General features: G+C 69.4%; 101 protein-coding genes, 2 tRNA genes, 2 pseudogenes and 1 riboswitch (2 of these 106 only partly in view). Of the genes and pseudogenes, 62 read left to right on the top strand and 43 right to left on the bottom strand.

Annotated elements, in window-relative coordinates; genetic code table 11:
• Positions 1-686, top strand: the end of a protein-coding gene (der, locus tag G4H71_RS22240; protein ID WP_072740331.1) for a ribosome biogenesis GTPase Der. 745 nt of this gene lie to the left of the window's left edge; only the last 686 of its 1,431 coding nucleotides appear in the window; its start codon lies off the left edge, out of view; its stop codon occupies positions 684-686.
• 106 nt (positions 687-792) lie between these two features.
• Positions 793-866: transfer RNA gene (locus G4H71_RS22235), tRNA-Pro, on the top strand.
• 204 nt (positions 867-1,070) lie between these two features.
• On the opposite strand, the gene G4H71_RS22230 is transcribed toward G4H71_RS22235, so the two are convergent.
• Genes G4H71_RS22230 through G4H71_RS22220 form a run of 3 tightly spaced genes read right to left on the bottom strand, consistent with a single transcriptional unit; the run spans position 1,071 to position 2,360 of the window.
• Positions 1,071-1,559: a hypothetical protein gene (locus G4H71_RS22230; protein ID WP_139183371.1), complete on the bottom strand. Its 489-nt coding sequence runs from the start codon at positions 1,557-1,559 to the stop codon at positions 1,071-1,073.
• A 60-nt stretch (positions 1,560-1,619) separates the two neighbouring features.
• Positions 1,620-2,168, bottom strand: coding sequence for a recombinase family protein (locus tag G4H71_RS22225; protein WP_072740330.1), 549 nt, complete (start codon positions 2,166-2,168; stop codon positions 1,620-1,622).
• A gap of 18 nt (positions 2,169-2,186) precedes the next feature.
• Positions 2,187-2,360, bottom strand: coding sequence for a recombinase family protein (locus tag G4H71_RS22220; protein WP_139183370.1), 174 nt, complete (start codon positions 2,358-2,360; stop codon positions 2,187-2,189).
• Positions 2,361-2,751: 391 nt separating this feature from the next.
• Here G4H71_RS22220 and G4H71_RS22215 point away from each other — a divergent pair, with 391 nt between their 5' ends.
• From G4H71_RS22215 to G4H71_RS22200, 5 genes and pseudogenes are all read left to right on the top strand, one after another.
• Complete coding sequence (locus G4H71_RS22215) at positions 2,752-3,033, top strand: transposase (protein ID WP_072739663.1); 282 nt, start codon at positions 2,752-2,754, stop codon at positions 3,031-3,033.
• A gap of 29 nt (positions 3,034-3,062) precedes the next feature.
• Complete coding sequence (locus G4H71_RS22210) at positions 3,063-3,494, top strand: IS3 family transposase (protein ID WP_185280470.1); 432 nt, start codon at positions 3,063-3,065, stop codon at positions 3,492-3,494.
• A gap of 574 nt (positions 3,495-4,068) precedes the next feature.
• A pseudogene (locus tag G4H71_RS22955) lies at positions 4,069-4,191 on the top strand (hypothetical protein); the annotation flags it as partial.
• Between the two features lie 157 nt (positions 4,192-4,348).
• Positions 4,349-4,489 carry a pyrroline-5-carboxylate reductase dimerization domain-containing protein gene (locus G4H71_RS22445; RefSeq protein ID WP_217631344.1) on the top strand — a complete coding sequence of 47 codons (141 nt, stop codon included), beginning with the start codon at positions 4,349-4,351 and terminating at the stop codon, positions 4,487-4,489.
• 109 nt (positions 4,490-4,598) lie between these two features.
• Entirely contained in the window at positions 4,599-4,910 is a 312-nt protein-coding gene (locus tag G4H71_RS22200; protein WP_072740233.1) for a DUF7716 domain-containing protein, read from the top strand.
• On the opposite strand, the gene G4H71_RS22195 is transcribed toward G4H71_RS22200, so the two are convergent.
• Positions 4,897-5,037, bottom strand: coding sequence for a hypothetical protein (locus tag G4H71_RS22195; RefSeq protein WP_169847200.1), 141 nt, complete (start codon positions 5,035-5,037; stop codon positions 4,897-4,899). The genes G4H71_RS22200 and G4H71_RS22195 overlap by 14 nt on opposite strands.
• A gap of 38 nt (positions 5,038-5,075) precedes the next feature.
• Here G4H71_RS22195 and G4H71_RS22190 point away from each other — a divergent pair, with 38 nt between their 5' ends.
• Together G4H71_RS22190 and G4H71_RS22185 are read left to right on the top strand one after the other, a co-directional pair.
• Complete coding sequence (locus G4H71_RS22190; RefSeq protein WP_246442672.1) at positions 5,076-5,264, top strand: type 2 periplasmic-binding domain-containing protein; 189 nt, start codon at positions 5,076-5,078, stop codon at positions 5,262-5,264.
• A gap of 29 nt (positions 5,265-5,293) precedes the next feature.
• Positions 5,294-5,908, top strand: a complete 615-nt coding sequence (locus tag G4H71_RS22185) for a hypothetical protein (RefSeq protein ID WP_072740239.1) — start codon at positions 5,294-5,296, stop codon at positions 5,906-5,908.
• A 32-nt stretch (positions 5,909-5,940) separates the two neighbouring features.
• Here G4H71_RS22185 and G4H71_RS22180 read toward each other — a convergent pair whose 3' ends face one another.
• From G4H71_RS22180 to G4H71_RS22165, 4 genes are all read right to left on the bottom strand, one after another.
• Complete coding sequence (locus tag G4H71_RS22180) at positions 5,941-6,957, bottom strand: alpha/beta fold hydrolase (protein ID WP_072740232.1); 1,017 nt, start codon at positions 6,955-6,957, stop codon at positions 5,941-5,943.
• A gap of 90 nt (positions 6,958-7,047) precedes the next feature.
• Positions 7,048-8,847, bottom strand: a complete 1,800-nt coding sequence (locus tag G4H71_RS22175) for a pyruvate kinase (protein ID WP_072740238.1) — start codon at positions 8,845-8,847, stop codon at positions 7,048-7,050.
• Between the two features lie 84 nt (positions 8,848-8,931).
• Positions 8,932-9,792, bottom strand: a complete 861-nt coding sequence (locus G4H71_RS22170) for an AraC family transcriptional regulator (protein ID WP_072740231.1) — start codon at positions 9,790-9,792, stop codon at positions 8,932-8,934.
• Positions 9,793-9,882: 90 nt separating this feature from the next.
• Positions 9,883-10,638 (bottom strand): esterase/lipase family protein, encoded by a 756-nt coding sequence (locus G4H71_RS22165; RefSeq protein ID WP_072740230.1) that lies wholly within the window; start codon positions 10,636-10,638, stop codon positions 9,883-9,885.
• Between the two features lie 212 nt (positions 10,639-10,850).
• Here G4H71_RS22165 and G4H71_RS22160 point away from each other — a divergent pair, with 212 nt between their 5' ends.
• Together G4H71_RS22160 and G4H71_RS22155 are read left to right on the top strand one after the other, a co-directional pair.
• Positions 10,851-11,258 carry an SRPBCC family protein gene (locus G4H71_RS22160; protein ID WP_072740229.1) on the top strand — a complete coding sequence of 136 codons (408 nt, stop codon included), beginning with the start codon at positions 10,851-10,853 and terminating at the stop codon, positions 11,256-11,258.
• A 67-nt stretch (positions 11,259-11,325) separates the two neighbouring features.
• Entirely contained in the window at positions 11,326-12,348 is a 1,023-nt protein-coding gene (locus G4H71_RS22155) for a zinc-binding alcohol dehydrogenase family protein (RefSeq protein ID WP_072740228.1), read from the top strand.
• A 79-nt stretch (positions 12,349-12,427) separates the two neighbouring features.
• Here the strand turns inward: G4H71_RS22155 and G4H71_RS22150 are convergent, their stop codons facing one another.
• Entirely contained in the window at positions 12,428-13,288 is an 861-nt protein-coding gene (locus G4H71_RS22150; RefSeq protein ID WP_217631343.1) for a helix-turn-helix domain-containing protein, read from the bottom strand.
• Positions 13,289-13,379: 91 nt separating this feature from the next.
• On the opposite strand from G4H71_RS22150, the gene G4H71_RS22145 reads away from it, so the two are divergent.
• The gene (locus tag G4H71_RS22145; RefSeq protein WP_072740227.1) at positions 13,380-14,372 is read left to right on the top strand and encodes an ABC transporter substrate-binding protein; all 993 of its coding nucleotides are present in this window, start codon (positions 13,380-13,382) and stop codon (positions 14,370-14,372) included.
• The gene (locus G4H71_RS22140; RefSeq protein WP_072740226.1) at positions 14,369-15,184 is read left to right on the top strand and encodes a siderophore-interacting protein; all 816 of its coding nucleotides are present in this window, start codon (positions 14,369-14,371) and stop codon (positions 15,182-15,184) included. Before G4H71_RS22145 ends, G4H71_RS22140 begins: the two co-directional genes overlap by 4 nt.
• Positions 15,185-15,241: 57 nt before the next feature.
• Here G4H71_RS22140 and G4H71_RS22135 read toward each other — a convergent pair whose 3' ends face one another.
• On the bottom strand, positions 15,242-17,116 hold the full coding sequence (locus tag G4H71_RS22135) for an NAD(P)/FAD-dependent oxidoreductase (RefSeq protein WP_072740225.1): 1,875 nt from the start codon (positions 17,114-17,116) through the stop codon (positions 15,242-15,244).
• A 136-nt stretch (positions 17,117-17,252) separates the two neighbouring features.
• Between G4H71_RS22135 and G4H71_RS22130 the strand changes: the two genes are divergently transcribed.
• Positions 17,253-18,485: a helix-turn-helix domain-containing protein gene (locus G4H71_RS22130; RefSeq protein ID WP_072740224.1), complete on the top strand. Its 1,233-nt coding sequence runs from the start codon at positions 17,253-17,255 to the stop codon at positions 18,483-18,485.
• On the opposite strand, the gene G4H71_RS22125 is transcribed toward G4H71_RS22130, so the two are convergent.
• Positions 18,470-19,333: an aldo/keto reductase gene (locus G4H71_RS22125; RefSeq protein ID WP_072740223.1), complete on the bottom strand. Its 864-nt coding sequence runs from the start codon at positions 19,331-19,333 to the stop codon at positions 18,470-18,472. The two genes, G4H71_RS22130 and G4H71_RS22125, sit on opposite strands and share 16 nt — an antisense overlap.
• 34 nt (positions 19,334-19,367) lie before the next feature.
• On the opposite strand from G4H71_RS22125, the gene pepN reads away from it, so the two are divergent.
• The 12 genes from pepN to gcvP all read left to right on the top strand — a co-directional run bounded on the left by pepN (position 19,368) and on the right by gcvP (position 31,993).
• The gene (pepN, locus tag G4H71_RS22120) at positions 19,368-21,917 is read left to right on the top strand and encodes an aminopeptidase N (RefSeq protein WP_072740236.1); all 2,550 of its coding nucleotides are present in this window, start codon (positions 19,368-19,370) and stop codon (positions 21,915-21,917) included.
• The gene (locus tag G4H71_RS22115; protein WP_072740222.1) at positions 21,917-22,546 is read left to right on the top strand and encodes an NUDIX hydrolase; all 630 of its coding nucleotides are present in this window, start codon (positions 21,917-21,919) and stop codon (positions 22,544-22,546) included. The genes pepN and G4H71_RS22115 overlap by 1 nt, the downstream gene beginning before the upstream one ends.
• Positions 22,547-22,645: 99 nt before the next feature.
• Positions 22,646-23,254, top strand: a complete 609-nt coding sequence (locus tag G4H71_RS22110; RefSeq protein ID WP_072740221.1) for a CDP-alcohol phosphatidyltransferase family protein — start codon at positions 22,646-22,648, stop codon at positions 23,252-23,254.
• Entirely contained in the window at positions 23,254-24,117 is an 864-nt protein-coding gene (locus G4H71_RS22105) for a DUF881 domain-containing protein (protein WP_072740220.1), read from the top strand. Before G4H71_RS22110 ends, G4H71_RS22105 begins: the two co-directional genes overlap by 1 nt.
• Positions 24,118-24,127: 10 nt before the next feature.
• Positions 24,128-24,478 carry a small basic family protein gene (locus tag G4H71_RS22100; protein ID WP_072740235.1) on the top strand — a complete coding sequence of 117 codons (351 nt, stop codon included), beginning with the start codon at positions 24,128-24,130 and terminating at the stop codon, positions 24,476-24,478.
• Position 24,479: 1 nt separating this feature from the next.
• Positions 24,480-25,220, top strand: a complete 741-nt coding sequence (locus G4H71_RS22095; RefSeq protein WP_072740219.1) for a DUF881 domain-containing protein — start codon at positions 24,480-24,482, stop codon at positions 25,218-25,220.
• Between the two features lie 45 nt (positions 25,221-25,265).
• Positions 25,266-25,670, top strand: a complete 405-nt coding sequence (gene gcvH, locus G4H71_RS22090) for a glycine cleavage system protein GcvH (RefSeq protein WP_072740218.1) — start codon at positions 25,266-25,268, stop codon at positions 25,668-25,670.
• 400 nt (positions 25,671-26,070) lie between these two features.
• Positions 26,071-26,568: an oxoglutarate dehydrogenase inhibitor Odhl gene (gene odhI / locus G4H71_RS22085; RefSeq protein ID WP_072740217.1), complete on the top strand. Its 498-nt coding sequence runs from the start codon at positions 26,071-26,073 to the stop codon at positions 26,566-26,568.
• The gene (gene ftsR / locus G4H71_RS22080) at positions 26,565-27,302 is read left to right on the top strand and encodes a transcriptional regulator FtsR (protein ID WP_072740216.1); all 738 of its coding nucleotides are present in this window, start codon (positions 26,565-26,567) and stop codon (positions 27,300-27,302) included. Before odhI ends, ftsR begins: the two co-directional genes overlap by 4 nt.
• Positions 27,303-27,435: 133 nt before the next feature.
• A complete protein-coding gene (locus G4H71_RS22075; RefSeq protein WP_072740234.1) occupies positions 27,436-27,909 on the top strand; it encodes a bifunctional nuclease family protein in 474 nt (157 codons plus the stop codon).
• 272 nt (positions 27,910-28,181) lie between these two features.
• Positions 28,182-28,814, top strand: coding sequence for a MerR family transcriptional regulator (locus tag G4H71_RS22070; protein ID WP_072740215.1), 633 nt, complete (start codon positions 28,182-28,184; stop codon positions 28,812-28,814).
• Between the two features lie 61 nt (positions 28,815-28,875).
• A riboswitch (glycine riboswitch) is annotated at positions 28,876-28,987 on the top strand.
• Between the two features lie 162 nt (positions 28,988-29,149).
• Positions 29,150-31,993, top strand: coding sequence for an aminomethyl-transferring glycine dehydrogenase (gcvP, locus tag G4H71_RS22065; RefSeq protein WP_072740214.1), 2,844 nt, complete (start codon positions 29,150-29,152; stop codon positions 31,991-31,993).
• A gap of 87 nt (positions 31,994-32,080) precedes the next feature.
• Here the strand turns inward: gcvP and G4H71_RS22060 are convergent, their stop codons facing one another.
• The 8 genes from G4H71_RS22060 to G4H71_RS22025 form a co-directional block, all read right to left on the bottom strand.
• A complete protein-coding gene (locus G4H71_RS22060; RefSeq protein WP_072739047.1) occupies positions 32,081-33,214 on the bottom strand; it encodes a metallophosphoesterase in 1,134 nt (377 codons plus the stop codon).
• 1 nt (position 33,215) lies between these two features.
• Positions 33,216-34,976 carry a substrate-binding domain-containing protein gene (locus G4H71_RS22055; RefSeq protein ID WP_246442682.1) on the bottom strand — a complete coding sequence of 587 codons (1,761 nt, stop codon included), beginning with the start codon at positions 34,974-34,976 and terminating at the stop codon, positions 33,216-33,218.
• A gap of 141 nt (positions 34,977-35,117) precedes the next feature.
• Positions 35,118-37,301, bottom strand: a complete 2,184-nt coding sequence (locus G4H71_RS22050) for a malate synthase G (protein WP_072739049.1) — start codon at positions 37,299-37,301, stop codon at positions 35,118-35,120.
• A 135-nt stretch (positions 37,302-37,436) separates the two neighbouring features.
• Positions 37,437-38,687, bottom strand: coding sequence for a saccharopine dehydrogenase family protein (locus G4H71_RS22045; protein WP_072739050.1), 1,251 nt, complete (start codon positions 38,685-38,687; stop codon positions 37,437-37,439).
• 9 nt (positions 38,688-38,696) lie between these two features.
• On the bottom strand, positions 38,697-39,110 hold the full coding sequence (locus G4H71_RS22040) for a DUF2784 domain-containing protein (RefSeq protein ID WP_072739138.1): 414 nt from the start codon (positions 39,108-39,110) through the stop codon (positions 38,697-38,699).
• 177 nt (positions 39,111-39,287) lie between these two features.
• Positions 39,288-39,710, bottom strand: coding sequence for a universal stress protein (locus G4H71_RS22035; protein ID WP_072739051.1), 423 nt, complete (start codon positions 39,708-39,710; stop codon positions 39,288-39,290).
• 162 nt (positions 39,711-39,872) lie between these two features.
• Positions 39,873-41,372 carry an SDR family NAD(P)-dependent oxidoreductase gene (locus tag G4H71_RS22030; protein ID WP_083343238.1) on the bottom strand — a complete coding sequence of 500 codons (1,500 nt, stop codon included), beginning with the start codon at positions 41,370-41,372 and terminating at the stop codon, positions 39,873-39,875.
• Positions 41,373-41,515: 143 nt separating this feature from the next.
• Positions 41,516-41,601, bottom strand: a tRNA-Leu gene (locus G4H71_RS22025).
• Between the two features lie 140 nt (positions 41,602-41,741).
• On the opposite strand from G4H71_RS22025, the gene G4H71_RS22020 reads away from it, so the two are divergent.
• Both G4H71_RS22020 and G4H71_RS22015 read left to right on the top strand, forming a co-directional pair.
• Complete coding sequence (locus G4H71_RS22020; protein WP_072739052.1) at positions 41,742-43,094, top strand: M20/M25/M40 family metallo-hydrolase; 1,353 nt, start codon at positions 41,742-41,744, stop codon at positions 43,092-43,094.
• A 51-nt stretch (positions 43,095-43,145) separates the two neighbouring features.
• Entirely contained in the window at positions 43,146-43,676 is a 531-nt protein-coding gene (locus tag G4H71_RS22015) for a YbhB/YbcL family Raf kinase inhibitor-like protein (RefSeq protein WP_072739053.1), read from the top strand.
• A gap of 59 nt (positions 43,677-43,735) precedes the next feature.
• On the opposite strand, the gene G4H71_RS22010 is transcribed toward G4H71_RS22015, so the two are convergent.
• From G4H71_RS22010 to G4H71_RS22000, 3 genes are read right to left on the bottom strand one after another with little or no spacing between them, the layout of a single operon-like run.
• Complete coding sequence (locus tag G4H71_RS22010; RefSeq protein WP_072739054.1) at positions 43,736-44,812, bottom strand: quinone-dependent dihydroorotate dehydrogenase; 1,077 nt, start codon at positions 44,810-44,812, stop codon at positions 43,736-43,738.
• Positions 44,813-44,822: 10 nt separating this feature from the next.
• Complete coding sequence (locus G4H71_RS22005; RefSeq protein WP_072739055.1) at positions 44,823-45,056, bottom strand: DUF5703 family protein; 234 nt, start codon at positions 45,054-45,056, stop codon at positions 44,823-44,825.
• Positions 45,056-46,084, bottom strand: coding sequence for a YncE family protein (locus G4H71_RS22000; protein ID WP_072739139.1), 1,029 nt, complete (start codon positions 46,082-46,084; stop codon positions 45,056-45,058). The genes G4H71_RS22005 and G4H71_RS22000 overlap by 1 nt, the downstream gene beginning before the upstream one ends.
• A gap of 131 nt (positions 46,085-46,215) precedes the next feature.
• Between G4H71_RS22000 and G4H71_RS21995 the strand changes: the two genes are divergently transcribed.
• A complete protein-coding gene (locus tag G4H71_RS21995; protein ID WP_072739056.1) occupies positions 46,216-46,554 on the top strand; it encodes a hypothetical protein in 339 nt (112 codons plus the stop codon).
• A 13-nt stretch (positions 46,555-46,567) separates the two neighbouring features.
• Here G4H71_RS21995 and G4H71_RS21990 read toward each other — a convergent pair whose 3' ends face one another.
• Positions 46,568-47,500: an aldo/keto reductase gene (locus G4H71_RS21990; RefSeq protein ID WP_072739057.1), complete on the bottom strand. Its 933-nt coding sequence runs from the start codon at positions 47,498-47,500 to the stop codon at positions 46,568-46,570.
• A gap of 217 nt (positions 47,501-47,717) precedes the next feature.
• Here G4H71_RS21990 and G4H71_RS21985 point away from each other — a divergent pair, with 217 nt between their 5' ends.
• The 5 genes from G4H71_RS21985 (at position 47,718) to mshC (ending at position 52,212) form a co-directional block, all read left to right on the top strand.
• Positions 47,718-48,563, top strand: a complete 846-nt coding sequence (locus tag G4H71_RS21985) for an undecaprenyl-diphosphate phosphatase (protein ID WP_072739058.1) — start codon at positions 47,718-47,720, stop codon at positions 48,561-48,563.
• Between the two features lie 118 nt (positions 48,564-48,681).
• On the top strand, positions 48,682-49,395 hold the full coding sequence (locus tag G4H71_RS21980) for a histidine phosphatase family protein (RefSeq protein ID WP_072739059.1): 714 nt from the start codon (positions 48,682-48,684) through the stop codon (positions 49,393-49,395).
• Positions 49,396-49,524: 129 nt separating this feature from the next.
• Entirely contained in the window at positions 49,525-50,121 is a 597-nt protein-coding gene (locus G4H71_RS21975) for an Rv2134c family protein (protein WP_072739060.1), read from the top strand.
• Between the two features lie 6 nt (positions 50,122-50,127).
• On the top strand, positions 50,128-50,919 hold the full coding sequence (locus G4H71_RS21970) for an Rv2133c family protein (protein WP_072739140.1): 792 nt from the start codon (positions 50,128-50,130) through the stop codon (positions 50,917-50,919).
• Between the two features lie 51 nt (positions 50,920-50,970).
• Positions 50,971-52,212, top strand: coding sequence for a cysteine--1-D-myo-inosityl 2-amino-2-deoxy-alpha-D-glucopyranoside ligase (gene mshC / locus G4H71_RS21965; protein WP_072739061.1), 1,242 nt, complete (start codon positions 50,971-50,973; stop codon positions 52,210-52,212).
• Between the two features lie 22 nt (positions 52,213-52,234).
• On the opposite strand, the gene G4H71_RS21960 is transcribed toward mshC, so the two are convergent.
• The 6 genes from G4H71_RS21960 to G4H71_RS21935 all read right to left on the bottom strand — a co-directional run bounded on the left by G4H71_RS21960 (position 52,235) and on the right by G4H71_RS21935 (position 63,166).
• Positions 52,235-56,422, bottom strand: a complete 4,188-nt coding sequence (locus G4H71_RS21960) for a TIGR02680 family protein (protein WP_072739062.1) — start codon at positions 56,420-56,422, stop codon at positions 52,235-52,237.
• Positions 56,419-57,897, bottom strand: coding sequence for a TIGR02678 family protein (locus G4H71_RS21955; RefSeq protein ID WP_072739063.1), 1,479 nt, complete (start codon positions 57,895-57,897; stop codon positions 56,419-56,421). The genes G4H71_RS21960 and G4H71_RS21955 overlap by 4 nt, the downstream gene beginning before the upstream one ends.
• Entirely contained in the window at positions 57,894-59,378 is a 1,485-nt protein-coding gene (locus G4H71_RS21950) for a TIGR02677 family protein (RefSeq protein ID WP_072739141.1), read from the bottom strand. The genes G4H71_RS21955 and G4H71_RS21950 overlap by 4 nt, the downstream gene beginning before the upstream one ends.
• Before the next feature lie 214 nt (positions 59,379-59,592).
• The gene (locus G4H71_RS21945) at positions 59,593-60,738 is read right to left on the bottom strand and encodes a hypothetical protein (RefSeq protein WP_072739064.1); all 1,146 of its coding nucleotides are present in this window, start codon (positions 60,736-60,738) and stop codon (positions 59,593-59,595) included.
• A 148-nt stretch (positions 60,739-60,886) separates the two neighbouring features.
• Positions 60,887-61,993, bottom strand: a complete 1,107-nt coding sequence (locus G4H71_RS21940) for a helix-turn-helix domain-containing protein (protein WP_072739065.1) — start codon at positions 61,991-61,993, stop codon at positions 60,887-60,889.
• 222 nt (positions 61,994-62,215) lie between these two features.
• Positions 62,216-63,166 (bottom strand): PAC2 family protein, encoded by a 951-nt coding sequence (locus G4H71_RS21935; RefSeq protein ID WP_072739066.1) that lies wholly within the window; start codon positions 63,164-63,166, stop codon positions 62,216-62,218.
• Between the two features lie 51 nt (positions 63,167-63,217).
• Here G4H71_RS21935 and metH point away from each other — a divergent pair, with 51 nt between their 5' ends.
• The 4 genes from metH to G4H71_RS21915 all read left to right on the top strand — a co-directional run bounded on the left by metH (position 63,218) and on the right by G4H71_RS21915 (position 69,310).
• Positions 63,218-66,787, top strand: a complete 3,570-nt coding sequence (gene metH, locus G4H71_RS21930; protein WP_072739067.1) for a methionine synthase — start codon at positions 63,218-63,220, stop codon at positions 66,785-66,787.
• Positions 66,788-66,854: 67 nt separating this feature from the next.
• Positions 66,855-67,532 carry an HAD family hydrolase gene (locus tag G4H71_RS21925; RefSeq protein WP_072739143.1) on the top strand — a complete coding sequence of 226 codons (678 nt, stop codon included), beginning with the start codon at positions 66,855-66,857 and terminating at the stop codon, positions 67,530-67,532.
• A 28-nt stretch (positions 67,533-67,560) separates the two neighbouring features.
• Positions 67,561-68,403 (top strand): oxygen-dependent tRNA uridine(34) hydroxylase TrhO, encoded by an 843-nt coding sequence (gene trhO / locus G4H71_RS21920; protein WP_072739068.1) that lies wholly within the window; start codon positions 67,561-67,563, stop codon positions 68,401-68,403.
• A 1-nt stretch (position 68,404) separates the two neighbouring features.
• Positions 68,405-69,310 carry a pseudouridine synthase gene (locus G4H71_RS21915; RefSeq protein ID WP_139183318.1) on the top strand — a complete coding sequence of 302 codons (906 nt, stop codon included), beginning with the start codon at positions 68,405-68,407 and terminating at the stop codon, positions 69,308-69,310.
• Here the strand turns inward: G4H71_RS21915 and G4H71_RS21910 are convergent.
• A complete protein-coding gene (locus G4H71_RS21910; RefSeq protein ID WP_072739070.1) occupies positions 69,290-69,850 on the bottom strand; it encodes a DUF6790 family protein in 561 nt (186 codons plus the stop codon). The genes G4H71_RS21915 and G4H71_RS21910 overlap by 21 nt on opposite strands.
• Before the next feature lie 156 nt (positions 69,851-70,006).
• On the opposite strand from G4H71_RS21910, the gene G4H71_RS21905 reads away from it, so the two are divergent.
• Together G4H71_RS21905 and hisG are read left to right on the top strand one after the other, a co-directional pair.
• On the top strand, positions 70,007-70,288 hold the full coding sequence (locus G4H71_RS21905; RefSeq protein WP_174561877.1) for a phosphoribosyl-ATP diphosphatase: 282 nt from the start codon (positions 70,007-70,009) through the stop codon (positions 70,286-70,288).
• 54 nt (positions 70,289-70,342) lie between these two features.
• Entirely contained in the window at positions 70,343-71,191 is an 849-nt protein-coding gene (gene hisG / locus G4H71_RS21900; protein WP_072739072.1) for an ATP phosphoribosyltransferase, read from the top strand.
• A gap of 155 nt (positions 71,192-71,346) precedes the next feature.
• Here hisG and G4H71_RS21895 read toward each other — a convergent pair whose 3' ends face one another.
• Positions 71,347-72,168, bottom strand: a complete 822-nt coding sequence (locus tag G4H71_RS21895) for a thioesterase family protein (RefSeq protein ID WP_072739073.1) — start codon at positions 72,166-72,168, stop codon at positions 71,347-71,349.
• Positions 72,169-73,074, bottom strand: coding sequence for a RecB family exonuclease (locus G4H71_RS21890; protein ID WP_072739144.1), 906 nt, complete (start codon positions 73,072-73,074; stop codon positions 72,169-72,171).
• 74 nt (positions 73,075-73,148) lie between these two features.
• On the opposite strand from G4H71_RS21890, the gene G4H71_RS21885 reads away from it, so the two are divergent.
• Complete coding sequence (locus G4H71_RS21885) at positions 73,149-74,003, top strand: tRNA (adenine-N1)-methyltransferase (RefSeq protein ID WP_072739074.1); 855 nt, start codon at positions 73,149-73,151, stop codon at positions 74,001-74,003.
• Positions 74,004-74,089: 86 nt separating this feature from the next.
• Complete coding sequence (gene arc, locus G4H71_RS21880) at positions 74,090-75,862, top strand: proteasome ATPase (RefSeq protein ID WP_072739075.1); 1,773 nt, start codon at positions 74,090-74,092, stop codon at positions 75,860-75,862.
• A gap of 97 nt (positions 75,863-75,959) precedes the next feature.
• On the opposite strand, the gene G4H71_RS21875 is transcribed toward arc, so the two are convergent.
• Positions 75,960-76,487 (bottom strand): NUDIX hydrolase, encoded by a 528-nt coding sequence (locus G4H71_RS21875; protein ID WP_072739076.1) that lies wholly within the window; start codon positions 76,485-76,487, stop codon positions 75,960-75,962.
• A gap of 130 nt (positions 76,488-76,617) precedes the next feature.
• Here G4H71_RS21875 and dop point away from each other — a divergent pair, with 130 nt between their 5' ends.
• From dop to prcA, 4 genes are all read left to right on the top strand, one after another.
• Positions 76,618-78,117, top strand: coding sequence for a depupylase/deamidase Dop (gene dop, locus G4H71_RS21870; RefSeq protein ID WP_072739078.1), 1,500 nt, complete (start codon positions 76,618-76,620; stop codon positions 78,115-78,117).
• 193 nt (positions 78,118-78,310) lie between these two features.
• Positions 78,311-78,505 carry a ubiquitin-like protein Pup gene (locus G4H71_RS21865; RefSeq protein WP_072739080.1) on the top strand — a complete coding sequence of 65 codons (195 nt, stop codon included), beginning with the start codon at positions 78,311-78,313 and terminating at the stop codon, positions 78,503-78,505.
• Complete coding sequence (prcB, locus tag G4H71_RS21860; RefSeq protein WP_371842719.1) at positions 78,502-79,383, top strand: proteasome subunit beta; 882 nt, start codon at positions 78,502-78,504, stop codon at positions 79,381-79,383. The genes G4H71_RS21865 and prcB overlap by 4 nt, the downstream gene beginning before the upstream one ends.
• The gene (gene prcA / locus G4H71_RS21855) at positions 79,380-80,180 is read left to right on the top strand and encodes a proteasome subunit alpha (RefSeq protein WP_072739081.1); all 801 of its coding nucleotides are present in this window, start codon (positions 79,380-79,382) and stop codon (positions 80,178-80,180) included. Before prcB ends, prcA begins: the two co-directional genes overlap by 4 nt.
• Positions 80,181-80,272: 92 nt before the next feature.
• Here prcA and G4H71_RS21850 read toward each other — a convergent pair whose 3' ends face one another.
• On the bottom strand, positions 80,273-81,802 hold the full coding sequence (locus G4H71_RS21850) for a bifunctional phosphatase PAP2/diacylglycerol kinase family protein (protein ID WP_072739082.1): 1,530 nt from the start codon (positions 81,800-81,802) through the stop codon (positions 80,273-80,275).
• Positions 81,803-81,819: 17 nt separating this feature from the next.
• Here G4H71_RS21850 and pafA point away from each other — a divergent pair, with 17 nt between their 5' ends.
• The 7 genes from pafA (at position 81,820) to G4H71_RS21815 (ending at position 90,576) form a co-directional block, all read left to right on the top strand.
• Entirely contained in the window at positions 81,820-83,178 is a 1,359-nt protein-coding gene (gene pafA / locus G4H71_RS21845; protein WP_185280471.1) for a Pup--protein ligase, read from the top strand.
• A 59-nt stretch (positions 83,179-83,237) separates the two neighbouring features.
• Complete coding sequence (locus G4H71_RS21840) at positions 83,238-84,233, top strand: helix-turn-helix transcriptional regulator (protein WP_072739085.1); 996 nt, start codon at positions 83,238-83,240, stop codon at positions 84,231-84,233.
• Positions 84,230-85,210, top strand: a complete 981-nt coding sequence (locus tag G4H71_RS21835) for a helix-turn-helix transcriptional regulator (protein WP_072739086.1) — start codon at positions 84,230-84,232, stop codon at positions 85,208-85,210. Before G4H71_RS21840 ends, G4H71_RS21835 begins: the two co-directional genes overlap by 4 nt.
• A 124-nt stretch (positions 85,211-85,334) precedes the next feature.
• On the top strand, positions 85,335-85,592 hold the full coding sequence (gene tatA, locus G4H71_RS21830; protein WP_072739087.1) for a Sec-independent protein translocase subunit TatA: 258 nt from the start codon (positions 85,335-85,337) through the stop codon (positions 85,590-85,592).
• Between the two features lie 123 nt (positions 85,593-85,715).
• Entirely contained in the window at positions 85,716-86,777 is a 1,062-nt protein-coding gene (tatC, locus tag G4H71_RS21825) for a twin-arginine translocase subunit TatC (protein WP_072739089.1), read from the top strand.
• 91 nt (positions 86,778-86,868) lie between these two features.
• On the top strand, positions 86,869-89,640 hold the full coding sequence (locus G4H71_RS21820) for a DEAD/DEAH box helicase (RefSeq protein ID WP_083343237.1): 2,772 nt from the start codon (positions 86,869-86,871) through the stop codon (positions 89,638-89,640).
• A 78-nt stretch (positions 89,641-89,718) separates the two neighbouring features.
• Complete coding sequence (locus G4H71_RS21815; protein WP_072739148.1) at positions 89,719-90,576, top strand: DUF4333 domain-containing protein; 858 nt, start codon at positions 89,719-89,721, stop codon at positions 90,574-90,576.
• Here G4H71_RS21815 and G4H71_RS21810 read toward each other — a convergent pair.
• Positions 90,573-91,532 (bottom strand): 5'-3' exonuclease, encoded by a 960-nt coding sequence (locus G4H71_RS21810; RefSeq protein WP_072739090.1) that lies wholly within the window; start codon positions 91,530-91,532, stop codon positions 90,573-90,575. The two genes, G4H71_RS21815 and G4H71_RS21810, sit on opposite strands and share 4 nt — an antisense overlap.
• Positions 91,533-91,583: 51 nt before the next feature.
• On the opposite strand from G4H71_RS21810, the gene G4H71_RS21805 reads away from it, so the two are divergent.
• Positions 91,584-92,729, top strand: a complete 1,146-nt coding sequence (locus tag G4H71_RS21805; protein ID WP_072739091.1) for a M24 family metallopeptidase — start codon at positions 91,584-91,586, stop codon at positions 92,727-92,729.
• An 18-nt stretch (positions 92,730-92,747) separates the two neighbouring features.
• On the opposite strand, the gene G4H71_RS22735 is transcribed toward G4H71_RS21805, so the two are convergent.
• On the bottom strand, positions 92,748-92,879 hold the full coding sequence (locus G4H71_RS22735) for a hypothetical protein (protein WP_255314916.1): 132 nt from the start codon (positions 92,877-92,879) through the stop codon (positions 92,748-92,750).
• A 148-nt stretch (positions 92,880-93,027) separates the two neighbouring features.
• Here G4H71_RS22735 and G4H71_RS21800 point away from each other — a divergent pair, with 148 nt between their 5' ends.
• A complete protein-coding gene (locus G4H71_RS21800; protein WP_072739092.1) occupies positions 93,028-93,369 on the top strand; it encodes a PLDc N-terminal domain-containing protein in 342 nt (113 codons plus the stop codon).
• A gap of 77 nt (positions 93,370-93,446) precedes the next feature.
• Here G4H71_RS21800 and G4H71_RS21795 read toward each other — a convergent pair whose 3' ends face one another.
• Together G4H71_RS21795 and treS are read right to left on the bottom strand one after the other, a co-directional pair.
• Positions 93,447-94,886, bottom strand: coding sequence for a maltokinase N-terminal cap-like domain-containing protein (locus tag G4H71_RS21795; protein ID WP_072739094.1), 1,440 nt, complete (start codon positions 94,884-94,886; stop codon positions 93,447-93,449).
• Complete coding sequence (gene treS, locus G4H71_RS21790; RefSeq protein WP_072739149.1) at positions 94,883-96,742, bottom strand: maltose alpha-D-glucosyltransferase; 1,860 nt, start codon at positions 96,740-96,742, stop codon at positions 94,883-94,885. Before treS ends, G4H71_RS21795 begins: the two co-directional genes overlap by 4 nt.
• 183 nt (positions 96,743-96,925) lie before the next feature.
• Here treS and G4H71_RS21785 point away from each other — a divergent pair, with 183 nt between their 5' ends.
• Positions 96,926-97,846: a pentapeptide repeat-containing protein gene (locus G4H71_RS21785; RefSeq protein WP_072739095.1), complete on the top strand. Its 921-nt coding sequence runs from the start codon at positions 96,926-96,928 to the stop codon at positions 97,844-97,846.
• On the opposite strand, the gene G4H71_RS21780 is transcribed toward G4H71_RS21785, so the two are convergent.
• On the bottom strand, positions 97,776-98,219 hold the full coding sequence (locus G4H71_RS21780; RefSeq protein WP_072739096.1) for a pyridoxamine 5'-phosphate oxidase family protein: 444 nt from the start codon (positions 98,217-98,219) through the stop codon (positions 97,776-97,778). The two genes, G4H71_RS21785 and G4H71_RS21780, sit on opposite strands and share 71 nt — an antisense overlap.
• Before the next feature lie 31 nt (positions 98,220-98,250).
• Between G4H71_RS21780 and dprE2 the strand changes: the two genes are divergently transcribed.
• The 4 genes from dprE2 to G4H71_RS21760 are packed head-to-tail and all read left to right on the top strand — an operon-like array spanning position 98,251 to position 101,744.
• A complete protein-coding gene (gene dprE2 / locus G4H71_RS21775; RefSeq protein ID WP_072739097.1) occupies positions 98,251-99,030 on the top strand; it encodes a decaprenylphospho-beta-D-erythro-pentofuranosid-2-ulose 2-reductase in 780 nt (259 codons plus the stop codon).
• Positions 99,027-100,244, top strand: coding sequence for a precorrin-6y C5,15-methyltransferase (decarboxylating) subunit CbiE (cbiE, locus tag G4H71_RS21770; RefSeq protein WP_072739150.1), 1,218 nt, complete (start codon positions 99,027-99,029; stop codon positions 100,242-100,244). The genes dprE2 and cbiE overlap by 4 nt, the downstream gene beginning before the upstream one ends.
• Positions 100,241-100,990, top strand: a complete 750-nt coding sequence (gene cobM / locus G4H71_RS21765; protein ID WP_072739098.1) for a precorrin-4 C(11)-methyltransferase — start codon at positions 100,241-100,243, stop codon at positions 100,988-100,990. Before cbiE ends, cobM begins: the two co-directional genes overlap by 4 nt.
• Before the next feature lie 13 nt (positions 100,991-101,003).
• Positions 101,004-101,744: a cobalt-precorrin-6A reductase gene (locus G4H71_RS21760; RefSeq protein WP_072739152.1), complete on the top strand. Its 741-nt coding sequence runs from the start codon at positions 101,004-101,006 to the stop codon at positions 101,742-101,744.
• A 140-nt stretch (positions 101,745-101,884) separates the two neighbouring features.
• Here the strand turns inward: G4H71_RS21760 and G4H71_RS21755 are convergent, their stop codons facing one another.
• From G4H71_RS21755 to cobG, 4 genes are all read right to left on the bottom strand, one after another.
• Entirely contained in the window at positions 101,885-102,328 is a 444-nt protein-coding gene (locus G4H71_RS21755; RefSeq protein ID WP_072739099.1) for a cupin domain-containing protein, read from the bottom strand.
• A gap of 337 nt (positions 102,329-102,665) precedes the next feature.
• On the bottom strand, positions 102,666-104,150 hold the full coding sequence (locus G4H71_RS21750) for a precorrin-2 C(20)-methyltransferase (RefSeq protein ID WP_072739100.1): 1,485 nt from the start codon (positions 104,148-104,150) through the stop codon (positions 102,666-102,668).
• A complete protein-coding gene (locus G4H71_RS21745; protein WP_072739101.1) occupies positions 104,147-104,773 on the bottom strand; it encodes a precorrin-8X methylmutase in 627 nt (208 codons plus the stop codon). Before G4H71_RS21745 ends, G4H71_RS21750 begins: the two co-directional genes overlap by 4 nt.
• A gap of 66 nt (positions 104,774-104,839) precedes the next feature.
• A complete protein-coding gene (gene cobG / locus G4H71_RS21740; RefSeq protein ID WP_072739102.1) occupies positions 104,840-105,991 on the bottom strand; it encodes a precorrin-3B synthase in 1,152 nt (383 codons plus the stop codon).
• A gap of 600 nt (positions 105,992-106,591) precedes the next feature.
• Here cobG and G4H71_RS21735 point away from each other — a divergent pair.
• Positions 106,592-113,932 (top strand): annotated as a pseudogene (locus G4H71_RS21735) (amino acid adenylation domain-containing protein); the annotation flags it as partial.
• Positions 113,889-115,343, top strand: the beginning of a protein-coding gene (locus G4H71_RS22730) for a non-ribosomal peptide synthetase (protein WP_311774406.1). It continues 4,698 nt past the right edge of the window; only the first 1,455 of its 6,153 coding nucleotides appear in the window; it begins with the start codon at positions 113,889-113,891; the stop codon falls past the right edge of the window. The pseudogene G4H71_RS21735 and the gene G4H71_RS22730, both read left to right, overlap by 44 nt.

The raw sequence follows: 115,343 nt of genomic DNA, 5'->3' as shown, positions 1-115,343 counted from the left end.
ACCCGGTGGACTCGGTCATCGAACTGGGCGGCCGCCCTTGGCGTTTCGTCGACACCGCAGGCCTGCGCCGCAAGGTGAGCCATGCCAGCGGTGCGGAGTTCTATGCGTCGCTGCGGACCAAGGGCGCCATCGAGGCGGCCGAGGTCGCCATCCTGCTGATCGACGCGTCGGAGCCGATCACGGAGCAGGATCTGCGCGTGCTCGGCATGGTCGCGGATTCGGGCCGCGCGCTGGTGATCGCGTTCAACAAGTGGGATCTGGTGGATGAGGACCGCAGGTTGCAGCTCGACCGTGAGATCGATCGCGATCTGGTGCGGGTGCCGTGGGCGCAGCGGGTGAACATCTCCGCGCAGACCGGCCGGGCCGTGCAGAAGCTGGTACCTGCGCTGGACACGGCGCTCGAGAGTTGGGACAAGCGGATCCCGACGGGCCGACTCAACACGTGGCTCAAGGAGGTCGTCGCGGCGACCCCGCCGCCAATGCGTGGTGGTCGGCTTCCACGGATCATGTTCGCCACCCAGGCGGGCACCAGGCCGCCGACGTTCGTGCTGTTCACCACCGGATTCCTCGAGGCCGGCTACCGCCGCTTCCTCGAACGCCGGTTGCGTGAGGAGTTCAACTTCGACGGCAGCCCGGTCCGCATCTCGGTGCGTGTGCGGGAGAAGCGGGACCGCCGCAAGCGCTAGCGTGCAGGGTGCTCGGTGGGATGTATCGGCACTGCGCTGACCAGGCGATTAGCGCAAGATGGTGCCCCTGATGTAATCTCATCGAGCGCCCGAACGCGGGCGTGGACGGGCTGTGGCGCAGCTTGGTAGCGCACTTGACTGGGGGTCAAGTGGTCGCAGGTTCAAATCCTGTCAGCCCGACCGAGAAGTCCCGGAAACTCAAGGGTTTCCGGGACTTTTTCTGTAGGTGAATTTGAAGATTTGAAATCAAAAGTGCAACCGACGCTTGTGAGACCGCCCGAGGGGCGGCCTGATTCGTTGCCGGACTTAGTGATGCTGGCGAAGGGTCGTTGAGTTCGGCGCGGATCTGGGTGGGTTCGGGGCCGACGAAAACCCCGGCAAAGATCACCCGGTTGAGCTGCTTTCGCACCGTTGCGGGTGCGTCAGTGGAGGTTGCGTTGGCTTCTTGCAGTAGACGAGGGCGTCGCGGAGGCTTTGCTGGATGTCGGCGCTGCCGGTCTCTGGCTTCGCCTTCTCGCGGCCGAGGTTCGCCAGTTCAGTGTTGAGGCGTCGTTGGTGGGTGAGGAACAGATCGCGGGGATGGCGTCGGCGTAGCAGCCGTCGAGGAGCTTGGTCTGGTTTGCCCCGATCTTTGGGTCGCCTCGGTGATCTCTCCGAGTCGCCGTCATTGACTGCCTGCTGTCGGTGGAGGGTGGCCAATTCGATGCGGTCGCGCTGGCCCGGGTTCAGCTCGATCGAGCGGTAGAGGTCCTCGATGCGTTGTTCGACCTGGGCGATGGGCAGGGCTCTGCCTTGCGGGCAAGTAGTGTCGCGCCGTCGATGGCAGACGTAGTACTCGTAGATGCGACCGGTCTTGGTGCGGGTGTGCCGCACGATCAGCCGACGCCCACACACACTCGCCGCAAGACACCCTTCCTTTGAGGTAGCGTGAAATTAGTGGTCGTGGGCGCGGGAGCGTTCTTCATTGCGCCGACTGGTGAGGATGTTCTGCACGGTCGCCCAGGTGGTCGGGTCGATGAGTGGCTTGTGCCGTCCTGCATGTTCGATGTCGTTGAGGGTCGCCATGCCTTTGTAGTAAGGGTTGCGGAGCAGACGGCGCAGCCCGTTCATGGTCAACGGCCCCGATGGGGTGTTCGGCCCAGGCCTGGTCGTCAACCCACGGGCTTCCAACTCTGCGGTGAGTCGGGTGACGCTCGACTCGCCGGTGGCGTAGGCCTCGAATGCCCAGATGATCTGCTGGGCCCGCTTGGGGCCGATCGTAATGGTGCGGTCTCGCGCCTGTCGTCGAAGGCACGCTCGTTGAGGTATCTGAGCGGTGCCCGGCCCAATGTGCCTCCCTGGATGGCCTTTTGCAGTATCCCCTTCATCACCTCGGTGGCGGAGTTCTGTGAGTAGAACTCCGCGATGGAGGCCATGATCCCATGCAGCAGCCTCCCACTCGGTGTCGTGGTGATGCCCCGGTCGTGGAGACCAGGTACGCACCCACTCCCTGGAGCGACTTCATGATCGCGGAATCATCGGTCCGACTGCGGGCGAGACGGTCGATCCATGCACGATCACGAAGTCCACCGGGCGGCCCTTGATGTACTCCAGCATCCGCGGCGACTCGGGTCGTTCCAGCGATATGCCGGAGCGGCCGCGCTCGACGAACTCCGTCACGATGAGGGCGCCCATCTCCAATGCTCGTCACCGGTTCGCCTCCCGCTGCGCCGGGATCGACAACCCCTCCGACTCCGACCCCCGCCGAGCTTGGTCGTCGGTGGAGACGCGGACATAGGACACCGCCCGAAGCGGGCACAACGGACTCTCTAAGGTTCTGACAGTCATGCCTCAACGCTTCAGGGTGCGACGAATTAGGTGCAGGGAGAAGCGATGTCTTCGTGGATAAACGGGGATCCGGGTATGTGACCTCCAAGGCCGTGTTGCCAGAGCCGGTCAAATCCCAGCAACGTCGTCGGTGGGCGCTAGTGTCTTGGTGGATACTGGCGTGTCCCCTGTGAGTAGGTCCGGGTTGTTCTAGAGTCCTAATTGCCCTGGTGAGGGCGAAGAAGGGACGATAGAGATCATGGCGGGACGCAAACGTCACTCGGCAGAGGACATCGTGCGCAAGCTGCGCCGAGCCGACGAGTTGGCAGCGGAAGGCAAGAACGGCGAGGAGATCGCCGCCGCGCTCGAGGTGTCGGCGGCAACGCTGTACAACTGGCGTCGCCAGTACTCCGGTAGTGACGCCGATGCCGCGAAAGAACTCAAGGAACTGCGGGAGCAGAACAGCCGGCTCAAGCGGTTGCTCGCCGATGCCGAGTTGGAGAAGGACGCGCTGCGGGAGATCGCCAAGGGAAAATTCTGAGCCCGACCGCCAAACGCGCCGCGATCACCATGCTCACCGGCACCCTGCAGATGTCGGAGCGGTTCGCGTGCAAGGTTGTTGGGCTCTCCCGATCGGTTCACCGACGGCTGCCGTTGGCGCAGACACCGGACGACCCGGATGCCGATCTGCGCGCAGAGTTGCGCAGGTATTCCTGCAAGCATCCACGGCACGGGTTCCGTCGGGCGTGGGCGTGGCTGCGCTACGACCAGGGCGTCGCGGTGAACAAGAAGAAGGTGCACCGCCTGTGGAAGGTGGAGGGACTACAGGTGCGGCGTGCTCCACGCCGCAAGCGTGCCGGCCGGTCCTCCGTTCCGGTCGTCGACGCGGATGCTCCGAATGTTGTGTGGGCATTGGACTTCCAGTTCGATTCGACCGTCGACGGCAAGGCGGTGAAGATCGCGTCGATGGTCGACTATCGGGGACCTGCCAGTCGACCATGACGATAACGGATGATCTCGACTAATGGGCACTTACGGCAGACGCCGTGCGTATCGCGATCCACTATCGACCGAGGGAAGTGACGCTGAGTGAACTGTGGCACCTCGTCGACGAGATCCATTCGCGGGTCTGCAGGGCAGGGTAGGTTCCACGTCGATTGGGCAGGTTCCGGTGAGCGCCTCGGAATAGTTGTTCGAGGTGACATATCGGGTTTGTTCGACCTAGCCTCAAACTTTCGTCCGGCCCGCGCTGGTGTCGTCGGGGTCCACACTCCCGAAGTGGTAGGTCCGTTCATCTCGGTTGGGCAGGTGTGCGCGGTCGGGCCCCACCCTCGTCGATCCGCGCATCCGGATGGCTGCGAACTTGTTCGTCCATGTCGGCTGCTCGTCCACACTGAGGTGTGGCCTGGCGCGCCGGGCATCGATCGCCTCAGGCGAGTAAGGAGCGGCACATGGGCGCTACTGGGACGGCAGCATTTCTGGGTACGGGGCATCATGGGTGAGGTCCTGCTCGCGGGGTGGTTGGACGGTGGTCTGAAGGCGCGCGACGTTTGGGTCACCGCACGCAAACAGAGTCGTGTCGACGAGCTCGTCGTCACCTACGGAGTGCGCAGCACGACAGACAACCACGACAGACAACATCGAAGCGGCCGCCGGCGCACAGATCGTCGTTTTCGCCGTGACACCCGAGCACATCTCCGGCCTCGTGCGCGAGGTTGCCGATCACCTGCATGAGGGCGCCGTCGTCGTCTCCCTCGCCGACGGTGTCTCCCTGGCGGATCTGGAAAGCGATCTGCCCGACGGAGTCGCCGCTGCTCGCGCGATGCCGAGCCTGACTGCTCGGGTCGGCCACCTGGTTGCAGGACAGCGACGAGGACGCCGCCACGCTCCGAGTCAAGGTCTGCGCGCCGGGAGGCACCGGAATCCGACGCATCGCCGAACTCGACGCGCGAGCCGTCCGCGCCGCCCTGGTCGTCGCGCTCACCCGGTCCACGTGAGCTCACGACCCGGGCCACGGCCTGTCGCGCTGGTGGGGACCGCTACCTTGTCGGTAGCGGGAGTAGCCGGCACGAGCGGAGGTGCCGACATGTCAACGGGGAGAGGCAGTTGGACCTGACACTGGGTGACGTGCTCGAACGACCTCTGGATTTCGACTGGCGAGATGCGCTCTACATGCACCCTGGTGAGCCACTTCGGTGGGACGCACCGTGCATCGTGCACGACGTCGACGACGTGGTGAACGACGAGCGGGACCTACCGGAGATCGTGCTCGCACACGGATGCGAGTATGTGCTGGGAATGCAGGACGTGCGGAGCATCGTCGACAACCTGCGCTACAAGGTGCCCGAACCCACTGCAGGTGAGCTTCTCGAAGCATTCGTCTTCTACGTGGAGAACGATGCATTCATCGTCGTTTGACCGTACCGACGGTGAAATGACTTCCCGCGCTGCGACGTTCGACTTCGTCCACCGCATCCACCGCCAGATCATCCACGTTGATTCGCGACACGCCTTCGGCGTCGGTGAGGAGCGTGGTGGTGCCCACGGCGTGCCGGACTCCGCCGCGACTTGGCCTTCGAGTCCATGGCCACCGACCTGATCGGCATCGTCGAGCAGAACCTCGCGGTCGCGCTGCTGCCGTCCGCGTTCGTTCCCGCACGGACGGCGCTGGTGTCGATCCCGGTGTCGGACGGCCCGACGCGGATCGAGTACCTCGCCTGGAGCGATTTCAACCCGAGCCCCGCCGCCTTCCTCCAATCATGCGACTTGTGATCCGCGCCTTCACCTTGTTGACTACCCCGGTGACTGTCAGACGTATCGGGACGTTGGCCGTATCCGGAGCACTCCTCGCGATGTCGGGCCTCATGGCCGCCTCGGCGACGGCAGCCGCGGAGGTGCCGGAAACTGCGGCGCCGCAGAGCTGCGTCATCGACGAGAACGACCGGGCGGCAACGGTGGACACCCTGCTCCACCGCTGCACCAGCGAGGAGATCATCGGCCTGTTCGAGGCCGCACCGGTCGGCGTCGCCCCCGAAGGCACCCTGACCATCACGCTCCTGCCCGTCTATCAGCTCGACGGACGGATCATCGGCTACGACAACGCGCAGAAGCTGTCGACCGCGCAGAACAGGCTCGGTGACTCGCTCACCTTCACCACCGGGCCGAGTGGGGAGCCCTGGGTGTACAAGGACTACGTGTGGGGCCGCGATGCGGGCGGCCCGGTCGTCCCCGGTACCTCACGCATCGACGGCAAACCGGCGTGGACGGCGGACTTCTCGCGTGACTTCGGCGGCATCCCGATCAGCGTCCACGAGTACCGCCAGCTCACGCCGGACGTGTGGATCGGCCGCGACATCGGGGGCGTCTCGTCGGCACGGGCGAACGGACCGACCGGCGGGGCGATCGTCCTGAGCTGACCGCTGCGCTCCGATACGGGAGCCGGTTGCGATCAGTCCGCCAGCAACTCCTTCAGTGCGGCGTCGATGAACGCGGTGTCCGTGGCGTTCTCGCCGCCACCGGCGAAATGGCCCCACACGCCCGGAATCACCCGGAGTTCGGCGTTCGGCATGAACGAGACCTCGTACTCCTCGTCCTCGGGTGGGAAGTACAGATCCTTCTCGGCAGGCAGGACGATTGCCTGCGCCGTGATCGACGCGAGGGCGGCCTCGTGGTCGCCACCGAAACCCGGTGTGTTGCCGACGTTCCCGTTCTGCCACGTCCACAGCATGGCGAGCAGGTTGTTCGCGTCGCGGCCGTCGAGGAAGAACCCCTCCCAGAATCCGACGAGGAAGTCCTCGAGCGAGCTGTAGCCCATCTCGCGATAGAGCTGCTGCCAGTAGAACGCCTGACTGAATCCCCATCCCGCGTACACCCGGGCGGCTGCCCGGAGGCCCTGATCGGGCTGCCGCTCGTAGCGCCCGCCCGAGTATGCGGCGTCCGTGGTAATCGCCGCCTTGACCGCTTCGAGGAAGACGATGTTGTGCTCGCTGGTGCGTGCAGAACCGCAGAACGGCAGGATCTTCGGCACCATCTCCGGATAGCTCACCGCCCATTGGAACGTCTGCGCGGCACCCATCGACCATCCGGTGACCGCCACCAACTTCTCGATCCCGAAATGATCGGCGACCAGGGCGTGTTGGGCGCGCACCTGGTCGTAGAACGTGACGCGGGGAAAGCTCGGACCGTCGTAGGGCGGTGGGGTGTTCGACGGTGACGAAGACAATCCGTTGCCCAGCATGTTGGGAACGATGACGAAGTAGCGCGCGGGATCGAGCGCCATACCCTCGCCGATCAGCCACTCGTTCTCCCAGTGCCTACCGGAATACCAGGTGGGATAGACGACGGCGTTGGAACGGTCGTCGTTCAGGGCGCCGTAAGTCGTGTAGGCGAGGACGGCTCCGCGCAGGGTGGCTCCCTGTTGGAGTTCGAAGTCGCCCAAGGGGAACGTCTGATACTCGCGGGGCATGCGATTCTCCGTCCGGGTGTCGATCGTGACACCTGAAATGATTCCATATGGAAGTAAAATCCGCTCGGCAACGAGAGAATCGCCTGTGACTCACTCACCCACATCCCACGCCCCGAGCTTGCGGAGCAGGGGATTCTTCTTGTAGATGTGCCGGTGCATGCGGCGCAGGATGTCGTCGAGCGCGGTGATGGCCTCGACGATGTACGGCCCCTTGTTGAGCATGACGCACTCGGCGCGCTCACCCTGCGCCGCATCGGTCACCTCGGCGCGGGTCGGCACCCCGGCGTCCGCGAGCGAATCGAGTACCTGCGTCGCCCAGATCACCGGCACCCGCGCGGCCTCGCACAACCACAGCGTCTCCTCCTGAACCTCGGCGAGCCGCTCGAACCCGGCCTCGACGGCGAGGTCGCCGCGCGCGATCATCACGCCCACCCGCTTCCACCGCATCAACTCGAGCAGCACCTCCGGCAGCGCCTCGAACCCGGCGACCGTCTCGAGCTTGACCACCACACCGATGTCGAGGGCGTCCTTCTCCTCGAGCAGTCCGAGAAGCTCGCGCACGTCGTCTGCCGTCCGCACGAAGGAGATCTCGACGATGTCGGCCAGGGCGACCACCGCGTCGAGATCTTCCCGGTCCTCGTCCGTGAGTGCCGGGATCGGCAGTGTCGTGTCCGGGAAATTGATACCCTTCTCCGCCTTGAGCTTCGTTCCCCGGATCGGCGCGGAGGTGATGCTCACGTGGATCTCGTCCTCGGACGCGGAGGTGACGACGCCGCCGATCTTGCCGTCGTCGAACAGGACTCGATGCCCCTCGTGCACGGCGCCGAACGCCTCGGGCAGGGTGCAGCCGATGCGGTGCCGCCCGTCGGACGTCGGGACGGCGGGTTCGAGCGAGGACGTCAGCACCAGCAGGTCGCCGCGGCGGACCCGAAGCGACTGCGGGGTGGCCGGTAGCGCACCCACCGTCGTCGCGTCCTCGCCGACGGCCAGGATCGTGCCGGGGACGAGGTAGCTCGTCCGGTCGCCGACCAGTTCGACGCCCGTGCCGGTGGTTTCGACCACTGCCATGGTCCGGGTGCGGCCCCGTGCCTCGCGGAAGGTGACTCGGTCTCCGACGACCCGGCGTTCCACCCAGTCGGAGTCGGTGATCGGGACCTCGGGATCGCCGCAGTGCAGGGGAGCACGACCGGTCCACACCGTGGTCGGCGACACCACGCGGCCCGCGGCATCACGCGAAGGCTTGATCTTGACCACCCGGGGGCCTGCCTCGATCGGCCCGGTCCGCAGCTTCGGACCGCCGAGATCCATGGCGATCCGTACTCCCTCGCCCGCGGAGCGCACGTGGGTCGCCATCGCCGACCACGCGTCGTGCTGGTCGTGGGCACAGTTGACCCGGGCGAGGTTCATCCCCGCGTGGACGAACGACCGGACCAGCGAGGCATCGGACGCCGCGTCGCTCGGCAGGGTCACCATGATCCGGGTGGTGCGATCGTCCGGCGTTCCGCCGAGCAGGGCGGCGGCGTTCGCGGACAGTTCGAACCAGGGTTCGGAATCGGGCGGGCCGGGCTCGGGCACGCTCGAGCGGCCGTCCCCGATCGCGGCGTCCAGCATGCCGAGCACCGCATCGAGGTTGCGCAGCACGTCCGATTCCATCCGGCCGAGCGACGACAGCCCCTCCTGGCTGAGCCGCACCTGGAGATTCCGCAGGTCGTGACAGCGGAGCGCTCGGTAGCGGACGAGATTGGCTGCGGCCGAGCGGTGCGCGGGATCGACGTGCTCGATCCGCTCCGTCGCCGCACGTTCGGCCGCCGCCGCATCACCGCGCAGCTGCACCAGCGCGCCACGCAGAGCCTCGAGCCGCTCGCGGCGGCCGGTCGCGTCGGGAGTCATCACCGCCTCCTTCACCGATCGCGTACCACCGAGCCTGCCGCATCCCGGCCGGTCGTGCACGGGAGGTGGCGGATGCTGCCGCAGTCAGGCCGTCGATTCCACCGCGAGCCAGACCTCCGCGCCGAGGAGGGCCCCGTCCTCGTCGTAGTCGGCGCGCACGATCTCGGGAGCCGGTATCGCCCGATACGGATTCGCCGGGAACCAGTCACCGAACGCCTGGGGCCACACCTGCTGGATGGCTTCGAGGGTCGGCTCCGCGGCTTCGAACACGACCCAGGTGCTCGCGGGCACGTCGATTACGTCGAGATCGGCAGGCACCGCAGAGGTGGTCGCCGCCGCGACGTAGTAGTCGAACGAGCTTCCGTCCTCCCGAGACTCGTCGAAGTTGTGGCAGACGGCCAGCTCACCCGTCGGCTGCTCGTTCGACGGCGCCGCGATCCGCTCGCGCTCCTGCTGTCCGAGGTTCTGCTCGAACTCGATCATGGCCTGGTTCGGCCCCTCGTAGACGAGTGGGATCCTGGCCTTGCGTCCGACGAGCCGGAACGCGTCCTTGCGCACGATTCGATACCGCATCTCACTGCTCCCTTCGATTCGGAGATGGAAGGTGAGGCGTGGTTGTGTCCGGAGTACCGCACCCGGTTGCCGAGCCTGCTCCGGCCCGACCCCGTGAACGGCGCGGAACGCCCGTGAGAATGCATCCGCCGACGAGTAGCCGTACCGCACAGCGATGTCCTGGACCGCCTCGCGGTCCGCGACGATCGCCGCCGCCGCAACCGTCATACGACGGCGCCGGATGTACTCGGACAGCGGTATCCCGGTCAACACCGAGAACACGCGACGCAGTTCGTACTCGGACGTCAACGCGTGGCGTGCCAGCGCAGCGACCTCGATGTCGGCATCGAGCGCCTCCTCGATGGCCGCCATCGCCCGGTTCCACCGTTCCATCGACCTCTCCTTCCGATGCCTCGACGGTACGAGAGGTGCGGTGGTCGACGTCCGACTCTTCCTGCCCGGAATTGTCGGGTGCGGGAAACGCTAGCGGCGGTACGGGAACAGGGAGCCGTCCGCGGTGAGTTCGCCGTCGGGAACATCCACGAACTCGCCGTCGCACTCCCCGCCGAGCGCGGTGAGAGTCGCCTCCCAGACGCGTGGATCGACACCCTCGAAGGTGTGCTCGAGACCGAGATCGGGGGTCGGCTGGAATCCGCGGATCGGGGTGACCCGGCACTGGCCGCCGTCGAGATTGCCGTCGGCCCACTCGCGTTCGCTGCGGATGTTGTAGTACGCGGTGTCGCCGGGAGTGTCGTCTCCGGCGTTGAGCGTGTTCATGTACTCGGTGCCGGGGCAGACGTCCGCGCCGACCGGGGCTCCGCAACCGCCGGGCGACCCGTACTGGGGCGAGCCGATCGCGATGTAGGTGTCGACGTTCGGATGCCCGCCCAGCTCCTTGAGGTACCAGCGCGAGGTGATGCCGCCGATGCTGTGACCCACGAGCGCGATCTGCGCCTCGGGGTGCTCGGCCCTGGCCCGTTCGACCTCACTCGCGATGGTCTCCGGCTCTTCGGTCAGATCGAATCCGGGGAGATCGAGTACCTTCGCGTGCACCCCGTTCTGTTCCAGATAGCCGGCGAACGGTTGGTAGGGGAGCGCTCCCATGTACTGGCCGGGCAGCAGGATCGCGACGACCTCGTCGGACGCCGGCGGGGCCTCGGCCAGGGCGTTCGGCGCGGTGGCGACGGAGGCGGCAGCGAATCCGGCGATGACCGCGGCGCGGCGGAATCTGGAGAACATGAGGTAAGGCTAACCGATGGCAATCGGGAAAAGGGTGCGGAGCCGGTCACACAACGCGAGCATCGGTCCACACAACGTGAGCATCGCGGGATTCCTGCCGGAGTCGACGGACCGGTTTCGATACCTTCACACGGGAGCGTGGTGGAGGCGAGATTTCGAATCACGTCCGTTTCCTTCAATCTTCCGCCCGGATCGGGACGAGAATGACGGCCATGACTGCGTACTCGGAGCACATAGGTGTCACCATCGAGCGTCCCGTCGAGGTCGTCTACGCTTTCGCGGCGGATCCGTCGAATCTTCCGAGGTGGGCGGCAGGGCTCAGTGCCGCGATCGCCGAGGATTCGGACGGTCGGTGGATCGCCGACTCGCCGATGGGGAAGGTCGTCGTCGAGTTCGCTCCGCGGAACGCCTACGGAGTACTCGACCACATCGTGACGCTCGAATCGGGCGAACGCGTGGACAATCCGGTCCGCGTCGTGGCCAATGACGGGGGTAGCGACGTGGTGTTCACGGTGCGCAAGCACAGCGGGATGAGCCATGACGACTTCGCCCGAGATGTGGCGGCGGTCCGTGCGGACCTGGAGAAACTGAAGCAACTCCTCGAAGACGGCATCGCCTGAGAGAGATGACCTGTTCCGATCACGAAAGTCGTCCGGGCCCCGCGTCGGTGGGCGTAGCTTGGGCCCCATGCGGGCATGGGTCGTCGCCGAGCCCGGGCCGATAGGGCCCGGGGCGAACGAGCTCGGCCCACTCGAACTGGTCGACAAACCGACACCCGATCCGGGTGCCGGTGAACTACTCGTGCAGATCCGGGCCTGCGGAGTGTGTCGCACCGACCTGCACGTCGCCGAGGGAGATCTTCCCGTACACAAGGACCGCGTGGTGCCCGGACACGAAGGCGTCGGAACGGTCGAGGCGCTCGGCCCGGAAGCGACCGGATTCGCGGTGGGCGAGCGCGTGGGGATCGCCTGGTTGCGGCACACCGACGGCACCTGCGCGTACTGCCGGCGCGGCGACGAGAACCTGTGCCCGAACTCGCGATACACCGGGTGGGATGCAGACGGATGCTACGCCGAATATGCCGTTGTCCCCGCTGATTTCGCCTATCGACTCGACGTGGCCATCGAGGACGTCGCGCTCGCGCCGCTCCTGTGCGCCGGGATCATCGGCTACCGGGCGCTCGCCCGCGCGTCCCTTCCGGAGGGCGGCAGGCTGGGGCTCTACGGATTCGGTGGTAGCGCGCACCTGTGCGCTCAGGTGGCGCTGGCTCAGGGCGCGCGTGTGCACGTCCTCACCCGCGGGGCGCAGGCGCAACGGCTGGCCCTCGATCTGGGGGCGGCCTCGGCGGCCGGTGCGTACGACACACCTCCGGAACCGCTGGACAGTGCCGTGCTCTTCGCCCCGGTGGGTGATCTCGTTCCCGTGGCGATGCGTGCTCTCGACCGTGGCGGCGTCCTGTCGGTCGCGGGAATCCATCTCAGTGACATCCCCGCACTCACTTACGAGACCGAGCTGTTCTACGAGAAGGAGATTCGGAGCGTCACCGCCAATACGCGTGCGGACGGACGGCAGTTTCTCGAGGTCGCCGAGCGTCACGGCGTCCGGGCGACAACCCACGTCTATCCGCTGTCGCAGGCCGACAGGGCGCTCCGTGACCTGAAGGCGGGCCGCTTCGACGGGGCGGCGGTTCTGGTCAACGACCTGTCCTGATCTCTGTATGACCGACAGTTCCGGAACACTGCGACTGCAGGCGTGCGCGGGCACCGCCCGCAACGACCGACCGGCGCGGTCACCGTGGCGCGGGCAGCTGGCGGAATCGGCCCGGAGTTCGGCCGAACCGCTGGGAGAATGCGGCGACGAACGCGGACGGGGTGGCGTAGCCGACGGTGTGTGCCACGGAGGTGACGGACTGATGCTGGAGCAGTACGCGCGCGGCGCGCAGGCGCAGGTCGGTGCGCCAGGTGGTGAACGACATCCCGAACTCGCGCTCGAAGTCCCGCTGCAGAGTCTTGACGCTCGTGTGCAGGCGCGCGGCCCATTCGTCGAGCCGGGTCGGATCGCCAGGCCGTCGGGCGAGCGCCCTCGCAACGGACAGCGCCTGACCGTTGCCGCGCGCCGCGCGGTGGTCGGGTGCCGTTTCGGCCGGTTGTAGCGACTCGACGATGCGGCCACGTGCCTCGGGCGCGGCGTCCGCGGGAAAGTCGGGTGCGCCGAGGCGTCGTACCAGGTCGCGGATGTCGGGGTCGAACGAGACTGCTCCATATCGAAGATCGGACAGGTGGGGCGGGATCTCGCGCAGACAGATTCGGTAGAGGGTGCCTTCGCCGGCCGCGTGGATCTCGTGGCCGACCGTCCTGCGGGCCCAGAAACCGGTGTCACCTCCGGCGAAGACCACGGAGGAGTCGGCGCGAGCCGACAGCAGATCGGGTGACCAGTAGAGCTGGTGCAGGAAGTCCTCGCGGTTGTAGGCGAACTCCAGTGGCGCCTCGGAGCGGTAGGCGAGCACGAGGATGCCGCCGGGCGACCCCAGGCCGTACCCGTACTCGTCGCACCGCGGGGCGTCCGGCCGGGTGCTCCTGGAGGCGAACCCGCCGCGGGCCGATTCGCCGACCGCGGTATGTCCTGTCACCGACATCAGCTGACCTCTCATCGACATTCCTGCAGTGTTGGTAAGGCTAGCCTGAGTCCGTTGTCGGCTCCGGTTCGGGGCCGGCCGTTCGGACGACGAAGGAATCACTCACATGCTTGTACGCCGATCCCTGCGCCTGGTCGGTGCCCTGGCGCTCGCCACCGTGGTCGCGGCCGGATGCGCCTCGACCGATGCCGCCGACACGGGCGAGGTCCCCACGCGCGTGTTCGCCGCCGACAACGGCGACGTCACCATCCCGGTCGACCCGCAGCGCGTGGTCGCCACCGGATATGCCGTTCCCGCACTCATCGAGGCGGACGCGAATCTGGTGGGCATCTCCACCTGGGAACGCGGCCTCGCGGTGATGACGCCGGAGGACCGCGCCACCTACGACGGCCTCGAGAAGGTGGCCGGCGCGATGGCGATCGACACGAACTACGAGGCGGTGGCGACCGTGGATCCCGACCTCATCGTGATCGGGGTTCCGCAGCCGGCGCTCGTCGACATCGACATGGCCCGGTTGGAATCGATCGCCCCGGTCGTGGTGATCGGTCCGACCGTCCCCGCGGCGTGGCGCGAGCTCTCCCGGCGCCAGTCCGATGCGGCGGGACGCCTCGACGATTTCGAGGCGTCCCGGGCGGCCTACGAGGACAAGGCTGCCGGACTGCGCGAGAAGTACGGCGACACCCTCGCGGGAATGAAGTTCGGCCACCTCGGGGCGTACGGGGACACCTCGACAGGCACCTTCCAGCGTGAGTTCGCGGATTCGTGGGGCACCAACATCGCTCAGGACGTCGGGGTCGAATACCCCGGCGAAGTCCAGCGCAAGGAGGGTGGCTCGAAGGACGTCGCCGAGACGCCGTCGCTGGAGATGATCCCGGAGAGTTTTGCCGAGGCAGACGCGATCACCTACACGGTGGAGCCGACGGGTGCGATCCGTCCGGCCGTCCAGCAGGTGCTCGATTCGCCGCTGTGGCAGCAGCTCCCGGCTGTCCAGGCAGGCCGGGTGTATCCGATCCAGTACTCGGAGGCCGCCACCTACGCGTCCGCGCAGCGCACCCTCGACTCCATCGACGCGTCGTTCGAGGGGTTGACGCGTCCGTGAAGATCGACCGTAGCGATCCGGAGACGCGGGTCGCGGAGCATCATCGGTCCGGGACGGGAACGACCCGGGTCGGCTATCCCATCGGGGTGCGTCGCGCCGCCGTCGTCGGCCGGCGGGAAGTGGCGCCGGGCATGGTGCGCCTGACCCTGGGCGGGCCGGAACTCGCCGGATTCCACAGCTACCAGGCAGACGACCACGTGAAGATCGTGTTCTCGGATGCGGACGGTACCCGGCGGGATCCGGTGACCAACGACCGGCAGATGCTGGACTGGCCACGGCCACTGCCCCGGTCCCGCAAGTACACGATCCGGCGATACGACGCCGACGCCCTACAGATCGAACTGGACTTCGTCGTGCACCCCGGCGGGCTCGCCTCCGACTGGGTCACGTCCGTCGCCGTCGGCGAGCACGTGACCGTCGCCGGCCCGCCCGGTGCGTTGGCGTTCGCCCACAACTACGACCACTACGTGTTCGCCGTCGATGCCACCGCGCTGCCGGCCGCAGCACGGTGGCTCGACGAGGCTCCCGTGGACGTCTCGGCGCAGATCGTGGTCGAGACGGACGACGCGGGCATGCACGAGTACCCGTTGGCCGATCGTGCCGGGGTCACGGTGACGTGGCTGGTCCACGACGGCGTGCGGTCACGGCTCGCGGACACGGTTGCCGAGCTCGAGATGCCGACCGGGCGAACGTTCCTCTTCGCGGCCGGCGAAGCCGGGGACATCACCCCGCTGCGGGCCTGGGCGAAGGAGCGGTGCGACGACGTGCTCGTCACCGGGTACTGGAAGCGGGGCGTCGCCGGGATGGACTAGACCTTCGGGACGGAAGTAGGCGGGTGCGGGCGGATAGGGCCCACACCCGCCTACTTCTCAGCTGAGGTGGTGCACCTCCTGCAACCCGAACACCGGCGTCGGGATCCGTTCGTGGCGCGCCTTCAGTTGCAACGCCAGGTACAGGGAATAGTGCCGGGACTGATGCAGGTTGCCGCCGTGGAACCACAGTGCCTCCTGCCGAGTGGGCTTCCACATGTTGCGCTGTTCGCCCTCCCAGGGTCCCGGATCCTTGGTGGTGTCCGAGCCCAGGCCCCAGCACTTGCCGACCTTGTCGGCGACGTCCTGGCCGATCAGATCCGCTGCCCAGCCGTTCATCGATCCGTACCCGGTCGCGTACACCACCAGGTCCGCTTCGAGTTCCGTGCCGTCCGCGAGGACGACCGTGTTCTCGGTGAGTTCGCGTACCTCGCCCGCTGCCAGGTGGATCTTCCCGTCCGCGACGAGTTCGGACGCGCCGACATCGATGTAGTAGCCGGAGCCGCGACGCAGGTACTTCATGAACAGGCCCGACCCGTCGTCGCCCCAGTCGTGGGCGAACCCGGCCTTCTCCAGCCGATCGTAGAAGTCGCGGTCACGCTCGCGGATCTTGTCGTAGATCGGGATCTGGAACTCGTGCATGATCCGGTACGGCAGGGAGGCGAACGTGAGATCCGCCTTCTCCGTGGTCATCCCGGCGGCGAGGGCACGTTCGGAGTAGAGGTCGCCGAGGCCGAGTTCCATCAGGGATTCGGACTTGACGATGTGGGTCGACGAGCGCTGGACCATCGTGACATCCGCGCCCACCTCGTACAGCGCCTTGCAGATGTCGTGTGCCGAGTTGTTCGCGCCGATCACGACCGCCTTCCGGCCCGCATACGCGTCCGGGCCGGGATGCTCGCTCGAGTGGTGCTGGTCGCCCAGGAATCGATCGCTTCCCGGGAAGTCCGGGACGTTCGGCATGCCCGACATGCCGGTCGCGAGCACCAGGTGCCGAGGGGTGAGAGTCACCGCCTCGCCGTCCCGGTCCACCTCCACCGTCCACTGCTTCGACTCCTCGTCGAAGGACGCCGATCGGCACGTCGTCGATCCCCAGTAGGGCACCTCCATCACGGAGGTGTACATCTCGAGCCAGTCGCCGATCTTGTCCTTCGGTGCGAACACCGGCCAGTTGTCCGGGAACGGGAGGTAGGGGAGGTGGTCGTACCAGACGGGGTCGTGCAGGCACAGCGATTTGTATCGGCCCCGCCACTGGTCGCCCGGCCGAGCGTGGCGGTCGAGGACGAGGGCCGGGACGCCGAGTTGCCGCAGTCGCGCACCCAGGGCGATACCACCCTGCCCGCCGCCGACGACGACCACGAAGGGCTGGCGCTCGTAGCCGAGTTCGCGTTCTTCCGCGGCCCGGCGCTCTCCCCACGTCTGCGTCACCGCTCCCGACCCGTGCACCGCGCCCCGGTCTCTTCGCGTTCCGCGGCGCTCCTCGTGGCCGCGGATCTCCTGGAGTGTGGTGAGCAGCGTCCAGCACCGGTCGCCTGCTTCCGATGTGCCCGCATCGTCACCGGGATCGTCGTCGGCGCGCAGCCGCAGGTGGCCCACCCCGCGTCCGGTGGCCGTCTCGAACTCGAGCCAGGCGCTGACGACTCCGTCCGCCTCGACCGGCACCTCCCGGGTCCGGAAATCGCGCGGCGCCGTGTCGGCGAGGCGTGCCCGCAGCATCTCCTCGATCTCGTCGCGTCCCTCGACGGTCTTGATGTTCCAGGTGAAGGACACCAGATCGCGCCAGTAGCTGTCGGTGGCGAACAACGCGCTCGCGGCTGGCACGTCCTGTGCCTTCAGTGCCGCCTCGAACCGTGTCAGCCACGCGTCCACCCGCTCCTGGGGACCGGCGGCCCGATCGGCGGTGTCGTGCCGGGGTGGTTCCATCGTCCGGGTCATCACTGCTCCCTCGTTCTCGTCTGTTGCCTGTGATTCAGAGCACACTGCATCGTGAGATGGGCGGCAAGGGTTGCAGGGGGTAGCGGCGGCGGTGCCGGTTGTTGCATGCGACTGTGATCCGACGCACAATCGGGCGATGACCCCAGTCCGCGGTCCCGAGCCGGCAGTATCGGCCGGGGAGGATCCGCGCCACTACGCGCGATTGCTGGCGGCGGTGTACGACGCGACCATGGCGGGGGAGAAGGCGCCCGCACGCCCCCGCGAGGTGGTCGGTGACTCCTGGCGGAGAGTGCGAGAGCGCGGAGTGGACCCGGACTGTGGTGCCGCGTCCGCGACAGTCGACGGGCCGACTCTCGAGGCGCACCGGAGGAGTTCGGGACTCGACGTGGTGGTGGACCGCCTCACCGCGGGAGTCGAGACGTTGCTCGACGACGGGGAGACGGTCGCGATCATCGCCGACAGGGACGGCACCATCCTGTGGCGCGAGGGCGCGCCCGTGGCGATCGGCCGGGCGGACGGGTTGGGTTTCGTGCCGGGTGCCAACTGGGCCGAGGACGCGGTCGGGACCAACGCCATCGGTACCGCACTCGTGACGCGCCGTGCCGTGCAGATCTTCTCGGCGGAGCACTACGTGCGCAGCCATCATCAGTGGACGTGCGCCGGCGCGCCGATACGGGACCCGGCAACCGGACGCGTCATCGGTGTACTCGACGTCAGCGGCCCGGCACGCACCGCGCATCCGGCCACCGTGGCCCTCGTCGATGCCGTGTCCAGGCTCGCCGAATCGGAACTGAGGGAACAGCATCGTCGTCGGCTGGATCGACTGCGCAGGGTCGCGGCACCACTTCTGGCGGGACGCGCGGGCCCGGTGGCCGCGCTCGACACCGACGGGTGGGTCGCCGCGGTGGATGCGATGTCACCGGCCGACCGGATCCCGCTCCCCGAAGGCGTGCGCGCCGGACGGCACCGGCTCCCGGTATGGGGCCTGTGCGAGGTGGATCCGCTCCCGGGTGGCGGGCTCGTCCGGCCGGTGCCCCACGGAATCGACGACCCCGCATCTGCGACGACGGTCCACCTCGACCTGCGTTCCTCCACGGCAACGGTGCGGATCGGAACCACGCACGGACAATGGGTCCACCATCCGAGTCCGCGACACGCGGACGTGCTGTGCCTGCTCGCCCGACACCGCGACGGCCTGTCCGCCGCAGACCTCGCGGCGCACCTCTTCGCCGACCGCAGCCGCGTCGTGACCGTCCGTGCGGAGATGTCCCGGCTGCGCCGGATGTTCGGCGGAGTGCTCGAGGCGCGTCCGTACCGGTTCGCCGACGATGTCGACGTCACCTTGGCCGTGGATCAGAACTCCTCGTAGACCGCCGGATCCTGATCCTTCAAGCGACCGTCGGCCCGCCCGAGGCGGCTGATCGCCTCCATCTCGTCGGCACCCAGTTCGAAGTCGAACACCTCGAGGTTGGCGCGTTGTCGGTCCACATGTGACGCCTTGGGGAGCGGGAGCGTACCGAGCTGTACGTGCCAGCGCAGGATCGTCTGCGGGATCGACCGGCCGTGTGTGTGCGCGATCCGCGCGAGCTCCGGGTCGCGGAGCAGATCACCGGCGCGGCCGAGCGGACTCCACGACTGGGTGCGAATCCCCAGGCCCGCATCGGCGGCGCGTTGCGTCGCCTGCGGGAAGCGCGGGTGCAACTCGATCTGGTTGACGCTCGGGGCCACCCCGGTCTCGTCGACGAGGCGGTCGAGATGCTCGGGCAGGAAGTTGGAGACGCCGATCGAACGGACCACGCCCTGTCGACGGAGATCCACGAGAGCACGCCAGGCATCGACGTATCGCCCCTGCCGTGGGTTCGGCCAGTGGATCAGATACAGATCCAGGTAGTCGAGACCTGTTCGGTACAACGATTCGTGCACCGTGTCGATAGCCTCGCCGTATTCGTGGTGGCGGCCAGGGAGTTTCGACGAGACACGGATCTGTTCGCGGGGGATACCGGACCGCCGGATCGCTTCCCCGACGGCGCCTTCGTTCTCGTAGGACACGGCGGTGTCGAGGAGCCGGTAGCCCGACTCCAGTGCGCTCACCATGGCCGCGACCCCGCCGGTTCCGCGCAGGAGGTACGTGCCGAAGCCCACCGCGGGGAGCGTCGTGCCGTCCGCGAGGCGGTACTCGGGAACGCCTCCGTCTACGAGCGAGGTCACGGGTTCCATCGTAGGCGCCACACAGATGGCAGGATCGGGTTTCGTGAGCACCGCCAACCTGACCCGCGAGGACACCGCCCGCCGCAAGACCGAGATCGACGTGCTCGGCTATCGGGTGGAACTGGACCTGCGTGACGCCGCACCGGCCACGGCCACCGACGCCGGGGCGACGACGTTCCCGACCCGGACGACCGTCGAGTTCGCGGCCCGCACCGACCGGACCTGGCTCGACTTCCTCGGCGCGCGAGTCGACGCCGTCACCGTCAACGGACTCGACGTCCCGGTCCGCTACGACGGCGCTCGGATCGAACTCACCGGGCTCGGCTCGGTGAACGTGGTCACGGTCGAGGCCCGCGGCACCTACAGCCGCTCGGGGGAGGGGATGCACCGGTTCACGGATCCGGTGGACGGCGCCACCTACCTGTACACCCAGTACGAACCTGCCGACGTCCGCCGGGTCTTCGCCTGCTTCGAACAGCCGGATCTCAAGGCCCCGTTCACCTTCGTCGTCGAGGCTCCCGAGTCCTGGCAGGTGCTGTCCAATCAGCGAGTCGCCCACCGGCGGGGCGACCGCGTGACGTTCGAGCCGACCCTGCCGATCTCCACGTACATCACCGCGGTCGTCGCGGGCCCGTACCACCGCGTCGAATCCGATTGGCGTCGAGGCGATCTCGTGGTGCCGCTCGGGATCTACTGCCGCGCGTCGCTGGCGCCGCACCTCGATGCCGAGGAGATCGTCGAGATCACCCGGCAGGGCATGGACTTCTACGCCGAACACTTCGACTATCCGTACCCGTTCGGCAAGTACGACCAGGTCTTCGTGCCCGAGTACAACCTCGGTGCGATGGAGAACCCCGGGTGCGTCACCTTCACCGAGGCCTACATCTTCCGCGGCGCGTCCACCGAGGAACAACACCAGCGCCGCGCGAACACCGTCCTGCACGAGATGGCGCACATGTGGTTCGGCGACCTGGTCACCATGGCGTGGTGGGACGACCTGTGGCTCAAGGAGTCCTTCGCCGACTACATGGGAGCACTGGTCGGTGCGGAGGCGACCCGATTCGACGACGCATGGGTGGCCTTCGCGAACCGGCGCAAGGCCTGGGCCTACCTGCAGGACCAGCTGCCGACGACCCACCCGATCGTCGCCGACATCGGCGATCTCGAGGCGGCCAAGCTGAACTTCGACGGCATCACCTACGCCAAGGGGGCGAGCGTGCTGAAGCAGCTCGTCGCGTACGTGGGACGCGAGGCATTCTTCACCGGCGCCCGCCGCTACTTCCGTGCACACGAGTTCGGGAACACGACGCTCGCGGATCTGCTCGCGGTGCTCGAGGAGTCGTCGGGACGCGATCTCACCGAGTGGTCCCGGCGCTGGCTGGAGACCAGCGGTGTGTCCACCCTGTCCTGGGACGGAACGGCGATCGTCCAGACCGACCCGCGGCCACACCGGATCGCCGTGGGACGGTACGAGCCGGACGCGGCGGGGCGTCTGGTTCGCGTCGAACGCCTCGAACTCGATCTCGTCGAGGAGCGCACGCCGGTGGACATCGCGCCCGCCGCAGTGGTGTTGCTCAACGACGACGACCTCACCTACGCGAAGGTGAGGCTCGACGAGTCCTCGCTGCGGACCGTCGAGGAGGCACTGGATCGCATCGTCGATCCGCTCGCCCGCGGCCTGGTGTGGTCCGCGCTGTGGAACGCCACCCGGGACGCCGAACTGGACGTCGACCGATACCTGTCGGTGGCGCGCCGGCACGCACCGGCCGAAACCAGCAACGTCCTGCTGACCTCCGTGCTCGGCAACGCGGCCTTCGCCATCGCGCACTACCTTCCCGTGGAGCAGCGTCCCGCCGCCTGGCAGGCCTGGCTCGACACGGTGTGGAACGAGGTACAGCGCGCGGCCCCGAGGAGCGACGCGCAATTGTCCTGGGCGCGGGCACTCGCGGCCGCGTCGGCGTTCGACGGCCGCTACGCGGACGGTATCCGGGCGCTCCTCGAGCCCCCGAAGGGCCACGAGAGAACGGGGAGGCTCGAGGAACTCGCCGTCGAGCTGGTCCACCCGGACCCGGATCTGCGGTGGGCGCTGTGGACCGCCCTCGTCGCGACGGGCAATGCCGACGCGGACGATCTCGACCGCGAACTCGCCGACGACGACACCGGCAGTGGACGCACCGCGTACCTGCGTGCGCTCACCTCCGCGCCGGACCCGGACGTCAAGGCCACGGTGTGGGCGAGAATCCACCGTGCCGGCACGCAGGACGACGAGGCGCAGACGGACGGCACACTGTCCAACGACCAGCTCGACGCCGTCGTCTCCGGGTTCACGGCCGGTGGCCGCGCCGATCTGACAGGTCCGTATGCCGGCGCATACTTCGTATCGTTGCGGCAGGTCTGGGAACGGCGCAGCATCGAACTGGCCCGTCGCTTCGTCGTCGGGCTCTTTCCCGATTCCGAATCCACCGACGATGCCGACGCGTGGCTGACCGACAACGGCGACGCACCGGCGGCGCTGCGTCGGCTGGTACTCGAGCAGCGCGACCACCTGGCCCGTGCGCTCCGCGCCCGAGCACGAAGTGATAGACCTCGGTGATGACGTCGAACGTATCCGGCACCTCTCCACTCGACCGGGACAGGTTGAGCCGGACGCTGGCGGAATTCGCGCCACGGACGGTGGAGCCGGACGGGCGCCGCGCCGCATCGGTGGTGCTCGCGGTGATGCGGGATGCGGCGGGCGGGTATGTCCTGCCCCTCACCATGAGGCCGGGATCGATGCGCGCTCACGCCGGACAGTTCGCCCTGCCCGGCGGCAGCGTCGACCCGGGGGAGACCGCCGCGGACGCCGCCCGCCGTGAGCTGGCCGAGGAACTCGGTGTCGCCGTCACCCCTTCCGAGGTGCTCGGACGGCTCGACGACTACGTCACCCGCTCCGGATTCGTCATCACCCCGTTCGTCGTGTGGACCGATCAGCGGATCGAGGACGCCGAGCCGAATCCGGCCGAGGTGCACACGGTGTTCGCGGTCACCCCGGACGAACTCGACGTCGACCCGCGGTTCGCTCGCATCGAACAATCGCCGCGGCCGGTGATCCAGTGGCCGTTCCGTGGGCACCTGGTCCACGCGCCGACCGGCGCCGTGATCCACCAGTTCCGCGAGGTGGCGCTGCACGGCCGACACACCCGGGTCGACGAATACGAGCAGCCGGTGTTCGCCTGGCGCTGAACGCGCCGGAGCCGCGCGGCACCATGTGGCCGGAGCCGGACGGCACCATGTGGAAGAGTGGCGGCATCGAGCGGCGCGAGACAACCGGGAGGGGCACAGGTGGGTTCGGTGGAGCCGGAGATCGTGCGTTCCGACCGCATCGCGACGGTTCCCAACGCGCTCAGCGCGCTCCGGCTTGTCGGGGTGCCGCTGTTCGCCTACCTGCTCCTCGTCCAGCACGCCGACGGGTGGGCGCTGATCCTCCTGGTCGCGAGCGGTGCCACCGACTGGCTGGACGGCAAGCTCGCCCGGTTGCTGAACCAGTCCTCGAAACTCGGTGCCCTGCTCGATCCGTTCGTCGACCGGCTCTACGTCGTCGTCACGCTGGTGGCGTTCGTCGCCCGGGACTTCATCCCCTGGTGGCTGGCCGTGATCCTCGTCGGACGCGACCTGATCCTGGCCTGCACTCTGCCGATCTACCGGCGCCGGGGACTTCCGCCCCCGGACGTGATCTACCTCGGCAAGGCCGCGACGTTCGCACTCATGTGTGGGCTCCCGATGGTGCTCGGGGCACAACTCGACTTCGCCGGTGCGGGGATCGCCCGGGCGTGGGGATTCGCCTTCCTGATCTGGGGGACGGCGCTGTACGTCTGGACCGGGATCGTCTATCTCCTCGAGGCCCGCGTGGTCGCCAGGACGGTTCCGGTCACCGGGCGGGAAGCGCAGTGATGGATCGTTCCGACCCGACGGTGCGTCGCAACCCGGTGCCGTCGCTCCTGCGGTCGCTCATGAACGAGCACCTCGACCCGGGCTATCTCGCGGCGGCCGAGGACCGCGACCAGGCCCACACCCGCACCACCCGGTGGTCCTCCGGACTGTGGCTGGCGCTCGGGGCGGTGCTCGTCGGGTTCGTGCTCGCCTACGCGGCGGTCGACGCCGCCGAACGCATCCCCGGGACCGAGCGCGAGCGCGGCGAACTGCTCACGGCGGTGCGCGACGCCGAGAACAGGGCCGCGGCAGTGGAGGCACGCCGCGACGAGCTCACGCCCCAGGTCGATGCGGCTCGCACCACCGTCCTCGCCGGGGATGCGGAGGGTGCGCAGGTGCTCGCGGCGCTACGCGAGGTCGAGTCCGCAGCCGCGCTCGAACCCGTGCACGGGCCGGGGATCGTCGTCACTCTCACCGACCCGCCACCCCGGCCGGGACTGTCCGATTCGTCGCAGCGCACCGTCGGCGACCGGGCCGTCGTTCTCGATCGCGACCTGCAGATGGTCGTCAACGCCCTGTGGCACGACGGGGCGGAGGCGGTGGCCGTCGACGGGGTGCGGGTGGGACCGAACGTGACCATCCGCCAGGCCGGCGGCGCGATGCTGGTGGACAATCGGCCGGTGTTCTCGCCCTACGAGGTGTCGGCGATCGGGGCCCAGGGTCCCCTGCAGACCGGGTTCGTGGTCAGTGACGCCTATCTGCGCATGGCGAGTGTGCAACAGCTGTACGGAATCGGATTCTCGGTCGCACAGAGCGACGACATCGACCTGCCGGCCGCGCCGGTCCGGTCGCTGCACGAGGCATACCCAGCGGGGGAGCGTTGACGTGAAACAGATGAAGGTCGGCTCGGCGGTCTACGGACTCGCCGCTCTGGTCGTCGGCATCGTCCTCGGGGTGGTGTTCAGCCCGAACGTTCCCGACGCGGTGCAGCCCTATCTTCCGATCGCGGTCGTCGCGGCCCTCGACGCCGTGTTCGGCGGTCTGCGCGCATACCTCGACGAGATCTTCGACGCCAAGGTGTTCGTGGTCTCGTTCGTCTTCAACGTGTTGGTCGCGGCGCTCATCGTGTGGCTGGGTGACCAGCTGGGCGTCGGAACGCAGTTGTCGACGGCCATCGTGGTGGTGCTCGGGATCCGGATCTTCGGCAACGCCGCGGCCCTGCGTCGACGACTGTTCGGGGCGTGAGATGAGCAGCGAGGGCAAGCACGAACTGCACACGGACTCCTCGGGTTCGCGTCGCTCACACGCGGTCTTCGCGATCATCGCGGCGCTGCTGCTGGGTGGGCTGGGCGTCGCGATCGCGACACAGGTCAAGACCACCGGCTCCGGGGACGCCCTCGACTCGGCGAGCCCGGCGGATCTGCTGGTGGTGCTGGACACCGTGAACCAGCGGGAAGCGGCGCTGCGGCAACAGGTTTCCGGCCTCGAGCAGACGCTGAACGAACTACAGCAGGGCGGCGGCCCGCAAGCGGCGCTCGACCAGGCACGGGCCCGGCTGACGTCGTTGTCGATCCAGATCGGGACCGTACCGGCGGCCGGTCCGGGGATCTCGATGACCGTGACCGATCCGAGCAGCGGAGTCGGGCCCGATGTGATTCTCGACCTACTCCAGGAACTGCGCGCGGCGGGAGCCGAGGCCATCGAGATCCGAGGTGACGACGGAGCCGCACTCCGGGTCGGAGTGGACTCGTGGGTGGCCGGCGCGGCCGGGCGTCTCGAGGTGGACGGCCAGGTGCTGACCTCGCCGTACGGCGTTGTCGCGATCGGTGATCCGCCCACACTGGCAGCCGCGCTCAACATTCCCGGCGGTGTCGTCGATCACGTCTCCCGCAGCGGCGGGCGCATCACCATCGAACAGTCGGGCCAGCTCACCGTCGCCGCCTTGCGGGAGATCGAACCGCGCCAATACGCTCAGCCCGGAAACTGACACGAGGCGACCCGGTCCCGGGTCGCAACCGAAAGGAAGCCACCAGTGAGTGAGCTCGACATCCCCGCCGACCTGCGTTACACGGCGGAACACGAATGGGTGAAGCGCACCGGTCCGACCACGGTGCGGGTCGGAATCACCGACTTCGCGCAGTCCCAGCTCGGCGACGTCGTGTTCGTTCAGCTTCCCGCGGAGAAGGAGTCGGTGACGGCGGGCGACTCGTTCGGCGAGGTCGAGTCCACCAAAAGCGTCTCCGACATCTATGCGCCGCTCACCGGCACCGTCGCGGCGGTGAACGCGGCCCTCGACGCCAGTCCCGAACTGGTCAACTCGGGCCCGTACGGAGACGGGTGGCTCGTGGAACTCGAGGTGGCCGACGAGGCCACGCTGGACGCGGCTCTGGCGGGCACGCTCGACGCCGCTGGTTACGAAGAGATAACGAACGGATAGTTCGGTGGCCCTGGGGTTTCGGGAGTTGTACCGGTGAACTGGGCAACTACCGGACACGGTGGCAAGTCCGTCTACACGGCACGGGTCGTGCAGGGTACGGTCGAGGCACACGCGTGTGCCGAGTCGGGGCGCAGGCCGCTCGATGATTGGTGAGGGGAGCAAACCGCAGGGTTGGTGCAGGAGTCGACGCGAGCGGGAGTCGGCTCGGGGGAGCAGCGCACCGGCCGAGTAGGCGAGAAGGACAGAAGAACACGAGCGGTCGGGAACGGCGGGAGCACCGCGGGAACGACCGCAAGGCACGAGGTAGCGCCGAGTCGCGACGAGCAGCACGGTTCGCGGCGGGCCTGAGCACTGCGTCGCCCGGTGAACGAAGCTGGGCGAAGAATCGAGGAGGACAACGGTGAGCGAGAACGGGAACGACGCGGCATACGGGGAGACGCCGGCGGAGACCACTTCGGTCTTCCGCGCAGATTTTCTCAACGAGCTCGACAACTCCTCGGCCGCTACCGGTGCGGAGGCACCGGTCTCCGGCGTCGAAGGGCTCCCCGCCGGTTCCGCGCTTCTGGTCGTCAAGCGCGGCCCCAACGCGGGTTCGCGGTTCCTGCTCGACCAGCCGACCACCTCGGCCGGTCGTCACCCGGACAGCGACATCTTCCTCGACGACGTGACGGTCAGCCGTCGGCATGCGGAGTTCCGCCAGGACGACGACGAATTCCAGGTCGTCGACGTGGGCAGCCTCAACGGCACCTACGTCAACCGGGAGCCCGTCGACTCCGCGGTACTGGTCAACGGTGACGAGGTGCAGATCGGTAAGTTCCGCCTGGTGTTCCTGACCGGTCCCCGTCCGACGGGCGGATCGCAGATCGGTGAGACACCGGCTGGTGCAGGTAGCCAGTGACCGCCGTGCGGCAGCCGGCGCAGTCGGGGATGTCGATCGGTACCGTCCTGGACCGGTTGCGCCCCGACTTCCCGGACGTCACGATCTCGAAGATCCGCTTTCTCGAGGCGGAGGGGCTCATCAGCCCGGAGCGGACGCCGTCGGGCTACCGGAGGTTCTCGGTCGCCGACTGCGAGCGTCTGCGCTACGTGCTCACCGCCCAACGGGATCAGTACCTGCCGCTGAAGGTCATCAAGGAACAGCTCGAGGCGATCGACCGCGGAGCCGCGACGGTCGGTGCCGTCGATGCGGCACCGCGGCGCCCGCGGGCGCTGGCGATCGCCCCCGGTGAGATCTCGCCGGAGGAGTTCCGTGCGCAGCGCGAGGTCCGCATCTCTCGGGAGGATCTGCTCGAGCGGTCCGGGGTGGACGAGAAGTTCCTCACCGAGCTGATCCGGGGCGGCCTCGTCGTTCCGGGTGCTGCGGGATTCTTCGGCGAGGACGCCGTGACGCTCACGCGGACCGCCAAGGCGATGTCCGAGTTCGGCCTCGAGGTCCGGCATCTGCGCGCGTTCAAGCTCGCCGCAGACCGCGAGGCGGGGCTGGTCGCCCAGATCGCCGGCCCCGTCGCGAAGGGACGCGATGCGGGTGCCCGGGACCGCGCCGAGGAAATGGTTCGGGAGCTCGCGGCGCTGTCGCTGACGCTGCACACCTGTCTCGTGAAGTCCGCGGTGCGGGGTGCGCTCGACCGCTGAGCTGGCGTCGGTGGCGATGCGGTAGCGAGTCGATCACCCGGCAGAGTTCGCATAGAATCCAGTTACGGCACTGCGCCGTTCCGGGTCACCCTCGAGGCCGTGCACAGGCCACCCCAGGTTGGAGGCAGACGCGATGAGCGAAATGCACGTGATCGGAGTCCGCGTCGAGCAACCGCAGAACCAGCCGGTACTGCTTCTGCGGGAGTCGAACGGGGATCGCTACCTGCCCATCTGGATCGGTCAGACGGAGGCCACGGCGATCGCCCTCGAACAGCAGGGCGTCGAACCCGCACGGCCGCTCACCCACGACTTGATCAAGAACATGATCGAACTGTTCGGCCGCAGCCTGCTCGAAGTCCGCATCGTCGATCTCCAGGAAGGCACGTTCTATGCGGACCTGGTCTTCGACGGTGACACGAAGCTGTCGGCGCGGCCCTCGGATTCGGTGGCTATCGCGCTCCGAGCGGGTGTTCCCATCTTCGCGGAGGAATCGGTCCTCGCCGAGGCAGGTCTGGTGATGCCGGACGAGCGCGAGGACGAGGTCGAAAAGTTCAAAGAGTTCCTCGAATCCGTGTCGCCGGACGATTTCAAGGCCACCGACGGATAGATTGCACTCTGCCGCACTAACGGGAAGTCACATCTCTCGAGTAAAGGTTGAGACTTTTCGGGCGCGTCGCGTTGACCCCGCAGTGTCGGAGTCATAGCGTTCGATGTAGTGAACGGCACCGTGTCTGCCCCGCAGAACCGGTGATCACCTGCCCTGCAGTGAGCATCGAGCGTACGCTGAGTAGGTCCGCAGGTACCGGGCCGATGTCGGCGTGAGGCGTCACAGGCGCACTGATCGTCGGGTTCAGTGCAACTTGCGAGAGGGAGTAGTCAGTGGGAGAGCGGCCGCAGGACCAGGAGCTGGATCCGAGGCTCGACGGACGTGTCGAGCCCGCGCCGAGCGGTGTCACGCCGGACAGCGAGGACATCCAACCCGGTCTCTTCCCGGACGATTCGGTTCCTGATGACCTGGTCGGCTACCGGGTGCCCAGCGCCTGCCAGATCGCCGGCATCACCTACCGTCAACTGGACTACTGGGCTCGCACCGGGCTCGTCGTGCCCTCGATTCGTGGGGCGGCCGGCTCGGGAAGCCAGCGCTTGTACTCGTTCAAGGACATCCTCGTCCTCAAGATCGTGAAGAGACTGCTCGACACCGGGATCTCCCTGCAGAACATCCGCGTCGCGGTCGATCATCTGCGCAGCCGGGGTGTGCGGGACCTGGCCAGGATCACCCTCTTCTCCGACGGCACCACCGTCTACGAGTGCACGTCCGCGGAAGAGGTCGTGGATCTGCTGCAGGGTGGTCAGGGCGTGTTCGGGATCGCGGTGAGCGGCGCGATGCGCGAGTTGACCGGGACGATCGCCGCATTCCCCGCCGAGCGCGCCGACGGCGGCGAGACGGAGCAGGCACCGGAGGACGAGTTGTCCTCGCGGCGGCGCAACCGCGCGAACCGCAAGACCGGATAGGTCACACCCGGTCACCACGCGCAGAGCAGGCGGCCGCGTTGGCATAGACTGGGATCTGCGTCGACGCCGTGCGGGAGAGTTCCGGGCCTCGAGGAGTCATCCGAGGGGAACGGGCGCCGAAGGAGCAGCACCTCCCCGTCAATCTCTCAGGCACACAGGACCGTGCGGGCTCCGACGCCTCTGGAAAGCGGTGGGAGCACCCACCCGCCCACGGGGAAAAGCGGACTCTCGGGTTCCGCCGAATCTCTCAGGCGCTCGTTCGAGCAGGCGACAGAGGGGGAGGACACACCGGGCTGACCCGCCACGGTGCCTCCTTCGAACCTCTGGAGTGATTCGTGACCGACGCCGAGAACCTGTCCTTCGCCGACCGTCATGTGGGGCCCGACGAGGGCGAGTTGGCCCGGATCCTCGACGTGGTGGGGGTCGCCGGCCTCGATCAGCTGGCAACGTCCGCCGTACCCGCAGCCATCCTCGACGGTGCGGAAGGCGGCATCCCCGACGGGCTCGCAGCGCTGCCCGCCCCGGTGGGAGAGCACGAAGCGCTGGCGGAACTGCGCTCGCTCGCCGAGAGCAACACCGTCGCCACGTCCATGATCGGCCTCGGCTACCACGACACGCTGACCCCGCCGGTACTGCTGCGGAACATCATCGAGAACCCGGCGTGGTACACCGCCTACACGCCCTATCAGCCGGAGATCAGCCAGGGCCGGCTCGAGGCGCTGCTCAACTTCCAGACCATGGTCGCCGACCTGACCGGCATGGAGATCGCGAACTCGTCGATGCTCGACGAGGCCACCGCGGCGGCGGAGGCCATGACCCTGCTGCGTCGCGCGAACAAGAACACCTCACCCCGTTTCGTCGTCGATGTCGACGTGTTCCCGCAGACCCGGGCGGTGCTGGCCACCCGGGCGGAGCCCCTCGGTATCGAGATCGTCGACGCCGATCTCACGGCCGGTCTTCCCGACGGCGAGTTCTTCGGCGTCCTCGCCCAGGTTCCGGGGTCATCCGGGCGACTCGTCGATCACCGCGACCTGGTCGCCGCCGCACACGAGCGCGGCGCGCTGGTCGCGGTCGGTGCAGATCTGCTGGCGCTGACGTTGATCACCCCGCCCGGCGAGTACGGCGCGGACACGTGTTTCGGCACGACCCAGCGCTTCGGCGTCCCGATGGGATTCGGTGGTCCGCACGCCGGGTACCTCGCGGTGCACGCCACACTGGCGCGCCAGCTGCCCGGGCGATTGGTCGGTGTGTCGGTGGACGCCGACGGCGACACCGCGTACCGGCTGGCGCTGCAGACCCGCGAACAGCACATCCGGCGTGAGAAGGCGACCAGCAACATCTGCACGGCTCAGGTGCTCCTGGCCGTGCTCGCCGCCATGTACGCGAGCTACCACGGGGCGGAGGGATTGAGGGCCATTGCCCAGCGGATCGCGAACCGCGCCGAGACCCTCGCGACCACACTGCGCGCGGCCGGGGTGGACGTGGTGCACGAGGCGTTCTTCGACACCGTCCTCACCCGCGTCCCCGGGCGCGCGGCGGACGTCGTGGCCGCGGCGAAGGACGCGGGAATCAACCTGCGCCACGTGGACGACGACCACGTCGGCATCGCGTGTGACGAAGCCACGACCGCAGCACACGTCACGGCGGTCGCCGCCGCGTTCGGGGCCGCCGGCGTCGCGAACGTGGGCGGCAACGCGGTTCCCGCCGCACTCGCCCGCACCACCGACTACCTCCGGCACGAGGCGTTCACGCGCTACCGCACCGAGACGGCGATGCTGCGCTACCTGCGCGCTCTGTCGGACAAGGACATCGCGCTGGACCGGAGCATGATCCCGCTCGGGTCCTGCACCATGAAGCTCAACGCCACCGCCGAGATGGAATCGATCACCTGGCCGGGTTTCGCGGGCCTGCACCCCTTCGCCCCCGAGTCGGACACGCCGGGAATCCGCCGGATCGTCGCCGACCTGGAGACGTGGCTGGCAGCGGTCACCGGCTACGACGCGGTCAGTATGCAGCCCAACGCGGGAAGCCAGGGGGAGTACGCCGGTCTGCTGGCGATCCGCGCCTACCACCTCAGCCGCGGTGACGATCACCGCGACGTCTGCCTGATCCCGTCCAGTGCGCACGGCACCAACGCCGCGTCCGCGGTGATGGCGGGGATGAAGGTCGTCGTGGTGGCCTGCCGGTCCAACGGCGATGTCGACGTCGACGATCTGAAGGCCAAGATCGCCGCGCACACCGAACAACTGTCCGCGATCATGATCACCTACCCGTCGACGCACGGTGTGTACGAGCATGAGGTCGCAGACATCTGTGCGGCGGTACACGATGCGGGTGGCCAGGTGTACGTGGACGGTGCCAACCTCAATGCGCTGGTGGGGCTCGCCCGGCCCGGCCGCTTCGGCGGGGACGTCAGCCACCTCAATCTGCACAAGACCTTCTGCATTCCGCACGGCGGCGGCGGTCCCGGTGTCGGCCCGATCGGCGTGCGCTCGCACCTCGCACCGTTCCTGCCGGGGCACCCGGCGGTGCCGGGACTCGGAGGCGGCGGCCCGGTGTCGGCGGCCCCGTACGGCAGCGCCTCGATCCTGCCGATCAGTTGGGCGTACATCCGGATGATGGGGGCCCGCGAGCTGCGCCGTGCGTCGTTGACCGCGATCGCGTCGGCGAACTACATCGCACGCCGTCTCGACGAGTACTTCCCCGTCCTCTACACCGGCGAGAACGGGATGGTGGCGCACGAGTGCATCCTCGATCTGCGTCCGCTCACCAAGGCCACGGGCGTGACGGTGGACGATGTCGCGAAGCGGCTCGCCGACTACGGCTTCCACGCGCCCACGATGAGCTTCCCGGTGGCGGGAACCCTGATGGTCGAGCCGACCGAGAGCGAGAACCTGGCCGAGATCGACGAGTTCTGCGAGGCGATGATCTCGATCCGCAAGGAGATCGACAGGGTCGGGTCCGGCGAGTGGCCGGTGGACGACAATCCGCTGCGCGGCGCGCCCCATACCGCGCACTGCCTGGTGACCGAGTGGAATCACCCGTACAGCCGGGAACTCGCGGCCTACCCGCGCGGAACGGGCCGTCCGAAGGTGTGGCCCTCGGTGCGGCGCATCGACGGCGCGCACGGCGATCGCAACCTGGTGTGCTCCTGCCCGCCGCTGGAGGCCTTCGCCTGATCCGCCCCTGGATGAATGGCAATTTCATCGCCTCAGAGGCGATGAAATTGCCATTCATCCGGAAGGGGAGCGGAGGCACGGGAGGGGTCAGGGGCGGACGAGTTCGAGGATCGTGATCTCGGGTGGGGTCGCGACCCGCACGGGCGGTCCCCACGTCCCCACGCCGCGGCTGGTGTACAGCACCGCGTCGCCGAACGTGTCGAGGCCGGTGACGGACGGCTGCTGCAGCGGGACGAGGTAGCCGAGCGGCCACATCTGGCCACCGTGCGTGTGCCCGGACACCTGCAGATCCACACCGAGTTCCCCGGCTTCGGGCGCCTGCTTCGGCTGGTGTGCGAGAAGCAGGACGAAGCGCGACGGATCCCGGTCGACGAGGGCAGCCGGCAGATCCGGTCGGTACGGGTCCTCGGACGAATAGTCGTGCACGCCGGCCACGTCGATGACCGAACCCTCCCGTGAGAGCGCCACGCGCTCGTTGCGCAGGGTCCGGATGCCCAGGGTGTCCCAGACGTCGAGCCAGCGTCCGCCGTCGTCGGCGTAGAACTCGTGGTTGCCGCTCACCCCGAACACGCCGAGCGGGGCGTGCAGGTCCCCGAGCGGTTCGAGATCCGGGGCGATTTTGGCCACGGTCCCGTCGACGAGATCGCCGGAGAGGGCCACGAGATCGGGATTCTGGGCGTTCACCAGGTCGACCACCTCCCGGGTGAAGCTCTCCCCGCGTGCCGGACCCACGTGGAGGTCGGTGACGAGGGCGATCCGGGTGCCCACGAACCCGTCCGGGAGCCGCTCCAGCGGAACCTGGACGTGGACGACCTGCGGCCGCGCCGCCTCACCGACCCCGTAGGCCGCGGCCCCCACCGCCGCGATCACGAGGGCCGCGGACGAGGCGCGCAGGACGTTCCGGCGGGACGGGTCGACCGGCTCCGTCCGGCGGGCGCGATGCCACAGCCAGGAGACGGCGCCGATCGCCGTGATGCCGAGAACCAGATAGAGGACCGCCGCCAGCCACACCCAGCCGACGAAGCCGGCGGGGCGAGACCACGACGTCTCGAACACGTCCCCCGCGCCGATACCCACCACGGCCGAGGCCCACAAGACGATCAGTGCGGTCGTCGCAACCGTCGACCAGGGTCGCGGAATCCCGGTGGCTCGGATCAATCGGCGGTACAACAGGTACGAGATGACAGCTAGGAACGCCGCAACCACGGCAAGACGGATCATGTCAGGAGAGCATTCTGTTCACTGCCGCGGCCACCGCGGCATCGTCGGCGGAATCGACCCGCACCAGCGAGCCGCCCGTACGGTCGGCGACCGTCTGCAATGTGGCGGTGTCCGGGCTCGGCCCGCTCCCGCCGAGGACCAGCACATCCACCGTCACCGGGCGCGAGGAGTCCGCGGAGTCCGAGATCGCGGACAGCAGGGCCGCTCGGTCGATGCCCGGGCTGGTATCGGTCGTGCCGTCGGTGACCAGCAGGATCGAGTTCGGACGACCGGGTACATAGCCGGCCGCGGCACGCTCGTACGCCTCGGACAACGCGGCATACGGTGTGGGTCGCCCGGACGCACTCTGGTCGCCGAGTGACGCCACCAGGGACTCGGAGCGAGTCCCCCCGGGCAGGCCTTCCTCGGAGACGGGGCCCAGGGGCACGGCGATCCGGTAGCCGACCGCTCCGTCTGCACCGGAACCTGCCGTCCAGAGCCCGAGATTCGACGAGCCGGGGGATCGCTCCACGTGGGCGGCCAACGCCGAGGACGCGGCCTCCAGGCGGCTGCGACCGTCGTTGTCGGTGCCCATCGTCTGTGAGACGTCGAGGATTACCACCGTGTTGCGCTCACCGAGCGGATCGCGCGCCGCGGCGGTGAGCTCCGTGGCGGTGGCCGCGTCCGCCGGGACGAGGGGAGTGCCGATCGGAGGCAGTGGACGAGGACCGACGCCCTCGGGGCCTTCCGCGCCGCCGACGCGGAAGCCGTGGTCGGTGAACACCTGTGCGCGCTGCGGGTCGAGAGCGAAGTCCACGAACTGCGCTGCCGCCCGGGACGTGGTGTCGTCGGTGCCGGGCCCGCGGAGGGTGACGGCCGGGTAATCGGCGACGGGGGTGGCCCCGGCGGGGGCCACCGCGGCGATTCCCGCATCGGGCCGGTCGCGGAGCAGGGTGAGGATCGACTGCTCGGTGGTGGGGACCGCGTGGACGGCGGCGTCGGCCGGATCGGGGTCGCCGGCGAGAGATTCGAGGAGGGCAGGAGCGGTGGCCTCGGGCTGTCCGCCCGCGGCCTGGTAGCCGGAACCGAGCGCCACGATCGCGGACCGGACGGGGTCGGACTGCGCGACCTCCTCGGTGACCGGGCCCGCCCCCTCGTCGGCGACGGCGGCCGCGACGGCCTCGAGTGCCATCTCCGTCCCGGGTGACTCGGGTCCCATCGGAAGCGCGAGTCCGAGGCTGCCCCACTCGGGTAGGCCCCACGGTGCCAGCGCGGCCGGGTCGTTCTGCATCCACGGCAGATCCCGCCAGCCCGTCCCGGCCTCGGTCATCGCCTCGGCGAGCACGGTGGGGGCGGCCAGGACGATCGGGCTCGTGGCGAGGGAGCGCGGCTCACCGTTCGCCACGGCAGTCGGTGCGACCCGGCGGGCATCGTGGGTGCTGGACGGTACCCACAGCGCCGGACGCGGCCCGAGGTCGTCGTTCCAGCCGGATTCGGTCGTCAGTGCGTCGCGGGCCGAGTCGGAAGCGACGGGGGTGACCTCGGCGGTGACGCATCGGTCCCGGATCACCGGGGTGGTGGCGGAGAACTCCCGGGCGATCTCGGCGAGTCGGGGTGCGATCGCCGGATCCGCGGCCACGTGCAGGATCGACTCGCCCTCGACACATGCCTCGGCCGCGGCGGTTCCCTGGTCCTGGATCCGGTCGCGCAACTGGAGCCATCCGAACACCGCGGCCGCCACCACCGCGCACGCGAGCACGGCGACGACGAGCCCGGTGCTCACGCCCCTGAAGCGCCTGTCGTCGCGATGCCGGCCCACGTGGCCCCCTGTATCCGTTCGGGATTGTCTCGACTTTCGAGTCGGTGCGGGACGCGATCCCCCCGCCGTCGTGGTCGACGGCGGGGGGGATCGCGTCGGTTCAGATCACCAGCCGAACGCCTTCTTGTACTCGCGGCGACGGCGGTGCAGGATCGGCTCGGTGTAGCCGCTCGGCTGCTTCGCGCCCTCGAGGATCAGCTCCTTCGCCGCCTGGAACGCGATGTTGTCGTCGAAAGCCGGCGACATCGGACGGTACGCGGAATCTCCCGCGTTCTGCCGGTCGACGACCGGTGCCATGCGCTCGAGCGAGGCGACGACATCGGCCTCGGACACGATGCCGTGGCGCAGCCAGTTCGCCAGGAGCTGGCTGGAGATCCGCAGCGTGGCCCGGTCCTCCATGAGCGCGACGTCGTGGATGTCGGGCACCTTCGAGCAGCCGACTCCCTGGCTGATCCAGCGGACCACGTAGCCGAGGATCGACTGGCTGTTGTTGTCGAGTTCCTCCTGCTTCTCGGCGTCGCTCCAGTCGGTGCTCGGTGCCAGCGGGATGGTGAGGATGTCGTCCAGGCTCGCGCGCGGGTGGCCCTTCAACTCGTCCTGGACCGCGAAGACGTCGACCTCGTGGTAGTGCGTGGCGTGCAGGGTGGCGCCGGTGGGCGACGGCACCCAGGCGGTGTTCGCGCCCGCCTTGGGATGGCCGATCTTCTGCTCCAGCATCTCGGCCATGAGGTCCGTCATCGCCCACATACCCTTGCCGATCTGCGCCTTGCCCTGCAGACCGGTGGCCAGCCCGGTGTCGACGTTCCAGTCCTCGTACGCGGCGATCCACTTCTGCTTCTTCATGTCGGCCTTGCGGACCATCGGCCCGGCCTCCATCGAGGTGTGGATCTCGTCGCCGGTGCGGTCCAGGAAGCCGGTGTTGATGAACACCACCCGGTCGCTCGCCTCCTTGATGCAGGCGGCGAGGTTGACGGTGGTGCGCCGCTCCTCGTCCATGATGCCGACCTTGAGGGTGTTCTCGGGCAGTCCGAGGACCTGCTCGACGCGGGCGAACAGTTCCGTGGTGAACGCGACCTCTTCCGGGCCGTGCTGCTTGGGCTTGACGATGTAGATCGAACCCGTCCGGCTGTTGTCGAGCGGTCCGTTCTCGTCGCTGCGCCGCAGGCCGTGGATGGCCGCGAGGCTCGTGATCAGGGCATCGAGGATGCCTTCCGGCAGTTCGTTGCCGTCGGCGTCGAGGATGGCGGGGTTCGTCATGAGGTGCCCGACGTTGCGGACGAACAGCAGCGAACGACCGTGCAGGGCGAGCTCTCCACCGTCCAGGGTCCGGTACACGCGGTCCGCGTTGAGGCTGCGGGTGAAGGACTTGCCGTCCTTGGCGATCTCCTCGGACAGATCACCCCGGTTGAGGCCCAGCCAGTTGCGGTAGCCGACGACCTTGTCGTCGGCGTCGACGGCCGCGACCGAGTCCTCGAAGTCCATGATCGTGGTGATCGCGGACTCGAGCACCACGTCCTTCACGCCCGCGGCGTCGGTCGAGCCGATCGGCGAGGCCGGATCGATCTGGATCTCGAGGTGCAGGCCGTTGTTGCGCAGCAGCACCGCGGCGGGTGCATCCTTCTCGCCGAGGAAGCCGACGAGCTTCTCCGGCTGGGCGAGAGTGGTGACGGTGCCGTCCGCGAGAGTGACCTTCAGCTCGGAGCCGTCGATGGCGTAGGCAGTGGAGTCCTTGTGCGAGCCGGTCGCCAGCGGCACCGCGGTGTCGAGGAAGTCGCGGGCCCACGCGATGACCTTGTCGCCACGAACCTTGTTGTAGCCCTTGCCCTTCTCGGCTCCACCCTCCTCGGAGATCGCATTGGTGCCGTACAGGGCGTCGTACAGCGATCCCCAGCGCGCGTTGGATGCGTTGAGAGCGAACCGGGCATTGAGCACCGGGACGACGAGCTGCGGGCCGGCGGTCGAGGTGATCTCGGTGTCGACGCCGGCGGTACCCACCTCGAAGGCGTCGGGCTGAGGGACCAGGTAGCCGATCTCCTCGAGGAAGGCGCGATAGGTCGCGGGATCCGGGGTGCCCGGGTTCTCCCGGTGCCACGCGTCGATGCGGGCCTGCAGGTCGTCACGCTTGGCGAGCAGGTCACGGTTCTTCGGTGCGAGATCGGCGAAGACCTTGTCGGCGCCGGTCCAGAAGGTGTCGACGTCGACACCGGTCCCGGGAAGGGCCTCCTTCTCGACGAAGTCGTAGAGCACCTTGGCGATCTGCAGACCGCCGACCTGAACACGCTCAGTCATGAAAAAGCCTCACTTTTCCGCTCTCGGAGCACCGCGACGGGTGCCTGGATCCCTGTCCATGTTACCTGGGAGTATTCCCGAACTGCCGGGGGATCCGACCGGCCGCACGGCGCTGGTGGACGACCTTCCGGCCGGTCAGAGGCGCCGCGCCGAGAACTCGACACCGGCGTCGCGGAGACGGTCGACGAGCACGTCGCCGAACGCCGTGGCCGGGGTGAGGACGCCTGCCGTGTCGGGCAGCTCGGCGCCGCCGAGTGCGAGGCCGAGGGCGGACTCGCCCAGCATCACCGCCGTCGCCTGGTAGCCGGGATCGCCCTGCGCCTTGACCCGGGCGGTGTAGCGCGCACCGGTGGAGGTCGTCGTGTACAGGTCCATCGTGAACCGTCCCGTCCGGCGGGTCTTCTCGCTCGGTCCCTCGCCGGGCTTCGGGAGGATCCTGTCGAGCAGTGCGCGGGTGGGTCGGAACGCCAGGCCCGCGACCAGCGCGCCCGTGCCGGCGGCGACTGCGGCCGCTACGGGCAGCGAGAGCACGGAGGACCCGACGTTCATCACCTCGCGGTACCGGAAGTCGCGCCCGTAGAACCAGCCGGTGAGCGCGTTCGAGCGTCGGACCACCCGGGTGTTGTAGGACGCCATGACGAACGGGGCCTTCCACCCGCGGATTCCGGGCGCGATGTCGGCGCCCTTGACGACGGAGACGTCGGACTGGCGGCCGAGGTCCGGCTCGGCCGTCCGGTCCGGGCTGAGGGTGTAGGGGGATGCGGCGAGCCGGCGTAGGCCGGCGTCCTTGACCGACACCTCGACCTGGGTGCGCAGGGAGTCGATGGTGCCACCACTGACGCCGCCGCGGAGGTCGGTGACGACGAGCGTGGTGTCGGTGAGGTCCCCTGCTCCGTCGGCGGTCACGGCGCCGTGCAGTACGTGCACACCCAGATCGGACGGGATCGAGTCGAATCCGCAGGAGTGGACGATCTTCGCGCCGGTCGCGACGGCGCGTTCGTGGTTGGCATCGATGCTCTCGCGGGCGAAGAGGGACTCGCCCGTGAGGTCGACGTAGTGCGTTCCGGAGTCGGCGCAGGCGTCGACGAGAGTGCGCCCGTACTTGGCGTACGGGCCGACAGTGGTGGCGACCACCGCGGCGCGCGCGACGAGGCCCGCGATCGAGTCCGGATCCGTGGAGTCCGCGACGATCAGCGGCCAGTCCTCGGCAGCGGGGCCGAGAGTGGAACGAACCGATTCCAGTTTCGCCAGGGAACGCCCCGCGAGTCCGATCCTGGTGTCCGCCGGAGCCGAGCGGGCCAGGTAGTCGGCGACGAGGCGACCGACGAAGCCGGTGGCGCCGAACAGGACGATATCGAGGTCACGAGCGGGTGTGGGTTCGGTCATGGCCCGAGACTACAGCTCGGGTGTGGTGCCGCTCACGAGCGGACGAGGGGGTGTGGACCGACGGCGCCGGCGGGAGACCAGGAGGGCGACGAACCCGATCCACGACGCGATCACCGCGGCCGCGACCAGCGAGCGGACCAGGCCGAGGGCGTCCTCCGGGTAGAGCACGCCGGTGAGGTAGTGGTCGATGAATCCGCTCTGCGGGAGCCGGCTCTCGCCGGCCTTTTCCCGAGCCCAGGATTCGAGGTGTGTCAGTGGGCATTCGTATCCGAAGATCACCCCGCCGAATCCCCACAGGACCGCGGGCACGTGGATCACGATGGTCCACGGCACCCGCCAGGCCAGGAACCCGCCGACCACCACGTAGGCCACGAACAGCAGGTGCACGATCGCGACGGTGAGCGCCAACGCGTGATAGACCATGACGGCCACCTGACACTTCCCACGTTCACCGGTCGATGTGTCACCCAGTCTAGAACGATGCGGCCCCTCCCCACCTGGGTGAAGGGACCGTTGGCCTCGTCAGACCGGTCGAAGGCCACCTTCACCCAGGGGGTGGCGCGGGGAGGGGAGGGAGGGGATGGAGGGGAGGGGAGTCCGTCAGGCGGGGTCCTTGACCACCAGGACGGGGACGTCCACCTCGAGCAGGACACGCTGGAGCCAGCGTTCGAGGAGGAACTTGCCGACGGCCGACTTGCGGCGGGTGCCGACGACGAGGAAGTCGGGAGACTCGTCGTCGACGAGATCGACGAGGGCCGTCACCGGGTCCTCCGACGGCTCGGCGGCGCGGAGTGTCCACGACGTCTCACCGACGTCGCCCGCGTCGAGGGCGGCCTGGATCGCCGAGCGGACCGCGGTGAGATCCTCGTCCGGCTCGGGTGCGCCGTCGACGACACCGCCCACGATCTCGTCCGGCACGTGGAGCACGGTGAGCTGGTGCCGCCGCTGCAGCGCCTCGTGCGCGGCGATCACGATCGCGGCCCGGCCCTCCGGGCTGTCGCGGTGGACCACGGCAACGGACATGAACGCCTCCTCGTAGCTTCGTCCCCGACGAGCTGTAGCTGTGTCCCGGCGGGTTGTCCCCGAGTATCCCAGGTGCCCGTCGCCTCGGCGGCCGGCACACGGGATGAGAGTGCCCACTACGGGTGCGGGCGCCGCCGATCGGTCACACCCGGCAGACTCCGGTCACCAGGGTGAGGGCCGGTAATCCTTGAGGAAGCAACCGTGCAGATCGACCCCGTTCTCGCCCTGGACGATCGGGTCGTAGACGCGGGCTGCCCCGTCCACCAGATCGAGAGGAGCATGGAAGCCCTCGTCCGCCAGCCTGAGCTTGGTGTAGTGCGGGCGCTCGTCGGTGATCCACCCGGTGTCGACGGCCGTCATGAGGATGCCGTCGTCGAGCATCTCCTTGGCGCTGGTGCGGGTGAGCATGTTGAGCGCGGCCTTCGCCATGTTCGTGTGCGGATGGCCCGGCCCCTTGTAGGCGCGGCCGAACTGCCCTTCCATCGCCGAGACGTTGACGACGTACTTGCGCCGCGCGGCGGACGCGGCCATCGCCGGCCGCAGCTTGGACACCAGGATGAACGGTGCCACCGAGTTGCACAGCTGCACCTCGAGCAATTCGATCGGGTCGACTTCCTCGACCGTCTGCACCCAGCTGTTGGTGTGCGCGAGATCCGGGACGAGGCCGCCGGCGTCGATTGCCAGGCCGGCCTCGATCCGATCGACCGTCGCCGATCCGGCGACCACGGCGAGCGAGGCGACGGCCTCCGGAGTGAGGAGAGAACCCTCGGTGGTCGCCGGTGCGAGCGAGCCCGCCAGCGCGGCCGGGTGTGCGTCGCTCGGCTTGCCGAACGCGAGTACCTCGGGAAGATCCCCGGCGGGCAGCGGGGCCGCCTCCGCCTCGGCCAGAGCGCTGTAGGCGCCGGGGGAGCGGCGTACCGTCTGGGCGGCGTTGTTGACAAGGATGTCCAGAGGCCCCTGTGCGGCAACGGAATCCGCGAGCGCGACCACCTGGGCGGGATCGCGCAGATCGATACCCACGATGCGCAGCCGGTGGATCCATTCGGAGCTGTCCGGCAGGGCACGGAAGCGCCGGACGGCGTCGTTGGGGAAGCGTGTGGTGATCGTCGTATGTGCTCCGTCCCGGAGCAGCCGCAGCGCGATGTACATCCCGATCTTCGCGCGGCCACCGGTGAGGAGTGCGCGGCGTCCGGTCAGATCCGTCCGAGCGTCCCGTTTCGTGTGGCTCGTCGCCGCGCACTCCGGGCACAGCTGATGGTAGAAGGCGTCGACCCGGGTGTAGCGCTCCTTGCAGATGTAGCAGGGGCGGGGCCGGATCAGCGTGCCCGCGCTCGCGCCCTCGGCAGTCGAGCTGAGCGGGATACCCGCGGTCTCGTCGTCGATCCGTTCCGGAGATCCGGTGGCGGTGGCGGCGACCACCTGACGGTCCGCCTCGGACACCGCCTTGCGGGTGGCGGCCCGCCGGGCCCGCTTGAACTTCTTGAACATGTGCCCGACGGCACGCTGGACGGCGACGGCATCGGGATGCTCGGCGTCGAGTTCCGCGGCGGCGTCGAGGACACGGAGGAACGCCTCGAAGTCGTTCGCGGCGAACGCGGTCGTGTCCCCGGCAGTGGTGGCTCGGGGAGTTGCGTCCTCGGTGTCGGTCGCTGCGTCGGTCATCGAAAATGCCCTCTCACGAAGAAGGCCCCGGTTCTCGTGAGAACCGGGGCCTTTTCGTCTGTCTCAACTCAGAAAGTTGAAGCCGGTGCCCGACCGAACCGCATCCGACGATCTGGATACCATTCGATTCGGTACTGCTTCGGTGTCCGAGGGGGGACTTGAACCCCCACGTCCGTTAATAGGACACTAGCACCTCAAGCTAGCGCGTCTGCCATTCCGCCACTCGGACCGGCGCCCTGGTTGCTGGCGCCTCGAAAGATTAACCGATGTCGGCTCAGCGCCCAAATCGCCCCGTCGAGGCAGGTTCCGTGTCGCCGTTCAGGCGCGTTCCGCACTGAGTTCCCGCACCGTCGATGGTAGGAAAGTGGTGTGTCCACTGACAACGAAGTCCCAGGCCGGAGCCGTGCCGAATCGGAGGTCGTCGAGCTGGTCAGCTCGCTGATCCGGTTCGACACGTCGAACACGGGCGATCTCGCCACGACGAAGGGCGAGCGGGAGTGTGCCGAGTGGGTCGCCGGCCAGCTCGAGGAGGTCGGCTACGAGACCGAATACGTCGAGTCCGGCGCACCGGGTCGGGGCAATGTCTTCGCGCGGCTGAAGGGTGCGGACCCGAACAGGGGTGCGCTGATGCTGCACGGTCACCTCGACGTCGTACCCGCGGAGCCCGCGGACTGGCAGGTGCACCCGTTCTCCGGCGCGGTCGAGGACGGCTACGTCTGGGGCCGCGGGGCCGTGGACATGAAGGACATGGTCGGGATGATCCTGGCCGTGGCCCGCTCGTTCAAGGCGGAAGGGGTGGTACCCCCTCGCGATCTCGTGTTCGCCTTCGTCGCCGACGAGGAGGCCGGGGGACGGTACGGGTGCCAGTGGCTGGTCGAGCACCGGCCGGACCTGTTCGAGGGTGTCACCGAGGCCGTCGGTGAGGTCGGAGGATTCTCGCTGACGGTGCCCCGCCCGGACGGCTCCGAGCGGCGGCTCTACCTCGTCGAGACAGCGGAGAAGGGCCTCGGCTGGATGCGTCTGACAGCCCGGGGCCGGGCCGGACACGGATCCTTCCTGCACACCGACAACGCGGTCACCACGCTTGCGCAGGCGGTGGCGAGGTTGGGCACGCACCAGTTCCCCCTGGTGATGACGGACGCGGTAGCCGAGTTCCTCGCTGCCGCGGCGGAGGAAACCGGACTCGATTTCGACCCGGCCTCGCCCGATCTGGACGGCACCCTCGCCAAGCTGGGCAGTATCGCGAACATCATCGGCGCCACGCTGAGGGACACCGCCAACCCCACGATGCTCGCCGCCGGATACAAGGCCAACGTGATCCCGCAGACCGCGGAGGCCGTGGTCGACTGCCGCATCCTTCCCGGCCGGCGGGCGGAGTTCGAGAAGACAGTGGACGAGCTGATCGGCCCGGACGTCGAACGTGAATGGATCACCAGCCTGGACTCGTACGAGACGACCTTCGACGGTGATCTCGTGGATGCGATGAACGGCGCGATCCTCGAGCACGATCCCGGGGCCAGGACGGTGCCGTACATGTTGTCCGGCGGAACCGACGCGAAGGCGTTCGCGAAGCTCGGCATCCGGTGCTTCGGCTTCGCGCCGCTGCGTCTGCCTCCCGACCTGGACTTCAGCGCACTCTTCCACGGAGTGGACGAGCGAGTCCCCGTCGACTCGCTACTGTTCGGGACACGCGTCCTCGAACACTTCCTCAGCCACAGCTGACCGGCCCTCCCGACGAGACCAGCAGTTCCCCCCACGAGAAAGGAACCACGGATGGCGTACGACCCCTATGCAGCGCTTCCCGCACTGCCGACGTTCGAGCTCACCTCCCAGGACATCACCGACGGGGCCCCGCTGAAGACCGAGCAGGTCAGCGGAATCTTCGGTGCGGGCGGATACGACGAGTCGCCGCAACTGTCGTGGTCCGGGTTTCCCGAGGAGACCCGGAGCTTCGCGGTCACCGTGTACGACCCGGATGCTCCGACGGCGTCGGGCTTCTGGCACTGGGCGGTGGCGAACATCCCGGTCGCGACCACCTCGCTCGTGACCGCGGCGGGCGACGATCACGGCACCGGGCTCCCCGCCTCCGCGATCACCCTCCGCAACGATGCCGGCCTGCACCGGTTCCTCGGCGCCGCCCCGCCCGCCGGGCACGGCCCGCATCGCTACATCGTCGCCGTGCACGCGGTCGACGTGGACACCCTGGAAGGTGTCACGGCGGATTCCACGCCGGCGTTCCTCGGATTCAACCTGTTCTCGCACGCCATCGCGCGCGCGACCATCCACGGCACCTTCGAGCAGTAGCCGCGACAGTCGTCCACCGAAGGCCGGGCCGGGAGCACATGCTTCCGGCCCGGTTCGTGTCAGCGGGCTCCGGCTCCCGCGCCCACGGCGTCGCGAATCGAGGTGAAACCCGCCTCGCGCACGCGCCGGGCGAGGTCCTTGTGGATGCGGCGGGCCCAGAAGGGACCGCCGTAGATGAATCCTGTGTAGCCCTGCACCAGCGATGCGCCGGCCAGGATCCGCTCGAAGGCCTGATCTGCCGTCTCGATCCCGCCGACGGAGATCAGGACGAGCCGGTCGCCGACCCTGGCGTGCAGGCGACGCAGGACCTCGATCGAGCGGGCCGCGACCGGAGGTCCGGACAGCCCACCCGGCCCCATCGCCGCGACGTCGGCGGCGGACGTGCGCAGGCCGTCCCGGCTGATCGTGGTGTTCGTCGCCACGATCCCCGCGAGACCCAGTTCGACGGCGAGATCGGCGACCGCGTCGATGTCCTCGTCGGACAGATCCGGCGCGATCTTCACGAGCACCGGGACCGTGACGGTGTCGAGTACCGCACGCAGCAGTGGGCGCAGCGACGACACGGCCTGCAGATCACGCAGGCCCGGGGTGTTGGGAGAGCTGACGTTGACCACGACGAAATCGGCGAGCGGGCCGAGCAGGCGGGCTCCGGCGGTGTAGTCGGCGGCGGCGTCCTCGGCCGCCACGATCTTGGTCTTGCCGATGTTCGCGCCGATCGGGATGTCGCCACGTCGGCGACGGAGATTGTTCGCGGCGCTGCCCGCCCCGTGATTGTTGAAGCCCATCCGGTTGACGAGCGCGCGGTCGGCGGGCAGACGGAAGAGCCGGGGAGCGGGGTTGCCGGGCTGCGCCTGGGCGGTGACGGTGCCGATCTCGGCGAAGCCCCAGCCGAGCGGGCCCCAGGCATCGACGCCGTCCCCGTTCTTGTCGAACCCCGCCGCCAGTCCCAGCGGCGCCCGGAAGTCGACCCCGAACACGGAACTGTGCAGGACCGGGTCGTCGACGACGAGAATGCGGGACGCGAGCCAGCGCGTCGGCCGGATCCGGGTGACCCATCGCATCGCGGTGAACGCCAGATGATGGATCCGTTCCGGGGAGACGAGGAAAAACAGGCGCAGGAGCAGGGTCTGATACACGGAGGTCTTCCTAGAGGGCCGGATCGGGAACGTGATGGGTGGTCTTGCGGCGTTTGAGCAGGACCCTTCGGCTGCCGTCGGTGTAGAGGCGCACGCGGGAGAGCTCCCACCCGCCGAACTCGGCCTGGATCGCCAGGCGCATCGCCGCGCTCACGCGGGTGACGTCGGGAGGCAATCGGAGTGGGATGTACTCGAAGTCCTCCGAGTCGCTCTCCCACCCCGCGGGTAGTGCGCGTCCCGCCATCACGACCTCCCAGTCGGTATCCGCTGCAGTCCGTCGCCCGTGGCCGAGCCGATCAGCAGGTCTCCGTCGGCATCCACCGCGAGGGAGTTCGGTTGCCGCACGGTGGGGAATCGCGCCGTCTCGACTCCCACACCGGTCGAGAGATCGTAACCGACCACCTCGTTCGTGGTCGGCAGAGTGACCCAGACCCGATCGGCCGAGTCGTCGTAGGCGACGGCGTACGGCTGTCCTCCGGTGGGGAAACGCTGGCGCAGCATCAGTTCGTCGGTGGAGTAGACGAGCAGTTCGTCACCGAGGGTGTCGGTGACGAGAACCCGATCGAAGTGATCGCTGGTGAGCGCGGAGGCGCCGTCCCCGGCGCGCAGCGCGAGCCCGAGCGATCCGTCCGCGACCGTCACCGCGGTGACGGACGTCTGACTGCGGTCCAGCGCGGTCAGCGTGTCACCGGCCACCGCGAGCCCGTCGACCCCGGACAACCCGGTGATGCGTTCCGCTTCCCCCTGTGGCGAATCGGACTCCTGGTCGAGGATGTGAATCTCACCATTGTCCAGACCCGCGGCCACCCGGCCGTCGCTGAGCTGCGCCGCCGCGAGCACCTGCCCGTCCACCGGGACGGCATCCACCCGGCCGGTGGCGACGTCCAGCCGCGCGACCTGCCCGTTCATCGCCAGGAGCATCGTGCCGTCGCCCGCGTCGGACGCGCTCGCGACGGCGTCGTCGAGTGTGATCTCGCGGGCCGGAGCATCGAGGTCGTCGGTGGGAAGCAGCAGCACGGTGCGGCGTTCGTCGGTGACCACGACGACGGAGCGCGTCACCGGGTCGAATGTGGTGGAATCGATCATCCGACCGACGATGTACAGGCTTCCGGCCGGTGTCGACGCCGCAGGCGGAGACTGAGGCACGGTGGCCGGTGCGAGGGACGAGACGTCCTCGTCGTGGTCGTTCGACGAGCAGCCGGTGACCAGCGCACCGAGAATCGATGCTCCGGCAACGGCAGCGACGACCACACGAGATCTCGATCCGGTCATGTGCGTAATCTCCTCGGTTCCGTCGTCGATCAACATCTGTAGAGCTGACCACTAGCATTCCTGATCGCTGGGAGACGGACGAAGCCGCGTCGGTAGCGGGGTACCGGAGCGGCCGTGAGGAGGGATTTGTCGTGGACATTCCCGGATCGTCGGAGTTCACGGTCGAGGACGTCACGGCCGGGGCGCACGCGCACGGATTCGGCACCACCGCAGACGGGGAGCCGTACGCCTTTCGCGTGCGCGGACGGGTGCTGTATCTCGAGATCTATCGAGCGGATCTGGACACCGAGGTGCCGAACGCGGGCGACGTCGTCGCGACGGCGGAGTGGCCGATCACCGAGATCGATCTCACCGACGAACGAAGCATCGTCGCCGCCGTTCGGGACGCCGTCGCGGATCGCGACCCGGTGGTGCGGAAACCGCCGGGGGAGGAGACGCTGCGCGCGATTCTCGGTCGATTCGGGATGTGACCGCCCGGTGCGGTCAGGCGCTCACGTCGTCGAGGGCCGCCGAGATCGCGGACGGCAGCTCGAGCTCCTCGGCCACCAGCACCCCGGTCAGCTGGGCGAGGTCACGGGCTCCCACCACGGCGCTGGCGACGGCCGGCCGGTCCCTGATCCACGCCAGCGCGACCGCCAGAGGTGACGTGCCGAGCCCGTCGGCCGCGGTGACCACCGCATCGACGACACGGACCGCGCTGTCGGTGAGGTAGCCGCGGACATCCTGCGCGTGGGACTCGTCGGCCCCGCGCGAATCCACCGGAACACCGTCCCGGTACTTGCCGGTGAGGACCCCGCCCGCGAGGGGGACGGCGGCGAACAGTCCCAGGCCGTGGTGGGTTGCGGCCGGGATCAGTTCCTCCTCGACCCCACGGGCGAGGAGCGAGTATTCGGCCTGGGTGGCGGTGAGCCGGGTGCGGTGGCCGGCGCCCGCTGCGGTCGCCAGCTGCCACCCGAGGTAGCCGCGGGCGCCCACATAGCGAACCTTTCCGCTGGTCACCGCGTACTCCAAGGTCTGAGCAACCTCGTCGACCGGCGTCCTGGCATCCCAGGTCGCCACCTGCCAGACATCCAGGTAGTCGGTGCCCAGCTCACGGAGCGTGCCGTCGAGTTGGCCCAGCAGCGCCCGCCGTGAGCAGTCGACGCGGGAAGCTCCCGCCGTGGAGGCGATTCCCGCGCTCGAGCTGATCACCAGGTTCGCCCGTGGCACGACGTCGTCGACGAGCTCGGCGAGGATTCGCTGCGCCACCCCGTCGCCGTAGGCGGGGGACGTGTCGACGAGCGTGCCACCCGCGTCGGCGAAGGCGGCCAGCTGGGCGGCGGCTTCGTCGCCGTCGGTGTCCCGTCCCCACGCGAGGGTGCCGAGCCCGAGCCTCGACACTCGTAGCCCGCTCGCTCCCACCGTTCTCTGTTCCATAACCGCCTGCGTCTCGCGTTCGAACCGGGGCGGGCCCACCGGCCCCGGGATAGTCACCACCCGGAAGCGTAATGGGCGCCCGCCGCCGCGACGGCCAGCCACGCCGGATTCCACACCGGCACACCGGTGCCGGTACCGTGGCGCCGGTGAATTGTGAACGTGAGACGGCGATGTGGCCTGAACCGGGCATTCCCGGCAGCTACGGGATCCGTGGCTGATGGGCGAGGCGATGACCTGGCTCCAGACGATCGTGCTGGGCGCCGTACAAGGGTTGACGGAATTCCTCCCGATCTCGTCGTCGGGGCACCTGCGGATCGTGTCGGGAATCTTCTTCGGTGACGACGCGGGTGCGTCGTTCACCGCGGTGACCCAGCTCGGTACGGAGGCCGCGGTTCTCGTGTACTTCGCCCGGGACATCGCGCGGATCGTCACGGCATGGTTCCGCGGCCTGTTCCGACCCGAGCACCGGGGCGATCTCGACTACCGTATGGGCTGGTACGTCATCATCGGCACCATTCCGGTGGGCGTACTCGGGTTCCTGTTCAAGGACCAGATCCGCACGGGCGCACGCAATCTCTGGTTGATCTCGAGCATGCTCATCATCTTCGCGCTCGTCATCGCGGCGGCGGAGTACTACGGGCGCAAGCGCCGCCCGATCGAGGAACTCACCCTCAAGGACGGCATCGTGATGGGCTCGGCCCAGGCACTGGCACTCATCCCGGGTGTGTCCCGTTCGGGTGGCACCATCAGCGCGGGCCTGTTCCTCGGCCTCACCCGTGAGGCGGCGGCCCGGTACTCGTTCCTGCTCGCGATCCCCGCGGTCGTGGCGTCGGGACTGTTCAGCCTCCCCGACGCGTTCGAGCCGGCGGGCGCTGGGCTGACCGCGAGTGGCGCGCAGCTGATCGTCGCGACGGTGATCGCCTTCGTCATCGGCTATGCGTCCATCGCCTGGTTGCTGCGGTTCGTGGCGAATCACTCGATGTACTGGTTCGTCGGCTACCGGATCATTCTCGGCGTGATCGTGATGATCCTGCTCGCCACCGGGGTCGTCGCGGCGACCTGATTCGGGCGGTGCCCTCCGCTGCCGTCGTGGTGTCCTGCGTCGTCGCCGTGCCACCCTTCGCGCCCGACCCGCCCGTGACCGCCCGCGCGGGTCGGCGCACGCAACTAGAGTGAGTCGAATGACAGTCGTTCTGCTGCGGCACGGTCGGTCGACCTCGAACACCGCGCACACCCTTGCCGGGAGATCTCCGGGAGTCGAGCTCGACGACCACGGGCACGACCAGGCCCGGGCAGTGGTCGACCGGCTCGTCGGCGTGCCGGTGGAGGAGATCGTGCGCTCACCGTTGCTGCGCTGTGCCCAGACGGTCGATCCGCTCGCCCGGGCGCGTGGCCTGGATCCGGTGGTGGAGGAACGGCTGCTCGAGGTCGACTACGGGGACTGGACGGGCCGCGAGCTGAAGGCACTGCTCGAGGAGCCACTGTGGAAGGTGGTTCAGCAACACGCCTCGGCCGCGGTGTTCCCCGGAGGGGAGGGTCTCGCCCAGGTGCAGGCGCGGGCGGTGGCCGCGGTCCGCGAACACGACGCGCGTCTCACCGAGACCCACGGGCGCGACGTGGTGTGGGTCGCGTGTACGCACGGCGACGTCATCAAGTCGATCCTCGCGGATGCACTGGGCTCCCACCTGGACGGCTTCCAGCGGATCGTCGCCGAGCCTGCCTCGATCAGCGTGGTCCGCTACACCGAGACCCGCCCGTTCGTGCTGCGGGTCAACGACACGGGCGGAGATCTGTCCGGCATAGCCTCGGTGACCAGACCACGGCAGGAGAGCCGTGCACAGGACGACACTCGGGAGCGGGATCTGACCGGCTCCGTTCCGGGAGGGGAGGTTTGAGGCGGCTCCGGATCACGCGACGAGCCGCCGCGGGCCGGATGGCGGATAATGGAGTGAGCATTCCGGGCGAGCGGTCTCGGTCGTGGGCGATGCCCGCGAGACTGCTCGAGCTGAGCTGAGGGAGGTGCAATGTCACGCGCGATACACGTTTTCCGCACCCCTGACCGATTCGTCGCGGGAACCGTCGGAGAGCCGGGTGACCGGGCGTTCTATCTCCAGGCCGTGCACGATGCGCGGGTGGTGAGTGTCCTGCTGGAGAAGCAGCAGGTACAGGTGCTCGCCGACCGGATGGGACTGCTCCTCGACGAGGTGCACCGGAGGTTCGGTACCGAGGTGCCACTGCAGCCGGCCGAACCGGAGGACGTCAAACCGCTGGTCACGCCGATCGACGCCGAGTTCCGGGTGGGCACCATGGGGCTGGGCTGGGACGCCGATGCCGAGGCCGTGGTGGTGGAGTTGCTCGCCGTCAGCGAGACCGACTTCGACGAATCGGTCGTGCTCGACGACTCGGAGGAGGGCCCCGACGCGGTGCGTGTCTTCCTCACTCCGATCCAGGCGCGTGAGTTCTCGCTGCGCTCGGAACGCGTGATCGCGGCCGGGCGCGCCCCGTGCCCCCTGTGCGGGGAACCGCTGGCCCCCGAGGGGCACGTGTGCATTCGTACCAACGGCTACCGGCGCGGGCAGATGTTCGGGCTGACCGCCGCGGACGTCGACGAGGAGGACTGAGTGCCGGTGCCCGCCGATCCACTCGCCACCGGCGAGCTCACCGTGATCGGCCAGGTCGCCCACGCCAGCAACGCGACGCTGGTGTGTGATGCCTCCCTCGGCGAGAACACCGTGCGCTGCGTGTACAAGCCGGTGCGCGGCGAGCGGCCGCTCTGGGATTTCCCCGACGGGACCCTGGCCGGCCGCGAATTCGCGTCCTACCTGGTGTCCGAGGCGCTCGGGTGGGGCGTGATCCCCCGGACACTGCTCCGGGAAGGCCCGTTCGGCCCCGGGATGGTGCAGCGCTGGATCGACACTCCGGACCGGCATGCCGAACCGGGTGGCCTCGATCTCGTCGACCTCTGTGAGCCGGACTCGGTTCCGCCGGGCTGGTTCGAGATCCTGCAGGCGATCGGCGGGGACGGCGAGCCGGTGGCGCTGATCCACGCCGACGATCCGCGCCTGCAGCGGATGGCCGTCCTCGACGTGCTCCTCAACAACGCGGACCGCAAGGGCGGGCATGCGCTCGAGGGCCTCGACGGCGAGGTGTACGGCGTGGATCACGGCATCTGCCTGCACGCCGAGAACAAGTTGCGGACCGTGCTGTGGGGCTGGGCCGGGCGCGAGGTTCCCGGCCCGCTCGTCGTCGACGTGACCGAGCTGGTGCAGCAACTCGACGGAGATCTGGGCAAACAACTGTCCGAGCACGTGACCGTCGACGAGGTCGATGCACTCGCCGAACGGGCCCGCGCACTGGCCTCCGTCGCGAGGATGCCGACGCCGGCCGGTCCCCGCCACATCCCGTGGCCTCCGTTCTGACGGGACGGCTCGCCGGTCGCCCCGTGAGGGGGCTCCACTAGGCTCGAGGGCATGCAGTCTTGGTCCGCCACCGCGATCCCGTCCGTCCCCGGCCAGGGACCACCACTCCGGTTGTACGACACGGCGGACCGCCAGGTTCGGCCGGTGACGCCGGGGCGCACCGCGACGATGTACGTGTGCGGGATCACGCCCTACGACGCCACCCATCTCGGGCATGCCGCCACGTACATCACGTTCGACCTGGTCAACCGGATCTGGCTGGACGCCGGACACGACGTCCACTACGTGCAGAACGTCACCGACGTCGATGATCCACTGTTCGAGCGGGCCGAACGCGACGGCGAGGACTGGCTCGTCCTCGGCATGCGGGAGACGGCGCTGTTCCGGGAGGACATGGAGGCGCTGCGCGTCCTGCCACCGCGCGACTACGTCGGCGCCGTCGAATCCATCGGCGAGGTCATCGAGATGGTGGAGAAGTTCGTCGCCTCCGGCGCGGCATACGTCGTCGACGACGAGCAGTACCCCGATGTCTACTTCCGGGCCGATGCGACCGAACAGTTCGGGTACGAGTCGGGCTACGACCGCGAGACCATGGACACGTTGTTCGCCGAGCGGGGCGGCGATCCCGAGCGGCCCGGCAAGGAGAATCCGCTCGATGCGCTGGTGTGGCGGGCGGCGCGGCCCGGCGAGCCGTCCTGGCCGTCGCCGTTCGGCCCCGGCAGGCCCGGCTGGCACGTGGAGTGCTCGGCCATCGCCCTCAACCGGATCGGCTCCGGCTTCGACATCCAGGGCGGGGGCAGCGACCTGATCTTCCCGCACCACGAGTACTCCGCAGCCCACGCCGAATCCGTCACGGGGGAGCGGCGTTTCGCTCGCCACTACGTACACACCGGGATGATCGGGCTCGACGGTGAGAAGATGTCGAAGAGCCGCGGCAATCTGGTGTTCGTCTCCAAGTTGCGGGGTGAGGGAGTGGACCCGGCCGCGATCCGGCTCGGTCTGCTCGCCGGGCACTATCGCGGCGACCGGGCCTGGACGGACGAGGTGCTGAGCGAGGCGCACCAGCGCCTGGACACCTGGCGCCGCGCCGCGGCCCTGCCCGCGGCCCAGTCGGCGCAGGACACGATCGCGCGGGTCCGCCAGCATCTGGCCGACGATCTCGACACCCCGAAGGCCTTCGCGGCGCTCGACGGGTGGGCGCGGCGCGCACTCGACCACCGCGGCACGGACGCGGACGCCCCCGCACTGGTGGCCGACGCGGTCGACGCTCTCCTGGGAGTGCCGCTGCGCTGACCGGCTCCGGTGGACGCGCGCCTCACACCTCGACGAACTCGAGCGCGTCCCCGGCGGGGAGTACCCGCCGCCGCAGCGGCGAGCCCAGTGCCCGTTCGAGCCCGGAGCCGTCGTGTTCGGCGAGCAACTCGCCCGAAGACCACACCATGAGGACGGCGCTCACCGCGTGGGCGGCCGCCGAGTGCGAGAGGTCGTAGTGCGCGCACGCCGGCACCTCGGCGTGGGTGACCCACAGGTCGTAGCCGGTCATGAACAGGTCCAGATCGAACTGGACCGTGAGCCCCAGCAGCTCCCGGCGCCCGTTCTCGTCGACACCGGCGAAGGCCTCGTCGAGGGCGAGCAGCCGGGGCGCCTGAGGGTCGGCCGAGTCGAGCATCACGTGCGCGGCGGCGAACAGCGGCAGATGCAGCGAGACGGACTGCTCGCCGCCGGAGAGCGCACTGTGCCGGGCCACGGTGAGCCGATCCTCGCTGCCGTCGGCACCGAGCAGGGTGAAGGTGAACGAGCGCCAGCGACGGTAGTCGAGTGCCTCCGAGAGGATCTCGGGGTACGAACGCTCCGGATGCGCCGCCCGCGCGGTGCGGATCCGGGCGGCGAAATGGGCGCGCATCGCGGCCAGTTCCTCCGCGCCCAGGGTGGTCGCGTCGCGATCCAGCAGCTTCGCGACGGCACGGGCGTCGTCGTCGAGCGAGTCGGCGAGACCCCAGTGGATGCCGATCGTGTTGCCGGAGGACATCTTCCGCTCCCGCATCTCGGCACCCATCCGCGAGATCAGGGCCCGGGCCTCCACGGTCCGCTCGTGAATCTGCTGGGCGAGACCCCCGAGCAGAGCATCCTCGAGGATCCGCCGTTCGGAATCGGTGAGGAGGAGTTCCTGGTCCGCACGTGCGGCCGCGATCCGCGCCGCGAAGTCGGTGATCGACGACGCGCCGTGTTCGTCCTGGACCTCGACCACGGTGAGATGATCCGGTGCGTCCCAGCGCAGCCGATAGTCCCGCTGGGCGGCGGTGAGCTGGGACTCGAAGCGTTGCAACGCCGCGGACAGCGCGGTTCGGCTGGACTTGCGCGCGGACTCCCCGCCGGAGACCGCCGCGGTGGCCGTGTCGAGCGCGCGGTACAGGGCGGTGACCTCGTCCGGCAGGATCGCCGCGTCCCCGGGACCGGTGGCGCCCGTGGTGAGACGGTAGGTGACCTGCTCGGGGGTGGACCACGCCCCCTCGCTCGCGGGCCAGGCGACCTCCGTGTCGGCCGCGGGAACCCCGAGCAGTGCCAGGACGTCCGGACGGGCGCACGGAGCGAGCCGGTGTGCATCGGACTGCGCCTCGCCGACGGTGTGCAGCAGCGTCGCGGCGGCCGACGTGTGGGCGGCATCGGCCGCCGAGATCCGTTCCAGGGTGGCCTGCAACACGGCGCGGGCGCGGCGTTCGTCGGTCTTGCCTGACTCCACCCGGGCGCGGGTGGACGCGATCTCGGCGTCGATCTGCTCGGCGTCCGCGCCGAGCGAGTCCCGCAGTGTCGCGAGCCGGCGAGCCTGGGTGTCGTGGCGTTCCCGGTCGGCCGCGGCGGTCTCGGCGTGATCGGCCGCGTCGGTCCGGGCCTCCTCCCATCGTTCCCGTGCCCGGGCCGCGGCGTCGTCGGCCACCGCGCACTCCCGGTGCAGGCGCACGACCGCGGCGCCCCGGTCCTCGAAATGCCGCACCGCTGCGGACAGCGAGTCGAGCGCCCGCGGTGTGGTGGGGACGGTGCGTGAGGCTCCGGTCGACGCGAGCTCGCGATCGCGCCCGGACACCTCGACCACTGCCCGATCGAGGTCGCTGCGGGCCGACTCCGCGAGTTCGGTCTGCGTCCGTAGCGCACCCGCCGACTCGGCCACGCGGCGTCGCGCGGCGACGATCTCACCGGTGCGCGGGAGCGCCTTCGCGGCGGCCGCGAACTCGGCGATACGCGCCGCGGCCGCGGTCTCGGCGCTCTCGGCGACGGCCAGGGCTTCCTCGGCCCCGGCGAGTGCGGCGTCGATCTCGGCGATCCGCGCTGCCCGGCGGCGCGCGCGTGCGGTGGCCCCGATGTACTCGGCGTGGTCCTTCACGTGGGCACCGGCCTGGATCCCCAGGCGGAACCGCCCCCTCGTGTCGACGGCGACCTGTGCCGACATGTCGTCGAGCGCCACGGAGTCGAGAATTGCCCGCAGCGAGTCCGTTTCGGGTCCCGTGGGATCCTCCACCTCGAGCACGGCGGACAGGGTGCGCCCGTTCGGGCGGGCGGACGCGGGCAGGGGAGTCAGCACCCGGCCGAGCTCGGTCGAGCCGTCCCCGCCCGGCCGCGGCTCGTGGTCGGGGAGCACCCGGGCGTCCAGCAGGTTCGCCGCGCGGAGAGCGGCTTCGATCCGGGCCGCGTCACGCTCGGGTACGTCGTCCCGGAAGCGGACCAGCCGCCACAGCGCGGTACCGGCGTCACCGGTGGGTGAGGCCGGGGAGGTGGACGGCGCGTCGTCGTGCTCGGCCGCCACGTGCTCCCGCTCGGCGGCCAGTTCGTCGCGTGTGCGCCTGGCCTCCACCGCGTCGAGGCGCGCCTGCTGTCGCTGCGTCCGGATCTGCTCGAGCGGCCCGGCGGTGTATTCGCCGAGGACTCCCGCCGACGTCGGGGCGTCGGCGTCGCCGATCCGGTCCAGGGTCTCCTCGAGGGCCTGCACCAGGGGAGCAGCCGATCCGGGCGAGTGGTCGAGAGAGGGGGACTCGTAGAGGGAACTGTGGTCGACCCACCAGCGCCGGAGCGCGGCACGTGCCTGTGAGCGGGCATCGTCGACCGCGGCCTCCGCCCCCGCGACCTCGGCGGAGGCGTCCGCGAGCCGCGCCTGGGAACGGTGGGCGGCCTCCTGCGCGCGGTCCCGGACGGCGGTGGCCCGGCCCACGTCGGTGAGAGCGTCGCGAACGGCCCGGATGTCGTCGTCGCGCTCGGCGGCGTGGGCGCGGACGGCGTCGGAAACCGCCCCGGCCTCGGCGCGGGGTATCCACTCGATACCGGCGTCGACGGCAGCAGCGGACAGGTCGGACTCGGCCCGGGTGAGCGCGGCGCGTGCCTGTTCACTGCGCAGCCGCGACTCCTCCGCCTCGGCGGCCCGGGCATCGGTCGCCGCCTGCAGACGTTCTGCGCGCCGCTCGTGATCGACCTGTCGTTCCTGCAAGGACTCGACGTACTGGGCGAGATCGTCGAGTTGCTCCTTGCCCTTGTACGCGCTGGACTGCTGGAGCGCCTCGAGCTGGGCGCGGGCCTGCTCGACCGCGTGCTCGGCGGCCTCGACGTCCCCTGCGGCGACGTCGCGTTCGCGGTGGCCGGCATCGCGTTCGGCGGCCGCGGACGCCAGATCCCGGGTCGCGGCATCGACCGCCTCCAGCCGGGTGGTGAGTTGTTCGACGTCGGCGCGAACCTGTCTCCGGAGATAGTTCGTGTAGACGTCGAGAAATGCCGTCGTCGCACTGTCCGCCGCCGCGAGACCCTCGAGTGCCCGCGCGACGTCCTCCATGTCCGTGAACGACCGCGCGGCCTCCATGACGAGGTTCTCGTCGAGTGGCCGGAGGCCGTCGGTGAGCGCCCGGGACAGCCCCTTCGGGTCCAGGTTCTTCGCCAGCTGCGGACGGCGCAGTGTGAGAACCAGATTGATCAGCTGATCGTAGCGTTGCCGACCGAGACCGAACATGCGTGCATCGATCGACGCGCGGTAGTCGACGGGGCGATCGGTGATGCTGTCGCTGCCGAGGGCTTCCGCGAGTTGCCTCCTCGTGAGGGGCCGGTCGTCGTCGGCCAGCAGCGAGAAGTCCACGCCGACACGTCCGTCCGCCACGAAGTACCAGCGGGTGACCTTGTCGGCGGTGCGCGCCGCCCGCATTCCGATCCCCACCGTCACGGCCTCGGGGTCGTCCTCCGGGCCTCGGCAGAACTCCATCCACACGTACGAGTACGCGCTGTCCTGTCCGCGGTAGAGCAGATTGGACTTCATCGTGCGTTCCTCGCCGGCGAAGGGGTTGAGCCGACGCGGTTCGATCCGGCCGTCGAGGACGAACGGGAACAACACCTCGAGCGCCTTGGTCTTCCCGGATCCGTTGGGGCCGCGCAGCACCAGGCGACCGTCGGCGAAGCAGAACTCCTGGTCCTCGTAGTCCCAGAGGTTGATGATCCCCGCCCGGGTGGGGCGGAAGCGGGCACTGTTCGTCATGACGCCTCGTCGTTCGTCTGGTCTGTGGTCGTGTCCGTGATCGGCGGGATCGGTTCGGGTGGGGGCGGCTCGAAGAGCGCGGGATCGGCCGTCCGCGAACGGATACCGACCACGACACCCCGGTATCGGGCGAGCGCGGGAAGCGCGAGGAGGCCACCGGGAACCGGATGCACGAGACGCAGCCGGTCCAGGACGTCCACGGCCCGGCGCGCCAGCCCGCGGGGGTCGGCCTGCCACTGGGCGGCGAAGGTCCGGCCGTAGCGCACGGAGAGCGCGTCGACCGTGGCGGTGAGCCAGTCGTCTCCGAGGAAGGGGTGTGCCGACGCCCGTTCGTGGTGGTCGGCTCCAGGATGGCGGCCGGTGTCGGTGGTGTCGGTGTCGGTGGCGAGCGCGTCGAACACCCCGTTCCGCGGCATCGCGCCGTCCAGTTGCGCCGTGAGGACCGCGGAGCGGTCGTCGTGCCACGCACGTCGCTCCGGCGTGGCCGTGCCCTCGGTGTCCGGGCCGGTGTCGGTGCCCGTATCGGCACTCGGCTGCTCGGCGAGGACGCGGTCGCAGATCTCACCCGCGAGGAGAAGCGCGACCTGGGCGACCGTGCCGTTGCCGGGAAACCGAATCGACGACAGGCGGCCCGAAGGGTCGATCATCGCGATGCCCTCCCGCCGCCGTTCCGGAACGAGCCCGGTCAGCAGCCGGACTTCCTCGACCGAGCGCGGCGACGCGAGATGCACGAGCTCGGTGTCGGTGAGCTCGTCGGCGTAGACGACCGGACGCTCCACGAGAGCACGTCGCACCCGCCGCCCGGCGGCGCCGGTGTCCGAGCCCGAACCGTCGTGGTGGTCGTCGAGGTGTTCGGGTTCGCCCGTCAGCTCGGCGACCGATCGGAGATGCTGGACCGCCTTCCGCGGCCGGAACAGCGCCGCGACGACGCCGCGGTCGATGTCGTACAGCGCCTCGCCTGCCTCCGGATCCGCCGTCCACCCGCCGGCGTCCCCGTCGGCGAGGGCCAGCGCGCCGCGGTGGGCCAGCCATCCCACCGCGTCGGCGAAGGCGTCCCGGTCGGCCGCCAGATCCGTGTCCAGATCGATGCCGTCGACCCCGGCCGCGTCGGCCGCGACTCGTTCGGCGAGCTCGGACAGCGTGACCTGGCCACCGGAGCGGCCGAGTACCGCGATCGCGAGGGCGAGCAGCGCGTACCGTCGCCGGTCGAACGGCCGGTCGGTGGAGGTCACCGCCGGTGCGGCGGGGTGTAGCGCGTCGCGCACGGTGTGCAGCCGGGCCGTCGTCTCGGTCACCTCCAGCCGGTAGCCGAAGGTCTCCGCCAGATCCTCACGCAACTCCGGGGCCCACGCCCGAATCAGCGGCAGGGCGTTCCGATCGGGATAGCGGGTGGTGACGAGATGGTTGGCGAGCACCGTGCGGGCGGCTCGCTGATAGGAATCGAGATCGAGGGAACCGATCGTGCGCGCTCTCATCGGACGTCGACCTCGATTCCGTCGAGGTACAGCCGACCGCGGGCCGTGTCGACGACGGTGGCCCCCTCCCCGGGGCGAACGGTGAGGACGGCGCCCCCGTCTCGGGCGTCACCCCAGTGCACACTGCCGCTCACCGTCGCGCGGGAGGAGAGCGCCGTGTCGAGGAGCCTGAGCAGCACGTCCGTCTCCGGCTCGGTGAGCGGGCGCGTGTAGGCCCCGGCCTCGGCGAGCGACGCCGCGGCACCCGCGCGGGACCGCTGCGCCGCGAGCTGCGCGTCCCGCAGCCGCCGTACCCCCGGCCCGTCGCGATGGACGCGATGCGGAACACCCGCGGCGGGCGCGCGGCCGGTCTCGGCGAGCGTGCGGGAGATCTCGACCGGTGGTGCCTCCCACCAGGACTGCTCCTCCGTGATCTCGCCGGCGTGGGTCTCTTCGGCGCGCGGATGGACTCCGGAGAGATGACGCGGACGATCGAGATCGAACACCGCCTGGAACAGTGCGTGCGCGGCGTCCTCGGTGGGAGCGGCGGCGAACCAGCCGGCCACGTGCCGGAGCTGGCTGTCCCGGCTGACTCCGCCCTTGCGGTTCTCGGTCACCCGACGGAGCAGGGCCAGCACGGCCGCGATTGCGCTCATCGTGCCGTCTCGGAGCCGGTCGGCCTCGCTCAGCGCTCCGTCGGCGGCGACGAACCATTGCGCGAGACCGGCCCACCGCTGCCGCCAGTCCGCCTCGCGTTCGTTCAGGGGGCGCAGAATCCGGCCGTCGTGCGCTACCGCCCGGGCGACCATCAGGTCGATATCCGACTCCTCGACCTCGCGGATCGCCGTGGCCAGCCGCGGCGCGTACCGGGCCAGATCCGAGCTGAACTCACGCATGTGCGTGAGCAGTGCGTCCTTGTGCGCGAGGAACGTCTCGGGCGTGACGTCGGTGGTGCGGACCATCGTGCCGAGGGAGAGGTAGAAGCGTGCCGCCCGGTCGGCCATGTCCGACAGCGTGGCGTCGAGTCGGCCGAGCTTGCGGGCCACTCTCTCGGCATCACCGTCCCGGTTCGCGTCGGCCAGGTCGGTCAGGTCGGCGAGGAGGTCGGGGAGCGCGGCCCGGGACAGGGACACCTCGTCCGGCCCGGCCGCGAGCACGCCCTCGACCGCTCGGAATGCCTCGAAGCCCAGATCGGTGAACTGATAGACGAAATGCCGGTTGCGGTACTCGGCGAGTGTGGCTGCTCGGCTTCCGTCGTGCGTGCGCTCGAGGACACCCCACTGATGGAGTTGATCGAGGAGTGCGGCGACGTCGGGGGAGGGGAGCGGCTCCCCTGACACCCCCGATTCCCCCGATACACCGTCGCCGATCTCTCCGAGGATGCGGGAGACGTCGGCCGCGTGGAGGAGGACGACGTATCGCGAGCGGGCCTGCTCGAATGCGCGCAATACCCACAGGTACTCGACCCGCTTCTCGGCCGTCGCGAACGAGAACACTCTCAGGCGGCCACCGGTGTCCCGGATACCCGGGTGCCCTCCTGCGCCGACCGGGTCGGCTTCGTGCACGGGCGGCCCGGCCGGGATTTCACTCACCGTGACAGGGTAGGCGCCCGCGCCGGGCGAACCACGTTGCCGGGTGCCGTGTCGGGTTCATTCGTCCGGCTGGGACGGAAGATCAGGAAAGGCCGAACGGCGTCTCGAGGTCGGTGCCGGATGATCAGCCCCAGAGGAGGACGAACGCGGCGATCACCAGCCCGACGAGCACGATCGCCCCGATCATCGCGGGGACGAACCGGAACGCCGCCGAACCGCTGCTCGAGGCCTCGGGTTCCTCGCGTCGGGCCCGGGTGGCCACGGCGGTGGTCGCCGGTGCCCGGGTCTCGTGCACCGGGGCGTCGACCGGCGCCGACTCGGCCGCGTACTGCACGGAAGGACGCGCGGACGGGACGAGGCGTTCGGGCTCCTCGGTGGCGATCGCGTCGATCACCTCGGTGATGTCGTAGGACGGTGGCAGCCCGATCGGTGACACGCGGTGGGTGGTCGGATTGAAGCCCGTGGCACGGATGGCAGCACCCAGTGCGGCAGTCTGCTCGGGGCCCGGCCCGATCACGCAGTGCACCGCGAGTTTGGCGCTGACCGACTCCGCGACGGCCCGGATCGCCGGTGCGTCCCGGGCGATGAGGCCGTCGCCGGTGACCACGACGGCGTCGAGGTTCTCCGGAAGCCATCCGAACGCTCCGAGTGCCGTCGCGAGCTGCGAAGCCGGTGATCCGCCCCTGGCGTAGCGGAAGGCTTTCCCCGCGGCCACGCCCGAACGGATCAGTGCGACCGTGGTGCCGGTGTCGTCGACGTGATAGATCCCGACCAGTTGCCCCGGCTGTTCGGCGATCTCGGACTCGAACCACGCGGAGGTTGCCTCCGCGTCCGACACGAGCGAGATGTGGGAGAGCCCGGCGAACTGGAGCGCGTCGTTCAGCGCGGCGACCGCGGACGCGTCCCAACGCGTGGGATACGACGCCATGATGTCGGGCGCCCCTCCGTGGCGGCCGCCGTGACGGGGGAGCGGCTCGCAGTCGCGCAACAGACACCGGATCGCCCCGGCGACGAGATCCTCCGCACGGTAGAGCATTCCGCCGCCGACCTCGACGCCCTCGGTGTGCCCGACGCGGGAGAGGAATCCCGAGATCGAGTGCACGCCGGGGTCACTCGGCGTGCCTCCGCCGAACACCGCGGTCCCGCCGGGCAGCATGTGCAGCACGGTGTCCCGGACGATGACGACCGGGTCCGGCGACCCCGGGTCGTTCGAGGCCACCACCGCTGTCGATACGACGTCTCCGATCCTGAGCCCGACTCCCATGGTCATGCTGACACCTCGACTACTCGTCTCACGTGTGGAATTGCGGTCCGCCGCCGGATCCCACCCGATCCGTGCGACAGGTGTACATCCTGCTACGCCGCCGGGTACGCGCCTGCGTTCCCGGGCCGTGTGTCGCTGGATTTCGCGGGCACGCTCACGCGGGTCCGCCGACCGGCAGTCGCCACTCGCTCTCGTGGGCGGTCATCCAGTCGAGCAGACGTTCCGCTTCCTCCGGGTGCCGTCCCCGCCCGGCGAGCAGGTCGGCGAAAGCCTGTGTCGGGGCCACCATCCGGACGCCGGACCGGAGCAGCGTGCGGTCGAAGACGGCGGGGGAGCGGGGTGTGGCGATCACGACGGTCGCTCCGTCCTCGACGGCACGCAGGCCGAGGGAGCGGGCCAGCGCGTCCGGGTCGTCGGCGTAGACCTGGAGTAGTTGCAGCGTCCCGTACTCGGTGAACGTCGCGGCGGCGTGTGAGCCGGTCACCGCGTACAGGGCGTCGGGCAGGCCGGCCAACCGCGCGAGCACCGCCGAGACACCCCCGGGCGCAACGTATCCGAGGGACTGGCAATCCTGGAAACTCGAGTCGGAACTCCACGCGCGCAGCATCGGGACCCAGCGCACGCGGGTGATGGGCCCGCGGGGGAGTCTCTCGATCAGTTCCCGTTCGGCCAGCGTCTCGACGACGCGGTAGGTCGCGCCGGTCGATGCCCCGGCGAGGGCGATGAGTTCGGGCACGGTGACCGCGCCGGCGTGGTCGGCGAGGGCGCGTACCACCCGGGCAGCGGGATCCCCGGTGAGCTGGGCGGGAGGCCGCCCGGGCCCGCGCCACGGATCTGCGTCCGCTCCTCGGTCGCGGACCCAGATCGCCGGCCGGTCCGCGTGGACGGAGACGTTGCCGGTGGCATCGGCGTAGGACAGGCCGCGCCCGTCCAGTTGTCGGCGTACCGGATCCGACAGATAGCGCGCGCAGACGAAGCCACGGTCCGAATCCGACAGTGCGTCGGCGAACTTCGCGGCATCACCGGCGAGGACGCCGCGTGCGGTGATGACGTGGAAGGAGGCGACCTCGCCGGTCGGTGCCGTGACCAGCATGCGTTCCGGTGCGGCGGCCAGCGACGCGGACTTGGCGGAGGCGATGCTCCACCCGGCGGGGAGCGCGCTGCGCAGTGTTGCCACCGCCCTGCGGTAGAGGTCCACGTCGCGTTCGGGCTTCGGCGGCAGCGCCGCCGCGGGAATGTCGGTGGGGGAGTTCTCGGCCACGATCGCAGGCTATTCGAGTCGGTCTCCTACGGAATGCCGGAATTTCCCGAGCGCGCGCTCATCGACACCCGGACGGCACGACCACATTGCCGAGAAGGTCGCGCCGACCTGGTGGGACGCGTGTGACGAGCGGGCCGAAAGAGGCTCTCCGCGACCTGTGTGACGCGTGAGTATTCGGGTGTCGGTCCGGGCGTGTCGGCGCGGGGACGCGGGCGCCCCCGGTCAGGCGCCGAAACTGCCCGGGCCGCGGCGGCGCAGGTACTTCTCGAACTCGGCTGCAATGGCGTCGCCGTCGATCTTGGCGATGACATCGGAGATGTCCGCCTCCGCGTCCCCACGTTCCTCGAGGGACCGGACGTAGTCGCCGATGTCCTCGTCCTCGGACGTCATCTCCGTCACTGCCTCCTCCCAGTCCTCCGACTGCGCGGGAAGCTCGCCCAGTGGGACCTCGAGATCGAGCACGTCCTCGACGCGCTGGAGAAGTGCCATGGTCGCTTTGGGGTTGGGCGGTTGCGCGATGTAGTGCGGGACCGCCGCCCAGAAGGAGATCGACGGTATCCCGGCACGGACCAGCTCGTCCTGGAGGACTCCGGTGATTCCGGTGGGGCCCTCGTACCGGCTCTGCTCGAGGTGGAACTGCTCGGCGGCCTCACTGCTGTACGCGGAGCCCGTCACCGGGACCGGTCGTGTGTGTGGGGTGTCGGCGAGGAGTGCGCCCAGGATCACGACCGTCTCGATCTCCAGCTGCTCGATGAGTTCGATCACATCTGCGCAGAATCTGCGCCAGCGCATGTTCGGTTCGATGCCGCGCAGCAGGACGATGTCACGAGTTGCGGCGGGGGGTGAGCAAACCGACAGGCGGGTGGTGGGCCAGACGATCTCCCGGGTGACACCCTTCACCTGGCGGACGGTCGGCCGATTGACCTGGTAGTCGTAGTAGTCCTCGGAGTCCAGTTCGGCCAACGGCTGTGCGTCCCAAGTCAGCTCGAGATGTTCGACCGCGCCGCTCGCGGCGTCGCCCGCGTCGTTCCAGCCCTCGAACGCGGCGACGAGCACCGGGCGGCGCAACGTCGGGAACTCGTCCTCGGTGCCGGACTCGGTGACGCCGGCAGCAGGCACCGAGGTGCTGTCACCACCCGGCGGGGACGACGTCGGAAACTCTGAGGAACTCACCCGCCCAGCCTACGGCCAGGTGTTGTCGGAGCGCCCACTACTCTGGTGTGCATGTCTGCCCCGCTGAACTCGGTCTTGCTCGATGCGCTGAAACGGCGCGTTGTCATCGGCGACGGAGCCATGGGCACCATGTTGCAGGACGCCGACCTCACGCTCGACGACTTCCTGGGGCTCGAGGGTTGCAACGAGATACTGAACGACACCCGGCCCGACGTGCTGCGTTCGATTCACCGCGCCTACTTCGAAGCGGGCGCCGACGCGGTGGAGACCAACACGTTCGGCTGCAATCTCCCCAACCTGGCCGACTACGACATCGCGGACCGGATCCGTGATCTGTCGGAGAAGGGCACGCGGCTGGCTCGTGAGGTCGCGGACGAGATGGGGCCGGGCGCGGACGGCATCCCGCGGCTCGTGCTCGGGTCGATGGGGCCGGGAACGAAGCTCCCCACCCTCGGCCATGCCCCCTTCGCGCAGCTGCGTGACGCCTACGAGGAATCGGCGAAGGGCATGATCGACGGCGGTGCCGACGCCATCCTCGTCGAAACGTGCCAGGACCTGCTCCAGGTGAAGGCCGCGATCCTGGGCAGCAAGGCGGCGATGGAGGCCCTCGGCCTGCGCCTGCCCATCATCACCCACGTCACGGTGGAGACCACCGGCACGATGCTGCTCGGAAGCGAGATCGGAGCGGCACTCACCGCGATCGAGCCACTCGGCGTCGACCTGATCGGGCTCAACTGCGCGACCGGGCCGGACGAGATGAGTGAGCACCTCCGGCACCTCTCCAAGCATTCGGCGCTGCCGGTCTCGGTGATGCCCAACGCCGGTCTGCCACAGCTCGGACCGAACGGGGCCGAGTACCCGCTCACCGCGGAGGAACTGGCCGTCGCTCTCAGCGGGTTCGTCTCCGAATACGGGCTGGCACTCGTCGGCGGCTGCTGCGGCACCACACCCGAACACATCCGTCAGGTGGCCGCCGCCGTGGCCGACACCACTCCGGCCAAGCGCGACCCGAGGGGCGAATCGTCGACGTCGTCGCTGTACACGGCCGTGCCGTTCGACCAGGACGCGAGCATCCTGATGATCGGCGAGCGCACCAACTCGAACGGGTCCAAGGCGTTCCGGGAGGCGATGATCGCCGAGGACTACCAGAAGTGCCTCGACATCGCGAAGGAACAGACCCGCGACGGCGCGCACATGCTCGATCTCAACGTCGACTACGTCGGACGCGACGGTGCCGCCGACATGTCCGCACTCGCGAGCCGCTTCGCGACGGCGTCGACCCTGCCGGTCATGCTGGATTCCACGGAACCCGCGGTCCTGGAGGCCGGCCTCGAACATCTCGGCGGCCGGTCCGCGGTCAACTCCGTCAACTACGAGGACGGCGACGGGCCGGGCTCCCGGTTCCAGCGCATCATGCGCTTGGTGAAGGATCACGGCGCGGCCGTGGTGGCACTGACCATCGACGAGGAGGGCCAGGCCCGCACCGCCGAGGACAAGGTGCGGATCGCGGTCCGGCTGGTCGAGGACATCGTCGGAAACTGGGGGCTGGACGAATCCGACATCATCCTCGACACCCTGACCTTCCCGATCTCGACCGGGCAGGAAGAGGTGCGGCGGGACGGCATCGAGACGATCGAGGCCATCCGGGAGCTCAAGCGGCGCTACCCCCGTATTCATTTCACCCTCGGTGTGTCGAATATTTCGTTCGGGCTCAACCCTGCCGCCCGCCAGGTGCTGAACTCGGTGTTCCTGCACGAGGCCACCGAGGCAGGCCTGGACACGGCCATCGTCCACGCCTCCAAGATCCTGCCGATGGCGAGGATCCCGGACGAGCAGCGGGAGGTCGCGCTCGATCTCGTCTACGACCGTCGCCGCGAGGGCTACGACCCGCTGCAGAAGCTGATGCAGCTGTTCGAGGGCGTCTCCGCGGCCTCGGCCCGCGAGTCGCGTGCGCAGGAACTCGCGGCACTACCGCTGTTCGAGCGGCTCGAGCGCCGCATCGTCGACGGTGAACGCGCCGGTCTGGAGGAGGACCTGACGGAGGCGATGGCGCAGAAGCCACCGCTGCAGATCATCAACGAGACCCTGCTGTCCGGCATGAAGACGGTCGGGGAACTGTTCGGTTCGGGACAGATGCAGCTGCCGTTCGTGTTGCAGTCCGCCGAGGTGATGAAGACCGCCGTCGCCTACCTCGAACCGCACATGGAAGCGACCGACGAGGACGGCAAGGGCAGGATCGTCCTGGCGACGGTCAAGGGCGACGTCCACGACATCGGCAAGAACCTCGTCGACATCATCTTGAGCAACAACGGGTACGACGTCGTCAATCTCGGTATCAAGCAGCCGATCGCCACCATCCTCGACGCCGCGGTCGAACAGCGGGCAGACGTCATCGGCATGTCGGGCCTGCTCGTGAAGTCGACCGTCGTCATGAAGGAGAACCTCCAGGAGCTGAACACGCGCGGTGTCGCCGAGAGCTTCCCGGTCCTGCTCGGCGGCGCGGCACTGACCCGCTCATATGTCGAGAACGACCTCTCCGAGGTGTACGAGGGCGAAGTGAGCTACGCCCGCGACGCTTTCGAGGGCCTGCGCCTGATGGACGAGATCATGGCGACCAAGCGCGGCGAGGGCCCCGATCCGGACAGCCCCGAGGCGATCGCGGCCCGGGAGAAGGCAGCCGAACGCAAGGCCAGGCACGAACGATCCAAGCGCATCGCGGAGAAGCGCAAGGCCGCGCAGGCGCCGGTCGTGGTTCCCGAGCGCTCGGATGTCGCCGCCGACGTCGAGGTCCCCGAACCCCCGTTCTGGGGCACCCGCATCGTCAAGGGCGTCTCGGTGTCCGAATACATGGAGTTCCTCGACGAGCGGGCCCTGTTCCTCGGCCAGTGGGGGCTGCGCGGGCAACGCAAGGGAGACGGCCCGTCCTACGAGGAACTCGTCGAGTCGGAAGGCCGTCCGCGGCTGCGGTACTGGATCGACCGATTGGCCACCGAGGGCGTGCTCGCCCACGCGGCGATCGTGTACGGCTACTTCCCCGTCGTGTCCGAGGGCGACGACCTGATCGTGCTCGACGAACCGTCCGCGGACGGTTCGGAGCGGTTCCGGTTCACCTTCCCGCGCCAGCAGCGGGACCGCTTCCTGTGCATCGCGGACTTCGTACGCTCCCGCGCCGCGGCGCGGGAGTCGGGGCGCGTGGACGTGTTGCCGATGCAGCTCGTCACCATGGGACAACCGATCGCCGATTTCGCGAACGACCTGTTCGCCGCCGATGCCTACCGCGACTACCTCGAGGTCCACGGCATCGGCGTGCAACTCACCGAGGCGCTGGCCGAGTACTGGCATCGCCGGGTACGTGAGGAACTCACCCTGCCCGGCGGAGACAGTCTCGCCGTCCAGGATCCGTCCGACGTCTCCGAGTACTTCGACCTCGGCTACCGGGGCGCGCGGTACTCGTTCGGATACGGCGCGTGCCCGGATCTCGAGGACCGGGTCAAGCTGGTCGCGATGCTCGAACCGGAACGGATCGGCGTCAAACTCTCGGAAGAACTGCAGTTGCACCCCGAACAGTCGACGGATGCGTTCGTCCTGCACCATCCGGAAGCGAAGTACTTCAATGTCTGATTCCGCACTGCCCGATTCCGCATCGCTCGATTCCGCATCGCTCGATTCCGCATCGCTCGATTCCGCACTGCCCGATTCCGGGTTGCGTGCCGTCCTCTGGGACATGGACGGGACCCTGCTCGATTCGGAGAAGCACTGGGACGTGGCCGTCCGGGAGCTCTCGCTCCGTCTCGGCGGCCCGATGAGCGAACAGACCAGGCGGGCGACGATCGGCGCTTCCAGCGACGGCGCGCTGCAGGTGATCTTCGACTCGTTGGGCCTCGCCCACGAGCCGGAGGCACTGGCCGAGGCGAAGGAGTGGATGTACGTCCGCGTCGAGGAACTGTTCGGTGACGGTCTGGAGTGGAGGCCGGGAGCGCGAGAGACGCTCCAGGTGGTGCGCGACGCCGGGCTGGCCGCAGCACTGGTGACCAATACCGAACGTCGGCTCACCGAACCCGCACTCGACGTCCTCGGCCGCGACTTCTTCGACGTCTCGGTGTGCGGCGACGAGGTTCCCAGTGGCAAGCCGGCCCCCGACCCGTACCTGCGGGGAGCGGAGTTGCTGGGTGTCGATCCGCGCCGGTGCCTGGCCGTGGAGGATTCTCCGACCGGGACGAAAGCGGCCGTCGCGGCCGGATGCACCGTCCTCGTGGTGCCGAGCGAGATCGAGGTCCCGGAAGGCGCCGGACGGGTGTTCCGTGCGTCCCTGGAGGGGGTCACCGTGAGCGATCTCGAGGCCGCCTGGGGGTACACCCGGGTCTGACGGCGCGATCTCGGTAGCCTGTTCCGTCGTGGCCGTCTCGAAGATCGTGTTGTTCTACGTGTTCACCCCGCTCGCGGACCCGGAGGCGATCCGTCTCTGGCAGCAGACCCTGGCCGAGGCGAACGGCCTGCGCGGACGCATCCTCGTGTCCGAGCACGGGATCAATGCCACGGTCGGCGGTGAGATCGGGGCGGTCAAACGATACGTGCGCGGTACCCGCAGCTACCCGGCGTTCACGGGGGCCGACGTCAAGTGGTCGGACGGCGGCCGCGACGACTTTCCTCGACTGAGCGTGAAGGTGCGGCCCGAGATCGTCACGTTCGGTGCCTCGGACGAACTGAAGGTGGACGAGTCGGGCGTCGTCGGCGGGGGAGTCCCGCTCGCTCCGGCACAGGTTCACGAGTTGGTCGACGAGCGCGGTGACGACGTGGTGTTCTTCGACGGCCGCAATGCCTTCGAGGCGGAGATCGGCCGCTTCCGTGGCGCCGTGGTGCCGGACGTGCGGACCACGAGGGACTTCGTGGACGAACTGGACAGCGGCCGATACGACCACCTCAAGGACAAGGCGGTGGTCACCTACTGCACGGGGGGTGTGCGCTGCGAGGTGCTCTCGGCACTGATGCGGTCGCGGGGGTTCGGTGAGGTGTACCAGCTCGACGGTGGAATCGTGCGCTACGGGGAGACCTTCGGGGACCGCGGGCTCTGGGAAGGGTCCCTCTACGTGTTCGACCGGAGGATGCACGTCGAGTTCTCGCCCGACGCGGTGACGCTCGGTGCATGCGCGCACTGCGGCGCCCCGACCTCGACCTACCGCAACGACCCCGACGACGACCGGCGCCTGGTCCTGACCTGCGCGTCCTGCGACGGCTGACGTGGGGCGTGCGCCGCTACCGGTTCGCGGTGGGCTCGGACCGGACCGGATCCGGATGCCCGCGGCCGGGCAGGAGGCCGGCGTCCCCGACACCGTCACCGAGTTCCTGCTCGCCACGTTCCCGGACGCCCGGGACGAGTGGCTCGCCCGGATCGACAACGGCGAGATCGTGGACGAGCACGGACGTGCCGTGGACCGCGACACCCGGTACATGCCGACCCGGTTCGTGTACTTCTACCGGCAGCCTCCGCCGGAGGTGCCGGTTCCGTTCCCCGTCGGGGTGATCCACCGCGACGAGACCCTCGTGGTGGCCGACAAGCCGCACTTCCTCGCCACCATCCCGCGCGGTGCGCACGTGCTGGAGACAGCCTTGGTGCGGCTGCGCCGGGATCTCGACCTGCCCGACCTCGTACCCGCGCACCGACTCGACCGGATGACCGCCGGGGTGATCGTCTTCGTGGTCCGCCCCGAACACCGGCGTCCGTATCAGGAACTGTTCGCGTCCCGTCAGGTGCACAAGGAGTACGAGGCGATCGCGCCCCACGACCCGTCGGTCGCGTTCCCCCGCACGGTGCGCAGCCGCATCGTCAAGGAACACGGGGTGCTCACGGGCCGCGAGGAACCCGGAGAGCCCAACAGCGAGACACGGATCGAACTCGTCGAGCATCGCGCCGGCCGCGGACGCTACCGACTGATCCCCGAAACCGGCCGCACACACCAGCTGCGGTTGCACCTGTGCTCGCTGGGGCTCCCGATCGAGGGAGACAACTTCTACCCGCGGTTCCGGCGCGTTCCCGGGAACGAGTTCACGGACCCGCTGCAATTGCTGGCACGCCGGCTGGCCTTCACCGACCCGGTGACCGGGCGGGAGCGGGACTTCCGGTCCTCACGGACCCTGAACTGGTGAGTCCGGCTGTCCGGCCCCGCCGCTGGGCTGCTGAGCGGCTCCGCCGCTCGGTTGTCTTGCGGCTCCGCCGCGGCGCACCGATATCAGATACAACGCCCAGGCGACGATCGGCAGCAGGATGTCCGCGACGAGTGGGGCGCCGATGTTGTCCGGCTTGGTGTTGTCCTGCGCGATCCAGAAGTAGAGGTGACCGCCGGCGTCACCCCAGTACTGGATGGTCAGGGCGATGATCGTCGCGAGCCAGAAATACCCACGGAATCGCACACACAGGACGCCGAGCACTCCGAGGGCCAGATCGCCCATCGCGTTCTCGAACTGGAACCCGCCGTCGCCGCGGGTGTAGCCGATCGACTCGGCGATCGCCGGGCCGTCGAACACGTGGTAGGCGGCGCCGATGATGCCGCCGGCACCCACCGCGACGACGAGCCACCAGGCGAGGAAGATGTCCACCACCGTTGCTGGGGAGCGCGGTCGTGACCGGCTCCGCACGGTGTGGACCAGCGCGCCGATGATCGCGAGGACAGCGACGAAGACACTCATGCCAGGGCTCCCGGGCAGCCGAGGATCCGGCTGTGCGGATCCGTGAGGTCCAGTATCGGACGACGAGGGAACCGACGGAGGGAATCAGGCAGATCCGGTGGCTCGGTAGGGCGCGGCCGGGTACGGAGATACTGATTACCCCGGCGGCGGGACGTCGTGAAACAATGGTGCCCCGTGAAGACCTTCGAATCGCTGTTCGCCGAGCTGACCGAACGTGCTGCCACCCGTCCCGAGGGTTCCGGCACTGTTGCCGCGTTGGACTCCGGCGTCCACGCACAGGGCAAGAAGGTCCTCGAGGAGGCCGGCGAGGTATGGATCGCCGCCGAACACGAGACCGACGACGCGCTCGCCGAGGAGATCTCCCAGCTCCTGTACTGGGTGCAGGTGCTGATGGTGGGTAGGGGACTGACTCTCCAGGACGTCTACCGACATCTGTGATCCCGAGTGACCACAGACATCGACGATCCCCCGCTCCCGAAAGGACCCACCCCCATGCTGCGCGTTGCAGTCCCCAACAAAGGTGCCCTCTCCACCTCGGCCGCCGAGATCCTCAGCGAGGCCGGATACCGCCGCCGCACCGATTCCCGTGACCTCACCGTTCTCGACCCGTCGAACCAGGTGGAGTTCTTCTTCCTGCGTCCCAAGGACATCGCGATCTACGTCGGGTCCGGCGAACTCGACCTCGGCATCACCGGCCGCGACCTCGCCCGTGACTCACAGGCCCCGGTCGACGAGCGGCTCTCGCTCGGTTTCGGCCGCTCCACCTTCCGCTATGCGGCGCCCGCCGGTCGCGACTGGTCCGTCGAGGACCTCGCCGGCCTGCGCATCGCCACGTCCTACCCGAATCTGGTCCGTGACGACCTCGCCGCACGCGGTATCGAGGCCTCGGTGATCCGGCTGGACGGTGCCGTCGAGATCTCGATCCAGCTCGGAGTCGCCGATGCGATCGCCGATGTCGTCGGTTCCGGGCGCACCCTGCGCCAGCACGACCTGGTGCCGTTCGGCGACGTGCTGTGCGATTCGGAGGGTGTGCTCATCGAGCAGGCAGGAGCGCCCGAGGACGCGGCGCGCAACCAGCTGGTCGAGCGGGTGCGGGGCATCGTGTTCGCCCAGCAGAACGTCATGCTCGACTACGACTGCCCGAAGGCGATTCTGGACCAGGCCATCACCGTCACGCCGGGCATCGAGTCGCCGACGCTCTCGCCGCTGGCCGACGAGAACTGGGTCGCGGTGCGCGCGATGGTCCCGCTGAAGGGGCACAACGACGTGATGGACGCCCTCGCGACGCTGGGCGCGAAGGCCATCCTGGCGTCCAACATCAGGTCCTGTCGCGCTCTCTGACACCGGCTCGCTCTGACACCGGCGCGCTCTGACGCCCGCCGCCCCCCGGGTACCGACTGGGCCCGGCCGGATGAATGGCACTGTCATCGCCCTCGAGGCGAGGACAGTGCCATTCATCCGATGGAGTGGGGGGAGCGGAGCGCGCGAGCTGACCCCTAGCGGCGGCGGATCTGGACGGTCTGGGCGATGCGGCCGACGGCGCCCTTCTCGTCGTACAGCACCCCCGCACACATGCCGACCCCGTCCGTGCCCGTGGACGTCTCGGCGCTGACACCGATCCACTCGCCTTCCGGGACCCGGAACACGTGCACGGTCAGGTCGGTGTTGAGGAACGTCCATTCGGACGGGTGAAGCTTCGCTCCGACACCGTTGGCGATGTCGGCGACGGAGAACAACCGTTGGAGCGGCGACATGTCCTCGCCCGCGACCAGTGCCGGCAGCGGCCGGGCCCACACCTTCCCGGGTCCGGTACAGCCGATCTCGGCCAGCCAGCGCCAGTCCAGGCTCTGGAGGTAGCCGACCTGCCAGAACTCGTCCATCGACTCGGCGACGTGCGCGTCGGCGACAGGCTCGAGCGGGGGATCGACGGTGTGCTCGGCCGACGCGGTGTCCACCGTCGTCATTCGCCACCCCGAGGCACGGGCGACCGCGCGCGCGTCGTCGCCGGTCGTCCAGAGTTCGGCGACGACCAGCTCGACGTTGCGTCCGGGTCGTTCGACGCGAGTGCGGACGTCGAGTTCGGCGACGGGGATGGGGCCGAGGATGTCGATGGCGACCCGGGTGAGCCTGGCGTCGGGACGAGCGCCGAGCCGTTCGAGTGCCCGTACCAGCAGGCCCGACGGCGGTGCACCGTGCTGCATGGTGTCGGCCCAGACGCTCACGGTGGCGGACGTGCCGGCGAACCGCTCGACACCGGGTTCGCCACCCGGAACCGGCAGGTAGTACGCGTCCGGCGTGTGCGGGGACCCGTCACTCATTCATCTCTCCTCGTTCGACCCGTTCGGTGCTGCGTTCTCGGTGGGTACGACCGGCCAGCCCGGATACGGCGGGACGGTGCCACCGAACGCCGGACACAGCGCGCGGTGGTCGCACCACGAGCACAGTCTGCCCGGCCGTGCCGGGAAGTCTCCCGTGGCCCCCGCGGTGGTGATCGCGTCCCACATCGCCGCGAGCGTGCGCTGGAAGCGGTGCAGCTCCGCCGCATCCGGCGTGTACGTGAGGACGGCCCCCGAGGCGAGGTAGAGGAGCCGCAGCTGCTCCGGCACCCGCCCGCGCAGATGCAACAGCATGAGTGCGTAGAACTTCATCTGGAAGAGCGCCGTCGCCTCCGACTTCTCGCCGGGGACCCGTCCGGTCTTGTAGTCGACGACGCGTACCTCCCCGGTGGTCGCGACGTCGATGCGGTCGGCGACTCCGCGTAGCCGAAGCCCGCCGTCGAGCTCGAGCTCCAGGCGTTCCTCGCAGACGTCGGCATCGAATCGCGTCGGGTCCTCCAGCGTGTAGTACCGCGCGACCAGTGTGCGGGCCTCCCCGAGAAACGACTCGGTGTCCTCGCCGATCGGGTCCGCCGACTCGGGCCGCTCGGCGACCATGCGCTCCCACACCGGGCGGACGAGGTCCTCCGCTGCCGAGAGGAGACGGTCGGGCGCCGGAAGCGCGAACAGTTCCTCCAGGACGGCGTGCACCAACGTGCCCCGGACCTGGGCGCGGGTGGGCACCTCGGGGATCCGGTCGATGGCCCGCAGCCGATACAGCAGGGGGCAGCGCTTGAAGTCCTCGGCCCGCGAGGGCGAGAGCGCGAGAGGCCGGGACGGCGCAGCGGCACCGGGCGCGTGTGACGGGGACCCCGTTTCCGCGGGGGTATGCGACTCGGCGATGCTCACACCTGGCAGGGTAGGCACCGGGTCCGACAGCACGGTCAGGCCGGTACCGGAGCTTGTCGAGGAGTCGGAGGACGATGGAAGGGCGCGAAACGCGACCGAGCGGACCGTTTCGAGTGGGCGATCGCGTCCAACTCACGGACGCCAAGGGACGCAAATACACCGTCCACCTCGAAGCGGGCAAGGAATTCCACACCCACCGCGGCGGCATCCTCCACGACGATCTGATCGGTACCGACGAGGGCAGCGTCGTCACGTCGACGAACGGAACGCCCTATCTGGCGTTGCGGCCGCTGCTGGTGGACTACGTCCTGTCGATGCCGCGCGGCGCGCAGGTGATCTATCCCAAGGACGCCGCCCAGATCGTCCACGAGGGAGATGTGTTCCCGGGCGCTCGGGTGCTCGAGGCCGGGGCGGGTTCGGGTGCCCTGACGTGTTCGCTGCTGCGAGCCGTGGGGCCACAGGGACAGGTGATCTCCTACGAGATCCGCGAGGATCACGCGGAGCATGCGGTCCGCAATGTCGAGACGTTCTTCGGCGAACGCCCGGCCAACTGGAATCTGACGATCGGGAACGTCGCGGACTTCGACGCGGAATCCGAGGGCGGCCCGGTGGACCGGGTCGTCCTGGACATGCTGGCACCCTGGGATGCGCTGCCCGCCGTGGCGAAAGCCCTGGTACCGGGGGGTGTGCTGATGGTCTACGTGGCCACCGTGACGCAACTCTCCCGGGTGGTGGAGGCGCTGCGCGAGCAGGAATGCTGGACCGAACCACGGTCGTGGGAATCCATCGTGCGGGGGTGGCACGTCGTCGGTCTCGCGGTCCGTCCCGAGCACAGGATGCAGGGGCACACGGCCTTCCTGGTGAGTGCTCGCCGACTCTCGGAGGGCACCGTCACGCCCAAGCCGCAACGCCGGTCCGGTAAGAATTGAGCAGCAGCGAACGGTAATTCGTGTCACCCGAGCACATTTGAGTTCCTCCCGGTAGCGTGGATAGATCTTCACTGGGAGGAGACGCAATGAGCTCGACAGAGAACCCGGATCCGGTTGCGGCAGCACGTGAGCTCGAGGCGTTGCGAGCGGAGGCACTGGCCCTGCGCCGGCAGCTCGCCGAATCACCCGAGCAGGTCCGTGAGCTGGAATCGCGGGTGGACTCGCTGTCCATTCGCAACGCCAAGCTGATGGACACTCTGAAGGAAGCTCGCCAGCAGTTGCTCGCGTTGCGCGAGGAGGTCGACCGGCTCGGTCAGCCTCCGAGCGGTTACGGGGTGCTGCTGGCCGTGCACGAGGACGAGACGGTCGACGTCTTCACCTCGGGCCGCAAGATGCGTCTCGCCTGCTCGCCGAACATCGAGTCCGAATCGCTCGAGCAGGGCCAGACGGTGCGGCTCAACGAGGCGTTGACGGTGGTCGAGGCGGGCGGTTTCGAGCGGGTCGGCGAGATCAGCAGTCTGCGCGAGGTCCTCGACGACGGTCACCGCGCCCTCGTCGTCGGTCATGCGGACGAGGAGCGGATCGTGTGGCTCGCCGAGCCACTCGCGGCCGCTCACCGCGACGGCAGCGAGAAGGTGCTCGATCTCGACGAGGACGCGCCCCGCAAGCTGCGTCCCGGTGACTCCCTGCTGGTCGACACGAAGGCCGGATACGCGTTCGAACGTATCCCCAAGGCCGAGGTCGAGGACCTGGTGCTCGAAGAGGTTCCGGACGTCCACTACTACGACATCGGTGGTCTGGGACGTCAGATCGAACAGATCCGTGATGCCGTCGAGTTGCCGTTCCTGCACAAGGACTTGTTCCGCGAGTACTCGCTGCGGCCGCCGAAGGGCGTGCTGCTCTACGGGCCACCGGGGTGCGGCAAGACGCTGATCGCGAAGGCGGTGGCGAACTCGCTGGCCAAGAAGATCGCCGAGGTTCGCGGGCAGGACAGCAAGGAAGCGAAGTCCTACTTCCTCAACATCAAGGGTCCCGAGCTGCTCAACAAGTTCGTCGGCGAGACGGAGCGGCACATCCGGCTGATCTTCCAGCGGGCCCGGGAGAAGGCGTCCGAGGGCACGCCGGTGATCGTGTTCTTCGACGAGATGGACTCGATCTTCCGCACCCGCGGTTCCGGGGTCTCGTCGGACGTGGAGACCACCGTCGTGCCGCAGCTGCTCAGTGAGATCGACGGTGTCGAGGGTCTCGAGAACGTCATCGTCATCGGCGCGTCGAACCGGGAGGACATGATCGATCCCGCGATCCTGCGCCCCGGCCGCCTGGACGTGAAGATCAAGATCGAGCGGCCCGACGCCGAATCGGCACAGGACATCTTCTCCAAGTACCTCACCGAGTCGTTGCCGGTCCACGCCGACGACCTCGCGGAGTTCGGCGGCGACCGGACGCTGTGCGTGCGGGCGATGATCGAGCGGGTGGTCGACCGGATGTACGCCGAGAGCGAGGACAACCGCTTCCTGGAGGTCACCTACGCGAACGGCGACAAGGAGGTCCTGTACTTCAAGGACTTCAACTCCGGCGCGATGATCCAGAACATCGTGGACCGGGCGAAGAAGTACGCGATCAAGTCGGTGCTCGACACCGGGGCCCCGGGCCTGCGGGTCCAGCACCTGTTCGACTCGATCGTCGACGAGTTCTCCGAGAACGAGGACCTGCCCAACACCACCAACCCGGACGACTGGGCGCGGATCTCGGGGAAGAAGGGCGAACGCATCGTCTACATCCGCACGCTGGTAACCGGCAAGAACGCCAGCGCCAGCCGAGCGATCGACACCGAGTCCAACACCGGTCAGTACCTGTAGTCGGTACCTGCCGTCGCGCCACTCCGGTGGGCGACAGCGGGTCGGAAGGCCACGTTCCCGTGTGGGGAGCGTGGCCTTCCGCCGTCCACGACCGATGTCACAGGCGCAGATAGTGGCCGAGGAGGATGCGACTGTCGGGCACGAACGGCCACTCGGGATCGGCGAGATGATCGCGCAGTTGCTGCTCGGTCCACCACCAGCCGTCGGCGATCTCGGTGGGCTGGTGTACGAGTGGGCCCGCCCACCTGGTCTCGAAGGCATGGAGATGGCAGCGGAGCGGGCGACCGTTCCAGCTGCCGTCCCAGGAGATCCGGGCGATCGCCGCGAGCGAGACCCCGGTGACGCCGAGTTCCTCGGCGACCTCCCGAAGAGCCGTGGCCTCCGGGCTCTCGCCCGGATCGACGACGCCACCGGCGAGACAGTCGTGATGCCCCGCGAAGACGGCCTTGGTGTCGGTGCGGCGATGCACGTAGATCCGCTCGTCGGGCGAGCGGAGCAGAACTCCGGCGCTCGCGTGCCAGAGCCCCTCGGCGTACACCCGGGACCGGGCGGCGACGCCGGTCGGGTTCCCCGCCTGGTCGAAGACCGCAACGATCTCGTCGTCGGGCTGGGCGGCGCTCGTCATCGTTCGATCCTGCCAGAGGCGGGCCCCGGCGATCGTGCCCGCAGATTCGGTCCCGTGGGGGCGGGCGGTGGCGCGTGCGGGGGACCTGCCGGAACCGTGCCCGCGGGGGAGATCGCCTAGGCTCGCAGTCATGCAGCGGATCATCGGTATCGAGGTCGAGTACGGGATCTCCTCGCCCAGCGAGCCCTCGGCGAACCCGATTCTCACGTCCACCCAGGCGGTTCTCGCCTACGCCGCGGCCGCGGGGGTGCCGCGGGCCAAGCGAACCCGCTGGGACTACGAGGTGGAATCGCCGCTGCGCGATGCGCGCGGCTTCGATCTCGGGCGCCTGAGCGGACCGGCGCCGGTCATCGATGCCGACGAGGTCGGTGCGGCGAACATGATCCTCACCAACGGGGCGCGGCTCTACGTCGACCACGCGCACCCGGAGTACTCCGCCCCCGAGGTGACCGACCCGCTCGACGCGGTGATCTGGGACAAGGCCGGCGAGCGGGTCATGGAGTCCGCGGCGCGGCACGCGTCCAGCGTGCCCGGCGCCCCGCGGCTGCAGCTCTACAAGAACAACGTCGACGGCAAGGGCGCGTCCTACGGCACCCACGAGAACTACCTGATGAGCCGGGACACCCCCTTCTCGGACGTCATCGCGGGGTTGACGCCGTTCTTCGCGTCCCGCCAGGTCATCTGCGGGTCCGGTCGGGTGGGGATCGGCCAGTCCGGCGACGAGGCGGGCTTCCAGCTGTCTCAGCGCGCCGACTACATCGAGGTCGAGGTGGGCCTCGAGACGACTCTCAAGCGGGGGATCATCAACACTCGCGACGAGCCGCACGCGGACGCCGACAAGTACCGGCGCCTCCACGTGATCGTCGGTGATGCGAACCTGGCCGAGATGGCGACCTATCTCAAGGTCGGTACCACCGCGCTCGTCCTCGACCTGATCGAGGCGGGCGTCGACCTCACCGATCTGCAGCTGGCACGCCCGGTCACCGCCGTGCACCACATCAGCCACGACCCGACCCTGCGGGCGACCGTGGCGCTGTCGGACGGACGGGAGCTGACCGGACTGGCGCTGCAGCGGATCTATCACGATCGAGTCGCGAAGTTCGTCTCGGCGCAGGGCGACGACGATCCGCGGGTCACCGACGTGCTGGAGAAGTGGGCGATGGTGCTGGACCTGCTCGAACGCGATCCGATGGAGTGCTCCGACCTCCTCGACTGGCCCGCCAAGCTGCGGATTCTCGAGGGATTCCGCAACCGCGAGGGCCTCGGCTGGTCGGCGCCGCGGCTGCATCTGGTGGATCTGCAGTATTCGGACGTGCGACTCGACAAGGGCCTGTACAACCGGCTCGTCGCGCGCGGATCCATGCAGCGTCTGGTCACCGAGCAGCAGGTTCTCGACGCGGTGAGCAACCCTCCGACCGATACCCGGGCCTACTTCCGGGGTGAGTGCCTGCGGAAGTTCGGTGCCGACATCGCCGCAGCCAGCTGGGATTCGGTGATCTTCGACCTCGGCGGGGACTCACTGGTGCGCATCCCGACCCTCGAGCCTCTGCGCGGCAGCAAGGCACACGTCGGTGAGCTCCTCGAGACGGCGCAGAGTGCGACGGAACTGGTCGAGCAGCTCACCAACTGAACGCTCCCTCGCTCTGCCGTGGGCGAACACGCCGACGCGTCGCGACACACGGGGTGGCACCTCTCGGTAGGGTGAAGGTCCGAGCGGCACGGCATTTCGGGCGGGCCGGGGTAGGTCCGGCAGCGCGGAGTGGCGCAGGACGTTCGGTAGGACGGGTAGCCCGTACCGGGCACCTCGGAGAAGGAGGTCGGCGATGGCGCAGGAGCACACCACACGCACGGGTGGCGGCGAGGACGACGACACCCCCGGTGCCGACGGTGCCGCGGGTCAGGAACGTCGCGAGAAGCTGGCCGAGGACACCGATGACCTGCTCGACGAGATCGACGACGTTCTCGAGGAGAACGCGGAGGACTTCGTGCGCGCCTACGTTCAGAAAGGTGGCCAGTGACGGCGGAACCGGGACTGCGGATCACCGACGGGGACATGCTTCGGGGCCTGGGGTCCACGCTGTCGTCGTTCACCGAATTCCTGCGGGGGCACGCGCCGGAACTGCTGCCGGGTCGCCGCGACGGCGCCTCGCATGCGGGGTCGGGAAGGGGTGAGTTCATGGACTCGTCCGACATGGCGCCGCACGGGACCACCATCGTCGCGCTCACCTATCGCGGCGGCGTCCTCATCGCCGGGGACCGGCGGGCCACCCAGGGCAACCTGATCGCCAATCGCGATATGGAGAAGGTGTACGTCACCGACGACTACTCGGCCGCCGGCATCGCCGGTACCGCCGGAGTGGCGATCGAGTTGGTGCGCCTGTTCGCGGTCGAGCTCGAACACTACGAGAAGATCGAGGGCGTCCAGCTCACGTTCGACGGCAAGGCGAACCGGCTGGCCTCGATGGTGCGTGGCAACCTCGCTGCCGCCATGCAGGGCCTCGCGGTCGTGCCGTTGCTCGTCGGCTACGACGTCGACGCGCGGGAGGCCGCACGGGCCGGACGCATCGTGTCCTACGACGTGGTCGGTGGACGGTACGAGGAGCGGGCGGGATACCACGCCGTCGGCTCCGGATCGCTGTTCGCGAAGTCCGCGCTCAAGAAGCTCTACGCGCCGGACGGAGAGCAGGACGACGCGCTGCGCGCGGCGGTCGAATCGCTGTACGACGCCGCGGACGACGACTCCGCGACGGGCGGGCCGGACGTCGGGCGGGGCATCTACCCGACCGCAGTCACCATCACCGCCGAGGGTGCGGCGCACGTGCCGGCCGAGGAGATCTCCCGAATCGCCCGCGCGGTGATCGAGGACCGTTCCGAGGAAGGGGGTACCGACGCATGACCATGCCGTACTACGCGTCCGCCGAGCAGATCATGCGGGATCGCTCGGAGTTGGCGCGCAAGGGCATCGCTCGCGGACGCAGCGTCATCGTGCTCACGTACCGGGACGGGGTGTTGTTCGTCGCGGAGAACCCGTCGACGGCGCTGCACAAGGTCAGCGAACTCTACGACCGGCTCGGCTTCGCCGCGGTCGGCAAGTACAACGAGTTCGAGAACCTGCGCCGGGCCGGGATCGTGCACGCCGACATGCGTGGCTACTCCTACGACCGGCGGGACGTGACGGGGCGGTCGCTCGCGAATGCCTACGCGCAGACGCTCGGCACGATCTTCACCGAGCAGCCCAAGCCGTACGAGGTGGAGATCTGTGTCGCCGAGGTGGGTCGGTTCGGTTCCGCCCCGCACACCCAGCTGTACCGCATCTCCTACGACGGTTCCATCACCGACGAGCCCAGCTTCGTGGTGATGGGTGGGACGACGGAACCCATCGCCACCGCGATGCGGGAGACGTTCCGACCCGGCCGTGATCTCGAGGAGGCGCTCTCCACCGCGGTGGGCGCGTTGCAGAACGCGGGTACGGGTGACGCCGAGCGTCGCCCGATCGGGGCTCTCGAAGTAGCCGTCCTCGACCAGTCCCGTCCGCGGCGGGCGTTCCGCCGGATCTCCGGTGTCGCGCTCTCGGAACTGCTGCCGGAACTGGCCGCCTCGAAGAATCCGGATGCGCAGGGTGACGGTGCCGCCGGCAACGGTGACTCCGACTCGGCCCCCGGAGCCCCCGAGGCCCCTGATTCCACCAGCTGACCGACCCTGATCTCCACCGGATGAATGGCACGTTCATCGCCTCAGCGGCGATGAACGTGCCATTCATCCGTCAATGGGGGTGGGCGCGGGGATCAGCCGGGGGTGGGGCGGCGGTACACGGTGAGTGCTTCGGGGCAGGCGCGAAACACGAAGTGGCGGGCGTCGTCGACGACCTCGCCGTCCGTGGCGAGCGCGACGTGCCGGCCGGTGATCCGGACGGTCACCGTCTCCGCGAGTTGCCGCGAGTAGACCCGTGATTCGCCGAGGGTGCCGGTCGCCGCGGCGAACAGCAGCCGCAGGCGGGACCAGCGCCGGTCGGCACGCAGACAACGTATGTCGAGTTGCCCGCCCGTGATCGCGGGGCGCGACATCGGAACCTGGTCGCCGGGGGAGTAGCGGCCGTTGCCGATGAAGAGCATCCACACTTGCAACGGGCGGCCGTCGATCGCCACCGACAGCGGTTCCGCGGCGGCGAGCACCCGGATCATCGCGGCCGCCGCGGCCACCCATTTCCCCAGGCGCGGCTGCCATCTCTCCCGCAGTCGTACCGCGTCCGGGTAGCCGCCGAGACTTGCCGTGTTGAGGAACGGGTGTGCGGTGCCGTCGTCGGTGACGACCTCCGCGCGATCCACCGCCACCGTGCTGCCCGATTCGATCGCGCTCGCCGTGTCGGACACCTCCGCAGCACCCACGTCCCGCGCGAAGTGATTGAACGTCCCGCCGGGAAAGACCGCCAACGGCAGCCGGTGCCGTTCGGCCGCGGCGGCCACGACGACGACGGTGCCGTCGCCACCGGCAACGCCCAGCGCCGCGGGTGTGTGGCGCCGCACGTCCTCGTCGATCTGCGCCGCGAAATCGCGATCCGGGTCGAACTCGACGATTCGCGCGTCGGGCAGGGCCTCGGTCACCGCGGCGACGATGTCGGCGCCGTCGGTACCGGATTCCCGATTGGTGAAGACCACGACTCCGGATCCGCGGTCGAGGGCCGGTGCCGGACGGTCCCGGCCGACGTCGGCAGGCTCGTCCGACCGGACTGCCCACCACCGCCGGGTTCCGGCCGCGACCGCGGTGCCGATCGCGGCGCCGGCGACGACGTCGCTCGGCCAGTGCACGCCGTTGTGGACCCGCGAGTAGGTGACCGCCGCGGCGAGCGGCGTCACCGCGGCTCCTGCCAGGGGCGACTCGAGGGCGACTCCGGTAGCGAAGGCGAACGCGGACGCACTGTGCCCGGACGGGAACGCGGACGAACGGGGCGTCCGCACCCCTCGCCGGACATTGCTCCACTGGCGGGCGGGTGGCCGGCGACGCGGGAGCAGGGGCTTGAGGACCGCGTTGGTCAGCCCGCTCGCGAAGACGAGGGACAACAGTCCCCGGACCGCGCCGCGCCGCGCCCGACCGCCCGTGGCGGCGAGCAGGAGGGCGACGATCCACCACAGCGCCCCGTGATCGGCGAGACGGCTCGCCCGCCGCATCACGGCGTCCACCGTGGGCCGTTCGACACCCGCGATCCGTTCGGCGAGTGCGTGATCTGCGGTACGGAGGCGGGCGGTGTGTCGGTTCACGGATGTCAGCGTAGGCACCGGCCCGCCGCGCGCGGCTATCAGCGGTCGCGGTGGGCGCATCGTTGTAGTGTCGAGGTGTGCAGCGACGAATCATGGGTATCGAGACCGAGTTCGGTGTGACCTGCACCTTTCACGGTCACCGTCGGCTCAGTCCGGACGAGGTCGCACGGTATCTGTTCCGCCGTGTGGTGTCCTGGGGCCGCAGTTCCAACGTCTTCCTCCGCAACGGGGCCCGGCTGTATCTCGACGTCGGCTCGCACCCGGAGTATGCGACTGCCGAGTGCGACAGCCTCGTGCAGCTGGTCAATCACGACCGCGCGGGCGAGCGGGTCCTGGAGGAACTCCTCGTCGACGCCGAGCAGCGGCTCGCTGAGGAAGGTATCGGCGGCGACATCTATCTGTTCAAGAACAACACCGACTCGGCCGGCAATTCGTACGGCTGCCACGAGAACTACCTGGTGGCACGCGCGGGAGAGTTCTCCCGGATCTCGGACGTGCTGCTGCCGTTCCTGGTCACCCGCCAGCTCATCTGCGGTGCCGGGAAGGTGCTGCAGACGCCGAAGGCGGCGATGTTCTGCCTGTCCCAGCGTGCCGAGCACATCTGGGAGGGTGTCTCGTCCGCGACGACCCGGTCGAGGCCCATCATCAACACCCGCGACGAACCGCACGCGGATGCCGAGAAGTACCGCAGGCTGCACGTCATCGTGGGCGATTCGAACATGGCCGAGCCCACCACGATGCTCAAGGTGGGGACGGCGGCACTGGTCCTCGAGATGATCGAGGCGGGCGTGTCGTTCCGCGACTTCGCGCTCGACAACCCGATCCGGGCGATCCGCGAGGTCAGCCACGACACCACGGGCGCCCGGCCGGTGCGGCTCGCCGGGGGTCGTCAGGCGAGTGCCCTCGACATCCAGCGGGAGTATCACGCCCGCGCCGTGGAGCACCTGCGCAATCGGGAACCGGACGCACAGGTCGAGCAGGTGGTGGACCTGTGGGGACGGATGCTCGACGCCGTGGAGGCCCAGGATTTCGCGAAGGTCGACACCGAGGTCGACTGGGTGATCAAGCGCAAGCTCTTCCAGCGGTACCAGGACCGATACGACCTCGAGCTGTCCGATCCCAAGATCGCGCAACTGGATCTGGCGTATCACGACATCAAGCGGGGCCGCGGCGTCTTCGACGTCCTGCAGCGCAAGGGCCTGGTCAAGCGGATCACCGAGGACGAGACCATCGACGAGGCGGTGGAGAATCCGCCGCAGACCACCCGGGCGAAACTCCGGGGCGAGTTCATCGCGGCAGCGCAGGCCGCCGGGCGCGACTTCACCGTGGACTGGGTGCATCTCAAGCTCAACGATCAGGCGCAGCGCACCGTGCTGTGCAAGGACCCGTTCCGATCCGTGGACGAGCGGGTCGAACGTCTGATCGCCTCCATGTGAGGACGCTCGCGGTGGTGTCCTGTCGTGGTGGGGCGCGGCCGACGCATTAGGCTGCGCTGGTGGCGACATCCAAGATCGAGCGTCTGGTGAACCTGGTCATCTGTCTGTTGTCGACCAGGCAGTTCCTCACGGCCGAGAAGATCCGGGAGAGTGTTGCGGGATACCAGGACTCGCCGAGTGACGAGGCCTTCAGCCGGATGTTCGAACGAGACAAGAACGAGTTGCGCGACCTGGGTGTGCCGTTGGAAACGGGCCCGGCGGCGCGGTTCTCGACGGTCGAGGGGTACCGCATCGACCGGGATGCCTACGAGCTGCCCGACATCGACCTCACCAGTGCCGAATCGGCGGCGGTGGCGATCGCCGCGGCCCTGTGGCAGTCGCCGGAGCTTGCCTCCGCCGCGCAGAACGCGATGCTCAAGCTGCGGGCGGCGGGCATCCAACTCGACCCCGACACCGACGCGCCGGTGACCGCGATGCCTGCACGCACGCGCGGTTCGGAACCCGCACTGAAGAGCCTGCTCGCCGCGATCGATGCCGGTCGGGCCGTCCGGTTCCGGCATCGGGGCGCACCGAACGCGGAGTTCACCTCCCGGACGGTGCAGCCCTGGGGAGTGGTCACCCGGCGGGGACGCTGGTATCTCGTCGGGCACGACGAGGATCGTGACGCCGTCCGTACCTTCCGGCTCTCGCGTATCGGCGACGACGTGACGCCGATCGGGCCGGAGGGTGCGGTACGCAAGCCGGACCACGTGGATCTGCGGACGGTGGTGGAGCAGGTCACGGGGGACGAATCGGACACGCTCGCCGGCCGGGCGACGGTGTGGGTGGCGACCGACCGTGCCCAGGAGGTGCGTCGGCTCGGGACGGTCACGGAAGCACGGGATCTTGCCGGACGTCCGGGTGACGTCCTCGACGTCCCGGTCCGGTCCTGGGAGTGGGTGGCGCGGGTGATCGCCGGCCACGGCGCGGATGCGGTGGTTCTCGGTCCGGAGGAACTGCGGAACCAGGTGATCGCGATCCTTCGGTCGAGTGTCGGGAACGGAGTGGGCTCGTGAGCAGCAACAGATTGACGTCCCGGTTGTCGAGGTTGCTCAACCTCGTGCCCTACTTCATCGCCAATCCCGGGATCAGTGCCGCGGAAGCGGCCGCGGAACTCGGTGTCAGCACGCCTCAGCTGATGACCGACCTCAACCAGCTGTGGGTGTGTGGGCTGCCCGGGTACGGTCCCGGTGACCTGATCGATCTGTCGTTCTCGGAGGAGAGTGTCGAGGTCACCTTCTCGGCCGGCATCGACCGGCCGCTGCGACTGACGTCGACCGAGGCCACGGCGCTGCTGGTGGCACTGCGGTCGCTCGCCGAGCTCCCGGGGACCGTCGATCCCACCGCGGCGCACGGCGCGATAGCGAAGATCGAGGCAGCAGCCGGAGCCGCGGCGTCCGGCCGCGGGGACGAGGCGGCTGCCGCCGCCGGCACGTCGGATGTCTCCGAGGACCCCGTGTCGGCCACGGTGCGCTCGGCCCTGACTCGTCGGCGCGCGTTGCGGATCACGTACTACACGGCATCCCGGGACACGGTGTCCGATCGGACCGTCGATCCGATGCGCACGGTCGTTCTCGACAACCACAGCTATCTGCAAGCCTGGTGCCGCGAAGCGGAAGGGGTCCGGCTGTTCCGCTTCGACCGGATCGACGCCGCGCAGGAACTGGACGAGGCCGCGGCGCCACCGGTGCAGGATTCGGAGCCGGACGAATACCTCGAACTGTTCGGTGAGGACGCCGGGCTCCCGGAGGCGACGCTGCGGATCGCTCCCGACTACGTCTGGGTGCTCGACTACTACCCGATGGACATCGAGCGGGTGGATCCGGATCGATCGGTGGTGGCCCGGATGCGGTACGCGGCACCGGAGTGGATGGCCCGGACTGTCGTCGGGTTCGGTGCGGGAATCACTGTTCTCGGGCCGGAATCGCTGGCCCGGGCGGTGCGCGGCCGAGCCGCCGACGCTCTCGCGGCGTACGGGCAGCTCGACGAGTGAGGCCGACGCAGGAAAAATCCAGGTAAACGATAGAAAAACCACAGCTCGAAGGCGGGCTCTCGGCGCTCCCCGGATCGTTTCGTCCGGTAACATCGGGCGCACCTGATCTTACGGAGGTTTCATCATGGGAGCCATGAGCCCCTGGCACTGGGCGGTCGTCGCCCTCGTCCTGGTCATCCTGTTCGGCTCGAAGAAGCTGCCGGACGCTGCTCGGGGCCTGGGCCGCTCGCTGCGCATCTTCAAGAGCGAAGTCAAGGAGATGGCGAACGACGACACCCCGGCCCCTGCTCCGAAGGCACCGGTGGCGCCCTCGGAGCTGCCGGCGCCGGAGCCCACGACGCCCGCTCCGCCGCAGCAGCAGACCGAGCCCAAGTCGGCCTAGCCCGCGCCGGGCCGGTACCGCCAGTTCGCGCAACCGGGGTGACGATCACCCCGGTTGCGCGCTGGGCGTTTCCGTCGTCCTTTCCCAGAACCAGGGCGTCCTTTCCGAGAACCAGGGCTGACTGTGCGAATTCCGTTCGATCCGCGTACCAGCAAGCGCAGGACCAATCCCGACGGCACGATGTCGTTGGTCGATCACCTGTACGAGCTGCGGACCCGACTCCTCCTGTCGGTCCTCGCCGTCCTCCTCACAACGGCATTCGGTTTCTTCTGGTACACCCACCAGATCCTGGGTATCGAGAGTCTCGGCGAGATCCTGCGCGGCCCGTACTGTGAACTCCCGCCGGAGAGCCGGGCCGAGCTCAGCTCGGACGGTTCCTGCCGCCTGCTCGCCACGGGCCCCTTCGAACAGTTCATGCTCCGCCTGAAGGTCGCGCTGACCGCAGGAATCGTGCTCGCGTGCCCGGTCTGGCTCTACCAGCTGTGGGCCTTCATCACCCCGGGGCTGTACTCGAAGGAGCGGCGCTACGCGATCGCCTTCGTCACGTCCGCAGCCACGCTGTTCGTCGGGGGAGCCGTCCTGGCCTACTTCATCGTGGCGAAGGCCTTGCACTTCCTGCTCACCATCGGCAACGAGGTGCAGGTCACGGCACTGAGCGGTACCGAGTACTTCGGCTTCATCATCAACGTCCTGATCATCTTCGGCGTCAGTTTCGAGCTACCGCTTCTCATCGTGGCGCTCAACCTGGTCGGAATCCTCAGCTACGAGCGGCTCAAGGCCTGGCGCCGCGGACTGATCTTCGCGCTGTTCGTGTTCGCGGCCATCGTCACCCCCGGCCAGGACCCGTTCACCATGACCGCGTTGGCCCTGGCACTGACGATCCTGCTCGAGGTGGCGATCCAGATCGCCCGGATCAACGATCGCCGCAAGGCACGTCGCCGGTCCGAGGCCTGGGGGGAACTCGACGACGACGAGGCGTCCTCCCTGTCCGCGCCGTCCGCACTGGACGAGGAGTACGACCTCGTCGGCGGCCCGCGGGGCGGAGTGCAGCGCGAGAAGGACAAGGTCTCCGCGACCAGACGCGCCCGGCTGAAGAAGCGCAACGGAGCCACACAGTCGAACGACGGTGACGACTCCGGCGGCGGTTCGATGTCGGCCGGCCAGGATTTCTCCGACACCCTCTAGCCCCAGACACCCTCGAGCCCCAGACACGATCGCGCCAGGACCCGGCGCCCGTGCGCCGGTCGGTGACGTTCGTGGCAGGCTGGTACACGTGATGAATGAGCGGCCGGCGGCGAACGCGGAACAGCACACCGACGCCGGTCCGGCGAGTAGTGAGTCTGCGAACACTGGGTCTGCGAACAGGGGCCTCGACGGCTTCGCGAAGCAACTCGGGTTCGAGCTCGACCCCTTCCAGATCGAGGCGTGCCGGGCTCTCGAGAACGGCCACGGCGTCCTCGTCTGCGCGCCCACGGGAGCCGGCAAGACGGTGGTGGGCGAGTTCGCGGTCCACCTCGCTCTCGCGGCCGGTCGCAAATGCTTCTACACCACCCCCATCAAGGCACTGAGCAACCAGAAGTACGCGGAACTGGTCGAGCGATACGGCAAGACACAGGTCGGCCTGCTCACCGGCGACACCTCGGTGAACTCGGATGCTCCGGTCGTGGTCATGACGACAGAGGTGCTCCGCAACATGATCTACGCGGATTCGCCCGCGCTGTGGGGGCTGTCCCATGTCGTCATGGACGAGGTGCACTATCTGGCGGACCGATTCCGGGGAGCCGTGTGGGAGGAGGTGATCCTGCACCTGCCCGAGGACGTGCGGCTGGTGAGCCTGTCCGCAACGGTGAGCAACGCCGAGGAGTTCGGGTCCTGGATGGAAACGGTACGCGGAGACACCACGGTGGTGCTCGACGACGTGCGGCCGATCCCGCTGTCCCAGCACATCATGGTCGGCCGTCGGCTGTTCGACTTGTTCGACTCCCGATCGGGTTCCGCACCGAACGGACGGGATCTGGTCGTCGACGCCGATCTGGCCCGGTACGTCCGCCAGCGGCAGGCACTCGATCGTGACTCCGCGCCGCGGGGTCGGGGTCCGCGGGGGTTCGGCGGCTTCCGACCGTTGCCGCGGCCCGATGTGATCGCCCGGCTCGACGAGGAGGGCCTGCTCCCCGCGATCACGTTCATCTTCAGCCGAGCGGGGTGCGATGCGGCACTGGCCCAGTGCCTGCGGTCACGGCTGGAACTGACTCGGCAGGAGGACCTGCCCCGTATCCGCGAGATCATCGACAAGCACACCGCCGGGCTCCCGCGGGCGGACCTCGAGGTGCTCGGGTACCGGGACTGGCGGCACGCGCTCGAACGTGGTCTGGCCGCCCACCACGCGGGGATGCTGCCCGCGTTCCGGCAGGCGGTCGAGGAGTTGTTCGTCCACGGGCTCGTCCGCGTCGTGTTCGCGACGGAAACGCTCGCTCTGGGAATCAACATGCCGGCCCGCACCGTGGTGCTCGAACGGTTGGTGAAGTACAACGGCGAGACCCATGCCGAACTGACGCCGGGGGAGTACACCCAGCTGACGGGGCGGGCGGGCCGCCGCGGGATCGACGTCGAGGGGCACGCCGTCGTGCTGTGGCAACCCGGAGTGGAGCCCGCGGACGTGGCGGGGTTGGCATCGACTCGCACCTTTCCGCTGCGCAGTTCCTTCCGGCCCGGCTACAACATGTCGATCAATCTCGTCGGCCGGATGGGCGCCGACCGGTCCCGCGCGCTGCTGGAGCGCTCGTTCGCACAGTTCCAGGCGGATCGGTCGGTCGTCGGTCTCACGCGCGGCATCGAGCGCAACGAGGAGGCAATGGCGAAGTTACGCAACCAGCTGGGGGGCGCGGACAGCGAGTTCTTCGAGTATGCGGCCCTGCGGGAGGAGGCGAACCGGCGTGAACGCGCGCTGGAACGGCATGGCAAGCAGACCCGCCGGGAAGCCTCGGTCACCGCGCTGTCGCGGCTGCGGCGCGGTGATGTGGTGGCGATACCGGTTGGTCGGCACCGTGGAATCGCAGTGGTCCTGGAACCGGACCGGGACGAGACGGACCCGAGGCCGCTGGTACTGACCGAGGGCAAGTGGTCGGGGCGGGTGTCGGCAGGTGACTTCCCGGAACCCGCGAGGCCGCTCGGCAGCATGCGTCTGCCGAAACACGTGGACCATCGGACGGGGCGTGGCCGGCGTGATCTGGCCTCCGCCCTGCGTTCGACCGGAATCACGGCTCCGGGACGCAGGAGCAGGAAGGTGTCGGCGGCGAAGGACCCGGAGATCACTCGCCTGCGCAAGGAGATCCGTCGTCACCCCTGCCACGAGCGTCCCGATCGCGAGCAGTTGGGCCGGGTCGCCGAGCGGTACCACCGCCTGGCGCGCGAGACCGAGACCATGCGGCAGAAGGCGGCGGCCACCACGAACTCGCTCGCCCGTACCTTCGATCGGATCGTCGCGTTGCTCACCGAACGCGGATACGTCACGGCGGGCGAGCATCCCGAAGCCACCGACGACGGGGCTCGCCTGGCCCGCATCTACTCCGAGAGCGATCTCCTGGTCGCGGAATGCCTGCGGCGCGGGGTCTGGGAAGGGCTCGGCCCCGCCGAACTCGCCGCCGTGGTCTCCACGGTCGTGTACGAATCGCGCCGGGACGGGGACTCGCCGGCACCGGTGGGCACCGGCGTGCTGCGGCACGCGCTCGACGAGACCGTGCAGGTGTGGCGGGAGTTGCGCGCGGACGAGATCCGGCACAAGCTGCCGCCGACGCGGGAGCCGGATGCCGGATTCGCGGCCGCGGTGTTCACGTGGGCCGGCGAGGGGACGCTGCTCGATACCCTCCTGGCCGCGGACGACGGCGGCGGACGAGCGCTCTCCGCGGGAGATTTCGTGCGCTGGTGCCGCCAGGTCATCGATCTGCTCGAGCAGGTGCGGTCGACGGCGGGGGATGCGGAACTGGCGCAGTCGGCGCGCAGGGCGGTCGCGGCGATCCGGCGCGGTGTCGTGGCGCTCGACGCGGCCTGAAGCCCGGCCGATGTGCGCGTCGGCCGCCTCCGGCGGCTACGGTAGGCACCAATTCGAAGTAGCGAGCGGGAGGCGATGATGAGCGGCCCATACGGTCCGAACGATCCGAATCAGCAGTGGGCTGCCGACCGACAGCCGGAGCAGGGAGGTCAGCCCGCCCAGGGTGACCAGGCACCGTATGGCGGTTACCCCGGCGCGGGTGGGTACGGCCCCGGTCAGCAACCGGAGGGCCAGCCCCAGTGGGGTGCCCCACCGCAACAGGGCCAGCCCCCGCAGGGCCAGCCGCCGTACGGTCAGCCCCCGTACGGTCAGCAGTGGGGGCAACAGCCCCCCGCGCCCCCGTACGGACAGCCGGGATGGGGTGCCGCGCCCGGGCAGCCGCAGCCGGGGCAGCTCGGCCAGCCGACACAGCCGGGGCAGCTCGGCCAGCCGACACAGCCGGGGCAGCTCGGCCAGCCGACACAGCCGGGGCAGCTCGGCCAGCCGACACAGCCGGGGCAGCTCGGCCAGCCGACGGCTCCCGGCTGGGGCGGCCAGCCCGGCTGGGGGCAGCCGGGCGCACAGCAGTGGGGTCAGGGCGGTCCGGGACAGGGAAGTCCCGAGCAGGGCCCCGGATCCGGAAACTCGAAGCTGCCGTGGATCATCGGTGGCGCGGTACTCGCTGTTGTCGTGGTGGCCGGAATCGCGATCGCGGCCTTCTCCGCGCTCGGCGGGACGACGACACTCGACTCGGATGCGGCCGCTGCCGGGGTCGAGAAGATCCTCACCGAGTCCTACGGTGCCACCGACGTGTCCGGCGTGTCCTGCCCGTCGGGACAGGAAGTCAAGTCCGGCAACAGCTTCACGTGCGATGCGCAGATCGACGGCGAGTCCCGCTCGGTGACGGTGACGTTCACCGACGATTCCGGGACGTACGAGGTGAGTCGCCCGAGCTAGGCGACCACGCCGTCGGCCGACGCCGCCGCGAGAGCGGTGACGAGTCGGCCGACGGACGCCCCGATCCCCAGCTCCGCGGCGACCTCGTCGAGTCGCCGGGGATCGACCGGTGCGGAGGGCAACGCATCCGGGCCGGACACCTCCACGGGTGCGTCCCGAGCTACTCGGACCACCGGTAGCGCCACGTCCAGATACTGTTCGGCGGCAGCAAGTTTGGCGCGGATGCCCTTCGCCATGTCGGAGGAGTCGTCGAGGGCCGCGGCCCGCAGGCCCGCCAGCGAGCCGTAGCGGACCAGGAGGCCGGACGCGGTCTTCTCGCCGACGCCCTTGACTCCGGGAAGGCCGTCGGACGGGTCACCGCGCAGGAGCGCGAGCTCGGCGTAGGCGGCGCCGGCGCGATCGAGCGGGACGCCGTACTTCTCCGCGACCTCGACCGGGCCGAGCAGCTCTGCCTTCGCCAGCCCCCGGCCCACGTACAGCACCCGCACGGGCACCGGGTCGTCCCCGACGACCTGGATCAGGTCGCGGTCCCCGCTCACCACGACGACGGTGTCCGTCCGCTCCCGAGCGGCCAGGGTGCCGAGGACGTCGTCCGCCTCGAAGCCGACGGCACCGGCGGTGGCGATTCCCGCGCCGGCCAACACGTCCAGGATCATGTCGACCTGCGGAGTGAGGGTGTCGGGCACCTCCTCGACGGTGCCGTCGCTGTCGTCCGCGACCCGATGTGCCTTGTAGCTGGGGACCGCGTCGACCCGGAACTGCGGTCGCCAGTCGAGGTCGAGGCACACCACCACGCGGCTCGGACGGGTGCGAGTGATCAGCGAGGCGACCATGTCGGTGAACCCGCGAACCGCGTTGACGGGCCGGCCGTCCGGCGCGGTCATCGACTCGGGCAGTGCGTAGTAGGCACGGAACCACAGGCTGGCGCCGTCGAGCAGCAGGAGGGGACCGGTCATGGGCTTCATCCTGCCAAACACCACTACGCCGAACACCACTACGCTGTTCCCATGGGTTCCTCCGCAACATCCGGGCCGTCGTCCCGATTTCCCTCGAGTGTCTACGCGGCCCGGCTGTCCCGGGCTGCGGAGCTGGCCCGCTCGGCAGGTCTCGACGCTCTCCTCATCACCCCGGGACCGGACCTGCAGTACCTGGTCGGCTCGCGGGCGCAGTCGTTCGAACGGCTCACGTGCCTTGTCGTCCCCGCGGACGGGAGCACGCCCGCCGTGGTGGTGCCGACACTCGAACTCGCCGGTCTGGGTGAGTCCGCGATCGGTGAACTCGGCCTCGACGTCCGGGACTGGGTGGACGGTGTCGATCCGTACGAGCTGGTCGCCCGCGGACTTTCCGCTCCCGCCCGGTCGGCCGTGGCCGACGCGATGCCGGCGTTGCACCTCGTGCCCGTGACGGCGCGGCTGGGGACGATGCCTGTCCTGGCCACCGGAGTGCTGAGGGAACTGCGCATGGTCAAGGACGCCGCCGAGATCGAGGCGCTGCGCCGCGCCGGGGCAGCGATCGACCGGGTTCATGCACGGATGGGCGAGTTCCTCCAGGTAGGTCGTACCGAGGCGCAGGTCGGTGCGGCCGTCACAGAAGCGATCGTGGCCGAAGGCCATACCGGCGCCGAGTTCGTCATCGTCGGCTCGGGCCCGCACGGCGCCGACCCGCACCACGAGGTGTCCGAGCGGGTGATCGGCCGGGGTGACGTCGTCGTCGTGGACATCGGCGGACCGGTGGAGCCCGGATACAACTCCGATTCGACCCGCACCTACGTCATGGGGGAGCCGGATCCGGAGATCGCGAGGCAGTACGCGGTCCTGGAGGAAGCCCAGGAGCAGGCGGTGCGGGCGGTACGGCCCGGCGTGAGTGCCGAATCCGTCGACGAGGCAGCCCGTTCGGTGCTCGCCGCTGCCGGTCTGGGCGACGCGTTCGTGCACCGCACCGGTCACGGCATCGGGCTGTCCGTCCACGAGGAGCCGTACATCGTGGCGGGGAACGGGATCGAACTCGTCGAGGGGATGGCCTTCAGTGTCGAACCGGGAATCTACTTTCCGGGGCAGTGGGGTGCCCGCATCGAGGACATCGTCGTGGTCACGGCGGACGGGTGCGAGCCGATGAACACCAGGCCGCACGGGCTGACGGTGCTGGGAGGCTGACCGTCGCTTCCGTGTAGGTCAGCGGTCCGGGTTGCGGTACTTCTCGGGGTCGTCCGGCGGCTGCGTGGGGTCCTGCCCCGTTCGGCGACGGCGCACGAGTATCACGGCGAGCAGAACGAGCGCCACGAGGAGTACGAAGAGTATTTCCATACCCCTCGGCTACCCCGCGGGCGAGGGTTTCAACACGGCATGTGGCTCCGGTGGTGGCATGCATCGAACCGGACGGTCGGTCCTGCTAACCTACGGCGTCGGCCGCGCCGCGCGGCCTCGTCGGGGACGAGCGAGATGGGGGCGGGTCGTGCCGTACGTGCTGTTCGGACTACTGACGATGGCCTTGTGGGTCTTCTGCCTGGTCGACGTCATCACACGCGAGGAAACACAGTTCCGTCACCTGCCCAAGGGCGGGTGGCTCCTGGTGGTGCTCCTGGTTCCGACCGTCGGGTCCCTGGTCTACCTGTTCGTGGGCCGGGAACAGGTGTTGCGCCTGCCGAACGGCCGCACGGGCTTCACGGAGTACGAGCGTCCCGGCCGCCACATCGCGCAGAACGCCGCGGAGGACGAGGAGTTCCTGCGCAGATGTCGCGAGCGCGCCGAGGAACAGCGCCGAGCGGCGCGCCGTCGCGAGACCGACGACATCTGACGGGTGTCCTCCTGCTCGCCGGTGACACGTCAATCGACTCCGTCGAGGACACGTCAATCGACTCCGTCGGTGACACTTCAATCGACTCCGTCGAGGAGACGGCGGATGGCCGCCAGCGGTAGTGCCACCCAGCGGGGCCGATGGTGCGTCTCGTACACGGCCTCGTACACCGCCTTGTCCAGTTCGTAGGCGCGTAGCAGCGGGAGAGCATCGCGCGGATCTCGGCCGTACGCGGCGGCGTAGCCGTCGGTGAACGCGTCGGCGTTGCGCTGCGCCCACTCGCGGGCACGGAACTCGCGCTGCGACGCAGTCCCGTTCATGTCGGTGGACGAGAGCGGATAGTGCGCGGCGTAGTCGAAGGAGCGGATCATTCCCGCGATGTCGCGGAGGGGGCTGTCCGGGGTCCGTCGCTGCTCCAACGTCTTGGCGGGCTCACCCTCGAAATCGATGAGCAGCCATCGCTCCGGGGTCCGGAGCACCTGACCGAGATGCAGGTCACCGTGGATCCGCTGCACCGACGTCGAGCCCTCGGCGGCCGCATCGAACACCGATCGGATCGACGGTGCGAGGTCCGCCAGTTCGGGAACGGTCCCGAGCGCGGAGTCGAGTCGCCGCCGCATCGCCGCGACGGTGTCGGCCAGCGGAGTCCGCCGGGACCCCAGCCGGTCGGCCAGGCTCGCGTGCACGTCGGCGACCGCACTTCCGATCCGGCGTGACTCGGCTGCGAAGTCGGTACCGAGTTCGCCCGCATACAGATCCGCCTCCACCAACAGGTCCCGGACACTGCCGAGCGCCATGCTCCAGCCGTCGGCGGCGTTGGGCTCGAAATCCTGCGCCATCGCCGCGGTGGCGCGTGCGCCGTGGAGTGGGACGTCGAGCCAGGCGCGGAGCCTGGCCACCTGGGCGGAGTGTGCCTCTCCCAGCGCCCGGTGCAGCTCGACATCCGGGTTGATGCCCGGAGCGAGCCGCCGGAACATCTTGAGCAGCAGTGTCTCCCCGAGGACGACGGACGTGTTGGACTGTTCCGCGCCCAGTGCTCGTCCGCGTGTCGGCCACTCCTCGTGGCCACTGCCGTCCGTGACGCCCGGTACCGGCTCGACGGGGTCCTCGACGAGGTGGACGCCGAACGGTCCCGCGGCGATGTCCCCGGTGAGAAGGGCTGCGTACCGTCCGATGACCTCCGGGTCGTGGAGGCCGTCGTATGCGACGTCGGGATCCCGTCCGCTCTCTCGATCCACCGACGCTGCGGGAAGCGTCCACGCGCTGAGTGCGTGCCCGACGGTGGCCCGGAAACCCAGCGGCACCTGATACACCTGGCGGGAGGCGTCGCCGAGTTCCACTTCGACGACGAGGTGCTCGGCCCGGACCTCCTCGGTGACGGCCAGGGTGTGACGCAGCAGGATCCGCACACTCGTGATCGGCTGGGTCTTCGCCGCGAACCAGCGCTGCGAGGGCAGCCACCGTGCCAGCCGGGACTCGATTTCGTCGAGGCCCGGGAACGGGTCCGGTGCGTTCACGGTTGCACCGCCCCCTCGGCCTCACTGCTGATCGGATGTCCGCTGCCCGGGCCGTCCACTGTGGGATCCGGCTGTAGCGAGAACCAGTAGAACCCGTGCCCGGGAAGCGTGACCATGTACTCCTCGGTCCCGAGCGCAGGGAACGGGATCGACCCCGTCAGTTCCACCGGAATCCGTCCGGCGAACTCCGTGAGATCGAGGAGCGCCGCCTGTGGATACCGCGACAGGTTGTTGACGCAGAGGATCACGTCGGTGAACGCCTCGTCCGGGCCCACCGGCATCTGACGCAGATAGGTCAGTACGGCGGGATTGGCGCTACCGATCTCCTTGAACTCGGCCTTGCCGAAGGCCGGATGCTGCTTGCGTACCTGGATCATTCGTCGGGTCCAGTGCAGCAGCGTGTTCGTCGAGTTCATCTGTGCTTCGACGTTGACGGACTGGTACCCGTACGTCGGGTCCATGATCACCGGCAGGTACATCCGGGCCGGGTCGGCCCGCGAGAAGCCGGCGTTGCGGTCCGGGGTCCACTGCATCGGGGTCCGCACGGCGTCTCGGTCGCCGAGCCAGATGTTGTCACCCATCCCGATCTCGTCGCCGTAGTAGAGGACGGGCGAGCCGGGCAGGCTCAGGAGGAGAGCGGTGAACAGTTCCAGTTGGTTGCGGTCGTTCTCCAGGAGCGGCGCCAGCCGGCGCCGGATCCCGATGTTCGCCTTCATCCTCGGGTCCTGGGCGTACTCGGCGTACATGTAGTCGCGCTCCTCGTCGCTGACCATCTCGAGGGTCAGTTCGTCGTGGTTGCGCAGGAAGATGCCCCATTGCGCGGAGGCGGGGATGGGTGGTGTCCCGGCGAGGATCTCGGAGATCGGAAATCGGTTCTGCCTGCGCACCGCCATGAAGATGCGCGGCATGAGGGGGAAGTGGAACGCCATGTGGCACTCGTCGCCGATCGTCGGTTCACCGAAGTACTGGACCACCTCGGACGGCCACTGGTTGGCCTCGGCGAGGAGGACTCGGCCCGGGTACTCGGCGTCGACGACGGCACGGCACCGTCTGAGGAACGCATGCGTCTCGGGCAGGTTCTCGCACGTGGTGCCCTCCCGTTCGAAGAGGTAGGGGACGGCGTCGAGCCGGAATCCGTCGATCCCGAGATCGAGCCAGAACCGCAGGACGTCGATCATCGCATCCCGGACTTCGGGGTTGTCGTAGTTGAGATCCGGCTGATGGGAGAAGAAGCGATGCCAGTAGTACTGGCCACGCACCGGATCCCACGTCCAGTTGGAACTCTCGGTGTCCACGAAGATGATGCGCGCGTCCGCGTATCGGGTGTCGGTGTCCGACCACACGTAGAAGTCGCCGTACGGGCCGGCGGGATCGGCGCGGGACGCCTGGAACCAGGCGTGCGTGTCCGACGTGTGGTTCATGACGAGGTCGGTGATGACCCGGATTCCACGGCTGTGTGCCTCGTCGAAGAGGTGCACGAAGTCGTCCACCGTGCCGTACTCGGGCAGGACGGAACGGAAGTCCCGGATGTCGTATCCGCCGTCGCGGAGCGGGGAGTCGTAGAACGGCGGCAGCCACAGGCAGTCGACTCCGAGCCAGGACAGGTAGTCGAGTTTGGCGGTCAGGCCGCGCAGGTCGCCGGTGCCGTCGCCCGTCGAGTCGAAGAACGCGCGTACCAGCACCTCGTAGAAGACGGCCGTCTTGAACCACTCCGTGTCACCGTCGAGGCGGCGAGCGTGGAAGAAGTCCTCGGCCCTGGCTTCCACCACGTGCCCGGCGGCGTCGAATCCGGGCAGGTCCGCCGGGGCGACGTCGTGCGGTGCCGGGGTGCCGGGGGAGCTTTCGTCTCGGGACATGTCCACCTCGGTGGGATCGTCGTCGGGACCGAGCGTGCCGTGTGCGGTCACTCTCGATGGTAGGGCTGGCGCGGGACGTGCCGCGCGCTTTCCGCCGCGAGCGGCCAGCCCGGAGGGGTGGAAATTCGATTGACGCCGGACGCGGCCGAGAGCGACGGTGGGCGGACGATGACGAGAAGGACGATGACGAGAAGCCTGCCTCCCGCGCCGCTCGGGCTGAGCGGTGACTGCGCACAGTGCGCCGGACTGTGCTGTGTCGCCCTGCCTTTCGCCGCCTCGTCGGACTTCGCCGTCGGCAAGGCTGCCGGGGCCGCGTGCGCCCACCTGCGAGAAGACTTCCGGTGCGGAATCCACGCGCGGCTGCGGGAGAGCGGATTGCGAGGCTGCACGGTCTACGACTGTTTCGGGGCGGGACAGAATCTGTCGAGGAACGGGTTCGCGGATCACGACTGGCGCGGGCGACCCGAGCGCGCGGCGGAGATGTTCGCGGCGTTCGCGCAGCTGCGCCACATCCACGAACTGCTCGTCTACCTCGACGAGGCGATCACCCGCTGCGGGACCGCGCGGTCGGCGCAGGCCCTGCGATCGATCGACGACGAGTTGCGCGTGCTCGCAGTCGCCCGGCCCACGGCGATCGTGCGCGCCGACGTGCCGGCACTTCGCGCGCGGGTGGGCCCGCTCCTCGACCACGTCAGTGCACGCGTGCGCCGGACCGTCACCTCGGCGCCGAAGGAACTCAGTGGTGCGGACCTTTTCGCTGCGCGCCGTCCGGGAGCGGACCTTCGGGGTTCCGATCTGCGCGGCGCCGTTCTGATCGCCGCCGATCTGCGAGGTGCGAACCTGTCGTATGCGGATCTGCGCGGTGCGGACCTGCGTGACATCGATCTGCGCGGAACGGATCTCACCGGGGCACTGTTCCTGACCGGACCGCAGGTGTCGGCGGCGCGCGGTGACGCGGGGACCCGGCTGCCGGACGGTCGCGTTCGTCCGGCGCACTGGGCGGACACCCATGAGTGGAGGCCGCGGACGGCCGCTACTCGCGAACGGCGGCGGAACCCATCATCCGGGCGACGGCGACCTCGAGGACCACGCGCGCCGGGTTGACCCGGGGAGTTCGATACCGGGCCGCGTACCGCGCGACGGCGTCCGCGACCGAATCGGCGTCCCGCAGCACCCTTGCGGGGCCCTCGAGCGTCAACCACCGGGCGCGATCCACCTGACACAGTGACGCGTATCCGGACCGTTCCACGTTGCGGACCTTCTGCGAGGTGCCGTTCGTGATGACCCGGGCGAGTCCCCGCTCGGCATCCCAGGTGAATCCGACCGCCACGACGTGGGGTGTCCCGTCGCGGCGCAGGGTGGTGAGGGTGCCGAGGTGGTACTCGCCGAGGAACTCCGAGGCAGCGGGGGAGAGTCGGAACGGGTCAGGGCGAGCGGTGGGAGGTGGATCGTGCGGGGAGGCGGGGGTGCGAGCCATGCCCCGTAACGTAATCGAGCACACTGGACCCATGCTCATCGGATCGAAGGGTGGAAGATCTCGGCGCGAGGTGGACCCGGGAATCGTGCTCGTGCTCGGCGGCCGCAGCGAGATCGGTCTCGAGGTGGCGACCCGCCTGGCTCCCGGACGGGTCGTCGTGCTCGCCGCGCGGCGCAGTGGTGACCTCGACGAGGAGCGCGCGGCCGTACTGGCCGCGGGTGCGGCAGCCGTCGAGACGGTGGAGTTCGACGCCGACGACCTGGCCGGTCACGGTCGGATGTTGTCCTCCGTGGTGGAGACCCACGGCCCGATCGGGGTGGCGGTTCTCGCGTTCGGCATCCTCGGTGACCAGCAGCGTGCCGAAGAAGAAGCCGCCCACGCGGTGCAGATCGTGCACACCGACTACGTCGCCCAGGTCGGCATCCTCACCCACCTCGCCGCGTTGCTGCGGGCCCGAGGCTCCGGCCAGATCATGGTGTTCTCCTCGGTGGCAGGCTGGCGGGTGCGCCGCGCCAACTACGTGTACGGATCCGCGAAGGCGGGTCTGGACGGGTTCGCCAGCGGGTTGACGGACGCCTTGCACGGCACCGGCGTCCACGTCCTGCTCGTACGGCCGGGATTCGTCATCGGCCGGATGACCCACGGGATGGACCCGGCGCCGCTGTCGAGTACCGCCCCACAGGTCGCCGACGCCGCGGTGGCGGCGCTACGCGCACGCCGGGCGACGGTCTGGGTGCCGTGGGTCCTGCAGCCGGTGTTCTTCGGGATGCGATTGCTGCCGCGGGCGCTGTGGCGTCGGATGCCCCGATGACGCCGGTCGTGGTCGTCGGCATCGGAGCCGACGGCTGGGAAGGCCTCGGAGCCACGTCGAGGCAGGAGATCACGGACGCCGAGGTGCTCATCGGATCGGCCCGACAACTCGAACTGGTTCCCGACGGCCGTGCCGAGCGGGTCCGGTGGCCGTCCCCGATGCTGCCTGTGCTGGCGGACCTCTTCGCCGAGCATCGGGGCCGTCGGGTCTGCGTCCTCGCCAGTGGCGACCCGATGTTCCACGGGATCGGAACGACCCTCGTACGGATTCTGGGGGCGGAACGGGTGCGCGTTCTCCCGCACGTGTCGTCGGCCTCCCTCGCCTGTGCACGAATGGGATGGCCCCTCGACCGGGTCACCGTGCGCAGCGTCGTGAACCGTCCGGCGACGACGATCGTTCCCGACCTCGCCGCCGCCGCCCGGCTGGTGGTCCTCGCCCAGGGGCCGGACACTCCCGGCGAACTCGCGGCGCTGCTCGCCGCGCAGGGATTCGGCGCGTCGGCGCTGACGGTGCTGGCGCGTTTGGGCGGACCGGACGAGCACCGGCTGGACGGCACCGCGGAGAACTGGAATCACCCGGCCGTCGATCCGCTCCACGTCGTCGCGGTCGAGTGCCGCAGAGATCCGGCGATCGGCGCCCGGACCACCCGGCTGCCCGGCCTCGACGACGACTCCTTCGCCGGTGACGGCCAGATGACGAAGCAGGAGATCCGGGCGCTGACACTCTGTGCCCTGGCGCCCACCCCCGGGGAGGTGCTGTGGGACGTGGGTGGCGGATCGGGCACGATCGCCATCGAGTGGATGCGCACGGACCCACGCTGCCGGGCTGTGACCTTCGAGCGGGATCCCCTGCGGCAGGTACAGATCGGGCAGAACGCGGGACGCCTGGGAGTGCCGGACCTGCGTGTGCGCGGTGCGGCCCCGGACGATTTCCCGGATGTCGCGGGCACTCCCGATGCGGTGTTCCTCGGCGGCGGGCTGACCCAGGAGGGGCTGTTCGACGCCTGCTGGGAGCGATTGCTCCCCGGCGGGCGTCTCGTGGCCAACGCCGTCACGGCGGAGTCGGAGGCGGCGGTGTTGTCCTGGTTCCGTACGTTCGGCGGCGACGTACGCCGGTTCCAGGTCTATCGCGGGTCGCCACTGGGTGGATTCACCACGTGGCGACCCCAGTTGCCGGTCACCCAGTGGTCGGTCGTGAAGGGAGCCCGGTCGTGACCGTGTACTTCATCGGCGCCGGACCCGGGGCCGCGGACCTGGTGACGGTCCGGGCGCTACGGCTGATCGAACGATGTCCCGTCTGCCTGTTCGCCGGCAGCCTGGTGCCCGCCGAACTGATCGATGCGTGCCCGCCGAGTGCGGACGTGGTCGACACCGCGCGCATGAGTCTGGACGAGATCGTCGACCTCCTGGTCGCGGCGCACGCTCGCGGGGTGGACGTGGCCCGCGTGCACTCCGGAGACCCGTCGATCTACAGCGCCGTCGCCGAACAGGCGCGGCGACTGGACGAGGCGGGTGTGCCGTACGACATCGTGCCGGGCGTTCCGGCGTTCGCTGCCGCGGCCGCCGCGCTGAAACGGGAACTGACCGTGCCCGGAGTGGCCCAGACCATCGTGCTCACCCGCGTGAGCACGCTGTCCACGGCGATGCCACCGGGTGAGGATCTCCGGTCCCTCGGCCGTAGTGGAGCCACGATGGTGGTGCACCTCGGTGCCCACCGCATCCGGCAGATCACCGAGGAGCTCGGCGAGAGCTACGGCACCGACTGCCCCGCTGCAGTGGTCGCCTTCGCCTCCCGCGCCGACCAGCAGATCGTGACGGGCACGCTGGCCACGCTCGCCGAGCAGGTGGAGGAGCGGGGAATCACCAAGACCGCGGTCGTGATCGTCGGACGTGCGCTGGCGGCCGAGGGGTTCCCGGACAGCTATCTCTACTCGGCGTCCCGGTCGCGCACCACGCATTGACGTGCGGGCAGACATGCGGGTGTTGATTCTGGGCGGCACCGCCGAAGCGCGTGAGCTCGCCGCGGCCCTCGACGGACATCGCGGAGTCGACGTCGTCTCGTCCCTGGCCGGACGGGTACGTCGTCCGCGCCTGCCCCGCGGGGCGGTACGCACCGGGGGTTTCGGGGGAGTGGAGGGTCTCGTCGCCTGGTTGCGCCGGAACGAGGTGGATGCCGTCGTCGACGCGACCCACCCGTTCGCCTCGCAGATGACGGTGCACGCCGTGGCGGCCGCGGAGCTGGCCGGCGTGCCGCTCCTGGTCCTCCGGCGTCCGGAATGGGTGCCGCAGCACGGTGACCGGTGGACATCGGTGCCCGATCTGGCCGGAGCCGCTGCGGCGGTGGGGGAGGCAGACGCGGCCCGGGTGTTCCTCACGATCGGACGGCAGGGGGTGGCGGCCTTCGCGGACCTTTCGCGGCATTTCCTGATCCGCGCGATCGACCCGCCGGAGGGGCCGGTACCGGCAGATTCTCGAATCCTGCTGGCACGTGGTCCGTTCGGAGTCGAGGAGGAGATACGCACGCTACGCGCCGACGCGATCGATCTGCTCGTGACGAAGAACAGTGGGGGAGACCTCACCGAAGGGAAGCTCGCGGCGTGTCGCGCGCTCGACGTGCCGGTCCTGATGATCGAACGTCCGCCGCTACCCACGGGCGTGGCGACCGTGGCGGGGGCAGGCGAGGCGGTGCGTCGACTGGGCCTGTCGCCTGCGTGAGCCGTGTGGGTGTGGTCCCGCCGGACAGTGTCTCCGATAAACCTCCGGCATGGACGGAACTGCTAGAAAAACAGAATAATGGCCCAACGCCTCGACGACGAACACTCACGTACTCGAGCAGCCTGGAAGGACGAGAGGGCTCAGCACGCCGCGGGCGCGTCACTGGCGAGCGGTACTCCTGGGGCGCTGAGGTACGTCACGAACAGCACCAGAGGCTCGGCTTCCCGGTTGAACCCGACGTGGGTGTGGTCGCTGCCGACCACCTCGTCCACGAATTCGCCGATCCGAGAGATCTGTTCGGAGCAGTCGTGCAGTGTCCTCGTCAGCGCGCCGGCCGCGACCACCCCGTACACGGGTCCGTCGTGGAAGTGCCAGCCGGTCGTGCCTCCGGGATCGATCTCGATGCGGCGAATCGTGACGACGGTGGGTGAATCGCTGCTCCCGAGTTCTCCGGGAACGGTGAACTGGACGAGAGTCTCAGCGGTGACCCCCGACGGTGGCGTGGCCGTCGCGGTTGCGGTGGAGGCGAGGGCAGCCAGGAGAACCACCGCGAGGGCGGCGAGCGTTCGGGTCGATCTGGGCATCACATCTGGACCTTCCGGGACCCCGATGGGGTCGAGCCTACGAGGATGCGCTCGTCGAGGGGCCCGAACGCGTACGTTCGAGAGCGGGGGAGAAGCGACCGGAGGTGATCACGATGGACGCCCGGATCGAACCCGCCGAGCGCACACTCATGGGGCGCAGACTCACCGAGCCACCGGGACCGGAGCCCGGCCCGCCGCCGGTGCCACCGACGCCCGAGCCGCCTCATCCGTTCCCGCCCGACCCGGCACCGCCGAACCCGGAGCCGCCGGGACCGCCCCCGAATCCACCCGGCCCGCAGCCGCCGTTCCCGCCCCAGCCGCCGGGACCGCCACGAATTCAGTCGTAGTAGCGCGAGGTGTAGACCCGTCCGCTCGCGGACACCCTGGTGGTGGATGCGCCGACGATCAGCAGGGTGCGCATGTCGACGCTCTCGGGATCCAGATCCGCCAGCCGTACGACCCGCACCGACTCGGCGGCCGAGCCGACAGCTCGACCGACCACGACGGGGGTGTCACCCGAGCGATGCTCGAGCACCAGATCCTTGAGCGCCGCCACCTGCCAGGTGCGTGACCTCGAGGCCGGGTTGTAGACGGCGAACGCCATGTCCGCTCCGGCCACGGCGGACACGCGCGTCGCGACCGCATCCCACGGCTTGAGCCGGTCGGACAACGACAGCACCGCGAAATCGTGGCCGAGCGGGGCGCCCACGCGACTCGCCACCGCGGACGCGGCGGTCACTCCGGGGACGACGCGGACCGGAACGTCCTGCCACTGGTCGTCCTCGGCCACCTCGAGGACGGCGGCCGCCATCGCGAAGATGCCGGGATCCCCGGACGACACGACGGCCACGCGGGCGCCGTTCTTCGCCAGGTCGAGAGCCATCGCCGCGCGCTCCGCCTCCACCTTGTTGTCGCTGGAGTGCCGGCGCTGGCCAGGCCGGTGCGGCACCCGGTCGATGTAGGTCGTGTAGCCGACGAGGTCGGTGGCCCCGGCCAGTTCCCGGTACACCTCGGGTGTGGTCCAGGAGGCGTCACCCGGACCGAGACCCACCACGACCACCTCGCCCGCGTCGGTGCCGGACGGGACCGCCGCCGCATTCGAGGGACTCGGTACGACGGCGATCGCGAAGTACGGCACGTCGTCGTCGGCGACGTCGGCGGCGGCACACACTCGCTGGCGGGTCGACGTCGCGCGCTCCACATAGCGCGCCTCGTCCATCCGCCCACTGTCCGACAACGCCTGACGTACTGCCGGAAAAGTGCGGCCGAGCTTGAGGACGGCGGCCGCGTCCGTATCTCGGAGCCGACGCGCCAGCTCGGTCTCGGGAAGCGTGCCGGGGAGCACGGTGAGGATCTCCTCACCCTCGACCAACGGCGTCCCGAGTGCGGCAGCGGCGGCACTGATCGAGGTGACGCCGGGAATCACCTCGGCGTCGAATCGCGGCGCGAGGCGCTTGTGCATGTGCATGTAGGAGCTGTAGAAGAGCGGATCACCCGCGGCGAGCAGGGCGACCGAGCGGCCCGCTTCGAGGTGAGCCGCGAGCCGCTCGGCCGCCTGCTCGTAGAACTCGTCGATGGCGCCCTGGTAGCCGCCGGGGTGGTCGATCGTCTCGGTCGTGACCGGGTAGACCAGGTGCTCCTCGATCTGGCCGTCCCGGAGGTACGGCGCCGCGATCGCCCGGGAGATGCTGCGCCCGTGCCGGGCACTGTGGAAGGCGACCACGTCCGCCTCGCCGATGACTCGGGCGGCCTTGACCGTTACCAGTTCCGAGTCACCCGGACCGATCCCGACACCCCAGAGTTTGCCGTGCACGCTGCTCATTCTTCCTCGCACGCGATCGCATTGACGGCGGCCGACGTGATGGCGCTACCGCCACGGCGGCCGAGGACCAGGAGGTGCTCGAGCTCCGCCGGATGCGCGACGGTCGCCTCCTTCGATTCCGCGGCGCCGATGAAGCCGACCGGACCGCCGAGGACGGCGGCGGGTCGGGGTGCCCCGGCGGCGATCAGGTTCAGCAGGCGGAACAGTGCGGTCGGGGCGTTGCCGATCGCGACCACGGCACCCTCGAGACGGTCGACCCACAGTTCCACCGCGGCCGCCGACCGGGTGTCGCCGAGGTCGCGGGCGAGATCGGGAACCCGGGGGTCGCCGAGCAGGCACAGCACTTCGTTGTCCCGGGGGAGGCGTCGCCGGGTGACGCCCGCGGCCACCATGGTCGCGTCGCAGAGGATCGGGGCACCGGCCTCGAGTGCCTCGTGCGCGGCGGAGACCACGTTCGGAGTGAAGGCGATGTCGCCGGTGAGATCGACCTGTCCGCTGGCGTGGATCATCCGCACCACGGCACGCGAGACGTCGGGCGGGAAGCGGTCCAGGTCCGCTTCGGCGCGGATCGTCGCGAACGATTGCCGGTAGATTTCGGCACCGTCACGGATGTACTCGAGCATGGCCTCACCCTAGAGGCACGTTCGGTACGGCAGATCCACCCGGTCCGTGCCCCGAGGGGGGCGGTGTCAGCGAGAGGGAGTGTCGACGCGGTATCCGTGCCCGGTGGCGACGACGTCGGTGCGCTCGCCGTGCCCGGGGCTGCCGCACCGACGCTCACAACCGGACCAGTGCTGGCGACCCTCGACGGGCAGCATGTCCTCCTCGACCGCAGCGCGCACGTCCGAGCGGACGTCGGCCAGCGACTTGGCGCATCCCGGGCTGCCCGCGCACGCGCTGACCTGTGCCCACGGCGAGTCCGCGTCGAAGATCAGCCCCATCGGTGCGAGTACGCGGACGACCTGTTCGCCGACCCACTCGTCGAGGTCGACCAGCAGGATCGAGCGCCACGGGGTGACGATCACCGGCCGCTCCACGGCAGCGAGGAACCGGGCCGTGCGCGCAGGGAGGACACCGAGTGCGACGGTCGCGCCCAGTGCGACCCGGCCGTCGTGCTGCGCGAACCAGCCGACGGGTGGACGGGCGTCGGCGTCGCCGGTGACCCGGCCGGCAGGAGGTATCTCGGGCTCGACGCCGAGGTGTTCGAGGGTGCGCCGTGCCCCGTCGTCCAGCTCGGCGAGCCGCCAGTGCCGTTCCCTCAGATCGAGGAACGCCCGGGCCGAGTCGAGGAGCGCGATGACGGTGTCCGCGGCATCCAGTCGGACACCCGTGTCGGAGCCGGCGAGGACCAACGCGAAGCGGTCGTCGCCGATGGCGTGGATGCCGAAATCGCCACCGAAGGGCGAGACGTCACCCCGGCCGTCGTCGACGGTGAACAGCACCCGTCCGGGTAGCTCGGCCAGTGCAGGATCGGCGATCAGGCGGCGGTCCAGGTCGTGCACGAGGTCCCGGATGTCGTGACGCCCTCCGAGCCGCCCGCTGAGCGGGGACCCGAGAACATTGCGGACACGCTCGTGGGTCGCCGAGGGCAGCAACCCCGCCGTGGCGAGGCGCTGTGCCAGCTCCTGTGGATCGCGCACCGAGCGGAGTTGCACGTTTCCCCGGGAGGTCAGCTCGATCTCGCCGTTGCCGAGGTGCTCGGCTGCCTCCGCGAGCGCCTGGAGCCGACTCGGTGCCAGGTGCCCGCCGGGTAGCCGAATGCGCGAGAGCGCCCCGTCGGCGGCCTCGTGCACGTGCAGTGCCCCCGGGCAGGCATCGGGTGTCGAGCGGTGGTCGGGCATGGCTCCAGGGTACGTCGGCCACCGAACCGGGAACCGGACGAGAAGCGGACGAGAAGCGGACGAGAAGCGGACAATTGGTACCACATCCGGGATTTTCTCCGACCGGCTCACGCCTGCTGCCGGGCACCGGTCGCGCGGGCCCTGCGAGTGCCTCCCGACGGCGACACGACGAGTGCCCGGATCGGGCCGCGATGCAGATGGAGCGCCGATTCGCGGCTTCGGCGCACCGGTCTTCGGCCCGCCCGGCGGACCCGTGGGGGCGCGGCGCGGAGGCGCCCGGCACGCGGTCGGGGCGCCGGTGTCCGGGCCCCGAGCCCCACCAATGGCAGGCAAGGCTCACCTATGGTGCGAGTGTGGTCATCGATGCGACGGGTGGGGACAGGACACCACACATCGATCCGTGTCGTCGAGACCCAGGTCTCCGGGGCCGGGCATTGTGGGGCAGCGCACCGAACCCGAACCGCGAGGTCCGGACGGTAAGCAGCGCAATCGTTTTCGGATCGGTGCACGGTTTCGGCGAGTGCCGCGCGCCACCGGTCGGCTCGGGACGGACCGGCCGGCGGCGGCGCAACTGCGGAGCGACAGGAAGAACCACCCACGATGACCATGACGGAAGACCTCGGACGACGGGGCCGGACCGAACTGCTCGAGCTGACCGGTGCACAACTGGGGATCTGGAACGCCCAACGCGTGGAACCGGACTCCCCGTACTTCCTGGTCGGTGAGGTCCTCGAGATCGGCGGCACCGATTCCGAGGTGCCGATCTCGGTGTCCGGGCTGATCGCCGCGATCGACGCGACGGTCGCGGCTGCCGAGACGATGCGTCTGCGCTTCGCCGACACTCCCGACGGGCCTCGGCAATGGATCGAGCCGGCCCGGACGGTGGAGGTTCCGGTGATCGACCTGTCGGTGACATCCGATGCCGGGGGGACATCCGATGCCGGGGGGACATCCGACCCCGAGGCGAGCGCCCACAACGAGGTGGACCGGATTCGCTGGGAGGCAGCCCGGCGTTGCCGCGGGATGACCGACCGCGCCCTCTTCACCTACGCGCTCCTGCAGCTGTCGCCCACCCGGGTGTGGTGTGTGCAGCTCTACCATCACCTCATCGTCGACGGGTACTCGGCGGCGATGATCTCTCGCCGGTTCGCCGACCACTACCGGTCGATCGTCACCGACACCCCGTTGCGCAGCAAGCCGTTCGGCGCATTCGCCGACGTGGTCGCCGAGGACCTCGAGTACCGGGAATCCGACCGGTTCGCCGCCGACCGTGACTTCTGGACGACCCGGTTCACGCCGATGCCGGATCTGCGGGTGCACGCCGCGCCTGCGGGGCCCGCCCCGGACACGGTGTCCGCGCACACCGTTCTCTCCGCAGAGGCCGTGCAGCGCCTGAAGGAGATCGCCACCCAGCACCGCTGCACCTGGGCCGACGTGCTGATCGGTGGCTACGCGGGCTATCTGTCGAGACTCTGCGGAAAGCGCGATGTGGTGCTGGCCACACCGCTGATGGTCCGCACCACACGAACCATGCTGACCACTCCGGCGATGGCGGTCAACGTCCTCCCGCTGCATCTGCGGATCGATCCGACGGACCGGGTGGCGGACCTCGCCCGCAAGGCGGCCGCCGGAATGACCGAGTTGCGCCGCCACCAGCGCTACCGCGGCGCCGACCTCATCGGCGACCTGGGTGTGCCCTCGGCCGGAGCGCTGCTGCACGAGGCCGGGATCAACCTGAAGGCCTTCGATGTCGACCTGGACTTCGCCGGTGCGCGCGGGACGCTGCGCAACGTCGCGGGCGGTCCACCCGAGGAACTCGGGCTGACCGCGACACCCATCTCCGACGGTCGGCTCCTGCTCGGCTTCGAGGCGGACTGCCGAATCCTCACCCGCGAGTCGGTGACCGCACGCACCGACGCTCTGCGTGCTGTTCTCGACGGGCTCTGCGACGCTGCCGAGCCGCCGATCGGAACGATCGACCTGCGGTCCGACGGTGGCGACCCGGACTGGACTCCCGCCGCGCCGCCCGGGCACGTGGCTCCGCTCCCGACGTTGTTCGCGGACCTCGCGACCCGACACCGCGACGACGTGGTTGTCGACGACGGGTCCGCGGTGACGGCCGGTGCGCTGGCCGACCGGGTGTACCGGATCGCCCGGGTGCTGCGCAGCCGGGGCATCGGACCCGACGACGTCGTCGCCCTCGCACTGCCCCGAACCAGCGATCAGGTCGCGGCGATGTTCGCCGTCTGGGAGGCCGGGGCCGGGTACGTCGTGCTCGATCCGGACTATCCAGCCGAGCGGATCGCCGGGTTGCAGCGCCGTGCCGCGCCGGCCGCACTGATCTGCACGTCGCAGCCGCCGAGTCCGGACGCGTTGCCCGGAACCGTGATTCGTCTCGCCGACGAGGGCACGGTCGCCGAACTCGCCGGGTTCGCGCCCACCCCGCTGTCCGATCGGGAACTTGCCCGTCCGCGCCACCCGGACGACCTCGCCTACGTGCTGTTCACCTCGGGTTCGACCGGAGAGCCGAAGGGCGTGATGGTCCGGTCGGGTGGGCTCTCTCACCTGGTCCACCATCATCGGCACACTCTCTACGCGGACGCTGCCGAGCGCGCCGATGGGCGCCGACTGCGCGTCGCGCACACCACGTCCTTCGCGTTCGACGCCTCGCTGGATCCGCTGCTGTGGATCCTCGACGGGCACCGAATCCACCTGTACGGAACGCATGTCCGACAGGACGCCCACGAACAGGTGCGTGCGTTCACCGAGGACGCGATCGACGTGGTGGACACCACCCCGTCGATGGCCGCCCTGCTGGTGGGCGCGGGATTGTTCGACGGCCCCCACCGAGTGGGCACGCTGGTCGTCGGCGGCGAGGCGTTGCCGGCTTCCCTGGCAGCGCGATTGGCCGGGAGCGACGTCCGGGCGTACAACATGTACGGACCGACCGAGGCGACCGTCGACGCGATCGGCGCGACGATCGATTCCGGCTCCCCGCGGATCGGAAAGCCGCTGGCAGGCAACAGCGCGTATCTGCTCGATGCGGAACTCCGCCCCGTCGTCGACGGCGAGGTCGGTGAACTCTATCTGGCGGGGCCTCAGCTGGCTCGCGGCTACCTCGACCGCCCCGGGGCGACCGCCGACCGGTTCGTGGCCGACCCGTTCGGGTCCGGCGGGCGGATGTACCGTACCGGCGATCTGGTGCGCTGGAACCACGAGGACGGTTACCACTTCTGCGGCAGGTCCGACGACCAGGTGAAGATCCGTGGCCATCGCGTCGAACTGCGCGAGGTCGAGGCGGCGTTGACCCGGTTGCCCGGGGTGAACTCGGCCGCGGTCGTCGTCGACGGGACCGGGCCAGATGCCCGCCTGGCCGGGTATGTCGTGGCCGGGAAGGCTGCTTCCGCCAAGGAGATTCGCCGGCTCCTGTCGACGCGTGTGCCGGCCTATCTGGTGCCGTCCACGGTGCAGGTACTCGACGAACTTCCGCTGACGGTCAACGGAAAGGTCGATCACGCCCGACTTCCGGCGCCCGCGGACGCATCCTCGGCGGGGGAGGGAGCGGCGCCGCGGACGGACGCGGAGCGGGTGCTCTGCGACGTCGTCGCGGAGGTTCTCGGCCGGACCGCGGTCCCGGTCGACACGGACTTCTTCACTCTCGGCGGTGACAGTATCGCGGCGATCAACGTGAGCAGCCGGCTGCGCGGCAGGGGCGTGATCCTCACTCCGAAGCAGCTTCTCGACCAACAGGATCTCGCGACCGTGGCGGCCTCCGTCGCCACGGTGAGCGGTGCCGAGGACGTCGATCCCCGCGACGTTTCCACCGGCGTGGTTCCGGCACCTCCCGCGATGCGAGCGCTCCTGTCCGCGGGAACGATCGACGGGCACGCCCAGTGGCGTTCGGTGCAGTTCGATGTCCCGCTCAGCGAGGCCCGGGTGGTCGACGCCGCGCGTGCCGTGCTCGAGCACCATCCGGCGCTGCGGCTCGTCGTCACCGATCCGGAGACCGTGGACGTCCCGGTGGCCGGGCCCGACGTCGCGGTCGATGTCCTCACGGCGGTGGCCGAGCACAGCGCTCCCGCCGCTGCCGCCGAGTACGCCCGTGCCGCCGCGGGCCGGTTGGATCCGGCATCCGGAGCCCTGCTGCGGATCGGTCTGATACCGGTGACCGACGGGCCGGATCGTCTCGTCGTGGTGGTGCACCGGCTCGGGATCGACGACAGCTCCTGGCCCCTGCTGCTCGGCGACCTGTCGACGGCGTGCCGGTCCGGCCTGCCCGACTCCCGCCCCGGCCCGTCCTGGCGACACTGGGCCGCCGACGTGGCCCGTCGCGCAGCCGAGGGCCGCTACGACGACGAAGAGAGCCACTGGCGGGCGGTGACGGCGCTCGAGCCCCCCGCCGTGGTCGGCACCCGCTCGGACGGCGGTCCGCACCTGCCCGCCCGCCTGCACCGGGTCCACACCGATGCTGCGGTGGTCGACGCCGTGCTCGCCGGACTCCCGGCCCGATACCGGTGCCGCGCCCAGGACGTTCTCGCCGCCGCCCTCACCGTGGCGATCCGCTCGTACCTCGGCGACGGGACCGGCGATTTCCCGGTCTGGCAGACCGACGAGGGCCGTGCGGCGCTGTACCCGGACGCCCGGCCGTCGGTCGGGTGGTTCGCCGTCGACCATCCGGTGGCTGCTCCGGCGTCGCTCGTCGCGAGCGCGCCCGCCGCAGAGAATGCGGCGGCAGGCGGCGACGTCCTCGCCGCGGTGATCCGCGCGGTCAAGGCGTCGCGACTGGCGGTTCGGGACGCGGGTCTCGGGTACTGGGCGCTGTACGGGCTCCCGTCCGGGGAGGCGCGGAGCACTCGTGCGGAGTCGCCGCGAATCGCGCTCCGGTACCGCGACGATCGGTGGCCTCCGTCCGATGAGGGCTGGCACATCGCTCGCGGCGAGGAGGGAGAGTTCGCTCCCGGCGGCCCCGAGGCCTTCCTGACGGTCGAGGTCCGCGCCACGAGGGGTGTGGGACCGGAGGACGTTCTCGAGGTCGCGTGGTCGGCAGCCGGTCCCCGGATCGACGAGCCGGGGCTCGCCTCGCTCCACGAGCACTGGGACGCTGCGTTGCAGGCCCTGCTGGTGCACTCGTGCGCGACGACGGGCGGCCTCGGTGTCGAGGACTGCCCGGATCTGGTGGTGACCCAGGACCGGATCCGGGAGATCGAGGCCGAGAACGGTCCGCTCGCCGAACTCTGGCCACTGTCCCCGCTCCAGGGCGGACTGCTCGCCCACACCGCGCGTTTCGGCCCGAGCAGCACCTACACGCTGACCGCGATCGTGGATCTCGGCGGGGCCGTCGACGGCGCACGACTGCACGAGGCCTTCGCCACGGTGGTGCGGCGGCATCCCAACCTCTCGGCGAGCTTCCATCACGATCGCCTCGAACAGCCGGTACAGGCTGTTCCGCGAGAACCCTCCCTGCACTGGGAAATCACCGATCTGCGTCGCGTCCCGGCCCACGCCGCGGAGCAGGCCGTCACGCTGATCGCCGAGCGGGCATCGGCGAGGGTCTTCGACATCACGCGGAGTCCACTGCTCGCCGGGCACCTGATCCAGTTGCCGGAAGGCGAACACCGGCTGGTCATCAGCGCGCACCACCTCGTCACCGACGGGTGGTCGACCCAGGTGGTGCTGCGTGAGCTGGCCCGCGTGTACAACGACGGCGCCGAGGCGCTCGCCGAACCCGTCGGGTACGGCGAGCATCTGCAGTGGCTGGCACACCTGGATCGGGGAGGTCTCCGCGAGGCATGGCGTACCCGCCTCGCCGGGCTGACCCGAGCCACGGTCGTCGGCGGTCGAGGAGCGCCCGATCACGACGGCGCAGACCGGGCGGTGGCCGAGATCGAAGTCACGGTCGCCACCGATCTCGGGGAGCGGCTCTCCGCGTATCGCAGCACGCACGGGCTCACCCTCAACACCCTGGTACAGGGTGCCTGGTCCGCGACGCTCGCGGCCGTCACGGGACACCACGACGTCCTGTTCGGGACCCCGGTCTCCGGCCGGCCCGAGCATCTCGCCGGTGTCGAGGACATGATCGGATTGTTCAGCAACACCGTGCCGGTGCGGGTCCGTCTCGACGACAGGCCGATGCTCGAGGTGCTGCGGCACTGCCAGGCAGAGCAGTTCGAACTGGGCGATGCGAGGCAACTGGGACTGTCGGAGATCGGCGCGTGCAGCGACATCCCGTTCGGTGAGGAGCTTTTCGACACCCTCGTTCTGTTCCAGAATTACCCCGACCTCTCCGACCGCGGCACCGGAACCGGGGAGGACCGGTTGCGGATCGCCGGAGTGCGGAACCTCGGATCCACCCAGTACCCACTGTCCCTGGTGGTGCCGCCCGGTGCCGAGTTCCGGTTGGTCGTGAACCTCGACCGGAACCGGATCGACGACGCGCTGGTCGACTTCGTCACCGAACAGGTTCCCGCGGTGCTGGAACGGCTGGCCGACGCGCTGGACGCACCGGCGACCTCGTTCGTTCCCGAAGTGCCCTTCGCCCGTGGCGCGTCGGACGCGATGCGACCGTCCGTGCCGGCGTTTCCCGACGGATCGTCCGTCCCGCCGACGGACGCGGCAGTCGCCCCCGACGTACTCCGTGCGATCGGCGAGACCTTCGCCGATGTGCTCGACCTCGAGGTCGAGCCGGACGACGACTTCTTCGCGCTCGGCGGACATTCGCTCCTGGCCATGCGTGCGGTGAGCAAGCTCCGCGGCGCGGGCCTGGCGGTCAGCGTCACCGACGTCTTCGACGCCAGGACACCGCGAGCCGTCGCCGCGCGCGCCGTCCGCACGGAACCGCTTCCGGCCGCGCCGGCGGACGAGGTAGCGGCCCCGACAGAGGCAGGGCCGCAGAAGCTGTCGGACGATTCTGCGCTCTCCACCGCCCAGGAACGTCTCTGGGTGCTCCAGGAACTCGAGGGCCCGTCCCGCACCAACGACGTGCCCGTGGTGGTGCAGTTCGACGGGGCGGTCGATCCGGAGGCCCTCGCGGCTGCCTGGCGGGACCTGCTCGGCTGGCACGACATCCTGCGCACCTGCTATCCGCCCGACGAGTCCGGCGCACCGGGAACCCTGGTGCTGGACGTCGATGCCGCAGGTGGTCTGCGAACCCGGCACAGCGGCGCGGACCTGCGGGCGTCGGTGGCCGAGGAACTCACCGATCCCACGAAGGTGATCGACATCGGCAGCCAGTGCCCGTCCCGGGCGACGTTGCTCACCGGCCCCGGATGGAATGCGCTGGTGGTGGTCATCCACCACATCGCAATCGACGGCGCCTCGATCCCGATCCTGCTCGATCACCTCGCACACGCCTACGCGAGCAGGCGGGACGGCACGGTGCCGGAGAATCCGGCATCGGGACCCGCCTACGACGTGTTCGTCTGCGACGAACGCCGTCGGGGTCGCGCCGCCGACACCAGGGCCGGCCTGCGGTACTGGGAGCAGCAGCTGGCCGGGGCGCCCACGGAACTGGACCTGCCCGTCGATCGATCGCGCCCCCGTGACGCGACGCACCGCTCGGTGCGCGCGGTGACGCCCCTGTCCACCGAACTGGTCGCCGCCCTCCGCGGTGCGGTGGCCGATCGCGGAGTGACGCCACTGATGCTGCTGGAGACCGCGGTGGCGGTGACCTGGCATCGCTACGGCACCGGAGCCGACATCCCGTTCGGTATCGCCGCGTCGGATCGCGAGATGATCCGGGACGGCGCCTTCGAGAAGGCGATCGGCTACTTCGTGAACACGGTGGTGCACCGGCTCGACCTGGGTGGGGACCCGACGCTCGGTGAACTCGGACTGCGGGTCCGGCGAGTGGGCCTCGACGCCCTCGGGTATCAGAACGTGCCGTTCGATCGCGTGGTGGATGCGCTCGCGCCGCCGCGCGCGGCCGGACGGCATCCGCTGTTCCAGACGATGGTCGGCCACGATGTCGAGGTGGCGCCGGTGGAGTTCGGTGACGTCACCGGCTCGCTGTGCGAGCCCGTGGACCCGCCTGCCCGGATGGACGTGGCGCTGTGGCTGGTCGAGCGCCGGGGTGGGGGGGTTCGATCTGCAGATCACCGCGGCCGCGGACCTGTTCGATCCGGCGACCGTGGAACGCATCGCCGGCGAGGTGACGGCCGCACTCGATGCGGTGGTGACCCGCCCGGACACCCCACTGTCCGGGCTGCTGCTCACCGAACCGGTCTCCGATCCGGCCGTGCGTGTGCGGACACCCGATTCGGTGATATCCCGCTTCTACGCGCATGCCCGGCAGCGTCCCGACAGTCCCGCGATCGGGAGCGGGGGGCGCGTTCTCACCTACCGGGATGCTGCGGGCCGCGTCGACTCGGTGGCACGGGCCCTGGCTGCGGCGGGGGTGCGCCCGGGCGCGGTGGTCGGCGTCGCCGTCGATCGGGACGAGTGGCTGCCGATCGCGTTGCTGGCCGTGTTGCGGTGTGGCGCCGCGTATCTGCCGTTGGACGTGGACTATCCGCAGGAGCGGTTGCAGTACATGGTCGACGATGCGAGGCCGACCTGCGTCCTGACCACGACGGGACAGGTGCAGCGGCTCGACTGGCTCCGGTGCCCGTCGATCGTGCTGGGCGAGGGGCCGGACGGCCACGAGGACGTGTCGCTGCCGCCGATTCCGGCCGCGGGCGACGCACTCGCGTACATCATCCACACGTCCGGAACGACGGGTAACCCCAAGGGCATCATGGTGACGACCGCGAATCTCGCGGCGTTCGCCGCGACGGTCGGGGAGTACGGGCTGCTGTCGGCGGACGACCGCATCCTCGCCCTCACCACCGTGTCGTTCGACATGGCGACCCTCGAACTGATGTCGCCGTTCGCGGTGGGTGCCTTCGTCGAGATCGTGCCCCGCGCCGAGGTCGTCGATCCGGAGCGGCTGGCGGCCGTGATCGCCGCGACCGAACCGACCGTGCTGCAGGCGACCCCGTCGCTGTGGCGGATGCTGATCGCGGAGCCCGCCCTGCCCGACCTCGGTGGGATACGCGGGCTGGTCGGCGGCGAGGCCGTGCCCGCGGAGCTCGCCGCACAGATGGCAGCACGCTGCGGACAGGTCTGGAACATGTACGGACCCACCGAGGTCACGGTGTGGGCGACGGCCGGTGTGCTGACTCCGGACGGCCCCGTCACCATCGGTGGTCCGTGGACGGACGTCCGGGCACGGGTTCTGGACGATCTGCTGCGACCGGTCCCCGACGGGGGCATCGGCGAGCTGTATCTCGGCGGCACCCAGGTGGTTCGCGGGTACCTGAACCGGGCGGGAATGACCGCCACCAGATTCGTCCCGGACCCGGACGCTCCCGGCCGA

The organism is Rhodococcus triatomae (genome assembly GCF_014217785.1).
Classification (GTDB): Bacteria; Actinomycetota; Actinomycetes; order Mycobacteriales; family Mycobacteriaceae; genus Rhodococcus_F; species Rhodococcus_F triatomae.
Note: the sequence above shows the minus strand (reverse complement) of the source record. Positions and strands in the feature narration are given on the sequence as shown.

Excerpts from the sequence above, each read along its gene's own strand:
- G4H71_RS22175 (WP_072740238.1), bottom strand. The coding sequence starts at position 8,847 with ATGACTCCCGACGCGACCGGCCGCCGCGAGCGGCTCGAGGCTCTGCGT.
- G4H71_RS22095 (WP_072740219.1), top strand. The coding sequence starts at position 24,480 with ATGAGCAGCGAGGGCAAGCACGAACTGCACACGGACTCCTCGGGTTCG.
- G4H71_RS21885 (WP_072739074.1), top strand. The coding sequence starts at position 73,149 with ATGGAAGGGCGCGAAACGCGACCGAGCGGACCGTTTCGAGTGGGCGAT.
- G4H71_RS22100 (WP_072740235.1), top strand. The coding sequence starts at position 24,128 with ATGAAGGTCGGCTCGGCGGTCTACGGACTCGCCGCTCTGGTCGTCGGC.
- G4H71_RS22155 (WP_072740228.1), top strand. The coding sequence starts at position 11,326 with ATGCGGGCATGGGTCGTCGCCGAGCCCGGGCCGATAGGGCCCGGGGCG.
- dop (WP_072739078.1), top strand. The coding sequence starts at position 76,618 with ATGCAGCGGATCATCGGTATCGAGGTCGAGTACGGGATCTCCTCGCCC.
- G4H71_RS22735 (WP_255314916.1), bottom strand. The coding sequence starts at position 92,879 with ATGGAAATACTCTTCGTACTCCTCGTGGCGCTCGTTCTGCTCGCCGTG.
- G4H71_RS22130 (WP_072740224.1), top strand. The coding sequence starts at position 17,253 with ATGACCCCAGTCCGCGGTCCCGAGCCGGCAGTATCGGCCGGGGAGGAT.
- G4H71_RS21815 (WP_072739148.1), top strand. The coding sequence starts at position 89,719 with ATGAGCGGCCCATACGGTCCGAACGATCCGAATCAGCAGTGGGCTGCC.
- G4H71_RS21805 (WP_072739091.1), top strand. The coding sequence starts at position 91,584 with ATGGGTTCCTCCGCAACATCCGGGCCGTCGTCCCGATTTCCCTCGAGT.
- G4H71_RS22215 (WP_072739663.1), top strand. The coding sequence starts at position 2,752 with ATGGCGGGACGCAAACGTCACTCGGCAGAGGACATCGTGCGCAAGCTG.
- G4H71_RS22180 (WP_072740232.1), bottom strand. The coding sequence starts at position 6,957 with ATGCCCCGCGAGTATCAGACGTTCCCCTTGGGCGACTTCGAACTCCAA.
- dprE2 (WP_072739097.1), top strand. The coding sequence starts at position 98,251 with ATGCTCATCGGATCGAAGGGTGGAAGATCTCGGCGCGAGGTGGACCCG.
- G4H71_RS21865 (WP_072739080.1), top strand. The coding sequence starts at position 78,311 with ATGGCGCAGGAGCACACCACACGCACGGGTGGCGGCGAGGACGACGAC.
- G4H71_RS22125 (WP_072740223.1), bottom strand. The coding sequence starts at position 19,333 with ATGGAACCCGTGACCTCGCTCGTAGACGGAGGCGTTCCCGAGTACCGC.
- G4H71_RS22220 (WP_139183370.1), bottom strand. The coding sequence starts at position 2,360 with ATGGGCGCCCTCATCGTGACGGAGTTCGTCGAGCGCGGCCGCTCCGGC.
- G4H71_RS22115 (WP_072740222.1), top strand. The coding sequence starts at position 21,917 with ATGACGTCGAACGTATCCGGCACCTCTCCACTCGACCGGGACAGGTTG.
- tatA (WP_072739087.1), top strand. The coding sequence starts at position 85,335 with ATGGGAGCCATGAGCCCCTGGCACTGGGCGGTCGTCGCCCTCGTCCTG.
- G4H71_RS22045 (WP_072739050.1), bottom strand. The coding sequence starts at position 38,687 with ATGACCGAACCCACACCCGCTCGTGACCTCGATATCGTCCTGTTCGGC.
- G4H71_RS22160 (WP_072740229.1), top strand. The coding sequence starts at position 10,851 with ATGACTGCGTACTCGGAGCACATAGGTGTCACCATCGAGCGTCCCGTC.
- hisG (WP_072739072.1), top strand. The coding sequence starts at position 70,343 with ATGCTGCGCGTTGCAGTCCCCAACAAAGGTGCCCTCTCCACCTCGGCC.
- G4H71_RS21945 (WP_072739064.1), bottom strand. The coding sequence starts at position 60,738 with ATGACCATGGGAGTCGGGCTCAGGATCGGAGACGTCGTATCGACAGCG.
- G4H71_RS22150 (WP_217631343.1), bottom strand. The coding sequence starts at position 13,288 with ATGAGAGGTCAGCTGATGTCGGTGACAGGACATACCGCGGTCGGCGAA.
- G4H71_RS21955 (WP_072739063.1), bottom strand. The coding sequence starts at position 57,897 with ATGAGAGCGCGCACGATCGGTTCCCTCGATCTCGATTCCTATCAGCGA.
- arc (WP_072739075.1), top strand. The coding sequence starts at position 74,090 with ATGAGCTCGACAGAGAACCCGGATCCGGTTGCGGCAGCACGTGAGCTC.
- G4H71_RS22145 (WP_072740227.1), top strand. The coding sequence starts at position 13,380 with ATGCTTGTACGCCGATCCCTGCGCCTGGTCGGTGCCCTGGCGCTCGCC.
- treS (WP_072739149.1), bottom strand. The coding sequence starts at position 96,742 with ATGTCCCGAGACGAAAGCTCCCCCGGCACCCCGGCACCGCACGACGTC.
- G4H71_RS22165 (WP_072740230.1), bottom strand. The coding sequence starts at position 10,638 with ATGTTCTCCAGATTCCGCCGCGCCGCGGTCATCGCCGGATTCGCTGCC.
- G4H71_RS21910 (WP_072739070.1), bottom strand. The coding sequence starts at position 69,850 with ATGAGTGTCTTCGTCGCTGTCCTCGCGATCATCGGCGCGCTGGTCCAC.
- G4H71_RS21785 (WP_072739095.1), top strand. The coding sequence starts at position 96,926 with ATGACGAGAAGCCTGCCTCCCGCGCCGCTCGGGCTGAGCGGTGACTGC.
- G4H71_RS21850 (WP_072739082.1), bottom strand. The coding sequence starts at position 81,802 with ATGCGCCCACCGCGACCGCTGATAGCCGCGCGCGGCGGGCCGGTGCCT.
- G4H71_RS22210 (WP_185280470.1), top strand. The coding sequence starts at position 3,063 with ATGCTCACCGGCACCCTGCAGATGTCGGAGCGGTTCGCGTGCAAGGTT.
- G4H71_RS22050 (WP_072739049.1), bottom strand. The coding sequence starts at position 37,301 with ATGACTGAGCGTGTTCAGGTCGGCGGTCTGCAGATCGCCAAGGTGCTC.
- G4H71_RS21895 (WP_072739073.1), bottom strand. The coding sequence starts at position 72,168 with ATGAGTGACGGGTCCCCGCACACGCCGGACGCGTACTACCTGCCGGTT.
- G4H71_RS22075 (WP_072740234.1), top strand. The coding sequence starts at position 27,436 with ATGAGCGAAATGCACGTGATCGGAGTCCGCGTCGAGCAACCGCAGAAC.
- G4H71_RS21755 (WP_072739099.1), bottom strand. The coding sequence starts at position 102,328 with ATGCCCAGATCGACCCGAACGCTCGCCGCCCTCGCGGTGGTTCTCCTG.
- G4H71_RS21745 (WP_072739101.1), bottom strand. The coding sequence starts at position 104,773 with ATGCTCGAGTACATCCGTGACGGTGCCGAAATCTACCGGCAATCGTTC.
- G4H71_RS21820 (WP_083343237.1), top strand. The coding sequence starts at position 86,869 with ATGAATGAGCGGCCGGCGGCGAACGCGGAACAGCACACCGACGCCGGT.
- G4H71_RS21990 (WP_072739057.1), bottom strand. The coding sequence starts at position 47,500 with ATGGAACAGAGAACGGTGGGAGCGAGCGGGCTACGAGTGTCGAGGCTC.
- cobG (WP_072739102.1), bottom strand. The coding sequence starts at position 105,991 with ATGCCCGACCACCGCTCGACACCCGATGCCTGCCCGGGGGCACTGCAC.
- G4H71_RS22040 (WP_072739138.1), bottom strand. The coding sequence starts at position 39,110 with ATGGTCTATCACGCGTTGGCGCTCACCGTCGCGATCGTGCACCTGCTG.
- G4H71_RS21760 (WP_072739152.1), top strand. The coding sequence starts at position 101,004 with ATGCGGGTGTTGATTCTGGGCGGCACCGCCGAAGCGCGTGAGCTCGCC.
- G4H71_RS22170 (WP_072740231.1), bottom strand. The coding sequence starts at position 9,792 with ATGGAACGGTGGAACCGGGCGATGGCGGCCATCGAGGAGGCGCTCGAT.
- G4H71_RS21810 (WP_072739090.1), bottom strand. The coding sequence starts at position 91,532 with ATGACCGGTCCCCTCCTGCTGCTCGACGGCGCCAGCCTGTGGTTCCGT.
- G4H71_RS21875 (WP_072739076.1), bottom strand. The coding sequence starts at position 76,487 with ATGACGAGCGCCGCCCAGCCCGACGACGAGATCGTTGCGGTCTTCGAC.
- G4H71_RS22105 (WP_072740220.1), top strand. The coding sequence starts at position 23,254 with ATGGATCGTTCCGACCCGACGGTGCGTCGCAACCCGGTGCCGTCGCTC.
- cbiE (WP_072739150.1), top strand. The coding sequence starts at position 99,027 with ATGACGCCGGTCGTGGTCGTCGGCATCGGAGCCGACGGCTGGGAAGGC.
- G4H71_RS21975 (WP_072739060.1), top strand. The coding sequence starts at position 49,525 with ATGTCACGCGCGATACACGTTTTCCGCACCCCTGACCGATTCGTCGCG.
- G4H71_RS22005 (WP_072739055.1), bottom strand. The coding sequence starts at position 45,056 with ATGGCGGGACGCGCACTACCCGCGGGGTGGGAGAGCGACTCGGAGGAC.
- prcA (WP_072739081.1), top strand. The coding sequence starts at position 79,380 with ATGACCATGCCGTACTACGCGTCCGCCGAGCAGATCATGCGGGATCGC.
- G4H71_RS22015 (WP_072739053.1), top strand. The coding sequence starts at position 43,146 with ATGGCGTACGACCCCTATGCAGCGCTTCCCGCACTGCCGACGTTCGAG.
- G4H71_RS22035 (WP_072739051.1), bottom strand. The coding sequence starts at position 39,710 with ATGTCCGTTGCCGTGGTCCACCGCGACAGCCCGGAGGGCCGGGCCGCG.
- G4H71_RS22190 (WP_246442672.1), top strand. The coding sequence starts at position 5,076 with ATGGCCACCGACCTGATCGGCATCGTCGAGCAGAACCTCGCGGTCGCG.
- G4H71_RS22000 (WP_072739139.1), bottom strand. The coding sequence starts at position 46,084 with ATGACCGGATCGAGATCTCGTGTGGTCGTCGCTGCCGTTGCCGGAGCA.
- G4H71_RS22060 (WP_072739047.1), bottom strand. The coding sequence starts at position 33,214 with ATGATCCGTCTTGCCGTGGTTGCGGCGTTCCTAGCTGTCATCTCGTAC.
- G4H71_RS21985 (WP_072739058.1), top strand. The coding sequence starts at position 47,718 with ATGGGCGAGGCGATGACCTGGCTCCAGACGATCGTGCTGGGCGCCGTA.
- metH (WP_072739067.1), top strand. The coding sequence starts at position 63,218 with ATGTCTGCCCCGCTGAACTCGGTCTTGCTCGATGCGCTGAAACGGCGC.
- G4H71_RS21780 (WP_072739096.1), bottom strand. The coding sequence starts at position 98,219 with ATGGCTCGCACCCCCGCCTCCCCGCACGATCCACCTCCCACCGCTCGC.
- mshC (WP_072739061.1), top strand. The coding sequence starts at position 50,971 with ATGCAGTCTTGGTCCGCCACCGCGATCCCGTCCGTCCCCGGCCAGGGA.
- G4H71_RS21980 (WP_072739059.1), top strand. The coding sequence starts at position 48,682 with ATGACAGTCGTTCTGCTGCGGCACGGTCGGTCGACCTCGAACACCGCG.
- G4H71_RS21750 (WP_072739100.1), bottom strand. The coding sequence starts at position 104,150 with ATGAGCAGCGTGCACGGCAAACTCTGGGGTGTCGGGATCGGTCCGGGT.
- G4H71_RS22135 (WP_072740225.1), bottom strand. The coding sequence starts at position 17,116 with ATGACCCGGACGATGGAACCACCCCGGCACGACACCGCCGATCGGGCC.
- G4H71_RS21960 (WP_072739062.1), bottom strand. The coding sequence starts at position 56,422 with ATGACGAACAGTGCCCGCTTCCGCCCCACCCGGGCGGGGATCATCAAC.
- G4H71_RS22030 (WP_083343238.1), bottom strand. The coding sequence starts at position 41,372 with ATGACCGACGCAGCGACCGACACCGAGGACGCAACTCCCCGAGCCACC.